Genomic DNA, 113,614 nt, shown 5'->3' with positions numbered 1-113,614 from the left:
TTCCGGTTCGGCGGGCCCCGTTGCCGGTCACCGCGCCGGTCGAACTGCAGCGGATCGCGGGCCGCGGCTGGCCGGCCGTCGAGCAGGAGCCGCTCGGCGAGTGGACGCTGCGCGCCGCCGCCGGGTTCACCCGGCGGGCCAACTCCGTCCAGGCGCTCGGGGACCCGGGGCTGCCGCTGCCTCAGGCGCTGGCGGCCGTCCGCGCCTGGTACGCGGCGCGCGGGCTGCCCGCGTACGTCGAGGTGATCTCCCCCGGCTCGCCGACCGCGCTGGTCGCCGAACTCGACCGGCTCGGCGCCGGGTACGCGCCCACCCTGGTCCGCACCGCCCCGCTGGCCGGGCTCGCCCGGGTCGGCACCGGGCACGAGCGGGTCCGGCTGGCGCGGACCGCGGACGACCGGTGGCTGTCGGTGTACCGGCGGGTGAGCGGCGACCCGGCCGTCGAGGAGGCCGCCCGGCAGGTGCTGCACGGCGGGCCCTCCGTCTGGTTCGCCACCGTGCCGGGCGCCCCCGGGCAACCCCCGCTGGCGATCGGACGCTGCGTCGTCGAAGGGGACTGGGCCTGCTTCGGAGCGATCGAGGTCCAGCCGTACGCCCGGCGGGCCGGGCTGGCGACGGCGGTCATGGCGGTGCTCGCCTCGCGCGCGGCCGAGGAGGGGGCGAGGGGCGGGTACCTCCAGGTCGAGGCGGAGAACGCGGGGGCGATCGCGCTCTATGACGGACTCGGCTTCACGACCAGTCACACTTACCACTACGCCCTTCTTCCCCAGGGGTAGCCGCCGGGCCGTACCGTCCGACCGATCACCCGCCTGTCCGCCCGACCGTCCGTCCGCCGCCTTGTCCGTCCGCCGTACGAAAGCCGTCGCCGTCACCGTGACCGAGCAGAGCAGAGACCGCTTCCGGACCGCCGCCCGCGCCGAGCAGCCCGACCCGGTGCTGCTGTGCCTGCTCGCCGCCGCCGAGCACGGCATGGTGCCCGACCCCGGCGACCCCGGCGAGCCGCCCGGCGTGGACGCACTGCTCGCCGCCTGCGAGGCCGCGCTGGAGCGGCACGCGGCGGCCGTCCGGCAGGCCGTCGCCGAGCGGGCGCCCACCGGGCCGGAGGAGACGGCCGCCCTGCTCGCCGCGGTGCTCGGCGGACGGGAGCGCTTCCACGGACGGCAGTCGGACTACCGGCGCCTGGAGTCCTCGCTGCTGCCCGAGGTGCTGCGGCGGCGGCGCGGACTGCCGATCACGCTCTCGCTGGTGTGGACGGCGGTCGGGCGGCGCGCCGGGCTGACCGTCCACGGCATCGCGCTGCCCGGCCACTTCATCGTCGCGGTGGGCGGCCCGGCGGGCGGCGATGACTACGTCCTGGCCGACCCGTTCCACGGCGGGCGGCTGCTCGACCCGGAGGACGTCGAACGGCTGGTCGCCGCCGCCGGGCAGGAGTTCACCCCCGCCCTGCTCACCCCGGCCCAGCCGCTGGAGATCGTGCTGCGGGTGCTCGGCAACATCCGGGTCTGGGCCGCCGACCGCCCCGAGCACGCCCGCACCCAGCTGTGGGCCACCGAACTCTCCCTGCTGCTGCCCCGGCACCCGGCCCAGCTGCGCCTGGAACGGGCCGAACTCCTCGTCCGCACCGGGGACTTCCTCGGCGGATCGGCGGAGATGGACGCCTACGCGCAGATCCTGGACACCTTCGACCCGGACACCGCCGCCAAGGTCCGCCAGGAGGCCCGGGCGGCCCGGCACCGGCTCAACTGACCCGCCCGCCTACAGCCAGCCCTTCTCGCGGGCGATCCGCACCGCCTCGGTACGGTTGCGGGCCCCGGTCTTCTGGATCGCCATCGACAGGTAGTTGCGCACCGTCCCCTCGGACAGGTGCAGCCGCCGGGCGATGTCCGCGTTCACCGCGCCGTCGGCGGCCGCGCCCAGCACGTCCCGCTCGCGCGGGGTCAGCGGGTCGGCGCCCTCCGCCAGCGCGGCGGCGGCCAGCACCGGATCGATCACCCGCTCGCCGCGCAGCACCCGGCGGATCGCCTCCGCCAGCTCGGCGGCCGGCGCGTCCTTCACCAGGAAGGCGTCCGCGCCCGACTCCATCGCCCGGCGCAGGTAGCCGGGCCGGCCGAAGGTCGTCGCGATGACCACCTTCGTCCCGGGCGCCCGGCCGCGCAGCTCGGCGGCCGCCTCGATGCCCGTCATCCCCGGCATCTCGATGTCCAGCACGGCGACCTGCACGTCGTTCGCGAGCACCGCCGCCACCACCTCGTCCCCGCGGCCGACCTGCGCGACGACGTCGATGTCCCCCTCCAGCCCGAGCAGCGCGGCCAGCGCCTCCCGGACCATCCCCTGGTCCTCGGCGAGGAGGACTCTTACACATTGTACGGGCGTCTCTGACGCATCGTCGTCCATATGACCAGCCTAGACAGCACGAAGCCCCGCCCTGATCGGTCCGGGCGGGGCGAGGTGCGGTCTTACTCGGGGCAGGTCGGCGAGCACGCCCACACGGCGTACCCGGGGCCGCTCGCGACTTCCTGGTGGCTCACCAGAGCCGGGTTCGCGGCTTCCCTCTTGCACCGGGTGCAGAAGATCGGGCCCATGCGCGGCCAGTCTTCACCAAGGGCGTTCGTGTGGTTGTTCGGGTGGAACGGGTCGAGCTTGCAGGGGGAAGCCTGAGCGCGGCGGAGGGCGCCGCAAGTCGGCCTCATGGTGGTTGCCGGGGTCATCACGCCACCGCCCCGGCGAGAGTGTGCGCGCCCGGGTAGGCGTACCCGGTGTCCGGCCGGTTCTTGGCCGCCGCACGCAGCGCTTCGCGTCGTTCGCGCTGACACTGCCTCTCGTTGTAGTCGCGCTGCATTTCGTCCAGCTCGGCGAGCCATGCGCCGTGGTCGATGTGCGGGCGGATCAGCGGCCCCATGTACAGGCGTTCCGGCTCCGGGGTCGGTCCGTACGGGGCAGGGGTCGACGACTCGGGAGCGGGGGCCGACACGGGGACCACCCGGGTCTGCGTGGCGCGGTGTTGCCCGTGAGCCGGCAGGCAGAGAACCAGGGCGCGGCGTATGAACCAAACGATAAGATGACGCATGTCGGACAGCTCCTCGAAAGCTGGTCGGCTTCACCCTCGGCGGCCGGTCCTAAGCGGCTTCCGGGGGTCTTTCGTTGGCGACGATAACCAACCTGTCCATACCTGTCCATGGGCAACCATGGCTATGCCTGGCTGACCGCTGCGGTTACGGTCGGGGAGTGTTCGAGTTCAGCCCCGCCCGCTCAAAGTGGGAACAGATTGCCGAGATCGTGACGGAGAGGATCGCAACCGGCGAACTCGGCCCGGACGACAAGCTGTCCGAGGTCGAGTTGACCGAGGAATTCGGCGTTGACCGCAAAACGGTCCGCAAGGCAGTTGCCGCCCTTCGGGCTGGTCGCCTGGTGGTCACCCGTACCGGCATGGGCAGCTTCGTGACGCACCCGAGCGAGCGCGGCGAGCGGTAGGCCCCGTTCACGGGCTGCTCACCATGAACGGGGCCGGGCAGGCGTCAGATAGCCGCTCTAAGGATGCCTGTAGTCCCTGGTTCAGCGTTCCGTATCGGCCTTGCGATGCCGCCCACTCCCCTTACGGAGCAACGCAACGGGAGTGTCGTCCTGTGGCGGCGCGAACCCCTCGCCGCGCCGGACGATCATCGGGTAGGCGTCGGCGTAGGTGGCGGCGACCCCGACGGGTTGCCACGTGATGCCGTCCCACTCCACCACGGCGCGAGGGGTGTCCTCGAACAGCCCACCGTGCCGGATGGTCGGGTCAAGTGCCAGCGCATCCCTTGTTCCCGGCGGCCGGGTGCCATCAGCACGTGCTGCGTACCAGTCGGACACGGTTTCGTCGTCGGGTTCGAGCACGGCTGATCCTCTCGCGCGGCGGCACTTCGAGGTTATCGGCCAACGTCGTCCGGCGGGATGGTGCCGGGCCAACCGAACAGGCCGAGAATCGGACGGTTCCGCAGCGCATCGGCGTACGCGGTCGAGTCGTCGAACTCCCGGAAGCGGGTGATCGGGTCGTCCGCCGCGTGCAGCATGGCAAGGGCGCAGCAGAGGCAGAAGTCCTTGCCGGTGTCCAGGTCCCGCAGGTTCGCGTAGTGCTGGCAGCCTGACCACTGGCACCGCCTGCGGTGCTTTCCACCGTTCGTCCCCGCCATGCTCCGATGGTCCGCCGATCTACTTGGGTTCCTGGCCGAGCACCGAGAGCCGCTGTGCCGAGCGGAGCCGGAGAGCGACTGCGTCGGTCGGCAGCTCGGCCAACCCTCCACCGAACAGTGCCACGAGTTCGCCGGCCAGCTTGGTGAAGTCCTGCCCGCCGAGGTTCGGCGGGAGGGCATCCCGGAGTCCCTCGCTGTCCTCGCACAGCTCCCAGAGCTTGCGCAACGCCCAGTGCTTCGTAAGGAGTTGCACGCCGAACGTGATGTGCAGGCTGTGTTCCTCGGTGCTCCGCCCCGCATGCACCCACCCGCGGGGAATGAACAGCACTTGCCCGGCCGTCAGCTCGAACTCGTAGTCAGGGTCCGAGTTCTCGAACCGGTCCTTGTCCTCGGGGCCGAACCCGATCTTCGACCAGTTGTGGTGCTCCAGCGGGTTGACGAAGGTCGGCCGGAAGAGGCGCCACAACTTCGCGCCCTCAGCCTGCGCGATGAAGACGTGGTGACAGTCCCAGTGCCACCCGAAGCCCTGGGCCTTCCCGCCGGGGGTGAGGTAGAAGTTCCCCGTCACGGGGTGGCCGAGCAGGGACGACAGTTCCTTGCAGAACTGCATGATGGGCGGGTACGACCGGTGGAGTCCGTTGAGGACCAGGGTGTCCGTCGGGTGGTCGGCGGACGGACGTTCGGCGGTCAACACCCCGTTGCGGACCATGCCGAACCCGCCCGGACGGATATCCGGGTCGGTCAGGATCTCGCGGGCCGCCTGCCTGGTGGCGAGCTGTTGCAGGTCGGCTTCATCGCGGTCGAACACCGCGGGCACCGCGGGCCACGCGGTGCGGAAGGTGTCCGGGTCGGTGACCAGCCTTGAGAGTGCGGTCTGCACGATGGCGCTCCCTTCTCGTAGGGTGGGGAGGGGCGACCGCCCCAATTCAGGTGGGGCGGTCGCCTGTTGATCACTTTCTGGTGCGTCAGGCGCCGATCAGGTGGTCGTACTGACCGGCGGCGAAGGCGTCGCGCAGCTTGCGCAGCTCACCGGGGGTACCGGTGATCACGGCGCCGTCGTTGTTGATGTTGGCGAGCGCGACCAGGCCGTTACCGGCGGCGGCGATCGCGAAGCACTCCACCTTGTCGTCCAGGTGGGAGTACGACGCCACCGACCACTCCAGGCCGGGGTACGACGCCGGGTTGAACTCCACGGACTTGTTCATGTGCATTCCTCCTCTTGTCGGCGGGCACGGCGGCACCGTGCCCATAGGTGGTGCTGCCGCTGCGCCACGGGGGCGTAGCGGGGCAGTGCCCCGCTCCAGGTACGGGGGTTGGCTGTACCCGGAGCAGGAGTTGGGCCCCGTCCTGGCGGGTTTGATTCCCGACTCCGCCAGGACGGGAGTTCATGGGGCTACAGCTAGGTGCGCTCGGCGTAGCGGGTCTTGCGAACCGGCGTCGGCTTGCTGGGGCAGCAGCACGGGCTCGCCAGGACGGCCGGCCCGGCGCCAACCACGACGGCCAGGGCGCCGGTCACGATGCTTACGCGCTGCACCCCAATTCCCCCGATCAGTGGCGGCCGTTGCGTGGATCACCAGTACAGAGCCGCCGTTCACGCTTGGACAGAGCAGAGATGACGCATCCGTGTGGCATCCATGTCTCAGAATCTCTGCATCGGGTGCTTTGACCTGCTAGAACGGATAGTCAGAGACCGGGAGGCGGCATGGCAGAGCGACGCAGGGCCTTTATTGAAAGGCGAAAGGCTCTCGGGTTCACTCAGGAATCCCTGGCCCAGAATTTGGGTGTCGACCGTTCCACAGTGGCAAGATGGGAAAGTGGAAACGTGGACCCCCAGGATTGGCAGCGCCCCAACCTGGCTAAGATTCTACGGGTCACCCTGATCGAGCTTGGCTCCCTCCTGCATGGCGCAGGAAATCTGGAGACTTCACAAGCCACCAACGTGCCCGTCGTCGCACTGGACTATGACGATGAGATCGAATCATTGGAGCTTGCGCGCAGAGTTTCGGCCAGTGACGTCGGAAAAGAGACGCTTGAACGTCTTGAGCTGACATTTCATGACCTTGCGATCAAATATCCGACTGTCGCCCCTCAGGAGCTGCTGGGGCAAGTGCGTAAATATGCGGCATACGTGACCAGTCTCATGGACGCCAAAAAGACCCTTGCCGAACACCGGAAGCTGCTAGTGATAGGCAGCTGGTTTTCCCTGCTTGGCGCCACTCTGCATATTGATCTCAATCAGCAGGACGCTGCAACAGCGAGACTGCGAACAGCGATGACTCTAGCGCAACACGCCGATCACCCAGAAATTCAAGCATGGTGCTTTGAAACAGACGCTTGGCGGGTCCTGACCGACGGTCATTATTCCCGGGCTGCGGAACTCAGTGCAACGGCACAACAATTGGCTCCTGCTGGAAGTTCGATTGAGATTCAAGCCCTTGCGCAGCAAGGTCGAGCGTTCGCGCGACTGGGACACTCATCCGAAACCTACTTCGCAATAGACCGGGTGCAATCCCTTTCCTCGGCAATCGGCACACCGAGTCAGCCGGAACACCACTTCCAGTACGATCCGGCAAAAGCCATTGCATACGCAGCCACAACCCTTGCATGGCTTGGAGATCCGGCAGCGGAGACCTACGCAAGAGAAGTGATTTCGCGGCTTGCTCCATCGGACGACTTGACCAAGTGGCCACGTCGCGTCGCGTCGGCAAACATTGATCTCGCCCTCTCTCTAGTAGCTACTGACCGGCTCGACGAGGCATGCCATTCGGCACAGCGCGCCATGCTCTCCGGCCGAGTTGCGCCATCGAACCACTGGCGGGCACTGGAAGTGGTTAAGGCCGTGGAAGTTCGAAAGATTTCCGACGCACGAGACCTGCGGGAAGTATATGAAGAAATGCGCCTCCAGATAGATCCTTCAGTCAGCTAACTGACGACAAAATAAAAGGGCCCCGTCCTGACTTCCACCAAGAGAAGACAGGACGGGGCCGATGCGTTCCGCCAATACGGTCTAATGCGCCATGCGAATTTTATCCCTCCCTGCCGGTCGAGGTCGGGAGCGAAGGGAGGCGCCCGCCTGGGGGTACCCCACGCAAACACCGGAAGCTGCGATGGAGGCGAGCGCGCTCCCTGTGGGACGACACGGCCGTACCCGCGCTCTGTTGCAGTGCCTCGTTGCTGCTCTGCCTCGCGCTGGCGCCGCGGACAGCGGCCACCACGGGCGGTCAGCTCGGGACACCGCAGGACGGAGCACGGGGCGGGGTCTTCGCGGCATGGGGACTTCCGTTCGAACCAACGATGTAGCCGCCGTGAGCTAAAGTCCCTGTGGACATGCGACGCGGGGAGGAGTGCGGATGGTCGGCATCAAAGAAGTCGCAGCAATGAGCGACAGGGAGTACTTCGAATATCTGACAGCAACTCCTGCCATCGAAAGGCCAGCGCATGTGCTGGGAATCGGTCGACTCGTCAGAGCGGATCACCACTCGAAAGAGAGATTTAGATTCACCAGGGCAAGACTCTGGCTCACTGGCGCAAGTCTGCAAACCGCCATTAATGAGCAGTGGAATTATAAATTCTTTGTGGAGCAATTCCTTGCCGCACTCGCAGAGCTTGCCCTAGGTCTACTGACTCTTGCGGCGGAAGGAATAATGCCCCTGCTGTCCAAGTTGCTTAGCGGCTTCGATGAGGATGAACCACTCCTCTGGAAGCCCGTTCCCATCGATAAGTCTCCACAAAATGTACCCCGAGGACCCAACTCCGCCTTCCCCGTGCGCACTTACCGGGGCGGGCGTCGTGGCAGCGCGTTGGGGAACGTCGTAGTGACTGCCTAGGTGACCCGCCGACCGCTTCCGGTCGGAAGGCTTGTCGTGTCTCAAGAGCTAGAGGGCGAGCAGCGCCCGCAGGTCACGTCTCAGAACCCCGAGGGCGAGCAGCATCCACAGTTCGAACTCCGATTCGGTGGACTGCACTTGACCATCCAACGCATCCCTGGGTGGCTGATCACCCTGCTTGTAGCAGGCGGCACCACCCTTGAGGAGTGGCTCCGACGGCGGTGACTTCCCCGGCTGTCCTCGCCCTGTGATGGTTGTCTGCGCCGCGAGCACCGCGCCCTCCTGCGAAGGCAATCGGCGCCGCTCCACTATCTGGCCATCCAGACAGTAGAGCGGCGCCGATCTCATGCTGTGTAGTAGCAGAACGCGCAGACACCCCGAAGGTGAGCGGGCGCGTCCGGGAACTGCGTCCCGTTCGCGATCAACTGTTCCCGGGTGTGTGGGAAGTGCTGAACCAGTTCGGCCCGTTCCTCACCGCACACCCGGCACAGCGGGTTCATATTCAGGAACGCTCTACGGATAGTTGGCCAGTCCCGGCTCCCGGTGGTCTTGTGCGCCGTTCTCGGGATCTCTGGACGGGCTACCGCTCGGCGTCTCATCTGGCGGCGCCTGGAGGGATGACCGGCGGGTCGATCAGTTCCCCGTTTGGGTCGCGGGGCGTCAGGTCGATAGCCAGCAGCCGGCCCGGGTGGTGGGGGTCGCGCATGTGCTGGACTCCGCGCAGCATCGGAGCCCCACCGCTGACCGGTGGTAGTCCTGTCTGTGAGTCCGACCAGACGGGCCGCCCCTGCGCATCCCGAGGGAAGTAGGGGTAGGTACCGTCCGGGCCGGGGTCGAGTGCGTCAACGGCCATTCAGTCCGCCGCTTCGATGTAGGCATCCCGCTTGGCGTCCAACTCTTCGCTGTAGGCCTCGCCGACGGTCTCGGCGGCCTGGTCGACCGCATTGGCTATGTCCTCGATGATGCGCACGTCGTACCGGCGAGGCTCGGGGACAGTCCGCACGATGCCGAGGTGCGACTGGGCATTCTGCGCGGCAATCAGGATCTTCTCGCGCTTGTACCGTTCGGCGCGGTGCGCCACGTACGCCTGAAACCACGGCTCGGCGGACAGGAGCTCAAGGAACTCGGCGTGCAGCGTCTTGCCCTGCTCGGACCGTTCGTCGGCCTGCTCCATCCACGTCTTGACGAACGCGCGGTCGTACTCGGCAGCGCGCTCGGCGCGACGGGCCTGCTCGGCGCCCTGCGCGGCCGCCAGGGCGGCCTCGGCCTCCGCGAGCGGGGCGGCGAACTTGTCGGCCTGGGCGCGGAGCTTGGCCACCTTGTCGGCGGCTCGGGTCACATCGTTGCTCATTCTCAGACCTCGCGATCGGTAGGGGCGGAAACGTTGCGGCCGAGCTGTACCGCGGCGGCCTTCGCGGTTTCGTAGTGGCCGAGCGAAATTCGGGTGACGGGAGGCATCTGGTCGTACCGCTCGGGGCGGTTGCGCTTCATCTCGGCCAGTTGCTCCATGGCAGCGCTGTACTGGAATGCGTCGGCGTGAGAACGGAGCCTCCTGGTCTCGTGATCCTCGTACGTGTAGCGGGAACTGCTCGGGTTGGTCATGGCTCTACCTCCGGTGGGCCGCCTGTCGGCGGGCATGAAAAAGCCCCTGCCTGGATTCCGGGAGGGGTTGGGCTCCTGCGGTCGTCGCGCTACGCGGCATCGGCCTTGCGAACCCAGTAGGCGGCCTGCTGGCACGCGTCGCAGCAGTAGAGGCGGCGGCGTCCATTCGTACGGTTGACGACCCGGTTGGGGCACCCCTCGCGCCGGCACGGCCCGCCGTCCCGAGTCGGTGCCAGCAGGCGCGCGGCTTCCGCGGCCTGGCGGTGCGCTTCGCCGGCTGCCGCCGCCTCACCGGACAGGGCCCGCAGGGTGGTCTCCTCGGCGCTGCGGATCAGTTCCAGCGCGCGAGCGTGGTCGGTGTTCATCTCAAAGCCTCCATGGCTGTCGGTCGGCCGGGCACGGAGCCCTGCTTCTCGGAGTAGGTGGAGGGCGAGGGTTTCCCGCCCCCGGGATAGGAAGAGGGGGACGAGTTCCCCTACTGCGTTGGGAGTGCAAGGATTTCCCCTCCCACTGTCATGAGAGTGGGGCGATCTCCCGATGCCTCTATTGCGTTGGGATCGCAAGGAATTCCTAGGGATTGCTTCCCTCGCCCTCACTCTGCTGGGGAGGCCAGAGGTGCCCCGGCGCGTCGCTGCCCGCTCTGAGGGTCCGCCTGCCGGTCGACCGCCTCACAGCAGGGTGACGAGGTGACGTTTGAGGGGTCTGTTCTGGTTTCTCTTAGACACCTGCACACAGAGAAGAACCTGAAACAGACCCCTCAAACGTCACCTCGTCACCCACGACGGCTCGCCTGCTGCTCGGAAGGGCGAGGCCAGGGCCGACCGGCGTGCCCGCGAGCAGCCCTCTGCGGGCACGAAAGAGCCCCGGCGGTCTCTGGGGACCAGCCGGGGCTTCTCGGGGGCTGTACGGGCTACTCAGCGTCGTTATCGTCCGGCTCCGGCTGTGCCCACTCGATCGTGAACCGCTTCATCCCGTCGAACTTCGCTCCCTGGTGGGGGGCCTTCGCGACAGTGATTCGGTCGATGACCAACCGGAGAAGATCGCGCTTCATGGGCAGGTCTGCCGCTTCCCACGATGAGGTGAGGATTTCCTCCTCCACCACCAGGAAGGGCAGTTCGAGTCTGCCCGGCGCGCTGTAGCGTGCCACCTCGAACCGGGCGTTCTCGACTGCTTCCGTGGCGTCCTTCAGCAGCGGGGCGAAGTACCGGGCGGCGGGTCCGTCGTAGACGCCGTTCTGCCGGTCGTTCAGCAACCTCTTGAGGTTGGCTTCGGCTGCCCGGAGCGCAGTCCGCGCCGCCTTCTCCTCCTCCGTCTCCTCCGGTCGCATGCGCGCTGCCCACCGTTCCGAAGCCGCGTGCAGGATCGGATCTTCGTCATCGGCGGCCACGAGTCGGCTCAACCAAGCCTCGAAGACAAACGCCTCGGCTCGATCAGCCCTCACGGACGCTCGGCCGGGGCAGCCCCGTCCGCCGTTCGCGGCCCCGCAGACATAGGACGTGCCACCGAACGGCATCGACCGGCCACACCCTCCGCAACGCAGGAGCCCGGTCAGCAGGTGCTTCGGGCGGGTGTCCCGCTTGTTGTCCACCGGTACCCGGTTCTGCTGGGTCAGCGCCGTCTGCGCGGCCTGCGCGGTCTTCTCGTCCACCAGCCCGACAGGTGAGCCGTCGGCACTCTTGAGCGCTACGCGCCGCCCCTTCGCGTCCCGGTAGGCCTCGGGGTGCCCTGCCCGGATCTGGATCACCTGCCACCCGACGTACGCGGGGTGCCGGAGCATCCGGTGAACGTAGTTGTACCGCCAGAACGACCCGCCCGGCGAGGGCACACCTGCGTCGTCCAACCACCGGCAGATGTCACGGGTGGAGGCACTGTCCTCGGCCACTCGCCGGAAGATCTCGCGCACCACGTCGGCACGCGACGGCATCCCTTCGGCCGCCGGTGTCCGGTCCGGGCTGAGGAAACGGTCCCGCGAGACCTGGTACCCCCACGGGGCTCGACCGGCGACCCACAGACCGCCGTCCCGCTGCTCCTCCTTGGTGTCCTTCACCCGGCGTGACAGGTTCTCGCTGTACTCCCGCGCCTCTTCCGCCCGGTTGATGATCCAGCGCCGGTCCCGCGGCTCATTGGAGTCGAGCCCGTCCATGTCGAAGATCACCCGGGCCTTGCCGATGACCTTCAACAGGTCCTCGGCTCCCTTTCGGCTGAACCGGTCGACCGCGTACGCCCAGAGCGCCGGTACGACCCCGGCCGCGAGTGCCTTCAAGGCCCGGTCGAAGTCCGCCCGTTCCACGTCCTTGAAGCCGCTCGCGATGTCCTTCCAGACCTTCCGCACGGCGTAGCCCTCGCGGTGCGCGCGGCGGTGCCCCTGCTCCTCCTGAGCGTCCGTGCTCAGCTCCTGCCGGTGTCCCCGGACCAGCTTCGACTTACGGCAGTACAGGTCGATGCTCTGCGCCTCCGGCTTACCGCACAGAACGCATATGTAGGTATCGCTGTCTTGCATGGTGGTGCTCCAACTGACCGTTTCCGCTGGTCACAGCATGCTATGCATGTGTCCACGCCTCCTCGGCGAGCAGCACGCGGATCGAGGCCCCGTTGTCAGTGTCGTTCATGGCCACGACCTTAGGGCGTGCCCGGCGACGGCGACGGGCTTGTGTCTCCGGTAAGGGGAGGGTCCAGAGTGAGGTCCATGGACGGCAGCGACACGCTCTACTCGATCGGCGAGCTCGCCCGGCGCACCGGACTCACCGTCAAGGCCATCCGGTTCTACGCCGACACCGGCCTGGTGCCGCCCACCGACCGCACCGCGGCCGGCTACCGGCGGTACGACGTCCACGCGCTCGCCCGGCTGGACCTCGTCCGCACCCTGCGCGAACTCGGTCTCGACCTGCCCGCGATCCGCCGGGTGCTGGAGCGGGAGGCCCCGCTGCGGGAGGTCGCCGCCGCGCACGCCGAGGCGCTGGAGGTGCAGATCCGCACCCTCCGGCTGCGCCGGGCGGTGCTGCTCGCCGTCGCCCAACGCGGTTCCACACCCGAGGAGATGAGACTCATGCACAAGCTCGCCGCACTCTCCGACGCCGAACGCCGGCGCCTGATCCACGACTTCGTCGACGAGGTCTTCGGCGGCCTGGACGCCAACCCGGAGTTCGTCGCCATGATGCGCTCGGCCATGCCCGAACTGCCCGACGAGCCAAGGGCGGAGCAGGTCGAGGCCTGGGTGGAACTGGGCGAACTCGTCCAGGACCCGGACTTCCGCGCGGCGGTGCGCCGGATGGCCGAGCACCAGGCCGCCGAGCGCGCCGACGGGGACCGCACCGGCCTGCACGTCGAGCTCACCGGGACGGTGACCTCCCTGGTCCGGGCCGCACTGGCGGCCGGCGTCGCCCCCGCCTCCCCCGAGGCCGACCCCGTCGTCGCCGCCCTCGCCGCCGCCTACGCCGAGGCCTTCGACCGCCCGGACGACACCGCGCTGCGGCGGTGGCTGCTCGACCGCCTCGGAACGGCCGACGACCCCAGGGCCGAGCGCTACTGGCAGCTGATGGCGACCGTCAACGGCTGGCCGGTGCCGGAGAACCTGCGGGACGTATTCGAGTGGTTCACCGGGGCCCTGCGGGCCAGACTGTCGGAATGATCACTCTGGAACCGCTGCGCCCCGACCACGCCGAGGACCTGCTCGACTTCGAACGCGCCAACCGCGCCCACTTCGCCCGCAGCATCCCGGACCGCGGTGACGACTACTTCACCGGGTTCGCGGACCGCCACGCCGCCCTCCTCGCCGAACAGGCCGCGGGCACCTGCCGGTTCCACGTCGTCCGCGACGCGGCCGGCGAGCTGGTCGGCCGCGTCAACCTCGTCGACCTCGCCGACGGCGGCGCCGAGATCGGCTACCGGGTCGCCGAGTCCGCCGCCGGCCGCGGCGTCGCCACCGCCGCCGTCGCCGAGGCGTGCCGGCTCGCCGCCACCGCGTACGGACTGCGCTTCCTCACCGCCGTCACCACCCGCGACAACCCCGCCTCGCAGGCCGTCCTCGCCCGGAACGGCTTCGCGTTCCGGCACGAGTTCCTCCTCGGCGACCGCCCCGCCCTCGCCTACCGCCGCGACCTGACCGACCTCGGCTGAGGCACGCCGACGGGCGGACCCGACAGTCCGGCGGGCAGGGCGACCGGCCGAAGGGCCCGTGCCGCGCCGGGGAGTACGGGAGCCGGGTGGAGCGGGAGGCCGGCCGGGCCGGCCTCCCGCTACGGCAGCCAGCGCCGGGCGGCCTCGACGCTGTCGGCGGGGCTGGTGTTGAAGGCGATGGCGGCCTGCGGGGCGTGGCGGCAGACGAGGTTGACGACGAGTTCGAAGAAGGGCAGGGCCGGCTCGGGCTTGCGGATGCCGCCGCCGATGACGACGACGTCCCACCCGCGCCCGGCGAGGGCCGCGACCACGGCGGGTTCGGCGGTGTCGTCGGGCGCGACCAGCGCGACGGCGGCGTCGATGCCCTGCTCGGCGAAGCGGGCGAGTTCGGCGTCGAGGAGGGCCCGCACGGCGTCGCCGTCCGCGCCGGGGACGGTGTGCGGGTCGAAGCCGAGAACGAGAACGGTGGGCATGTCCGAAAGGACGCTCACCCCGGCTGCCCGGGTTCCCCGCGCAGGAAGCGGGCCGCGTCGGCGAGGGTGAGCTTGGGGTCGCTCCAGGAGCAGACCTCCAGCCAGGAGAGCCGGCCGTCCTCGGCGAAGAGCAGGATCTCGCCGTCGGAGCCGATCGCCGCCTCGGCCACCACGTCCGAGCGGGCGCCGTCCGCGACGCCGGCGAAGAGGGCCGTGCTGCAGCCGCACCGGCAGCGGGACTCCACGCGCAGGTGCGGGACCTGGGCGCGCAGGGGGTGGCCCTCCGGGAGGAGGACGTCGAGGACGCGGGCGACATCGGTGGGAAGGAGAGTCATGGGCGTCTGCGCAATCGTGTGGTGAGGGCCGACAGTTCGTCGACCCGCAGGAGGTGGGCGAGCAGGAGGTAGCCGACAACGAGGGTGGCGGCGGCCGGCGCCAGGCCGTACCGCGCGGTCCACCAGGCCGCGGTGGCGGCCGGGAGGGCGGCGAGCAGCAGCCTGGCGTGGTCGCCCAGGACCCGCACCGGGCCGAGGCGCCGCCGCAGCAGCAGGGAGGCGCCCAGGACGGTCAGCAGGAACGAGCCCCCGTAGCAGCCGGCCATCCCGGTGACGGCCCAGCGCAGCGGCAGCAGCCGGTGGCAGAGCACCGCCCCCAGGGCCGTGGCGGCGACCGGCAGCAGGTTGAGCAGGAAGGGCGTGCGGCTGTCGCCCAGCGCGTAGAAGGCGCGGGTCAGCGCGTAGGAGGCCGAGTAGAGGACCAGGCCGGGCGCGAAGGCGGTCAGCATCCCGGCGATGGCCCGGACGTCGGCGGGGTCGGTGCTCCCGTGCCCGAAGGCGAGCGCGCACAGCTGCGGCGCGAGGACCGCGAACCCGCAGGCCGCCGGGACGGTGACCACCGCGACGGTGCGCACGGTCCGGGCGAGCAGCGCCCGCACGGCCCGCGGGGAGTCGGCGGACGCGCTGAGCGCGGGCACCGCCGCCGTCACCAACGACACCGTGACGACCCCGTGCGGCACGATCCACAGCAGGTACGCGCTGCTGTAGGCGGTGTACCCGACGCCCGGCAGCCCGGCCGCGGCGGCCTGCGCGCCGACCGAGGTCGACAGCCTGGTGACCACCCAGTAGCCCGCCTGGTCGGCGAGCACCAGCAGCAGCGTCCACCCGGCGGCGCGCAGCGGCTCGCCGAGCCCCGCCCGCCGCCAGTCCCAGCGCGGCCGCAGCCGTACCCCGGCCGCCCGCAGGCAGGGCAGCAGCACCAGGCCCTGAGCCACCACGCCGGCCGTCGTCCCGGCCCCGAGCACCGTCAGGTCCCGCTCGTCGAAGGAGCGGTGGCCGACGAAGGCGCCGAACACCCCGATCACCACCAGGTTGTTGAGCACCGGCGCCCACGCCATCGGCGCGAACCGCCGCCGGGCGTTGAGGAGTTGACCGAGCACCGTGAACAGCCCGTAGAAGAACACCTGCGGCAGGCACAGGTACGCCAGCAGCACCGTCCGGTCCAACTGGGCACCGTCGTACGAGGTGTAGGCCCGCACCACGTACGGCGCACCGGGCACCACGACCGCCGTCAGCACCAGCAGGGCGACCACCAGCACCGTCACCAGCCGGTCGGTGTGCGCCGCCCCGCCGTCCGCCGACTCCTTGGCGGCGCGCACCAGATGGGGCACCAGCGCGGTGTTCAGCGCACCGCCGATCAGCAGCACGAACAGGATGTTGGGCACCGTGTTGGCCACGTTGTACCCGTCCGCGAGCAGCCCCGAGCCGAGGACCGCCACCAGCAGCGCCGAGCGGACGAAGCCGGTGGCCCGGGAGACCACCGTCCCGGCCGCCATCACCAGGCCGGGCGGGAGCGCACGGCGCGGCCTGCGGTGCCGGACGGGCACCGCGGGGCCTTCCGGAACACTCATCCGCCGGTCCCTCCCGCTCCGAGCAGCGCCGACCCGGACGGATCGGCGAAACCGGCGAGAGCATGCTCCGGCTCCCCTGAAGCGAGGCTGAGAAAGCTGAAGGCGGCTTAAGGAACGGATCCGGCGCCGATGGCATCCTGATCCGCATGGAGATTCTGGTGGTGGAGGACGACGCCCAGGTCGCGGCGGCCGTACGGCGCGGTCTGGAGGCGGAGGGCTACACCGTCGACCTCGCCCCGGACGGTCTCACCGGCCTGCGGCTGGCCCAGCGGCACGCCTACCGGGCGATCGTGCTCGACATCATGCTGCCCGGCCTGAACGGCTACAAGGTGTGCGAGGCGCTGCGCTTCGACGGCGTCACCACCCCGATCCTGATGCTGACCGCCAAGGACGGCGAGTACGACGAGGCCGAGGGCCTGGACACCGGCGCCGACGACTACCTCACCAAGCCGTTCTCCTACCTGGTCTTCCTGGCCCGGCTGCGCGCCCTGCTCCGCCGCAGCCAGACCCCGGGCCCGCTGCTGCGGGTCGGCGACCTCTGGCTGGACCCGGCGGGCCGCCGCTGCGGCCGGGGCGGCGCCGAGATCACCCTCACCGAGCGGGAGTTCGCCGTCCTGCGCTGCCTGGCCGAGCACCCCGGCGAGGTGCTCTCCAAGCGCCGGATCGTCGACGAGGTGTGGGACATCGCCTTCGACGGCGAGGAGTCCATCGTCGAGGTGTACGTCAGCATGCTGCGCCGCAAGGTGGACACCCCGTTCGGCGTCCGCTCGATCACCACGGTGCGCGGCGCCGGCTACCGACTGGAGACCGCACCGTGCTGAGCCGCCTCTCCACCCGCCTGCGCACCTCGCTGGCGGCCGGACTGACCGCGCTGCTGCTGCTCGGCGGCGGCGCCTGGTGGCTGCGCGGCCACCTGTACGACGCCCAGTTGGAGGCCGCCCAGGCGGAGGCCAAGTCGCAGTCCCACGACCTCAGCAACGGCTACAAGCTCGGCCAGCAGCTGGTGGACAACTGGAGGCTGCCGTACGTGGTGCTGGGCGGCGACGGCCAGGTGCTGTTCATGGGCGGCACGCTGACCACCCAGCACCTGGCCGGGCCCCCGCCCGCCTCCGTGCCGCACCTGGCCCGGGACGACTGGCAGTCCGTCCAGCGGATCACCATCGGCCCCGCGGGCACGGCCGCGGCCAACCGCTACTCGGGACGCACCTTCACCGCGATGGGCAGCTGGAGCCCCCTGCTGCGCAAGGACGGCGACCAGACGAAGCCGATGGCCGGCCCGTTCACGGTGTACGTGCTGGTCACCCCGTTCGCCGCCGAGGCCTCGCTGCACACCATCGACCCGGTGCTGCAGCTGGGCGTGCCGGCCGCCGCGCTGCTGGTCGCACTGGTGGCCTGGGCGGCGACCAGCCGGGCGCTGCGCCCGGTGGAGGCGATCCGCGCCGGGCTGGCCGAGATCGGCGAGCACCGGCTGGACCGCCGCGTCCCGGTGCCGCGCGCCGGCGACGAGCTCACCCGGATGGCCCGGACCACCAACGCCACCCTGGACCGGCTGGAGCGCTCCGCCGTGCAGCAGCAGCGCTTCGTCGCGGACGCCTCGCACGAGCTGCGCAGCCCGATCGCCGCGCTGCGCACCAATCTGGAGGTGTCGCTGGCGCACCCCGAGCGCACCGACTGGCCGGCCACCACCCGGGAGGCGCTCACCTCGGTCGAGCGGCTCCAGCAGCTCACCGAGGACCTGCTGTTCCTGGCCCGGGACTCGCACCCGGCGTCGGCCGGCCGGCTCACCGACGTCGACCTGTCCGCCGTGCTGCGCGAACTCGCCGACCAGTACCGCCCGGTCGTCGGCGCCCGGCTCGCCCTGCTGGTGGACGCGCCCGAAGCGGTGCTGGTGCGCGGCAGCCGCATCCGGCTGCACCGGCTGGTGCGCAACCTGCTGGACAACGCCCAGCGGCACGCGGCCGCCGAGGTGGTGCTGTCCGTGCGGCACACCGTGCACGGCTGTGTCCTGGAGGTCCGGGACGACGGCCCGGGCGTGCCGCCGGAGGACCGCGAGCGGATCTTCGAGCCGTTCACCCGGCTCGACGAGGCCCGCAGCCGGGACGCCGGCGGCAGCGGTCTGGGCCTGGCCATCTCGGCGGACATCGCGACCCGGCACGGCGGCACCCTGCGGGTCGCCCACGCCCCGCACGGCGCCCGCTTCGTGCTGGAACTGCCGTCGGCCGGACGGGACTCCTAGTCCGGGGCGTGGCCGGGGCGCCTCTAGGGGGTGGCCGCGGACACCGTCCGCAGCGGCACCGAGGCCCTCAGCCGAAAGCCCCTCCCCCGCTCCCCCGGCCCGGTCTCCAGCCGCCCGCCGACCAGGGCCAGCCGCTCCTCCAGCCCGGACAGGCCGTTGCCCGGTTGGGACTTGCCCGGCCCGCGCCCGTTGTCGGTGATCTCCAGGACGGCGCAGCGCTCGCCGCTCGCCTCCCAGCTCTCGTCCGCCGTCACCGTGCAGACGGTGGCGCCCTCGCCGTGCCGGACCACGTTGGTGACGGCCTCGCGCAGCGCCCAGGCCAGCGCCCCGGTCTCCTCGTCGGCCAGCGACGGCCAGGCGTCCACCAGCTCCGGCGCGGCCTCCAGCCGGACCTGCGCGGCGGCCAGCGCGGTACGGGCGGCGGCCAGTTCGACCGGCAGGGTCGGGCGACGGAAGCCGGTCACCGCCTCCCGGACGTCGATCAGCGACTGCCGGGCGACCTGCTCGATGTCGGCGACCTGCGCCCGCGCCGCCTCGTCCTTGCCGGCGTCCATGAACCGCCCGGCCAGCTCGCTCTTCAGGGTGATCAGCGACAGCGAGTGCCCGAGCAGGTCGTGCAGGTCGCGGGCCAGCCGCAGCCGCTCCTCGGAGGCCGCCAGGTGGGCGACCGCGGCCCGGGCCTCGCGCAGCTCCTTCATGGTGGCGACGAGCCGCTGCAGACCGGTCATCGCGATGCCGGAGAGGAAGGCGCTGAGCGCGAAGGTGGAGACGTTGTCGACGCCGGCCCCGATGCCCGTCCCGACGGCGGCGGTGAGCACGGCCATGGCGACCAGGGCGCGCAGCGCGTAGTGGGTCGGCACGATGATCGCGACGCACACCGAGGCGTAGATGAACAGCGTCAGGAACGCGGCTCCGAGGCCGACCGGGGCGGCGACGGCGAGCCCGACCATCGTCGTGACGACCACCAGGCAGGCCCGCGGCCGCATCCCGGCCTGCGAGCGGAAGACCACCAGCAGCACGTAGGCGGCCACGAACCCGGCCAGGCAGCACCAGCCGAGCACCGTCCCGGCCGTGGTGTGGCCGCCGTTCAGCAGGTCGCCCGCCGGGTAGGCCAGGTAGAGCATCCACAGCATCATCCAGGCGACCTTGACCAGCAGCTGGCGCCTGCTCTCCACCGGGGAACCGGGCACGTTCATGAAGGACGCGCGCGCCACGCCCGCCTCCGGCGGTTCGTCGGGGCGGTGGGCCTGGCGCGCGTCACTCATGTCGATCATCATGCCTGGCGGCTGTCGCGGCGGTACAGGGCCGCCGCGGCGGCGCCGAACACCACGAGGAAGGCGGCCAGCCCGGCGACCGCGCCGGTGTCCAGGGAGTGCCCGGGCCGGGTGAAGTCGGCCAGCCGGTTGTACAGGTACACCGGGTTGAAGCGGGCGAACCTCTCCAGCGAGCCGCTCACCGGGAACCAGGTGCCGCCGAGCAGGGCCATCGCCATGTAGGTGATCATCACGATCGGCTGCACCGCGTCCGGCGCCGCCGCGTACCCGAGCGCCACCCCGAGCGCGGCGAAGACGAAGCTGCCCAGCCAGAGCGCGGCCGCCAGCCCGAGCCACTGCGGCACGCTCAGCGAGACGCCCTGGCTCGCGCCGACCGCGAAGACCACCAGGATCGCCGGCAGCGTGGTGACGGCGGTCGCCGCGATCTTGCCGACGGTGTACGCCCGGCCGGGCAGCGCGGTCAGCCGCAGCTGGCGCACCCAGCCGCTCTTGCGCTCCAGCGAGATCCGCTGCGCGCTGCCGGTCAGCACCGCGCCGACCGCGCCGAAGGTGGCCATCGAGACCATGAAGTAGGTCTTCACCGGCAGGCCCCCGGCGAGCTGGGTGGAGCCGTAGGCGTTGATGAAGAAGAAGTACATCAGCGCCGGGTAGGCGACGGTGAAGAGCAGGTAGCGCCGGTTGCGGAGGGTCCGCAGGATCTCCAGCCGGATCAGGGTGGTCATCGCACGGTCTCCTTCTCGGTGCTCTCGCGGCCGGCGTCCCCGGCGCCGTCCTCGCGGTCCAGTTCGCCGGTGATGGTCAGGAAGGCCTGCTCCAGGCCCACGCCGGCGACCTCCAGCCCGCGCGGGTACAGCCCCGCCCGGTAGATCCCGGCCACGGTGGCGTCGGCGTCCGCGGTCCGGATCCGTACCGTCCGCACCCCCGGGACCCTCGCGGTGACGTCCAGCGACCGCACGCCCGGCAGGGTGCGCAGCACGGGCTCCTCGAACCCACCGTCCGCGTCGTGGAGTTCGAAGGCGACCCGGCGGGCGCCGGCCCGCGCCTTGATCTCCGCCGAGCTGCCGTCGGCGATCAGCCGGCCCCGGTGCAGCACCAGGACGCGGTCGGCGATCGAGTCGGCCTCCTCCAGGTAGTGGGTGGCGAACAGCACCGTGCGCCCGGCGTCGGCCTGCGCGCGCATGCTCGCCCAGAACGACTGCCGCACGCCGACGTCCATGCCGGTGGTCGGTTCGTCCAGCACGATCAGGTCGTTGTCGCCGGCGATGGCCAGGGCGAAGCGGACCCGCTGCTCCTGGCCGCCGGACAGCTTGTCGACCCGCCGCTCCGCCAGCTCGGTGATCCCGGCGTCGGTCAGCACCTCGGTGACCGGCCGGCCGCGCGGGTGCACGTCGCAGGCGAGCCGCACCAGCTCGCGCACCTTGACGTCGGTCATCAGCCCGCCGCTCTGCAGCATCGCGCCGACCCGGCCGGCCTCGATCGCCGCCCGCGGGGTGCCGCCGAACAGGGTCACGCTGCCCCGGTCGGGCTCGCGCAGGCCGAGCAGCAGGTCCAGGCTGGTGGACTTCCCGGCGCCGTTCGGCCCGAGCAGGGCGACGGTCTCGCCCGGCCTCAGCACGAGGTCCAGTCCGTCCACGGCGCGCACCCGCCCGTAGCTCTTGCCCACGCCGCGGAAGGCGGCCACCTCGGTACCCATCGCCCGGCTCCTCTCCCTGATGGTGTCACGCTCGTGGCGTCACGGTCGGTGCTGTTCGCACCACCTCAGAGTCCCGCGCGGGCGGGTGGCGGCGGCAGTGTCCGCCGTCGTGCCTTCGGCATGACGGATGTCATGCCGGCGGCCGGTACCCCCGTCAGGGGGCACCGGCCGCCGAAAGCGCTGGTCGGACGGGTGTCACACCCCCAGCGAGCGCTTCACGAAGTCGACCTGGAGCAGCAGCAGGTTCTCCGCGACCTCCTCCTGCGGGGTCATGTGGGTGACGCCGGACAGCGGCAGCACGGTGTGCGGGCGCCCGGCGGCGAGCAGCGCCGAGGACAGCCGCAGGGTGTGCGCGGCCACCACGTTGTCGTCCGCCAGCCCGTGGATGATCATCAGCGGGCGCTCCAGGCCGGCCGCGTACCCGCTCAGCGAGTTGGCGGCGTACACCTCGGGCCGCTCGGCCGGGTCGCCCAGGTAGCGCTCGGTGTAGTGGGTGTCGTACAGCTCCCAGTCGGTCACCGGCGCCCCGGCCACCGCCGCGTGGAAGACGTCCGGGCGGCGCAGCACGGCGAGCGCGGAGAGGTAGCCGCCGTACGACCAGCCGCGGACGGCGACCCGGTCGAGGTCCAGCGGGAACTCCCCGGCGAGCGCCCGCAGCGCCTCCACCTGGTCGTCCAGGGTGGCCCCGGCGAAGTCGAAGGCGATCGACTTCTCCCAGGCCGGCCCGCGCCCGGGCGTGCCGCGCCCGTCGGCGACGACCACCGCGAAGCCCTGGTCGGCGAACCACTGCGAGTTGAGGTGCGGGTTGTGCGCCTGGACGACGCGCTGGCCGTGCGGGCCGCCGTACGGGTCCATCAGGACGGGCAGCAGGCCGTCCCGCTCCCGGTCGTAGCCGGTGGGCAGGAAGACGGCGGCGGGGATGCGGCGCTCGCCGGCGAAGCGGAAGACCGGGCGGGCGGTGATGACCGGGGTCTCGGCGTACGAGGCGATGGTGGCGACGTCGTCGACCGCCAGGCCCTCGGGCAGGTCCCGGGCGACCTGGACCAGGGTGCCGGGCAGGTCCGGCTCGGCGGTGGCCCGGACGGTGATCCCGCCGCCGTGCACCGCGCTGGTGACGGAGGTGAACGGCCGCCCGTTGGCGGACTCCCAGCCCAGTCGCGTGCCGTCGTGGCTGATCCGGCCGACGCCGATCCAGCCCGGCTCGGGGTCGGTCTCCTCTGCGCCGCCGGCGGCGCCGAAGAACACCTCCCGCTCGGTGACCGCGACGACCGAGCGGACGTGCAGGTCGGCCCCGGTCACGGTGCGGTCGCCGATCACCAGCGCCCGCACGCCTCCCTCGTCGGAGATCCGGACCAGCTTGCCGTCCGGGGTCCAGGCCGGCGCGCCCGGGAACAGCTCCAGCCAGGCGCCGTCCTTCTCCTCGTGCAGCACCTCGGTGGCGCCGGTGGCGGCGTCCAGGCCGAGGATCCGCTGGCCGCGCTGGTCGCGGGTCTGGACCAGGAGCAGCGGCACGCCGCCCTTCGACCAGTGCACCCGGCCCAGGTACGGGTAGGCCTCGCGGTCCCAGACCACCTCGGTGCGCCCGCCGTGCAGGTCGAGCAGCCAGAGCCCGACCTCGGCGTTGGCGCCGCCGGCCGCCGGGTAGGCGACCTCGGCGGGCTCACGGTCCGGGTTCGCCGGGTCGGCGATCCACCAGCGGCGCACCGGGCTGTCGTCGGCGCGCTCGACCAGCAGCCGGTCGCCCGCCGGGGACCACCAGAAGCCGCGGTCGCGGTCCATCTCCTCCTGCGCGATGAACTCGGCCTGGCCCCAGGTGACGTTCGGGCCGTCCGGCTCGGCGAGCACCCGGTCGCCGCCGCCGTCGGTGCGGGTCAGCCGCAGCTCGCCGGCGGTGTTGGCGTACGCGACGTAGGCGCCGTCCGGGGAGAGGCGCGGGTCCAGCAGCGGCCCCTCGGCGGGCAGTTCGGCGGTGGCGCCGGTGGCCAGGTCGGCGGTGAACAGGCGGCCGGAGAGGGCGAAGGCGGCCAGCTGCCCGGCCGCGTCCAGGGCGTAGCCGACGATGCCGGCCGAGCCCTCGCGGCTGCGCTCGCGGCGGGCCCTCTCGGCCGGCGAGAGGTCCTCCTCGCCGCCGCCGAGCAGCGCGGCCGGGTCGGCGGCGACCCGCTCCTCGCCGGTGGCGGTGTCGAGGGTCCAGAGCAGGTTGGCCCGGTCGCGGCCGGATCGCGAGCGGAGGAAGACGACCCGCGAGCCGTCCGGCGCGACGGAGAAGGAGCGGGGCGCGCCGACGGTGTAGCGCAGGGTCCGCGCGTACTGCCTCGGGAAGGTGTCGGCAGAGGTGTGGGAGGTCATGGCACCAGACCTTATGACGACGGACCACCACCCCCGGGTGTGCGTTGATCACTCGTTCGGAGCATCGTCGACAAGTACGCCCCAAAGAGGTCCAAACCGCCTCCGACCGGCCCACGCGCCCCTCGGATGCCACGATGCCCCGGCGCGCGCGGACTCACCGAGGGTAATGACACCCTCACCCATCGGGTATGACTTGTCGCGCGAGTGAACGTCCGGCCCCGTCCCGGACCGCGGTCACCCGCAGCCCCCAGTCCCGCACCGTCCCTCGCCGCTCTCCCCCGGGCGGCGTGCCCGAGAAGGGGTGTGAGCCGACATGGCCATGAACATCTCCGCCGCCGTGCTGATGCTGGTCATCGTGGTGATCCTGATCCGCCGGTCCGGCCTGAAGCTGGCGCACGCGATCGTCTGCGCGCTGCTGGGCTTCTACCTGGCCTCCAGCTCGATCGCCCCGTCGATCAGCCAGGTCACCAGCAACCTCGCCGGAATGATCAACGGCCTGAGGCTCTGACCCCGCCGCCGCGGCCGCGAGGGCCTGCTCGTCGCACGCGCGCCCGCCCCCGCCTCCCTCCGGGCGGACGACGGGAGCGTGACGACAGGCCCTAGGCTTCCTCCCATGACCGCGACTACCGGCCGCCGCCTCCTCCTGGTGCACGCGCACCCCGACGACGAGTCGATCGGCAACGGCGCCACCATGGCCCGGTACGCCGCCGAGGGCGCCCGGGTCACGCTGGTGACCTGCACCCTCGGCGAGGGCGGCGAGGTGATCCCCGCGCGACTGGCCCACCTGACGGCCGATCGGGACGACACCCTCGGCGCGCACCGGATCGGCGAGCTCACCGGGGCGATGCGCGCCCTCGGCGTGACCGACTTCCGCTTCCTCGGCGGCCCGGGGCGCTACCGCGACTCCGGGATGATGGGCGTGCCCGAGAACGACGTGCCCGGCTGCTTCTGGCGGGCGGACGTCGAGGAGGCGGCCGGCCACCTGGTCGCGGTGATCCGCGAGACGCGCCCGCAGGTGCTGGTCACGTACGACCCGGACGGCGGCTACGGGCACCCGGACCACATCCAGGCGCACCGGGTCGCGATGCGCGCCCACGAGCTGGCCGCCGACCCGGCGCACCGGCCGGAGCTGGGCCCGGCCTGGCGGATCGCCAAGGTGTACTGGAACCGGATGCCCCGCTCGGTGATCGAGGCCGGGCTCGCCGAGGCCGCCGCCAAGGCGCCCTTCCCGGGCGTGGCGCAGCCCTCCGACGTCCCCGGCGTGGTCGACGACGAGGTGGTCACCACCGTCCTGGACGGCGCGGCGTACGCGGGGCGCAAGGCCGCCGCGCTGACCGCCCACGCCACCCAGATCACCGTGGACGGCGCCTTCTTCGCGCTCTCCAACGACCTCGCCCAGCCGCTGTTCACCACCGAGTACTACCAGTTGGTGCACGGCCAGGCCGGGCCGGGCGGGCCGGAGGACGACCTGTTCGCCGGCCTTCCGCTCGACGCCGCCCACGCCGAGGAGGGCACCCGATGAGCAAGTCCGACGCCACACCGCCGCGCCGCACGCTCGCCGCCGCCGTCCTCGGCACCCGCGAGGAGCGGCTGGCGGAGCCCCAGCCCCCGCGCGCCGCCCGGATCGGGGCCTACGTCCTGTTCTTCCTGCTGGGTGCCGCGGTGTCGGTCTGCGGATCCTTTGTGCAGGCCCTGTGGCCGCCGGTGGGAGTCCTGTTGGCGCTCGCCGCGACCGGCGCCACCTTCTACGGCGGCCTGCGGGTCACCGGCACCCGGCTCGGCGCGGGCGCGCCCGCGGCCGGCTGGTTCCTGGCGATGCTGCTGCTGATCGTGCCCCGGCCCGAGGGCGACAACGTGCTGTGGTCCAACGCCACCTCGCTGGCCTGGCTGTTCGCCGGGTCGGTGCTGGGCGTGATCTGCGCCACCCTGCCCACCCGCACCAGCTGGTTCCCCGGGGTGCCCGGCCCCCCGCGCTGACCCGGGTCGTGCACGGCGTACCGTACCGCGTACGACGAGCAGTCAGGAGCGTACGGCCTTACTCTCATACCGGAGGAACCGGACGTATCAGGATCTGTCCGAAGCCGTTCGCCGCTCAGTTCTTCCCAGTATGGTGGTCCCGCAGAACGCCGTACCCGACCGCCGCCCGCCCCAGCCAAGGCCCGGCGACCACGAACCGCGGTCGCGCCGCACGGCCCGCCCGCGAACCCGGAGCAGAGCAGCATTGAGCAGCCGCGAATCTGACAACGCCCACCCGACGCCCCGGCGCACGGGCCCGGACGCCTACCCGTCGGGCACACCGCCCTACGGCACGCCGGGGCTCCCCGGCGGCGACCGGGCCGACGCCGGACCGGGCGCCGCGTCGGGCGGCGAGGACGACGGTCCGAAGACCGAGACCACCCTGACCACCCGGGTCCGGATCAACATCCCCGGCTCGCGTCCGATCCCGCCGGTCGTCGTCCGCAGCACCGTCAAGAACGAGGACGGCCCGGGCGATGACGCCCCGGCCGCCGCCGCCGAACCGGGCGGCCCGCGGCACCGCTCCGCGCCGACCTCGCCCGTCCTCGGTGTGATGGACGACGGCGGCCGCCAGGCCGCCCCGCCGAACCTGCCGCCGGAGTGGCAGATCCCGCCGATCCCGCCGGCGACCTCGGAGTCGGAGTCCACCGGCGCCTGGTTCCGCCCGCGCCAGAAGAAGGCCGCGACCGCCGAGTCCGCGCCGGCCACGGCTCCGGCGACCGTTCCGGCCGGTGCCGTGGGCACGACGGAGGCCCCGGTCGCCCCCGGCGGCGCCGAGCCGCGCCCGCAGGGTGCCCGTCCGGCCGCGGGCCGGCCCGCCCGTGCCGACGGCGCGCGGAACGGCGCCCCGAACGGCCGGCCGGTGCCCGCCCAGGGCAAGCAGCCGAACCCGGCAGCCGCGCCCGTCGCGCCGTTCCACGCCGAGGCCCCGGTGGAGGAGCCCGGCGTGTACGAGGCCGCCGACCCGTTCGCGCCGGTCACCGACCCGTTCGGCACCTCCGTTCCCGACGCCGGCGCGCAGGGCCTGCCCCGGCGCGACGGCGGCCAGCAGAGCCGCGGACAGCAGAACGGGCAGCAGAACGGGCAGCCGCAGAACCGTCAGCAGCGCAAGAACCGGCCGGGCGGGCCGCAGCAGCCCGGCCCGCAGAACGGCTTCCAGCCGAACGACCACCAGGCGCCCGCGCCGCACCCGCAGGCCGAGCCGAACCCGGAGGACACCTCCGTCGACGGCTTCGCGCCGATCCGCGACAACACCCCGCCGCCCGCCGCGATACCCGGCCTGCCCCAGAACGGCGCCCCGCACGGCGCCGACGGCCGTCCGCAGCCGGGCCTGTTCGCCTCGGCCCCGACCGGCACCGACCCGTTCGCCGCCCAGCGCCCGGCCGCCCCCGGCCACGGCCAGGAGGTCCCCGCCGCTCCGGCGGGCCCCGGCGCCCTCTTCGCGGGCGCGCCCGGCACCGCCGCGCAGCCCGGCGACCCGGAGGCCACCGCGGTCACCCCGCTGCCGGCCCCGGCGCCCGGCCCCCGGCCCGAGGGCTCCGAGGAGACCCGGAACGCCAAGGGTGGCAAGGGCGGCAAGGGCTCCAAGGCCGCCCCGGCCCCCGCTCCGGCCCCCGCCAAGGCGAAGGCCGAGCCCGCCGCCCCGGCCAAGGCCAAGCGCGGCGGGGCCGGCAAGAAGCTGGTCAAGCTGGGCGTCTACGGCATCGTCGCGGTGCTGTTCCTCGGCGCCGCCGCGTACGGCACCGGCCTGATGCTCAACCAGTCCGACGTCCCCAAGGGCACCGTGGTGCTCGGCGCCGAGATCGGCGGCAGCAGCCGCGACCAGGCGATCCACCAGCTGGACGAGTCGGTCGGCAAGGCCGGCCAGCAGCCGCTCAAGCTGAAGATCGGCGACCAGGCCGTGGACCTCGACCCGGCGGTCGCCGGCCTGAGCTTCGACACCACCGCCACCGTGGACGGCCTGGCCCAGCACAGCTACAACCCGCTGGACGTCTTCAAGTCGCTCAAGGGCGGCACCAAGACCGTCGCCCCCGAGGTCAAGGTCGACAAGGCCAAGCTCAAGGCCGCCCTCGACACCCTCGCGGCCGGTTCCGGCCAGGGCCTCCAGGAGGGCTACGTCAAGTTCGGCGACGTCAACGGCGAGCCGATCGTCGTGCCCGGCCGGGCCGGCCAGGCGGTGGACTCGGCGAGCGCCCTGGACGTGATCGCGCAGGCCTACCGCGACCGCGCCGACGGCAAGCCCGAGCAGCCGATCGCCCTGGCCGTCACGGCCGCCCAGCCGAAGATCTCCACCCAGGCCCTCCAGGGTGCCGCCGACACCCTCGGCAAGCAGATCGCCGCGGGCAAGGTGCACGTCGTGGCCGGCGCCAAGTCCTGGGACTTCGGCCCGAAGACCGCCGCCAAGGCGCTCACCCTCGTTCCGGACGCCTCCGGCAAGATCGTGCCCAAGTGGGACCTCGACGCGCTCGCCGCCCAGCTGGGCACCGCGTTCGACAAGGTGAAGGTCAAGAAGAACGGCCAGGTCGCCGCGATCACCCCGCAGGACGTCGCGGACGGCATCACCTCGGTGCTCGACAAGACCGGCGACAAGGACCGCACCTTCAAGTTCGTGGTCTGACGCGGTCGGGGGCCGGCGCGTCCGCGTCCGCCGTACCCGCACCGCACGAGGGGCGGGCCCGCATCCGGGCCCGCCCCTCGACAACACCCGTCCCGGTCAGCAAGATGTGACGCCACACCATCCGCCACATCCACCCCGGGGAGCACGCCGATGCGCCGCCGCCTCCAGCACCACGGGACGGCCCTGCTCGCCGGTCTCACCGCCCTCACCCTCTCGCTGGCCCTCTGCTCCTGCACCTCCGGTCAGGACGCCGCCGAGGCCCCGACGGCCGCCCTCGCTTCGCCCAAGCTCACCTCGGTCGACATCAACCCGCACGACCGGGCCCAGCTGCGCCAGGGCGGCACCCTGAACCTGGCGATCGCCCAGTTCTCCCGCCAGTGGTCGCCGATCCACACCGACGGCAGCGAGTCCTCGACCGTCATGGTCAGCAAGCCGCTGCTGCCGACCTTCTTCCGCTCGGACGCGGCCGGCACCCAGACCCCCAACCCGGCCTACCTGCAGGAGGCGCACGCCGAGCTCAGGGACGGCCGGCAGGTGGTCACCTGGACGCTCAACCCGAAGGCGCACTGGTCCGACGGCACCCCGATCACCTGGCGCGACATCGAGGCCAACTGGCGTGCGCTGAACGGGAAGGACCCGGCCTACAAGTCCTCCAGCAGCACCGGCTTCGAGCTGGTCTCCGCGGTGGAGCGCGGCAAGGACGACTTCCAGGCGGTGATGACCTTCGACCACCCGTTCTCCGAGTGGCAGTCGATGTTCAACAGCGCCGGCAACGCCCCGCTGCTGCCCGCCGGCCGGATCTCCACGCCGGAGCTGTTCAACTCCTCCTACCTGGACGCTTTCCCGGTCACCGCCGGCCCGTTCAAGGTCGAGCAGCTGGACCGCGCCGCCCAGACCGTCACCCTGGTCGCCGACCCCTCCTGGTGGGGCGACAAGCCGGTGCTGGACCGGATCGTCTTCCACGCGATGCTGCCCGACGCGATGCCCGCCGCCTTCGCCAAGGGACAGCTCGACCTCGTCAACATCGGCCCGGACGTGGCCGGCTACCAGGTCGTCAGGAACACCAAGGGCGCCGCGGTGCGCCGGGCCGGCGGACCGGACTTCCGCCAGCTCACCCTGAACGCCCGCACCCCCGCGCTCGGCGACGCGACCGTGCGCCAGGCCGTCTTCCAGGCGATCAACCGGGACGTGGTGATCCGCTCCGACCTCAGCGGCCTGGACTGGCCCGCCGTCCCGCTCAACAACCACCTGCTGGTCACCAACCAGAACGGCTACCGCGACAACTCCCTGGGCCTGGCCCGCTACGACCCCGCCGAGGCGGCCCGCAAGCTGGACGCGGCCGGGTGGAAGCTGGACGGCGACGTGCGGAGGAAGGACGGCCGCGAGCTGAACCTGCGGATGGTCGTCCCGGCCGGCGTCAACCCGGCCCAGGCCGAGGCCGCCAACGCCACCAGAATGCTCAAGGACGTCGGCATCAAGGTCACCACCGTGACCGCCCCCGCCAACGAGTTCTTCGACAAGTACGTCAACCGCAACGACTTCGACATCGCCGCCTACTCGCTGATCGGCACCCCCTTCCCGGCCAGCGGCAACCGCGCCAACTTCGTCCAGAGCGGCGGCACCAACCACGTCGGGGCGGGCAGCCCGGCGGTGGACGCCGCGCTCGACCGGGCGGCGGCCGCGGGCGACGCCGCCACCGCCACCGAGGCGATCAACCAGGCCGACGGGGAGCTCTGGAAGGTGGCCGGCGTCCTGCCGCTCTACCAGCGCCCGCAGCTGTACGGGGCCCGCGCCGACCTCGCCAACATCGGCGCGCAGGGCCTGTCCGACATCGTCTGGGAGAACGTCGGCTTCGCGAAGTAGCCGCCGGCCGGGCCGGGCGCGGCCTCAGCCGTGCAGCGTCTCGCGCCAGTAGTGGCAGGCGCTGCGGCGGCCCGCCAGCTCCGTCCCGTGCTCGCCGGTCACCGGTGTCAGCGCGGGGAGTTCGGTCCGGCAGCGGTCCTGGGCGCGCGGGCAGCGGGGGTTGAAGGCGCAGCCCTCCGGGGGGCTCAGCAGGCTCGGCGGCAGGCCCTTGATGGCGTGCAGGTTCCGGCCCTTCTGGTCGAGCCGGGGGATGGAGTCCAGCAGTCCCCGGGTGTACGGGTGCGCGGGCCGGGCGTACAGCTCGTGCACCGGGGCGGTCTCGACGATCCGGCCCGCGTACATCACCGCGATCTTGTCCGCGACGTCCGCGACCACGCCCAGGTCGTGGGTGATCAGGATCAGGCCCATGTTGTACTCGGCCTGCAAATCGGCCAGCAGGTCCATCACCTGCGCCTGCACCGTCACGTCCAGCGCGGTGGTCGGCTCGTCCGCGATGATCAGGTCCGGCTCCAGGGCCAGCGCCATCGCGATCATGATGCGCTGGCGCATGCCGCCGGAGAACTGGTGCGGATAGTCGTTCACCCGCTGCCTGGCGGCCGGGATGCGCACCCGCTCCATCAGCTCCACGGCCCGGTCCCGGGCCTCCTTGCGGGAGACCCCCCGGTGCGCCCGGAACATCTCCCCCAGCTGGTAGCCGACACTGAGCACCGGGTTCAGCGCCGAGAGCGCGTCCTGGAAGATCATCGCGATGTGCCCGCCCCGGACGGACCGCCGGGCGTTGGCACCCATGGTCAGCAGGTCCTCGCCGCGGAACAGGATCCGCCCCGCGGTGATCCGCCCCGGCGGCATGTCCAGGATGCCCATGATCGCCTGCGCCGTCACCGACTTGCCCGAGCCGGACTCCCCCAGCACCGCCAGCGTCTCCCCCGCCGCGACGGAGTAGCTCACCCCGTTCACGGCCTTGGCGACGCCGTCCCGGGTACGGAACTCCACGTGCAGGTCGTCGACCTCCAGCAGCGGCGTCCCGGGTTCCGCGCTCCCCCGACCGCCGCCGATCAGCTCCACCGCGTCCATCAGAGCAGCCTCCCCGGCGCCGCGGCACCCACCGCTGGGCGCAGAGCAACTATCAAGGAAGGGACCGCACTTGGCGAGCCCGCGGCAGATCTCTTTTCCGTCACGGGAAAGGGCGCGTCCCCGCCGGCGGGGGCGCGCCCTGGTCGTCGACCGGTCTCAGCCGGCGCCCTTCCCGGCCTCCCTCTCCGCCGCGAAGTGACACGCCGAGTCGTGCCGCGCCGCGCCGTCCAGCCAGGACGGCGCGGCCAGCAGCGGCTCCTCGACCTCGCACCGCTGCTGCGCCTTCCAGCAGCGGGTGCGGAAGCGGCAGCCGGACGGCGGGTTGGCCGGCGAGGGCACGTCGCCGGTCAGCACGATCCGGTCCCGGACCTCCCGTGCCCTCGGGTCCGGCACCGGCACCGCGGAGAGCAGCGCCTGGGTGTAGGGGTGGGTGGCGTGGTCGTAGATCTCCGCGTCGCTGCCGATCTCGACCATCTTCCCCAGGTACATCACGCCGACGCGGTCGGAGATGTGCCGGACGATGGAGAGGTCGTGCGCGATGAACATGTACGACAGGTTGAACTCGCCCTGCAACTGCTCCAGCAGGTTGATCACCTGCGCCTGGACGGACACGTCCAGCGCCGAGACCGGCTCGTCGCAGATGATGACCTCCGGCTTGAGCGCCAGCCCCCGGGCGATGCCGATGCGCTGGCGCTGACCACCGGAGAACTGGTGCGGATAGCGGTTGATGTACTCGGGGTTGAGCCCGACCACGTCCAGCAGGTCCTGGACGGCCTTGCGGCGGTCGCCCTTGGGCGCCACCTCGGGGTGGATCTCGAACGGCTCGCCGATGATGTCGCCGACCGTCATGCGCGGGTTGAGCGAGGTGTACGGGTCCTGGAACACCATCTGGATGTTCCGGCGGACGGCCTTCAGCCCGGCCCCGGAGAGCCGGGAGATCTCCTCCCCCTTGTAGCGGACCGATCCCGAGGTGGCCGGTTCCAGGTTCATCAGCACCTTGGCCAGCGTGGACTTGCCACAGCCGGACTCGCCGACGATCCCGAGCGTCTCGCCCTGCATCAGGTCGAAGGTGACCCCGTCGACCGCCTTCACCGCGCCGACCTGCTTCTTGAACAGGACGCCCTTGGTGAGCGGGAAGTGCTTGACCAGGTCCCGGACTTCGAGGATCGGCCGGCCGCGCGGCACCTCCTGCTCGAAGGCGACCTCCTCCGGCATCGCCGCGCCCAGCGCGCTGGACCCGTTAACGGTCATGGAGGGTCTCCTTCCAGAAGAAGCAGGCACTGCCGCGCCCCTCCAGCGGCGTCCCGTCCTCCTCGGTGACCGGGAACAGCTCCGGCACCTCGGTCCGGCAGCGGTCCTGGGCGCGCGGGCAGCGGGGGTTGAAGGCGCAGCCCTCGGGGATGCGCAGGAGGTTGGGCGGCAGGCCCTTGATCGCGTAGAGCTCCTGGCCCTTCTGGTCGAGCCGGGGGATGGAGTCCAGCAGTCCCCGGGTGTACGGGTGCGCGGGCCGGGCGTACAGCTCGTGCACCGGGGCGGTCTCGACGATCCGGCCCGCGTACATCACCGCGATCTTGTCCGCGACGTCCGCGACCACGCCCAGGTCGTGGGTGATCAGGATCAGGCCCATGTTGTACTCGGCCTGCAGCTCGGCCAGCAGGTCCATCACCTGGGCCTGCACCGTCACGTCCAGCGCGGTGGTCGGCTCGTCCGCGATGATCAGGTCCGGCTCCAGGGCCAGCGCCATCGCGATCATGATGCGCTGGCGCATGCCGCCGGAGAACTGGTGCGGATAGTCGTTCACCCGCTGCTTGGCGGCCGGGATGCGCACCCGGTCCATCAGCTCCACGGCCCGGTCCCGGGCCTCCTTGCGGGAGACCTTCCGGTGCGCCCGGAACATCTCCCCCAGCTGGTAGCCGACACTGAGCACCGGATTCAGCGCCGAGAGCGCGTCCTGGAAGATCATCGCGATCTTCTGGCCGCGGATCCGCCGCCGCTCCTCCTTGCTCATCCTGAGCATGTCCTGGCCCCGGTAGAGGATCTCGCCGCGCGGGATCCTGGCCGGCGGCATGTCCAGGATGCCCATGACCGCCTGCGCCGTCACCGACTTGCCCGAGCCGGACTCCCCCAGCACCGCCAGCGTCTCCCCCGCCGCGACGGAGTAGTTGACGCCGTTGACGGCCCTGGCGACGCCGTCCCGGGTGACGAACTCGACGTGCAGGTCCCGCACGTCGAGCAGCGGCCCCTGGTACGGCGCCTCCTGCACGCGCCCGGTGGTGTCCACCGCTGTACTCACGATGCGCTCCCTCGCTCAGCGAAGCTTCGGGTCGAGGGCGTCGCGGACCGCGTCGCCCATCATGATGAAGGCCAGCACGGTGATGGAGAGCGCCGCGGCCGGGAAGAACATCACGTACGGCGCGGTCCGGATCACCTTCTGGGCGGAGGAGATGTCGATGCCCCAGGAGATGGTCGGCTCCTGAAGACCGATGCCGAGGAAGCTCAGCGTCGCCTCGGTCGCGATGTAGCCGCCGAGCGCGATGGTCGCCACCACGATCACCGGCGCGACCGCGTTCGGCAGGATGTGCCGGAGCATCAGCCGTCCGGTCCCGGCCCCGAGGGCCCGGCCCGCCGTCACGAAGTCGGACTGTTTGACGGTCAGCACCGCGCCGCGCATGACGCGGGCGATCTGGGTCCAGCCGAGGACGGCCAGGGCGACCACCACGGTCCACACCGTGCGGACGGTGAACGCGTTCAGCAGCACCAGGGCGCCGAGCAGCAGCGGGATGCCGAAGAAGATGTCGACGATCCGGGACACCACCGCGTCGACGACCCCGCCGTAGTACCCCGCGACCATGCCGGTCAGCCCGCCGAGCAGGGTGACCGCGGCGGTCACGAAGATGCCGACGGTGATCGAGGCCCGGGCGCCGTAGACCACCCGGGCGTAGATGGACCGGCCCTGGGCGTCGTAGCCGAACCAGCCGGCGCCGAAGAAGTCCGTCCAGTCCGGCCGCCGGAGGTAGTCGTGCACCAGGTCGGCCCGGCGCGGGTTGGCGTCGGTGAAGGCCCAGGGGAAGATCGCGACGAGCACCAGCAGCACGATCAGCACGACCGAGAGCAGGAAGATCGGCCGCCGGCGCAGGTCCCGCCAGGCGTCGCCCCAGAGGCTGCGGGCCTCCTCCCGCTTCTCCACGTCGGATTCGACCAGGGTCTCCTGCTCCACCGCCATGCCCTGCTCCCCCGCGTAGTCGAGACGGGAGACACCAGGTTTGGGATGTGGTTCGTAGGAGTCCTCGTCGTGGATGTCAGACATAGCGGATCCTCGGGTCCAGGACCGCGTAGAGCAGGTCGACGAGCAGGCTGGCGACCAGGTAGATGATCACCAGGACGGTCACGATGCCGACCACGGTCGGGCCTTCCTTCTGGTTGATCGCCCGGTACAGGACGTTGCCGATGCCCTGCACGTTGAAGATGCCCTCGGTGACGATCGCCCCGCCCATCAGCGCGCCGAGGTCGGTGCCGAGGAAGGTGACCACCGGGATGAGCGAGTTGCGCAGCAGGTGGCGGGAGATGATGGTCCGCCGGGGCAGGCCCTTGGCGGTCGCGGTCCGGATGTAGTCGGCCCGCAGGTTCTCGCCGATGGAGGTCCGGGTGAGCCGGGCGACGTACGCGAGCGAGAGCGAGCCGAGGACGACCGCCGGCAGGATCAGCTGGGAGAGGTCGTAGCTGTCCTGCACCGTCGGCGTGACCCAGCCCAGGTTGGTGGCGAACACGGTCTGCGCGATGTAGGCCAGCACGAAGACCGGGATCGAGATCACCACCAGGGTCAGGACGAGCACCAGGGTGTCCGCGATGCTGCCGCGCTTCAGCCCGGAGAGCACGCCGAAGGCGAGGCCCACGATCATCTCGAAGAGAAAGGCCATCAGCGCCAGCCGGATGGTGACCGGGAAGGCGTCCGCCATGATGTCGGAGACCGGGCGGCCGGTGAAGCTGGTTCCGAAGTCCCCCTGGAAGAGGTTCCCCATGTAGTGCAGGTACTGCTTCCAGAGCGGCTGGTCCAGGTAGTACGTGTGCTTGATGCTCGCGACCACCGACGGGTCCGCGGCCTTCTCGCCGAACAGCGCGACCACCGGGTCGCCCGGCAGCGTGTAGACCATCACGAAGATCAGCAGCGTGGTGCCGAAGAACACCGGGATCATCTGCAGCACCCGCCGCAGCACGTAACTGCCCATCCGAGCCTCCTTCCTGTGTGGCCGACCGGGCCGGGCCGGTCGGCCGGGAGACCGCGCCCCGCCATCCGTGCGGGGAGGGCGGGGCCGGTGCGCGGGGATCAGGGTCCGGGGATCAGCCCTTGACCTCGACCTGCGTCCAGGCCGGGTTGCCGAAGGAGTCGAACTTCACGTTCTGCACCTTGGTCGAGTAGCCCGAGTTGGTGCGGTAGTACCAGAGCGGGACGGCCGGCATGCCGCTCTGCAGCACCGCCTCGGCCTGCTGGTAGCCGGTCACCGTGTCGGCGACGCTGGCGGCCTCGTCGGCCTGGGTCGCCGCCTGGTCGAACTGCGGGCTGCTGTACCCGGTGTCGTTGGACGCGGCACCGGTGCGGTACACGTCGGCCAGGAAGTTGGCGTTCAGCGGGTAGTCCTGCACCCAGCCGGTGCGGAAGGCGCCGTTGAGCTGGTGCGCGGTGATGGCCTGGCGGGCGGTCTTGAAGTCGGGCTTCGGGTCGCCGAGGCAGTCGACGCCGGTGTTCTGCCGGATCGAGTTGCAGACCGCGTCGACCCACTCCTTGTGGCCGCCGTCCGCGTTGTAGGTGATCAGCACCTTGTTGCCGGGGACGCCGCCGCCCTGCTGGATCAGCTGCTTGGCCTTGGCGGGGTCGAAGTTGCAGAAGTCCCCGCAGGTGCCGGCCTTGTAGCCCTCGACGCCCTCCGCCACCCAGGCGCTGGCCGGCGCGCGGGAGCCCTGCAGCACCGTCTTGGTGATGGTCGCGCGGTCGATCGCCATCGACAGGCCCTGGCGCACCTGGGCCTTCTCCGGGGCGGCCCAGTCGGCCTGGTAGAGGGTGAAGCCGATGTTCTGGATGGCGCCCTGCGGCGCGTCCACCGCGCGGTCGCCGAGGTCGCTCTTGTACGTGGCCAGCGCGGACGGCGGCACCTGGTCCATCACGTCCAGGTTGTTGGACTGGAGGTCGGCGTAGGCGGCCTCGGAGGTGGTGTACATCTTGAAGACGACGCCGCCGTTCTTCGGCTTGTCCACGCCCTGGTAGTCCGGGAAGCTCTTGGTGACCACCTGGCTGTTGTGCGCCCAGCTGACGAACTGGTACGGGCCGTTGCCCACCGGCTTCTGCCCGTACCCGGCCGGGTCCTTGAAGAAGCCCTCGGGCAGCGGCGAGAAGGCGATGTAGCCGAGCTTGTACTCGAAGTACGAGACCTTGTGGTTCAGCTTGACGGTGAAGTGCAGGTCGTCGGTGACGGTCAGTCCGGACATCTTGTCCGAGGTCGGCTGGCCGGAGGCCGGGTGGACGTCCTGGTAGCCCTCGATGTCGGAGAACCAGGAGCTGTTGATCTGGTTGTTGGCGGGGTTGGCGCCCCAGTTCCAGGCGTCGACGAAGTTCTGGGCGTGCACCGGGGTGCCGTCGTGGAACTTCCAGCCGTCCTTCAGGGTGACGGTGAAGGTCAGCGAGTCACTGGTGTCGATCGTGTCGGCGACCTGCATCCGGATCTTGGCGGTGGCGGGGTCGTAGTCGACCAGCCCCTTGAAGAGGTTCTGGATGATGCGACCACCGCCGACCTCGTTCGCGTTGGCGGGCTGCAACGGGTTCTGCGGCTCGTTGCTCTGGTAGCTGAAGGTCTTGCTCGCGTCCGACGAGCCGCTGCCTCCTCCGCCGTTGCTGCTGCTGCACCCGGTGGCCACCAGGACCACGGACGTCGCGACGGCGAGGACCCAACGAGCACGGGCGGCTTCGGGCATGGAGGTCCCTCCTCAGGGTGTGTGTCGCATCACACCCCATGAGAAGCGCGCCCCGGCGACGGCGCGAGTCAGGTGCACCCGGACGGGTGCCGTGACCCAGGGCCGAGTTGACGCGGCGCCGGATCGCCGCAGCACCGGATCCACGCGGCGCCGGATCCACAGAATGCCGGAAGGGCCCGCGGCGCGAACGCCACGGGCCCTTCCTGGGACCAACGGGGGAATCAGGCCGCGGCCTGCTCCCGGACCTCGGGGAAGTGGCAGGCCGACTCGTGCGCGGCCGGGCCCTTCAGCAGCGAGGGGACCGCGAGCAGCGGGACCTCCTCGGAGCACCGCTCCTCCGCCTTCCAGCAGCGGGTGCGGAAGCGGCAGCCGGACGGCGGGTTGGCCGGCGAGGGGATGTCCCCGCTGAGCACGATCCGGTCGCGGGTCTCGCGCGCCGCCGGGTCCGGCACCGGCACCGCGGAGAGCAGCGCCTGGGTGTACGGGTGGGTGGCGTTCTCGTAGATCTCCTCGTCCGAGCCGATCTCGACCATCTTGCCCAGGTACATCACGCCGACGCGGTCGGAGATGTGCCGGACGATGGAGAGGTCGTGCGCGATGAACATGTAGGAGAGGCCGAACTCGCCCTGCAGCTGCTCCAGCAGGTTGATCACCTGCGCCTGGACGGACACGTCCAGCGCGGAGACCGGCTCGTCGCAGATGATGATCTCGGGCTTGAGCGCGAGGCCGCGGGCGATGCCGATGCGCTGGCGCTGGCCGCCGGAGAACTGGTGCGGGTACCGGTTGATGTACTCCGGGTTCAGACCCACGACGTCCAGCAGGTCCTGGACGGCCTTGCGGCGGTCGCCCTTGGGCGCCACCTCGGGGTGGATCTCGAACGGCTCGCCGATGATGTCGCCGACCGTCATGCGCGGGTTGAGCGAGGTGTACGGGTCCTGGAACACCATCTGGATGTTCCGGCGGACGGCCTTGAGGGCCGCCCCCTGGAGCGTGGAGATGTCCTCGCCCTTGAAGAGCACCTGGCCGGAGGTGGCCCGCTCCAGGTTCATCAGCACCTTGGCCAGCGTGGACTTGCCACAGCCGGACTCGCCGACGATCCCGAGCGTCTCGCCCTTCTTCAGCTCGAAGGAGATGCCGTCGACCGCCTTGACCGCGCCGACCTGCTTCTTCAAGAGGATGCCCTGGGTCAGCGGGTAGTGCTTGACCAGGTCCTTGACCTCCAGGATGTTCTCAGCCATGGAGGGTCTCCTTCCAGAGGTGGCACGCGCTGCGGCGGCCGGTGAGCTCCTTGCCGTCCTTGTCCGTCACGTGGTGCAGCGCCGGGGTCTCGGTGCGGCACAGGTCGGTGGCGACGTCGCAGCGGGGGTTGAACGCGCAGCCGGCCGGAACCTTGAGCAGGTTCGGGGGCAGGCCCTTGATCGCGTACAGCTCCTGGCCCTTCTGGTCCAGGCGCGGGATGGAGCGGAGCAGGCCCTTGGTGTACGGGTGCGCGGGGTTCGCGTACAGGTCGTGCACCGGGGCGGTCTCCACGATCCGGCCCGCGTACATCACGGCGATCTTGTCCGCGACGTCGGCGACCACGCCGAGGTCGTGGGTGATCAGGATCAGGCCCATGTTGTACTCGGCCTGGAGCTCGGCCAGCAGGTCCATCACCTGGGCCTGGACGGTGACGTCCAGGGCGGTGGTGGGCTCGTCCGCGATGATCAGGTCGGGCTGGAGGGCCAGCGCCATCGCGATCATGATGCGCTGGCGCATGCCGCCGGAGAACTGGTGCGGGTAGTCGTTCACCCGCTGGCGGGCGGCCGGGATGCGCACCCGGTCCATCAGCTCGATGGCCTTCTCCTTCGCCTCCTTCTTGGAGGCGCCCTGGTGCACGCGGAACATCTCGCCGAGCTGGTAGCCGACGCTGAGCACCGGGTTCAGCGCGGAGAGCGCGTCCTGGAAGATCATCGCGATCTTCCGGCCGCGGATCCGGCGCCGCTCCTCGCCGCTCATCGTGAGCATGTCCTGGCCGCGGTACAGGATCTGGCCCTGGGTCACCTTGCCCGGGGGCATGTCCAGGATGCCCATGATGGTCTGCGCCGTCACGGACTTGCCGGAGCCGGACTCGCCGAGCACGGCGAGGGTCTCGCCGGCCGCGACGGAGTAGTTGACGCCGTTCACTGCCTTGGCCACGCCGTCCCGGGTGTGGAACTCCACGTGGAGGTCCTTCACCTCCAGGAGAGGAGTGCCGACTTCGAGCCGGTCATTCTTCTGGTTGTTCTCGATCACGGTGGTCATCGGGTCGTCACCTCTTCTCTCAGCGGAGCTTCGGGTCGAGGGCGTCGCGCACCGCGTCGCCGAGCATGATGAACGCCAGCACGGTAAGGCTCAGCATTCCGGCGGGGAAGAACAGGGCGAACGGAGCCGTACGGATCACCTTCTGGGCCGAGCTGATGTCGATGCCCCAGGAGATGGTCGGGTCCTGGAGACCGATGCCGAGGAAGCTCAGCGTCGCCTCGGTGGCGATGTAGCCGCCGAGCGCGATGGTGGCGACGACGATCACCGGGGCGATCGCGTTCGGCAGGATGTGCTTGAACATGATCCGGCCGGTGCCGGCGCCGAGCGCCTTGGCCGCCGTCACGAAGTCGGCCTGCTTGACCGTGATCACCGAGCCGCGCATGACACGGGTCATCTGGGTCCAGCCCAGGGCGACCAGCGCGAAGACCACGCTCCAGACGGTGCGCGAGGTGAAGGCGTTCAGGACCACCAGCGAGCCGAGCAGCAGCGGGATGCCGAAGAAGATGTCGGTGATGCGGGAGATGATCGTGTCGACCCAGCCGCCGAAGTAGCCGGCCACCATGCCGGCGAGGCCGCCGAGGATGGTCACGCCCAGGGTGACGCAGATGCCGACCACGACCGAGGCGCGGGCGCCATAGATGATGCGGGCGTAGATGCTGCGGCCCTGGAGGTCGTAGCCGAACCAGTCCGCCTGGAAGAAGTGGCTGTAGTTCGGCTTCGACAGGTAGTGGTTGCGCAGGTCGCCGGCCCGCGGGTCCACCGAGGTGAACAGCCCGGGGGCGATGGCGATGACGATCAGCAGCAGGATCAGCAGCGCGGAGATCACGAAGATCGGCTTGCGACGCAGGTCGTGCCAGGCGTCCGAGCCGAGGCTGCGGGCCTTCTCCTGCTTCGGCGCCGGGGCGTCCGCCGCGCGCTGGGCCGGGATGTCCCCGGCGGTCTTCTTCTCGGTCAGGTCAGGCATAACGGATCCTCGGGTCCAGGACCGCGTAAAGCAGGTCGACGATCAGGCCGGCGGCCAGGTAGACGATCACGAGGAAGGCCACGAAGCCGGAGACGGTCGCGCCCTCCTTCATGTTGATCGCTTGGTAGAGCGCGTGGCCCACGCCCTGGACGTTGAAGATGCCTTCGGTCACGATCGCGCCGCCCATCAGGGCGCCGAGGTCGGTGCCGAGGAAGGTGACCACCGGGATCATCGAGTTGCGGAGCAGGTGGGTGCCGATCACCTTGCGCCGCGGCAGGCCCTTGGCCACCGCGGTGCGCACGTAGTCGGCCTTGATGTTCTCGGCTATGGAAGTACGGGTGAGGCGCGCGACGAAGGCCAGCGAGAGCGAGCCGAGCACCACGGCCGGCAGCACCAGCTGGGTGATGTCGTTGCTGTCCTGGACGGTCGGGGTGACCCACTTCAGGTTCTGCCCGAAGACCGTCTGGAAGATGAAGCCCAGCACCGGGACCGGGATCGAGATCAGCAGCAGGGTGAGGACCAGGGCTCCCCGGTCGAACAGCTTGCCGCGGCGCAGACCGGAGTACAGGCCGATGCCGATGCCCAGCACGATCTCGATCACGAACGCGAACAGCGCCAGCCGGACCGTGACCGGCAGTGCCTCGCTGATCTTGTCGATGACCGGGCGCTGGTCCAGACCGGTGCCGAAGTCACCGGTGAGCAGCTTGCCCATGTAGTCGAAGTACTGCTGGATCAGCGGCTTGTCGAAGCCCTGCTGGTGCTTGAGAGCGGCGAGCTGCACCGGGTCCGGTGCCTTGTCGCCCCACAGTGCTGCCACCGGGTCACCAGGCAGCAAGTGCACCATGAAAAAGATGAGTGCGGTCGTTCCGAGGAACACCGGGATCATCTGGAGCAGTCGCCTTGCGACAAAGCGCCCCATCGTGCCTCCATGTATGGCCCTGCCGAGCCCGTCAACTCGGCAAGAGAAAAGTCGGCGTGCCAACGGCCGGTGCCAGTCCTCGCCCTTGTGGGGATGGACGGGCACCGGCCGTTGTCACCGGGTCAGGCGGTGCCGACCGATTACTTCTTCTTCTTGACCTCGACGTCGGTGTAGACCGGGTCGCCGAAGGAGTTGAACTTCACGTTCTGGACGTTCTTGGAGTAGCCGGAGCTGGTCTTGTAGTACCAGAGCGGGATGGCCGGCATGTCCTTGGCCAGAACGGCCTCGGCCTGCTGGTAGAGCTCGGCGGTCTTCTCGACCGTGGTGGCGGCGTCCGCCTCCTTCGACAGCTTGTCGAACTCGGGGCTCGAGTAGCCACCGTCGTTGGCCGCGGCACCGGTGCCGTAGACGTCGCGCAGGAAGTTCGCGTTCAGCGGGTAGTCCTGCACCCAGCCGGTCCGCATCATGCTCTGGACCTGCTTGTTGGTGATGATGTCGCGCGAGGTCTTGAAGTCCGGCTTCGGGTCACCGAGGCACTCGACGCCGGTCGCCTGGCGGATGGAGTTGCAGACCGCGTCCACCCACTCCTTGTGGCCACCGTCGGAGTTGTACTGGATGAGGACCTTGCCGCCGGGGACGCCGCCGCCCTCGGTGATCAGCTGCTTGGCCTTCTCCGGGTTGTACTTGCAGGCGTCGCCGCAGGTGCCGGCCTTGTAGCCCATGACGCCGGGCGCCACGAACGAGTCGGCGGGCAGGCGGTTGCCGTTCAGCACGGTCTTGGTGATCGTCTCGCGGTCGATCGCCATCGAGAGGCCCTGACGGACCTTCTCCTTGCCCGCCTCGCTCCAGCCGCCCTGGTACAGCGCGAAGCCGATGTTCTGGATGGCGCCCTGCGGCTGGTCGACCGCGCGCTTGCCCAGGTCGTCCTTGTACTTCGGCAGGTCGGTCGGGTCGACCTGGTCCAGCACGTCCAGCGTGTCGGACATCAGGTCCTTGTACGCGGCCTCGCCGGCGGTGTAGTTGCGGAAGACGACACCGCCGTTCTTCGGCTTGTCGATGCCCGTGTACTTGTCGAACGCGGCCAGGGTGATGGCCTTGTTGTGCTCCCACGAGACGAACTTGTAGGGGCCGTTGCCGACCGGCTTCTGGCCGTAGCCGGCCGGGTCGGCGAAGAAGCCCTCGGGCAGCGGGAAGAAGGCCGAGTAGCCGAGCTTGTACGTGAAGTACGAGACCGGGCTGGTCAGTTCGATCGTGAAGTGGGTGTCGTCGACGATCTTCAGACCGGACATCTCGGTGGCGGTCGGGTCACCCTTCTCCGGGTGCACGGCGTCGTAGCCGACGATGTCCGAGAACCAGTCCGAGTTGATCTGGTTGTTCTTCGGGTTGGCCGACCAGTTCCAGGAGCTGACGAAGGACTTGGCGGTGACCGGGGTGCCGTCGTGGAAGGTCCAGCCGGACTTCAGCGTGACGGTGTAGTTCTTGGCGTCCGTGGTCTCGATCTTGTCGGCCACCTGGTTGCGCAGGGCACCGGTCGCGGGGTCGTAGTCGACGAGGCCCTTGAAGAGCTGCTTGACGATACGGCCGCCCTGGTTCTCCATGGCGTTCGCCGGCTGGAGCGGGCGCTGCGGCTCCGCGCTCTGGTAGCTGAAGCTGGCCCCGGGGTCGACCGCAGCGCTGTCGGAGCTACCCCCGGAGGAGTCGCTGCTGCTGCACGCAGTCGCAGCGAGGGCGACAGCAACAGCTGCGACAACCCACTTGGCCTGGCTCGCACCGCGCATCGGTGTGCCTCCTGAATTCGACGTTGCAACGAGGAGGGCACTGCGGAACGGTGATCACCGGGCCCGCTGTGCCGTCCGCGCTCGTGGTTTCGGCGCGCACCCCTGCGCGTTCACCCTTGACCCGAGCCTGACTGCACCCACTATCCGTCACGCACGGACACGAAAGTGACCAGTGACGATCTCAATTAGGTCACATGAACAGTCGGTAAGTTTCGAAAACCGGACATTTGAGACATAGCCAGACAGGCACCAAACGGACAGTCGTCACGGATGACGAACTGTCACGTCCGCTCAGCGGACACTCGGCGGTGATGAGCGCTATTCCGTGAATAGCGGCCCCGACAACTTGGAGTAGTTGAAAAAGTTCGCCCCCCTCTCCATGGGAAAGGGGGGCGAATCATTCCGGCCAATGGCCGTTCAGTGCGTCCGGATCACGCCTTCTTGGCGCGCGAGGCAGTGCGTCCGCGGTCCTTCTGGTCAAGGACGACCTTACGGATGCGAACCGTCTCCGGGGTCACCTCGATGCACTCGTCCTCGCGGCAGAACTCCAGCGACTGCTCCAGCGAGAGCTTGCGCGGCGGGACGATCGACTCCGCCACGTCGGCGTTCGCCGAGCGCATGTTGGTGAGCTTCTTCTCCTTGGTGATGTTCACGTCCATGTCGTCGGCACGCGAGTTCTCACCGACGATCATGCCCTCGTACACCTCGGTGCCCGGCTCGCAGAAGAGCACGCCGCGCTCCTGCAGGTTGGTCATCGCGAAGGCGGTGACCACGCCGGCCCGGTCGGCGACCAGCGAGCCGTTGTTGCGGGTGGTCAGGTTGCCGAACCACGGCTCGTGACCCTCGTGGATCGAGTGGGCGATGCCGGTGCCGCGGGTGTTGGTGAGGAACTCGGTGCGGAAGCCGATCAGGCCGCGGGACGGCACGACGAACTCCATCCGGACCCAGCCCGAACCGTGGTTGGACATGTTGTCCATCCGGCCCTTGCGGATGCCCATGAGCTGCGTGACCGCGCCCATGTGCTCCTCGGGCACGTCCACCGTGAGGCGCTCGACCGGCTCGTGGGTCTTGCCGTTGACCTCCTTGGTGACCACCTGCGGCTTGCCGACGGTCAGCTCGAAGCCCTCGCGACGCATGGTCTCGATCAGGATGGCCAGCGCCAGCTCACCGCGGCCCTGCACCTCCCAGGCGTCCGGACGCTCGGTGTCCAGGACGCGCAGCGAGACGTTACCGATCAGCTCGCGGTCCAGGCGGTCCTTCACCTGGCGGGCGGTGACCTTGCGGTCCACCTTGCCGGCGGCCTTGGCGTCCGCGCCCTTGCCGCTGCCACCACGGCCGACCAGCGGGGAGGTGTTGGTGCCGATGGTCATCGAGATGGCCGGCTCGTCCACCGTGATCAGCGGCAGCGCGATCGGGTTCTCCGGGTCGGCCAGGGTCTCGCCGATCATGATCTCGCCGATGCCGGCGACGGCGCAGATGTCACCGGGGCCCGCCACCTCGGCCGGCTTGCGGGTGAGCGCCTCGGTCATCAGCAGCTCGGAGATGCGGACGTTCTGGATCGAGCCGTCACGCTTGATCCAGGCCACGGTCTGGCCCTTGCGCAGCTCGCCCTGCTCGACGCGGAGCAGCGCGATGCGGCCGAGGAAGTTGTCGGCGTCCAGGTTGGTGACGTGGGCCTGGAGCGGCGCGGCCTCGTCGTAGCTGGGGGCCGGGACGTGCTCCAGCAGGGTGGAGAAGAACGGCTCCAGGCTGGTGCTGTCGGCCGGGACGGTGCCGTTCTCCGGCTTGGTCAGCGACGCGACGCCGTCACGGGCACAGGCGTAGACGATCGGGAACTCGATCTGGTCCTCGTCCGCGTCCAGGTCCAGGAACAGGTCGTAGGTCTCGTTGATGACCTCGTCGATCCGGGAGTCCGGACGGTCGGTCTTGTTGATGCAGAGGATGACGGGCAGGCGGGCCGTGAGCGCCTTGCGGAGCACGAAGCGGGTCTGCGGCAGCGGGCCTTCGGAGGCGTCGACCAGCAGGACGACCGCGTCCACCATCGACAGGCCGCGCTCGACCTCGCCACCGAAGTCGGCGTGGCCCGGGGTGTCGATGATGTTGATGGTGATCGGCGCGCCACCATCCTTGGGGTGGTACTTGACCGCGGTGTTCTTCGCGAGAATGGTGATGCCCTTCTCGCGCTCCAGGTCGTTGGAGTCCATCATCCGGTCATCGAGGTGCTGGTGGGCGGCGAAGGCGCCGGCCTGCTTGAGCATGGCGTCGACCAGCGTGGTCTTGCCGTGGTCGACGTGGGCGACGATGGCGACGTTACGGATGTCGTTGCGCGTGGGCATGCCTAGCGGATTCTCCCGGAATCGTGGGTTACGGCGCCCGGCCGCGAGACGCGCACTTGCGACCGCTTCGGTCGCCGCCACCCGTTCCGCCTGCTACTACCGGTCCACCCGCCGGGCATATCGACATGCCTCGGCTTCCTCCTATCGTACGGGGAAGCGCCCAGGTGAGCAGAAACGGGCAGGTCGCACGGGATCAAGATCACAGGTGGGTCACACACCCTTCACCCCGCGGCCCGCCTCCGACACTCTTCCGTTCGTGATCCAACACCTCCGGGCCTCGCTGCCCTGGCTGTTCCGTGCCGTCGGCGCCGTGCTCCTGTACCTGGCGGTCCTCCGCGACCTGCCGGGCCCGACCGCTCTCGGCTGCGTGATCGGCTTCCTGGTGGGCCAGGAGCCGCTGTCCGACCTCTGGTTCCTGCTCACCCACCGGCTCTGCGGCGGGTGGCTGTACAGCGCCTCGTACGGCAGGGGCCGGACCCTGTGGAGCGGCTCGGTCGCCGGAGTGCCCGTCGAACTGGGGCTGCGGCCGACGAGCGGATTCCTGTTCCCCTGGGGCCTGCTGCCGGTCCGCGCGCCCCGGCTGCGGCTGTGGCTCGTCTCGGTCGCACGGTTCGGAGTCCACGCGGGGCTCGGGGCCTGGCTGGCGGCCTCCGCCACGGAACTGCCCCGGGGCATCGGCCTCGGGCTGCTGTTCTCCCTCGCCATGACCGCGGTGACCTCCGCGACGAGCCCGGTCAACTCCCTCTGGGCCGTGTTCGTCATGCCCTTCCGGCCGGGATCCGTGACGATCGACGCCGAGTCGCCGAGCGCCGTCGAGGCCGAGCGGTTCCTGATCCGGGGCCGGATCTCCGAGGCGCGCCGCGAGCTGGGCAAGGGCACGCCCATGGTCCTCACCGCTGCCGGGATCGCGCTGGCCGAGGGCCGGCACGAGGAGGCCGAGCGGCTCGCCGACGAGGCCTTCGAGCGGGGCCACACGCCCGCCGACTCGACCGTGGCCTTCATCGCCGCCATGACCTTCGTGGGCCGCGTCGACGCCGGGGAGCACTCCCCCGCGCGGGCCGGAGCACTGCTGGAGCCGTATCTCGTCCGACTGGGCGTCCACGACCGGACGCTCGCCCGCGACTTCCTCCCGGCGGCCGAGCTCGCCCGGTTCCAGAACGATCCGCAGGCCGCCGTCCGCATGGCCCGCCGTCTGTCGAACAGGGTCGGCTCCCGCTTCCACCGGTCCCTGGCCTGCTGCTCCCTCGCCGCCGCCCTCATCGCGGCCGGGCGTCCGCAGGAGGCCCGCGAGGCACTCGCCCGGGCCCGCCGGGAGTGCCCCGAACTGGCCCGGATCGCCGATGTCGAACGCATGCTGGAGCCGGTGGAGGCGGCCCGGTGAGTGTCCCGATCGTCCTGGTGCGCGGCACCCGGGAGCTCTAGTCGAGCAGGCCCACGTCCTGGAAGCGCGGCCACCCGTAGCCGTACGCGCCCGCGCCGGCCACCCCGGTCCGGACCCCGACCAGCTCCGGCCGCTGGTAGAGCGGCACCGAGTGGCCGAGCTGCCAGATCCGTACGTCCGCCTCCTGGAGCAGGCCCAGCCGGGCCGCCGGGTCCGGTTCGGCGGCCGCCCGGTCGAACAGCCGGTCGATCTCCTCGGTACCGCTGCGGCCGAAGTTGCCACCCGGCTCGGGCACGCCGTCCAGGTCCGGCCGGGGCTTGGCGTAGACGGAACGCTGTTCGACCGCCGGGCTGGGGCCGGCCGGCCAGGAGAGGAGCGCGAGGTCGTAGTCCCCGGCCGCCAGGTGCTCCCCGACGAAGGACTCGGCGGGCGCGGGCACCCGCTGCACCGCGATCCCGGACTCCCCGAGCTCTGCGATGAGCGCGTCGGCGGTGCGCTCGGCGGTCGCCGAACCGGCCGGGACGAGCAGCGAGAGGGCGAGCGGCTTGCCGCCCTTGGCCCGGGTGCCCCCGCCGGCGGGCCGCATCCAGCCCGCCTCGTCGAGCAGCAGGCCCGGGTCCGCCGGACCGGCCGCGTCGCTGTTGTCCCGGTAGCCCTGCTGGTCGCCCGCGAACAGGTGGCTGCCCAGCGGGGCGGCGGGCAGGCCGAGCGGGGTGAGCGCGGCGTCGGCGATCCGCCGCCGGTCGACGGCCCGGGTGAGGGCGCGGCGCACCAGCGGGTCGGTCAGCGGGCCGCGCGCCGCGTTCAGGGTGAGCTGGGTGAGCGAGGCCGCGGCGGCCCGGTGCACGGTGACGCCGGGCAGCGATTCGGCCCGCCGCAGCGCCAGTGCCGCGGCCTCGGGCGCGGCCGCGGGCGGCGGCGCGGCGGAGGCGGAGGCGGACGCAGAGGCGGAAGGCTCGGGAGGGGCGGCCGGCGCCGCCCGGTCCACCGCCGCGGTGAGCGGGGCGATGTCCAGCCGCTCCTGGTCCAGCGCGTCCAGCCGCTGCTCGGGCCGCACGGCGAGGAAGTCGATCCGGTCGGCCTTCGGCGGATCGCCCCACCAGAGCGGGCTGCGCACCACGGTGACCGTCCCGCCCTCGGCGTCGTACCGGGAGAGGGTGTACGGGCCGGCGCTCGGCCGGCCGCCGTCGGCCGGCGGCCGGGTGGAGGCGTCCGGGCCGGCCGTCTCGGCGGCCGGGTAGAGCGGGCCGAACAGTGCGCGCCACTCCGCGTACGGCCGCCGGAAGGTCACCCGCACCTCGTACGGGTCGGCGCCCTGGGCGACCGAGTCGATGGCGTCGTACCCGGCCGCCTTCCCGGTCCGGCGGGCCGGGTCCGGGCCGGACAGCGCGATCCGCTGGGCGTCGAGGTCGGCGGCCGAGATCGGGGTGCCGTCGCTCCAGACGGCGCGCGGGTTGAGCCGGTAGGTCACCACCTGCGGCTGCTCCCCGGGCGGGGTGGAGTCGAAGCCCGCCAGGTAGTCGGGGTCGGGGACGAGCCGGCCGTGCTCGTCCGGCCGGAACAGCGAGGGGTACAGCGCGTGGGCGAGCAGCGCCGAGTCGGCGGTCGCCGCGCCCTGGTAGACGTTCAGCGTGGCCGGGACGCCGTCCACCGCCCAGCGCAGCGTGCCGCCGTCCCGGACGGCGGTGCGGTCGGCGGGCCCGACGTCCCCGGTGGTGGCGGTGGGATCGGCCGGGGCGGGCACGGGGGCGGGGGCCCGGGGGCCGGGGTCGTCGGAGCAGCCGCCGAGAGCGGCGGAGAGCAGCAGCGCGGCGGCTGCGGCGGTGAGCTGGCGGACGCGCATGGCGGCCATCGAACGCCGCCGCGGCCGCCCTGCCCATGCCGACACGGCGGGCCGCCGGGCGACTGCACCCGTCCGGCCCACCGGTGCGGGCTGCTACAGGGCCAGCTCGAACCAGACGATCTTGCCCTTGGGCGTGCGCCGGCTGCCCCAGCGCTCGGCCAGCAGGCTGACCAGCTGCAGGCCGCGCCCGCCCTCGTCGGTCTCCTGCGCGCGCCGCTGCCGGGGCTGCGCGTAGCCGTCGTCCCAGACCTCGCAGACCAGGCTGCGCTCGCGCAGCAGCCGCAGCCGGATCTCGCCCCGCCCGTGCTTGAGCGCGTTGGTGACCAGCTCGCTGACCAGCAGCTCGGTGGTGTCGACCAGCTCCTCCAGCCCCCGGGCGAGCAGCCAGCTGCAGGCCAGCTCCCGGGCCTTGGCCACCGAGGTGGGCTCGGGCGGCAGGAACCAGTTGCCGACGGCGTCGTCGGGGAAGGCGTGCACCTTGGCCATCAGCAGGGCGATGTCGTCCTCGCCGTGGTGCGGGTTGAGCTCCCCGAGCACGTGGTCGCAGAGGTCCTCCAGCCCCTTGCCCTCGTCGGAGAGCGCGGAGCGGAAGGCCCGCAGGCCCTCGTCCAGCTGGTGCTTGCGGCTCTCCACCAGGCCGTCGGTGTAGAGGCCGAAGACGGCGCCGTCCGGGAGGTCGATCTCGACCTCCTCGAAGGGCTCGCCGCCGACGCCGAGCGGCAGGCCGGGCGGTACGTCGAGCATCCGGGCGCCCTCGCCGGGGCTGAGCAGGACGGGCGGCAGGTGGCCGGCGTTGGCGATCCAGCAGCGCCGGCTGACGGCGTCGAAGACCGCGTAGACGCAGGTCGCCAGGTAGACCTCGCGGGCCTCCTCGTCGGCGGTCGAGGTGAGCCGGCCGTACGGGGTGGGCGGGCCGACCGGCACCGAGTCGTCGCCGAGGCCGCGGGCGATCTCGTCCAGGGCGGTGAGCACCTCGCCCGGCTCCAGGTCGAGCATGGCCAGGGTGCGGACGGCGGTGCGCAGTTGGCCCATGGCGACGGCGGCGCGCAGGCCGCGGCCCATCACGTCGCCGATGACCAGCGCGGTGCGGTTGCCGGGCAGCGGGATGACGTCGAACCAGTCGCCGCCGACCTCGGTGTTGTTGTTGCTGGGCAGGTAGCGGCAGGCGATCTCCAGGCCGCTGGCGGCCGGGTTGCCCGGGGGCAGCAGGCTGCGCTGGAGGATCAGCGCCCGCTCGTGCTCGCGCCGGTAGAGCCGGGCGTTGTCGATGCAGACGGCGGCGCGGGCGACGAGTTCCTCGGCGATCGCGACGTCGCGGGCGTCGAAGGGCTCGCTGCCGATCGCCCGGGAGAGCTGGACGAGGCCGAGCACCTGGTCGCGGGCGACCAGCGGGACGATCAGGGTGGAGCGCAGCAGCGGGTCGCGCCCGGGCTCGGGGACGACGCTGCGGCCGGTGCGCAGCGCCCGGGCGTGCGGGGAGCGGCGGGGGTAGCAGAGGGTGCCGCCGGCCTCGGCGATCGGCAGGCCGGTCACCGAGCCGAGCACCGAGGAGGCGCCGCCGACCACGCTGGACACGGCGACCCGGCGCAGTTCGCCGCTGCCGTCGGTGAGCACGGTGTCGCCGAGCCGGCCGGCGCTGGGCACGGTCTCGCCGGAGAGCAGCGCGGTGTAGAGGTCGACGGTGGCGAGGTCGCAGAACGGCGGGACGACGACGTCCAGCAGTTCCTTGGCGGTGGTCTCCAGGTCGAGCGTGGAGCCGATGTGCGCGCTGGCCTCGTTGAGCAGGGCCAGGTTGCGGCGCACGCCGTCGGCCTCGCGCTCGGCGACGTGCCGGCTGGTGACGTCGGAGACCTGCCCGGCGACGCCCATGGTCTGCCCGGCGGAACCGTTCAGGCGGTACAGCGAGACGGCCCAGAGCCGGTTGCCCTCGCGGGTCGGCACGGCACCGTGGAAGCGCAGGTCGAAGACGGGCTCGCCGGTGGCCAGGACCTTGCGCAGGGCGGCGGAGAGCCGGTCGGCCTCGGACGACGGGAAGAGGTCGTGCGGGGTGAGGCCCTCCAGGTCGGTGGGGACCAGGCCCATGCCGGAGGCGAAGGCGTCGTTGACCCGCTGCAGCCGCAGCCGGTCGTCGAACAGCACGAAGCCCGTGGGGGTCTGCCCGAAGACGGCCTCGGAGGCGGCCAGGTCGGTCTCGATCCGGCGCAGCCGTCCGAGGTCGACGGCCAGGCAGGTGGCGCCCGCGGTGGGCAGGGAGCTGTCGGGCATCAGGTAGAGCTCGGCGAGGCCCTCGCCGCCGTCGGCGTCCCGGTACGGGGTGGTGCCGACCCATTCCTCGCCCGCCAGGGTGCGCTCCAGCCGGGCCCGGCCGCGCTGCCAGAGCTCGCGGGGGACGAAGGTGGAGATCGGGTCGGCGCCGACGGCCTCGGCGGCCGGGACCCCGAAGAACTCGGCGGCGCGCTCGCTCCACTGGCTGATCCGCCCGTCGGGGCCGATCGCGAAGGTGGCGACCCGGATGTAGTCGTAGATCGAGCCGGGGTCGCCCGCGCCCCAGGGCCGGCCCTCGGCGACGGGGTGGTGGCCGCGGCCGGCGGGCGCGCCGTCCGGTACGGGCAGGTGCGAGGAGCCGGCCTGCCCGGGTACAGCGGCATGACCGCTGCTCCTCGGCGACACGCTCCGCGCCGGAGTGCTGTTCAACGGACCGACCCCTCCAACCCGCGACCGTCCGGATGTCGAGAAGACCGAGTATTCATCATCGAGGGGTACGTTCACACGCCCTCAACATCACAACATCAGATCGGGCGAAGGTTTTTGTCCTACCGCCCGCGCAACCACAATGCCACGCCCGCGCCCCCTTCCGGAGCGCGCGCTCCCCCTGAGCGCCCGCTGGCACTGGCGACACCCCCTCCTCGCTGTTCGCTCCGCTCACGATCCGTCCGGCTCATTACCCGGCAGCGCCTGCTCGAACCAGACCACCTTGCCGATCCCCTCGGCCCGGGCGCCCCAGTGCAGGGCCAGCCGGTGGACCAGCTCCAGACCGCGCCCGCCCTCGTCGGCCTCGGCGGCGTGCCGCTCCTGGGGCGGGTCGGGCAGCGGATCGGAGATCTCCACCAGCAGCGTCTCGCCGAGCGTCAGCCGCACCCCGATGGGGGCGCTGGCGTACCGGACGGCGTTCGTCACCAGCTCGCTGACCAGCAGCTCGGCGATGTCGGTGAGCTCCTCGACGCCCCACTCGGCGAGCGTGGCACGGACCAGCCGGCGCGCCCGGGAGACGGCGGTGGGCTCGGCGGGCAGGGTCCAGCCCGCCGTCGGGGTGCCGGCCTGGCCGTGGCCGAGCCGGGCCAGCAGCAGCGCGACGTCGTCCGGCTCCCGGCCCTGCTCCATGGTGTCCAGCACCGCCTCGCAGGCGGCCTGGATGGAGGCGTGCGGCTCCTGGAGCACCGTGATCAGCCGGCCGAGGCCGACGTCCAGGTCCTTGTCCCGGGACTCGACCAGGCCGTCGGTGCACAGCGCCAGCAGGCTGCCCTCGGGGATCTTCAGTTCGACCGATTCGAACGGAACTCCGCCCACCCCGAGCGGGGCGCCGGAGGGCAGGTCGAGGATGCGGCCGGCGCCGCCGCGCAGCGGGCCGCCGTTGCGGGTCGGCTCCGGGGCGGCCTCGCCGGGCACCACCAGCACCGGCGGGATGTGTCCGGCCTTGGCGACGGTGAGCCGGGCCGTCGTCGGGTCGAAGACCGCGTAGACGCAGGTGGCCAGCAGCGCCTCGTCCGGGCCCTGGGCGAGGTCGTCGGCCAGCTCGTGGACGTGCCGCAGCAGGACGTCCGGCGGCAGGTCGAGGGCGGCCAGCACCCGGACGGCGGTGCGCAGCCGTCCCATGGTGGCGGCGGCCCGCAGGCCGTGGCCCATCACGTCGCCGACCACCAGCGCGGTGCGGTCGCCGGGCAGCGGGATGACGTCGAACCAGTCGCCGCCGACCTCGGTGCCGCTGCTGCCGGGCACGTACCGGTAGGCGACCTCGACACCGGTGGGCTGCGGGACCTGCTGCGGGAGCAGGGTCCGCTGGAGGGTGAGCGCGGCGGTGCGTTCGCGGGCGTAGAGGCGGGCGTTGTCCAGCGAGCTGCCGGCCCGGTCGGCCAGCTCGACGGTGAAGGCCAGGTCGTCCCGGTCGAAGCCCTCGCGGTAGCCGGACCGGCTGACCAGCAGCAGGCCGATCACGATGCCCCGGGCGCGCAGCGGCACGACCAGCATCGAGTGCACGCCGAGGTCCCGGGCGGCCTGCATCTTCGGGTCGCCGGGGTAGGTCACCTCGTCCAGCTGGTCGGCGCCGGACAGCGGCTCGGGCACGCCGGTGCGCAGCACCCGGCCGCAGACGGAGTCCTCGGCGAAGGTGATCCGGGCGCCGCGGCGCAGCATCACGTCCACCTCGGGGCCGTCCTGGACGGAGGCGGTGCCGAGCTGGAGCAGCGAGGTGCGCCGGTCGTGGCCGTGCCAGGGCAGGTCGTCGCCGTGCGCGACGGCCTGGAGCAGGATCACCGCCGAGAGGTCGGCCAGCCGGGGGACGACCGAGCCGGCCAGCTCCTGGGCGATCCGGGAGGCGTCCAGCAGGTCGCCGACCCGGGAGCCGAACTCGTTGAGCAGCGAGAGCCGGCGCCGGGCGTGCTCGACCTTGGCGACCGCCCGGTAGCGCTCGGTCACGTCCATCACGGTGCCGGAGATGCCGAGCACCCGGCCGGAACGGTCGGTCATCCGGCTGTAGGAGATCGAGCGGTAGCCGGCCCGGGTGGTGACCGGGGAGGCCAGGGTGACGTCGATGACCGGCTCGCCGGTGGCCAGCACCTGGCGCTGGATGGCGGTGATCTCGTCGGCGGCCCGCTCCGGCAGGGTCTCGCCGGTGGTGCGGCCGACGTGGTCGTCCAGGGCGACGCCGTTCATCTCGGCGAGGGTCTGGTTGACGGCGGTGTAGCGCAGGTCGGTGTCCATGATGGCGATGCCCAGCGGGGACTGCTCGAACAGCGCGTCGCGCACCGCGAGGTCCCGCTCGACCGCCTGGACGGCGGCCGCCTCGGCCATGTTGACCTGGAGGAACGGGGTGCCGTCGCCGTCCACCAGGAGGGAGATCCGGGCGTCCACGGCGACCGGGGAGCCGTCCCGGTCGCGCAGCTCGGCGGGGCCGGCCCAGCGGCCGTGCCGCAGGGTGTCCTGGATCGCGCGCCGGATCCGGGCGACCTGCTCCCGGTCGGGGATCAGCTCGTCGATCCGGCGGCCGACCAGCAGCTCGTTCGGCCAGCCGAGCAGTTCCTCGGCGGCGGGGCTCCAGAGCACCACCCGGCCCGCGGTGTCCAGGATCGCGATGGCGACCCTGAGCATGTCCAGCAGGCTGCCCTCGGCGGGCGTGCCCGGGCCGCCGGGACCGCCCGTGCCGACCGGACCTCCCTGGGCGTCGGCGGGCCCGCCGGGGAACGGCCGGCCGGGACGGCCGCGCAGATCGGACCGGGCGCCGGGGCCGGCCACCGGGGTCGGCGCCGGCTGGTCGGGGCCCGCCGCGCCGGGAGCCCCGCCGGTGCCGCCGCGGCGACGGCCGGCCGGTGGCCGGGGAACGGCCGGACGGGCGGCGCGGCGCAGTCGGGCGCGGGCGGCGGCGCTCCCCGCGGAGCCTGCCCGCCGCTCTCCCCCGGCGCCGTTCCCGGTAGTCGACACCGACGGGGCCTCCGGCTCTGGTCGGGATCGGCGTCGCCGGCTGGGGACGGCTCACCGATGGTGACGAATAGTGCCGAAAAGTGACATACCCAGCAGCCTCCAGGCTATCCCGGCCCCTGGGTCGTCTTGTCCGATTGACCTACCCGGCGGACGGCGCGTCGCCCCCGGTCGGGACGCCGCCCGCCCCCGCCGTCCCGCCCTCCGTGAGCAGCCGGGCGACGTGCGGCAGCACGTCACGGTCGTGGTCGATCCAGTCCACGGCGTCCAGTTCGTCCGGGCCCAGCCAGCGCAGCGCGTCGTGGTCCTCCAGCGCGCGCGGCTCGCCCGCCAGCAATTCGGCGGCCCAGAAGCGCAGCTCCAGGCCGGGGCGCACGGCCCACGCGCCCGGCAGCCGGGTCAGCGCGCGCGCCCGGACGCCGAGCTCCTCCAGCAGCTCGCGCTCCAGCGCCTGCGCCTCCGTCTCCCCGGGCTCGGCCTTCCCGCCGGGGAACTCCCACCGGCCGGCCACCGCCTCGGGCGCGCTGCGCCGGGCGGCGAGCACCCGGCCGCCGCGGACCAGCGCGCCGCCGACCACGATCCGGGGAGCGGCCGGAGCGGCCGGGGTCGCGCGGGGGTCGGGGGTCTCGGGGGTGTCCGTCGTGGCGTCCATGGGGCCGACCCTACGGGTTCAGGCGTTGCGGACCGTCCCGTCCGCCGCTTCCGGCCTGGCCTCCCCGTCCGCCTCGACCCAGTACATCTGCTTGTGGCCGCGGGCCTCGAACCCGGCGGCCAGCCGCCGGGCCTCGGCCCGGTCGAGGTCCTTGGCGACCAGGAAGCGGTTGCCGTTGTCGTCCTGCCGCATGACCCGGTAGGTGCCCATGGCGGGAGGGTACCCGGGGCCTCCCGCCGGGCGTCCCGCTCCGGGCCGGACCCGTTTCCACTCGCGTGGGACGGGCCGGTCCCCGGCTCGCGTGGGGGTCGGGCCGGGGACGCGCCCACGACGGTACGGCCGGCGGGTTACCGGCAGGTACGGGCCCGGTCAACGGCCGGTAACCAGGGGCGCGGGCGGCTCAGACCCGCAGGTCGGGCGCCTGCTCACCGGTGGACAGGCCCAGCCCGCGGCGGATGTCCAGGATCGTCGGCGCCGTCCTGGCCTCCGTCGCCCTGGCCCGGCGGAGGTCGCCCGCCAGGTCGCTGCCGGAGGCCGCGGCGTCCCAGGCGGCGGCCGCCTGCGACTTGGCCTCGACCAGCTTGGCGATCTTCGGCTGGACGTCGGCCGGCCAGGGCACCGACGGCCCGCCCAGCACCGCCGCCTGGGTCCGCGAGGCCACGGCCATCCGGCGGGCCCACGCCCGGTGGTCGGACTCGGCCTCGGCCACCTCCGCGTCCGGCGGGTCCAGGTAGACGTCGTTGAAGCTCCGGGCGGCCTCCAGGTAGGCCAGCTGGGGCGCGGTCAGGCGGCTCCGGTCGGTGCGGACCGTTCCCCGGTGCCGGTCCTCGCGGTCCTCGTAGGCGCAGGTGACGTACCGTGAGCCGGACGCCCAGTTCCTCGCGGTCGGGTAGAGGTAGACGTCGTCCATGCCGTCCGGGACGGTCCACTGGTCGAGCGCGTAGCCGTTCAGCACCGCGCGGCACAGCCGGCCGGCCGACTCGCGGGCCGCGCCCTCGCCCGGGTAGAGGCCGTTGCCGCTCGGGAGTTCGGCGGTGCCCGCCACCTCGCCGTGGTGCGGCTCGGTGCAGGCCACCCGGTGCACCCAGTACACCGTCTCGTCGCCGCCCCCCTGCGTCGTCGAACCGCCCTGGGGGGAGTCGTAGCAGTCGCCGGCCTTGAGCTCGGACCAGTGCACCGAGCCGGCCGGCGCCTTCGGGGCCTGGCCGAAGCGGCCGGCCCGCGCCGAGCTGAAGTCGGCCGCGCCGAGCGCGAGGGCCAGCAGGACCGTGCCGATCGTGCCGAGCACCAGGCCGGTCACCGCCATGCCGGAGCCGCGCTCCTTGCGGCGGTTGATCTGCACCAGCGCGAGGATGCCGAACACCAGGGCCACCGGGGACACCAGGAGCAGGCCGGTGACCAGGGAGCCGACCGCGAAGCCGTTGGTGGGGGCGGGCCCGGGACCGGGGCCGGGGAGGAACCCGGGCCCGGGGACGGCCTGCCCCGGACCGGGGGCCTGGGCGTACGGGTGGCCGGGCGGGAAGCCCGACCCGGCGGGGGGAGTGACGGAGGCCCAGCCACCGGCGGGCAGCGGGTACGGCGGCTGGGGCGGGGCGGCCGACGGCGGGACGGCCTGCGGGGCCGGGGCGACGGACGGACCCGCGGGCGGGCCGGCGGAGAGGTCGGGCGCGGCCCAGGGGTCGACGGCGGCGGGCGGGGCCCAGGGGTCGGCGGCGGGCGGGGCGGGCTCCGACCCGGCCTGGTCCTGCTCGGCCGCGGCGGCCCCGGCCTGCTCGGGCTCGGGCTCTACCGGGCTCGCGGGCCCCGCGGACCCCGCGGTGACCTTGCGGAAGTCCACCCGGGGATCCTGACCGGCCGTCGGCGCCTGCGTCGGGTCCGGGTCCGGGTCCGTGCCTGTCCCCGTACCGGTGTCCGTCCCCGTACCGGTGTCCGTGCCCGCCCCCGGGCGGGTGTCCGTGCCCGCGTCGGCCCCCGTGGCCGCGGGCGACTCCGGCCCCGGAACGGGCGGCTCGGACTCAGGCTTGGACACGTGGACTCCCCCAACCCACCGGAACGGGCATCGGCTCGGCACTCGGCACCATGGCTCGGACCCGAACGGGCCCGATCTGAACGGTCGCGCGACTTTACCCGATCTTTCCGAACGCCTGCCCGCCCTGCCCGGACCGCCCGGCCCGCCCCGCGGCGGTTCGGCCGCATCGGCTCAGCCGCGGGCCAGGATCTCGCCGTGCAGCATCGAGAACCAGCCGTCCCCGGCGGCGCTCCACTCCCGCCAGCCGTCCGCGATCCGGCCCAGCTCGTCCTGGTCCGCGAAGCCCCGCTCGACCGCCGTCCGGCCCAGCGCGGTGCCCGTCACCCGGTCCGCCCACAGCCCGCCCCACCAGGCGCGCTGCCCGGGCGTCGCGTACGTCCAGGTGCCGGCGCTCGCGGTGACCTCGGTGAAGCCGGCCGCGCGGGCCCAGGACAGCAGCCGCCGGCCGGCGTCCGGCTCGCCGCCGTTGGCGCGGGCGGTCCGCCGGTACAGCTCCAGCCACCGGTCCAGCGCGGGTACCTCCGGGAACCAGGTCATCGAGGCGTAGTCGACGTCGCGGACCGCGACCACGCCGCCCGGCGCCGTCACCCGTCGCAGCTCGCGCAGCGCGGCCACCGGGTCGGCCACGTGCTGCAGCACCTGGTGGGCGTGCACCACGTCGAACTCGCCGTCCGGGTAGGGCAGTCGGTGCACGTCGGCGCAGGCGAGGGCGACGTTGGACAGGCCCCGGCCGGCGATGTGCCCGGCGGCCTGCTCCAGCACCTCGGCGGAGGCGTCCACCGCGACCACCCGCCCCCGCGGGCCGACCAGTTCGGCCAGGTCCGCGGTGATCGTGCCGGGCCCGCAGCCGACGTCCAGCAGGGCCTGCCCGGGCCGCAGTTCGGGCAGCAGGTAGCCGGCCGAGTCGGCGGCGGTGCGGGAGCGGTGCGAGCGCAGCACGGCCTCCTGGTGGCCGTGGGTGTAGACGGCGGCGGGCTGCGGTCCGGTCATGAGATCCCCCTCGATGCGGTCGGCCGCGGGGCTCCGCGGCGCCCCCGACGCTACCCGCCGTTCCGCATTCCGAGAAGATCCGTCTCGAATGCCGGTCACGGCGGGCCCGGGCCGCACCCCGCCGCCGTACCGTGGAGGCGCCCCCGACAGAACGGTCCCCGCCCATGCCCGGCCCGCGCCCCCACGTCCTGCTGAGCGCCGCCGTCTCGCTCGACGGCCACCTCGACGACACCTCCCCCGACCGGCTGCTGCTCTCCAACGCCGCCGACTTCGACCGGGTCGACGAGGAGCGCGCCGCCGCCGACGCGATCCTGGTCGGCGGCAACACCCTGCGCGCCGACAACCCCCGACTGCTGGTCAACGACCCCGCCCGCCGGGCCGCCCGACTGGCGGCCGGCCGGCCCGAGTACCCGCTGAAGGTGACGCTCAGCGCGAGCGGCGCGCTCGACGCCGGGCTGCGGTTCTGGCACACCGGCGGCGCCCGCCTCGCCTACACCACGGACGCCGGGGCGGCGGTGCTGCGCCCCCGGCTGGACGGACTGGCCGAGGTGGTCGCACTGGGCGACGCGGTGGACCTCGGCGCCGTGCTGGACGACCTGGGCGCCCGCGGGATCCGCCGGCTGATGGTCGAGGGCGGCGGGGGCGTGCACACCCAGTTCCTGGCCCAGGGGCTGGCGGACGAACTCCAGCTGGCCGTCGCCCCGCTGCTGGTCGGCCAGGCCGAGGCGCCCCGGTTCGTCCGCCCCTCCGCGTTCCCGGGCGGGCCGGCCCGGCGGATGCGGCTGCTGGAGGCACGTACCGTGGGCGACGTCGTCCTGCTCAGGTACGCCCCGAAGGAGCCCGCGCCGTGACCCCGTCCGCGTCCACCGACCTCGACCACCTGCGCCGGGCCGTCGAGCTCTCCCGCCGCTGCCCGCCGTCCGGGACGGCCTTCTCGGTCGGCGCGGTGATCGTCGGCGCCGACGGCACGGTGCTGGCGGAGGGCTACAGCCGGGAGACCGACCCGCACGACCACGCGGAGGAGGCGGCGCTGGCCAAGCTTCCGGCGGGCGACCCGCGGCTGCGCGGGGCGACCGTCTACAGCTCGTTGGAGCCCTGCGGGCAGCGCGCCTCGCGGCCGATGCCGTGCGCCCGACTGCTCGTCGCGGCGGGCGTGCCGCGAGTGGTGGTCGCCTGGCGCGAGCCGGACCTGTTCGTCACCGACTGCCAGGGCACCGCGCTGCTGACGGCGGCCGGCATCGAGGTGGTGGAGCTGCCGGAGCTGGCCGCGGAGGCCCGCGCGGTCAACGCCCACCTGCTCGGGTGATCTTTTGTATCATTGAGAAACAAAGAGCTCGCATTCTCCGGCTCTGCTGTCGTCGCACCCCCCGAGGAGCCGCCCCATGCCCGCTACCCCCGTCCGGCTGACCGCCCGCGCCGTCCTCCTGGACATGGACGGCACCCTGGTCAACTCCGACGCCGTGGTCGAGCGCTGCTGGAGCCGCTGGGCCGAGCGGCACGGCCTGGACCCCGCCGAGGTGCTCGCCGTCGCGCACGGCCGCCAGGGCCACGCGACCATGGCCGCCCTGCTGCCCGAACGCCCGGTCGAAGTCAACCTGGCCGACAACGAGCGGATGCTCGACGAGGAACGCGCCGACACCGAGGGCGTCGTCCCGGTGCCCGGCGCCGCCGCCTTCCTCGCCTCGCTGACCGGCCTCCCGCACGCCCTGGTCACCTCCGCCGACCAGCCGCTCGCCCGGGTCCGGATGGCCGCCGCCGACCTGCCGCTGCCGCCCGTCCTGGTCACCGCCGAGTCCGTCGGCGCCAGCAAGCCCGACCCCGAGGGCTTCCTCAAGGGTGCCGCCGCCGTCGGCTTCGCCCCCGCCGACTGCCTCGCCTTCGAGGACTCCGGCGCCGGCATCGCCGCCGCCAAGGCCGCCGGCACCCGCGTCATCGGCATCGGCCCGCGCGCCCTCCCCCACCACCCGGACGCCCACGCCGACACGCTCGCCACCGTCACCGTCACCGCCGCCCCCGACGGCCTGCTCACCGTCACCATCGGCTGACCCGGACCGCCGGACCCCGGGGCCCGCACAGCACCGGACCGGCACCGGAAAACGGACGGGGCCCGCCTCGGAGGAGGCGGGCCCCGTCGGACCCGCACAGGCGGCGGATCCGGTCGGCCCAGGGAGCGGGTCGATCAGACGTTGAAGCGGAACTCCACCACGTCGCCGTCCTGCATGACGTACTCCTTGCCCTCGATGCGGGCCTTGCCCTTGGAGCGGGCCTCGGCGATGGAGCCGGTCTCGACCAGGTCGGCGAAGGAGATCACCTCGGCCTTGATGAAGCCCTTCTGGAAGTCGGTGTGGATGACTCCGGCGGCCTCGGGGGCGGTGGCGCCCTTCTTGATGGTCCAGGCGCGGGTTTCCTTGGGGCCGGCCGTCAGGTAGGTCTGCAGGCCGAGGGTGTCGAAGCCGACCCGGGCGAGGGTGGCGAGGCCGGGCTCCTCCTGGCCCATGGACTGGAGGAGCTCCAGGGCCTCGGCGTCGTCCAGCTCGATCAGCTCGGACTCGATCTTGGCGTTCAGGAAGATCGCCTCGGCCGGGGCGACCAGCTCGCGCTGGGCGTCCTTGAAGTCCTCGTCGGCCAGCTCGTCCTCGTCCACGTTGAAGACGTAGAGGAAGGGCTTGGCGGTCAGCAGGTGGAGCTCACGGATCGGGGCGGTGTCGAAGCCGGCCTCGAAGAGGGTCTTGCCGGTCTCCAGGATCGCCTGCGCGGCCTCGGCGGCGGCCAGCACGGGGGCGGTGTCCTTCTTGAGGCGCGCCTCCTTCTGGAGCCGCGGCAGGACCTTCTCGATGGTCTGGAGGTCGGCCAGGATCAGCTCGGTGTGGATGGTCTCGATGTCGTCCTTGGGCGACACCTTGCCGTCCACGTGCACCACGTCCGGGTCGGTGAAGGCGCGCACGACCTGGCAGATCGCGTCGGACTCGCGGATGTTGGCGAGGAACTTGTTGCCCAGGCCCTCGCCCTCGCTGGCGCCGCGCACGATGCCGGCGATGTCGACGAAGTCGACGGTGGCCGGGAGGATGCGCTGGGAGCCGAAGATCTCGGCGAGCTTGGCCAGCCGCTCGTCCGGGACGCCCACCACGCCGACGTTCGGCTCGATGGTGGCGAACGGGTAGTTGGCCGCCAGCACGTCGTTCTTGGTCAGGGCGTTGAACAGGGTCGACTTGCCGACGTTCGGCAGGCCGACGATTCCGATCGTGAGCGACATGAAGCGCAGTCCCGTGGGCTTGGAGGAGTTGGGTCGGCACCGTACGGGCCGACCCCCAAGTCTACGGGCAGCCCCCGCCCCGCCTCACAGCTCGTCGTCCCACCGGACGCGGACGGGCCGTTCGAAGGTGAGATCCGTCATGCCGTCGCCGGCGGGGAGACCCGTGCGCGGATCCGGTGACCGTGGTGCGCCGAGCCGACGGGGCAGGTCAGCCGACCTGAGTGACGATCACATCACTGCTCCGTCCGGAGACACGGGCCGGGCCCTGAACGGTCCATTACACAGTGTGGCGATGATCGGACCGTACGTTGGACGGGTGGAGCAGAGCATCCGTACCCAGCCGCCAGGGCCCAGACGCCGTCCCCCGACCCGCGCGACCGCCCCCGCCGTCCCCGGCCCAGGCCGGGCTCCCGAGACCGCCGCAGCCCCCTCCGGGCCCGCCCCCGCCTCCCGGCCGCGCCCGGCGCCCGGACCGTCCGCCGCCGCCCGCCCGGCCGGCCCCCGGCTGCGCCTGCGCCTGCCGCTGCGCGGGCGCGGGCGCGGCGACGAGCAGCTGTACGGGCGGCGGCGCACCGGCCGGCCGGCCCGGCTGACGGCCATCGGCACCGGGGTGGTCGCCGTCCTGACGGTGCTCGCGGTGGCGGGCCTGGACCGGCTGCTCTTCGACGACCTGGGCTGGCTGTTCGGCCTCGGCTACCTGGTGGTCTGCTTCCAGCTGGCCGTCCGGGTGCGCTACGCCGATCTGCTGGCCGCGCCGATCAGCGGGCCGATCGCCTTCGCGCTCGCGCTGCTGCTGCTCGAACCGGTGAGCTCCCCCGGCGTCACCGCCCAGGTGGTCTCGCTGGCGACCGGGCTGGCGCTGCGGGCCGGCTGGCTGTTCTCCGGCACCGGGCTGGCCACGCTGATCGTGCTCGCCCGGTTCGTCGCCCAGCGCCGGATCCACCGCGCCCGCTGAGCCCCGCCCCGCCGGTCGCGGCCGGCGGCCCGCCCGTCAGCCCTCCGCCCGGGCCGCCGCCATGGCGGCTCCGACGATGCCCGCGTCGTTGCGCAGCTCCGCCGGCACCACCCGTGCCTCGCGGTCCTTCAGCAGCGGCAGGAACTTCTCGTGCTTGCGGCTCACCCCGCCGCCGATCACGATCAGCCGCGGCGAGAACAGTCCCTCCACCAGGTCCAGGTACTCGTCGACCCGCCCGGCCCACTGCTCCCAGTTCAGCCCGTGCCGCTCCTTGGCCGCCGAGGAGGCCCGGCGCTCGGCGTCCTTGCCGCGCAGCTCCAGGTGGCCCAGCTCGGTGTTGGGCACCAGCGTGCCGTCCACGAACAGGGCGCTGCCGATGCCGGTGCCGAAGGTGAGCACCAGGACGACGCCCGGCTCGGCCCGTCCGGCGCCGTGGGTCAGCTCGGCCAGCCCGGCCGCGTCCGCGTCGTTCAGGACGGTCGCGGGCATGCCCAGCGCCTCGCGGAAGAGGCCCGCCGCGTCCAGGCCGATCCAGCCCTTGTCGACATTGGCCGCCGTCCTGGTGCGGCCGTCGACGACCACGCCGGGGAAGGTCAGCCCGACCGGGCCCTGGTGGCCGAAGTGGCGGACCACCTCGCAGACGGCGTCGACCACGGCCCCGGGGGCGGACGGCTGCGGGGTGAGCACCTTGTGGCGCTCCTCGGCGAGCACGCCCCGGGCGAGGTCGACGGGCGCGCCCTTGATCCCCGAGCCGCCGATGTCCACGCCGAATACCGCCGTCATCACGTCACCCTCCGCCGTCGGCCGCGGACCGGGCCGGTTCGCGGCCGGTGAATTGTCCACAGCCTGTGCACAAAACTACGAGAGTGCGCCGGGGCCCGCACAGCAGGAAGCCGCACCGCAGCAAGCCGGGCGGCACGGGGCCGCACGGCGGAAGGGCCGGCACCCCGTGCGGGGTACCGGCCCTTCCGGGTGGGGTCAGAGCTTGCCCGCCGCCTCGGCGCGCAGGTCGCGGCGCAGCTCCTTGGGCAGCGAGAAGACCAGGTGCTCCTCGGCGGTCTTGACCGTCTCGACCGTGTCGTAACCGCGCGCGGCCAGGAACTCCAGCACGCCGTCGACCAGGATCTCCGGCACCGAGGCGCCGCTGGTCAGGCCGACCGTGGTGACGCCCTCCAGCCACTCCTCGCGGATCTCCTCGGCGAAGTCCACCAGGTGGGCGGCCTTGGCGCCGTACTCCAGGCCGACCTCGACCAGGCGCACGGAGTTGGAGGAGTTCTTGGAGCCGACCACGATCAGCAGGTCGGTCTCCGGGGCCAGCTGCTTGACCGCGACCTGGCGGTTCTGGGTGGCGTAGCAGATGTCGTCGCTGGGCGGGCTGACCAGCTGCGGGAAGCGGTTCTTCAGCTCGCCGACGGTGGCCATGGTCTCGTCCACGGACAGGGTGGTCTGGGACAGCCAGACGACCTTGGACTCGTCCCGGACCTGCACGTTGGCGACGTCCTCGGCACCGTCCACCAGGTGGATCCGGTCCGGGGCCTCGCCCATGGTGCCGATGACCTCCTCGTGGCCCTCGTGGCCCACCAGCAGGATGTCGAAGCCCTCGTCGGCGAAGCGGACGGCCTCCTTGTGCACCTTGGTGACCAGCGGGCAGGTCGCGTCGACGGTGGCGAGCTTCCCGGCCCGCGCCTCGTCGTGGACGGACGGGGCGACGCCGTGCGCGGAGAAGACGACGATCGAGCCCTCCGGCACCTCCTCCGTCTCGTCGACGAAGATCGCGCCCTTCTTCTCCAGGGTCTGCACCACGTACTTGTTGTGGACGATCTGCTTGCGGACGTAGATGGGCGCCCCGTACTGCTCCAGGGCCTTCTCCACGGCGATCACGGCGCGGTCGACTCCCGCGCAGTAGCCCCGGGGGGCGGCGAGCAGGACACGGCGCTGCGCGGTCTTGGACATGGCTCCATCGTACGGGCGGCCGCGACCCGCGCTCGTCCTCCCGGCCTCCCGCCGGGCCGCCCCACCAATGGCGGACACTTTCCGCGCAGACCCGGTCAATTGCGCTCAAAATATGGTGTCTATGAGCTCTGTGAGCGAGCAGGCGACGCCGAGCGGCCTGCGCCGCAGCCTGGGCGTGCGCGATCTGATGGTCTACGGACTGCTGTTCATCGCCCCGATGGCCCCGGTCGGCGTGTTCGGCGTGCTGGACGCCAAGAGCCACGGAGCCGTCGCCACCGTGTACCTCGCCGCGACGGTCGCGATGGCCTTCACCGCCTCCTCGTACGCCCAGATGGTGCGCGCCGTGCCGCAGACCGGCTCGGTGTTCGCCTACGCGCGGGCCGGGCTGGGCGAGGGCCCGGGCTTCATCGCCGGGTGGATGGCGATGCTCGACTACCTGCTGATCCCCGCGGTGGCCTACCTGTTCTCCGGGATCGCGCTGAACTCCCTGGTGCCGGACGTCTCGCGCTGGGTCTGGACGGCGCTCGCGGTGGTGGTGACCACCGCGCTCAACCTGGCCGGGGTGCGGACGGCGGCGACGATCGGCTTCGCGGTGCTCGCGATGGAGATCGCGGTGCTGGTGGTGTTCATGGCCGCCGCCGCGGTGGCGCTGGCCCAGGACGGCGCCCGGCGCGGCTGGGACACCCCGTTCACCGCCGTCGGGGACTTCTCGCTGACCGCGGTGATCTCGGCGGTGTCCGTCGCGGTGCTCTCCTACCTGGGCTTCGACGCGATCGCCACCTTCGTGGAGGAGGCGGTCGGCGCCTCGGCGGCGGTGGCCCGGGCGGTGCTCTGGTGCCTGGCGCTGGCCGGGGTGCTGTTCGTCGCCCAGACCTACCTGGCGGCCCTGCTGGAGCCGACCGGACCGCAGCAGCTGGCCGCCGACCCGGCGGCGCAGGGCTCGGCCTTCTACGACACCGTGGAGAGCGGCGTCGGGCACTGGCTGCACGTACTGGTGGCGGCCAGCAAGGCGATCGGCGCGGCCTTCGCGGCCCTGGCCGGGCAGGCCGCGGCCGGGCGGCTGCTCTTCGCGATGGCCCGGGACGGCCGGCTGCCGCGGGCGCTCGGCTCGGTCGACCCGGCCAGCGCGGTGCCGCGCCGGGCGCTGCTGGCGGCCGCGGTGATCACGATGGCGGCGGCGGTCTGGGCGGCCAACCGGGACGACGGCCTGGACCGGCTCACCTCGGTGGTGAACGTGGGCGCGCTGACCGCCTTCGCGCTGCTGCACGCCTCGGTGATCGGCTGGTACGCGGTGCGGCACGGCTCGCGGCGGTGGCTCCCGCACGTGGTCGTGCCGGTGCTGGGGATCGCGGTGATCGCGGCGGTCGTGTACGAGGCCTCGGGCACCGCGCAGCTCGTCGGACTGGTCTGGCTGGTGGTCGGCCTGGTGGTGCTCGCCGTCCAGGGCTCCACCGGCCGGGGCTCCACCGGCGGCGGTCCCGGACGTGTCGGCGGACGCCGCTAGCCTCGTACGCATGGCCAACACCAGCTCCCCCGAAGCGCCGCTCCCGGTCGGCAAGGTCTCCGCGCTGATCGGCGGCTGGATCGACCGGCTCGGCGCGGTCTGGGTGGAGGGGCAGATCACCCAGCTCAGCCGCCGCCCCGGCGCGGGCGTGGTGTTCCTGACCCTGCGCGACCCGCAGGCCGACGTGTCGCTCACGGTGACCTGCTTCCGCTCGGTGTTCGACCAGGTCGCGGACGTGGTGCAGGAGGGCGCGCGGGTCGTCGTGCACGCCAGGCCGGAGTGGTACGCGGCGCGCGGGCAGCTGTCCCTGCGCGCCTCGGAGATCCGCCCGGTGGGCCTCGGCGAGCTGCTGGCCCGGCTGGAGCAGCTGAAGCGGCGGCTCGCCGGGGAGGGCCTGTTCGCGGCGGAGCGCAAGAAGCCGCTGCCGTTCCTGCCGCAGTGCGTCGGGCTGGTCACCGGGCGCGGCTCGGCGGCCGAGCGGGACGTCCTGGAGAACGCCCGGCGGCGCTGGCCGGCCGTGCGCTTCGAGGTGCGCAACGTCCCGGTGCAGGGGGTCAGCGCGGTGGAGCGGGTGAGCGCGGCCGTGCGGGAGCTGGACGAGCACCCCGAGGTGGACGTGATCGTCGTGGCCCGCGGCGGCGGCAGCGTGGAGGACCTGCTGCCGTTCTCGGACGAGGGCCTGGTGCGGCTGGTCGCGGCCGCCCGTACGCCGGTGGTGAGCGCGATCGGGCACGAGCCGGACCAGCCGCTGCTGGACTTCGTGGCCGACCTGCGCGCCTCCACCCCGACCGACGCGGCCAAACGGGTGGTTCCGGACGTCGGTGAGGAGCTGGCCAAGGTCCGCCAGCTGCGCGACCGCGCCCGCCGGCAGGTGCTGTCCCGGGTCGAGCGCGAGCAGCACGGGCTGGACGGGGTGCGCAGCCGCCCGTCGCTGGCCGCCCCGCACCGGATGCTGGACGGGCGGGGGCAGGAGGTGGACGGCCTGCTGGAGCGGGCCCGGCGCACCCTGCGGCACCGGCTGGACCACGCGCAGAGCGACCTCGGGCACACCCTGGCCCGGGTGGTGGCGCTCTCCCCGGCGGCCACCCTGGAGCGCGGCTACGCGGTGCTCCAGCGCGCGGACGGCACGGTGGTGACGGACCCGGCGCAGGTCGCGCCCGGCGAGGGGCTGCACGCGCGGGTGGCGGGCGGCGGCTTCGACGTCACCGCGACTCCCGGGTAGTCGCCCGCCGCCGCGGGCCGGGGCTGGGGAGTGTCGGCCCGAGCCCCTACGCTGGCACCCATGGCAGAGCAGCAGGAGCAGCAGGACGCGGCGCCGAACCCGGACGACGCGCTGGGCTACGAGCACGCCCGGGACGCGCTGCTGGACGTCGTCCGGCAGCTGGAGACCGGCGGGACCTCGCTGGAGGAGTCGCTGGCCCTGTGGGAGCGCGGCGAGCAGCTGGCGAAGGTGTGCCAGCGCTGGCTGGACGGCGCCCGGGCCCGGCTGGACGCCGCGCTGGCCGCCGAGGAGGGCGCGGCTCCCGGCGGGGAGTGAGGCGGATCACATCCGCTTGGGGAATCGTTGAATCTTCACCTATGTTGGAGGAAGTGAACGGCTGCGGCCGATCGCCCCGACGAACCCCTTTTCCGCATGAGGTGCAGAAGCATGACCACCGACGCCCTGGTACTCGACGCCGCCGCTCAGGACCTCCTGTTCCGCGAGGCCCGCACCGCCAACACCTTCACCGACGAGCAGGTCTCCGACGAGCAGGTCCAGGCCATCTACGAGCTGGTCAAGTACGGCCCGACCGCCTTCAACCAGCAGCCGCTGCGCGTCGTCCTGGTCCGCTCGGCCGAGGGCCGCGAGCGCCTCGTCCGGCAGATGGCGGACGGCAACAAGGCCAAGACCGCCGCCGCCCCGCTGGTCGCCATCCTGGCCGTGGACAACGAGTTCCACGAGGAGCTGCCGACCCAGCTCCCGCACTTCCCCCAGGCCAAGGACCTGTTCTTCTCGGAGCGCAGCGTCCGTGAGCAGTCCGCCACGATGAACGGCGCCCTGCAGGCCGCCTACTTCATCATCGGCGTGCGCGCCGCCGGCCTGGCCGCCGGCCCGATGACCGGCTACGACGCCGAGGGCATCAACAAGGAGTTCTTCGGCGACGGCGAGCACTCGGTGCTGGCCGTGGTCAACATCGGCCGCCCGGGCGAGGACGCCTGGTTCCCGCGTTCGCCGCGCCTGGCCTACGACGAGGTCGTCACCACGGCCTGATCCGCCCCGCGCACGCCGAAGGGCCCCGCACCGGTTCGTCCGGCGCGGGGCCCTTCGGCATGCCCGGGAAGGCGGGCGGAAGCGGGGCTACTTGAGCGCCTGCGCCAGCTCGGCCAGCTCCTCGTAGGAGGCGGTGCCGGTGAGCAGGGTGGTCCCGGGGCCGGTCTGGACGGCCAGCGCGCGGTCCTTCTCGCCCTGCACCCGGTCCCAGGTGCGGCCGGCCACCTCGGAAGTGCCGTCCGACGCGGCGCCCTTGACGTGGTCGGCCAGCAGGGAGTCGCGCGGCACGTCGCTCTGCTCGATCGCCGCGTACCGGCCCGAGGGAGTCACGAAGCCCAGGTGCCAGGCGTTGCCCTTGCCGTTGTTCTGGTCGGCCGGCCGGTAACCGACCGAGGTGGCCCGCCACTTGTCCGACAGTCCCTCCGGGGAGAGCAGCGGGTACGGCGCGGCGCGCTTGGCGGAGGCCGCCTCCACCCGGTACCCGACCACGCGCACCGGGTCGCCGCCGGATCCGTGCGGGAGGAACAGGTACCCGATCCCGACGACGAAACCGACGGCCAGCATCGACAGGACCATGTCCCGTACGGTCTGCCGGCCCCTCATGCCCTTGCTGTCTGCTGCCACCCCCACATGGTGACTCATCCACATCCCCGGGCGGTCACCAGGGGTGTCCACGGACGGGTGATACCGGGCGAATCGGTGGTTTCCGCCACAGAGCAGCGACCTGCGCCACAGACAGTCATCTCGTGGGCAGATACGATCGCAATACCCTCACCACGGCGTTCGACCTGGCAGTAGTCGGGCGCTCACTGGCCGTCGCGTACAGAGAGGTAACGACGATGACCACGCAGTACCCGCACCACCTTCCCAGTGCCCTGGAGGTCGCGCCCGAGGCTCCGGACCGGAACCTCGCGCTCGAACTCGTCCGGGTCACCGAGGCGGCCGCGATGGCCGCCGGCCGGTGGGTCGGACGTGGCGACAAGAACGGCGCGGACGGTGCCGCCGTGAAGGCGATGCGCACCCTCGTCTCGACCGTGTCGATGAACGGCGTCGTCGTCATCGGCGAGGGCGAGAAGGACGAAGCCCCGATGCTCTACAACGGCGAGCGGGTCGGCGACGGCACCGGCGCCGAGTGCGACGTCGCGGTCGACCCGGTCGACGGCACCACGCTGACCGCCAAGGGCATGAACAACGCGGTGGCCGTACTGGCCGTCGCCGACCGCGGCACCATGTTCGACCCCAGCGCCGTGTTCTACATGGACAAGCTGGTGGCCGGCCCGGAGGCCGCCGAGTTCGTCGACATCACCGCCCCGGCGGCGGTCAACATCCGCCGGGTCGCCAAGGCCAAGGGCAGCGCCGTCGAGGACGTCACCGTCGTCGTGCTCGACCGCCCGCGCCACGACGGCCTGGTCCGGGAGATCCGCGAAGCGGGCGCCCGGATCAAGTTCATCTCGGACGGCGACGTGGCCGGCGCGATCATGGCCGCCCGCGAGGGCACCGGCGTCGACCTGCTGATGGGCATCGGCGGCACCCCGGAGGGCATCATCGCGGCCTGCGCGATGAAGTGCATGGGCGGCGTGATCCAGGGCCGGCTGTGGCCCAAGGACGACGCCGAGCGGCAGAAGGCCCTGGACGCCGGCCACGACCTGGACCGGGTCCTCACCACGGACGACCTGGTCAGCGGCGAGAACGTGTTCTTCGTCGCCACCGGGATCACCGACGGCGAGCTGCTGCGCGGCGTGCACTACCGCTCGGAGACCGCCACCACCAGCTCGCTGGTGATGCGCTCCAAGAGCGGCACCATCCGCGAGATCAACTCCACCCACAAGCTCTCGAAGCTGCGGGCGTACAGCGCGATCGACTTCGACCGCGCCAACTGAGCCCCACCCGAGCGCGCTTCGCGGCCCCGGCGGAATCCCCCTCCGCCGGGGCCGCGGTGCGTCGCCGTCCCGCTCTCGGGCCCGCTCCCGGGCCCGTCGTCACCCGGCTATCCGGCGCCGCGCGGCCGCCGTCACCAGGGCCGCCTCGCGCAGCTCCGTGTCCCGGCGCCGCCGCCGGGCCAGCACCACCCGCCGCTCGGCGGCCGTCAGCCCGCCCCAGACCCCGTACGGCTCCGGCTGGGCCAGCGCGTGCTCGCGGCACTCCAGCAGCACCGGGCAGCGGGCGCACACCTGCTTGGCCTGCTCCTCGCGCGACAGCCGGGCCGCCGTCGGCTCCTTGGAGGGCGCGAAGAACAGCCCCACCTCGTCCCGCCGACACGCGGCGCCGGTGTGCCAGGGGTTGTCCTCGCCCGCGGGGGAACCCGCCGGGCCGCCCTGCGGCTGCGGACGGACGCCGGAACGGCGCTCCAGGACCTGCGCAGCGGCGACTGGCGAGGTGGTGCGGGACTCGATCGGATGCAGCACGGCCGTACTCCTGACGAGGCTCTCGGACACGGGGACCCCTCGCTCCCCCGCCGGCCGCGAGCCCCCGCTGTCCTGCCCGGGCACGGCCGCTCGGCCGCCTCCGGTGCGCAGCCGTCCAAGAAGCGATGTGCGGAAGGAACTACCCCGCCCGGCCGCGATTCATGCACACTGCACGCAATCGACTACGCAGAGCACCGGCCACAACGTCGAGCGCCCGACCGGGAGTTGATCCCCGATCGGGCACTGTGCAGGTCAACGACGGTCAGTCGGTGCCGAGTTGGCGCCGCACCCATTCCTTCAGCTTCTTGCCCCGGCGCGGCTTCGCCTCGCAACCACCGAACAGCGCAAGGCCCTTGATCCGGACAACCGGAGCGTACGGGTCCGCCGCGGTCGTCTCCCGGACGTCGAAGCCGCCGAAGATGCCGATGCCGGATCCCTGCAGGCTCACGTTCTCCGGGACCCTGACCTGGACCCCGCCGAAGATCGCCGTCACCGTGATCTCCACCTCGGGGGACTCGAACACGGCGTCGGTCAGGTCGATCTCCACCCCGCCGAACGCGGCGAAGGCGCTCAGGTGCGAGCCCACCCGCCAACGGCCCTTGCGGGCCGCGCCGCCGAAGACCGCCACCACCGTCGGCGACTCCTGGCGCGCGGGCGGCTGCGGCGGCGGGCCCTGCGGGGCGCTCAGCGGCTGCTTCTCGAAGGACAGCGGGCGGGCCGGCAGGTCCCGGGTCAGCGGCACGAGGTCGCCGAAGGTCTTCGCGGCGTACGCGGCCTCGATCCGCTCCGCGTGCTCGTCCGCGTCCAGGCGGCCCTCGGCGTAGGCGTCCCGCAGCAGCTCCGCGACCTTCTCGCGGTCGGCGTCGGAGACCCGCAGGTCCGCCTCCGCGACCGGCGCGTGCGGCCGCGGCGCGGCCTCCGCCCTGGTCTCGGGCTTGAGTTCCGGCTCGGGTTCGGGCTTGGTCATCGGTACGGGCGCCGGCACCGGCGGCTGCCCCGAATCGTCGTGCGACGGCGAGTTGTCCACGGGGTCAGCCTAGTCGCTCGCACTCCTGCACGAGTGAGCCCGGTCACGCAAGGCTGCCCTGTCCGCATGCCGACTTCCACCGGGTCCTACCCTGGATGATGCTTCGCCGACGCAGCCGGACCAACTGGACAGCTAAGGACCGCCCCCATGGCTCCCACGCCAGACTTCGAGTACAGCGACCTGCTCCCCCTGGGCGCTGACCCGACCCCCTACCGCAAGATCACCTCCGAGGGTGTCTCCACCTTCGAGGCCGGCGGCCGCACCTTCCTCCAGGTCGAGCCCGAGGCGCTGCGGCTGCTGACGGCCGAGGCGATGCACGACATCTCGCACTACCTGCGCCCCGCCCACCTCGCCCAGCTGCGCCGCATCCTGGACGACCCGGAGGCCAGCCCCAACGACCGCTTCGTGGCGCTCGACCTGCTGAAGAACGTCAACATCTCGGCCGGCGGCATCCTCCCGATGTGCCAGGACACCGGCACCGCCATCGTCATGGGCAAGCGCGGCCAGAACGTGCTCACCGAGGGCGGCGACGAGTCCGCCATCGCGCGCGGCGTCCACGACGCGTACACCAAGCTCAACCTGCGCTACTCCCAGATGGCCCCGGTGACCATGTGGGACGAGAAGAACACCGGCAACAACCTGCCGGCCCAGATCGAGCTGTACGCCACCGACGGCGACGCGTACAAGTTCCTGTTCATGGCCAAGGGCGGCGGCTCCGCCAACAAGTCGTACCTGTACCAGGAGACCAAGGCCATCCTGAACGAGGCGAGCATGCTCTCGTTCCTGGAGCAGAAGATCCGCTCGCTGGGCACCGCGGCCTGCCCGCCGTACCACCTGGCCATCGTGATCGGCGGCACCAGCGCCGAGTTCGCGCTGAAGACCGCCAAGTACGCCTCGGCGCACTACCTGGACAACCTGCCGACCTCGGGCGACGCCAGGACCGGCCACGGCTTCCGCGACCTGGAGCTGGAGGCCAAGGTCACCGAGCTGACCCAGAAGATCGGCATCGGCGCCCAGTTCGGCGGCAAGTACTTCTGCCACGACGTGCGCGTGGTGCGCCTGCCGCGGCACGGCGCCTCGCTCCCGGTCGCGATGGCCGTCTCCTGCTCCGCCGACCGCCAGGCGCTCGGCAAGATCACCGCCGAGGGCGTGTTCCTGGAGCAGCTGGAGACCGACCCGGCGAAGTACCTGCCGGACACCACGGACGAGCACCTGGACGACGACGTGGTGCGCGTCGACCTCGACCAGCCGATGTCCGCGATCCGCGCCGAGCTGTCCAAGTACCCGGTGAAGACCCGGCTCTCGCTCACCGGCACCCTGGTCGTCGCCCGCGACATCGCCCACGCCAAGATCAAGGAGCGCCTGGACGCCGGCGAGGGCATGCCCAAGTACCTCCAGGACCACCCGGTCTACTACGCGGGCCCGGCCAAGACCCCCGAGGGCTACGCCTCCGGCTCCTTCGGCCCGACCACGGCCGGCCGGATGGACTCCTACGTCGACCAGTTCCAGGCCGCCGGCGGCTCGATGGTCATGCTGGCCAAGGGCAACCGCAGCAAGCAGGTCACCGACGCCTGCGCCGCGCACGGCGGCTTCTACCTCGGCTCGATCGGCGGCCCGGCCGCCCGCCTCGCCCAGGACTGCATCAAGAAGGTCGAGGTGCTGGAGTACGCCGAGCTCGGCATGGAGGCGGTCTGGCGCATCGAGGTCGAGGACTTCCCGGCCTTCATCGTCGTCGACGACAAGGGCAACGACTTCTTCCGCGAGACCACCGAGGGCCCGCTGATCACCAACCTGCGCGTCCGCTCCAAGGAGTAGTCCCGCACGCCCCCGCCCCGCCCCGGTCGCCCCTGCGGCCGGGGCGGCGGTGTTCCCAGGCGGTGGACGGCAGCCGGCCGCGGCCGGCGGGCGCCGTCCGGCACTCAGGCGTCGTCCGGCGCTCAGGCGTCGAAGTCGTACTCCAGGACGTAGGAGGCGGCGTCCAGGATCATCTCGTTGAGCTCGACGACCTGGCCCTCGTCGGCGAAGGCGGTGCGGCAGATCAGGATGACGGGGGTGCCGGCGGACAGCTCCAGGCGGGCGGCCTCCTCGGCGCCGGGCATCCGGGAGCGGACCTCCTCGCGGAAGTGCACGGGCTTGGCGCCGATCTCGGCGAGCCGGGCGTAGGTGCCGCCGGGGCCGGTGTCCTCGCGGGTGATCGCGGTGCCCGCGACCAGGACGGCGGGCAGGTAGGAGGTCGACAGCAGCACCGGCTTGCCGTCGAGGACGAAGCGGCGGTGCCGCACGCACATCGGGGCGCCCGGGGCGGCCCCGAGCATCCGGGCCACGTGCTCGGGCGCGCCCTGCTCGGTGACGGACACCTGGTCGACCACCAGGCTGCGGTTGTCGATGTCCGCCGACCATATCGACCGGCCGGACCCCCACTGCCCCTGCGCCAGCCGCTGGATGCCGCGCCGGCGCAGCGGCCGGAAGTCCCGGACGAAGACCCCGGCGCCGCGGCGCGCCTCGGCGATGCCCTCGCTCTGCAGCACGCCCAGGGCCTGGCGGGCGGTCATCCGGGCCACGCCGTACTCGTCCATGAGGTCGTTCTCGCCGGGCAGGCGGTCGCCCGCGCGGTACCGGCCGCTGTCGATGGCCGTTTTCAGCGCTTCGGCGATCCGCTGGTACTTGGGCTGCTTGTCGCCATTGCTGCCGGTCATCGCCGCTCCCTCTGCCTCGGACAAATCGTAGGCGTGCCCGCGGTCGCCGGTAAGGAGATACGACCGTTGACATCTCTAGAGATATTAGCTTCTCTAGAGATGCTGGCCAGTCGCCGACCAGAGCGAGGAGCAGCACGGTGAGCACCCGACAGCGAAACACCCCGGCCTACCGGCCCCACGTGGGTGAACTCGTCCTCGACCGGAGGACCGGACGCACCGGCATCTACATGGACACCATCGGCGGCGAGCACTACCTGCGCCCCGAGCCCGGCGGCCGGGAATGGACGGCCGACCCCCACCAGGTCGCCCCCGCCCCCGGGGCGGGCGATTCAGCCGAATACGATCTTCCTCGGCAATTTCGGCAAAACGCGGGCAAACGGCGGCATTCCGACCACCGCAATACCCCCGGGTGAATCCGGAATTCCGGAACGTCCCGCACCCGCCGTCGGGCACGTTACGGATATCGCCGGTCACCATGAGTGCACCGCGGGCATGTTTCGGCCACCCGGTTGACACCTATGGGGAATTGGCGTGCCCATAACCACCGGTGCCCCCGCGCCCGGACGGGGGCGACGGGGGCACGCGACCGGCACGGCTCACGCGTGGCCGAAGACGATGCTCTCCGGCTCGTACTTCTCGCCCGGCTTGCCGGTGTCCGGCTTGGCCGGCTCCAGCAGGTGGTCGGCCTCGTCGCCGAAGATCCCGTTCTCGATCGCGTTCTTCCGGTCGGCACTCGGCTCGGTGTACTCGGTCGGGTCCGAGGTCGCGGCGACCGCGCCCTCGACAGCCTGGCCGGCCTCCACAGCGGAGTCCGGGGCCGGGGTCTGCGCCTGGTTCTCGGGCGTCGACGGCACCGGGGTCTCGCTCTGGTCGTTGGCCATTGGCGGCCGCCTTTCGGTCATCAAATGTCGTCAGCCCGACCGGCTTGGCGCGGGCGCGGGCACAGTATCGTAGGGTTGATTAAATGTCCGATAAACATCGTGCGGCTTGCGGGACCGTCCGGCAGAGTCGGGCGTCCGCCTAAGCTGAAGCACCGCGGCGGACCGCCGAGCGCCCTTTCACGAAATCGACACCACAGGCCATCGGGGGACTTCATGGAGTTTCAGGAGACGCCGCCCTCGCCCGCGCTGCGCTTCCAGGTCCTCGGCCCGGTCCAGGCCTGGCTCGACGGGAAGCCCGTCTCCCTCGGCTCCCCCCAGCAACAGGCGGTCCTGAGCGCCCTCCTGCTGCACGCCGGCCGCCCGGTCACCACCCAGGACCTGGTCGACGCCCTGTGGGGCGATCGCCCGCCGGCCCAGGCGGTCGCCGCCCTGCGGACCTACGTCTCCCGGCTGCGCTCGGTCATCGAGCCGCGCCGCGAGGTCCGCGCACCCGCCGAGCTGCTGGTCTCGGTCGCCGACGGCTACGCCTTGCGCATCCCGGGCGAGGCCCTCGACCTGACGGTCTTCGAGCGGCTCTGCGCCGAGGCCGCGGCCGCCCGGACGAACGGCGACAAGCAGGACGCGCACCGACTGCTGACCGAGGCACTGGGCCTGTTCAGCGGCCGCCCGCTCACCGGCATCCCCGGCCCCTACGCCGACACCCAGCGGCTCCGACTGGCCGAGCGCCAGGTGGCCGCCGCCGAGGACCTGTGCGCCGCCGCCCTCGCCATCGGCCAGCACGCGGAAATCGTCGGAGAGCTCAACAACCTGACGACGGAACATCCGCTGCGCGAACGGCTGCGCGAACTCCTGATGCTGGCGCTGTACCGCTGCGGCCGCCAGGCCGAGGCCCTCGGCGTCTACACCGACACCCGCAAACTGCTCATCGAGGAACTCGGGGTGGAACCGGGCGTCGGCCTGTCCACGATGCACACCCGCATCCTCGCGGCCGACCCCGCGCTCGCCCTCCCGGCCGTGCCCGAAGCGGCGGCGAAGGACCGGCCCACCGCCCCGGCACCGGCCCAACTCCCGGCCGACGTGCTGGACTTCAGCGGCCGCACCGAGCTGGTGAGCGACCTCTCGACGGTCCTGATGAACGCCACCGGCCAGGCCGTGGTGGTCACTTCGCTGGCCGGCATCGGCGGCGTCGGGAAGACCACCCTCGCGGTCCACGTCGCCCACCGGGTCCGGGCCGAGTTCCCGGACGGACAGCTGTACGTCGACCTGCGCGGCGCCGGCGCCTCGCCGGCCGACCCGGTCGTCGTCCTCGGCGACTTCCTCCACGCCCTCGGTGTCACCGAGAACCCGGAGTCGATGGAGCAGCGCGCGGCGCTCTACCGCTCGCTGCTCGCCAACCGGCGGATGCTCATCCTGCTGGACAACGCGCGGGACGCCGACCAGATCCGGCCGCTGATCCCGGGCGTCTCCGGCTGCGCGGTGCTCGCCACCAGCCGTTCCCGGCTCGCCGGCATCCCCGGCGCGCAACTGTTCGACGTCGAGGAGCTGACTCCGCGGGAGGCCCTGGCACTGTTCTCGGCCATCGTCGGGGAGCAGCGGGTCGCCGCGGAGCCGGAGGCGGCCATGGCGGTGGTCACCGCGTGCGGCTTCCTGCCGCTGGCGGTCCGCATCGCCGCCGCCCGGCTGGCCAGCCGGCCGCGGTGGAGCGTCTCCGACCTGGCCCGTCGGTTAGCCGACCAGCGTCACCGCCTGGACGAGCTCCAACTCGGCAACCTCGCCGTGGAGACCACCATCGGGCTCGGCTACGGACAGCTGTCCACGGCCGAGGCCCGCGCCTTTCGACTGCTCGCGCTGATCGACTCCCCCGACATCCCGCTCGCGGCCGCCGCGGCACTCCTCGGCGTGGACGAGGACACCGCCGAGGAGCTCGTCGAGGCCCTGGTGGAGGCGAACATGCTGGAGTGCTTCACCCCCGGCCGCTACCGCTACCACGATCTGCTCCGCCTCTACGCCCAGCGGCAGAACGACCGGTCGGGCGACGGCGGGGAGCAGGAACGGGCCGTCCTGCGGCTGCTCGACCTGCTGATCCCGACCGTCCGCAACGCGGCCCGGACCCTCGAACCGGACGACCCCGAGCCCGAGCTGCTCACCACGCCGTCCTCGCCCGGGATCGGCCTGCCGACCAGCGGTTCCGCCCAGTCCTGGCTCCGGAGCGAGAGCGCCCTCCTGCTCAACTCCACGGCGGCGGCGGCGAACGGGCCCCGCTCCTCGCAGCACGCGGCGATCGACCTGTTGATCCTGCTGTACGGCCTCGATCCGGACCCGACCCACGGCCCCCAGGTACGACCGGTGCTGGAAGCCCTCGGACGCGAGGCGGAGCTCCGCGACGACTCCGCCGCACTCGCCCGGGTGCACTTCGTCCTGGGTGCCCTGAACTACGTCACCAGTGACTTCCAGGGCGCCGAGCACTCGCTGCGCCGCAGTCTGGACCACCAGTCACCGGACGTCCCGACCGTCCAGCTGCTGGCCACCGCCAACATCCTGGGCGTGATCCTGAGCCTGGGCAACCGCCCGGCCGAGGCCCTGCCGTTCATGGAACAGGCCCGGGCCACCAGTCAGGCGGTCGGCGCGCCGACCGCCGAGGCCCGCATCGTCAGCAACATGGCCCGGGCCCAGCACCGGCTCGGGATGACCGAGACGGCGGTCCGGTCCGCCGGTGACGGTGTCGCCGCCGCCCGGGAGTCCAAGAACGGCCCGCTGCTCGCCCAGACCCTCTACCAGCTGGGCGTGGTGCTCTCCGGCGGCGACGCCGTTCCGCACCTGCGGGAGGCGCACCGGCTCTACCAGTCGCAGCAGAACCCCCTGTGGGAGGGCTACACCCTGGCCAGGCTCGCCTCGGCCCTGCTGGTCGCCGAGCAGCCCGCCGAGGCGGCCTCGGCGGCCGGCGAGTCGCTGGCGATCGGCCAGGAGCTGGGCTCCGCCTACTGCCAGGGTCTGGCGAACGCCGCACTGGGCGAGGCCCTGTTGGCGCTCGCCCAGCCGGCTCGCGGACTCGCCTGCCTCCAGGAGGCCCATGCGATCTTCACGCGGCTCGGTGTGCCTGAGGCCTCCCCCGTGGCGGACCTCATCTCCCAGCAGCACACCGAGCCCCTCTCTCCCCCCGCGCCGTAAGGCTTCCGCTCCCCCGCGGAGAACCTCCCCCGTTCCGCGCGTCGGCGCCCCCGCAGCCCCCCGGCTGCGGGAGCGCCCTCAACGCTTCCCCGGCGCTGGACTCCACTGTGCACCGGACCGATTGACGTTCGATAAACGTCCGATAGTCAGCCTGCGGATCGGCAAAACCGCAGGTCATCGACGTTCCCCTGGCGCGCTGTCCGGCGTGCGCGGCCACGCGCACAACCCCGCCCGCACCCCCGTGCTTCCGCAACCCCGGCCACAACCACCCAAGCGCGGCGAGTTGGCCGGAAAGGGACCCCACGGCACAGTGATCACGCATATTCTCAGATGCCAGTACGCACACGAGTGTCTGCTCGGAAACGCATCGGGGTGCCGTCCGTCCGCGTGGTGCGCAGAGCGTGACGTACCGCCACCGGCAGCGGCCCGCGGGGCCGCGGAGGAGCCACCGGAGGCCACGGGTGGAAGGGTGCCTCGCAACGTGACGACCGGACAGATATCGGACCCGTTCCCCGTCGACGAGGACGCCGGCGACGACGAACCCGAGGTACGGCGGCGGCGGGCGGCCCGGGCACTGCAGGCGGTCGCCTTCGACACCATCGGCACGGAGTACGGCGAGGCGTTCCCCGCCAAGGACGGACAGCTGGCCTGCGGCCGGCGGCTGCTCGCCGAGCTCGAACCCGGCGCCCGGGTGCTGGACGTCGGCTGCGGCACCGGCGAACCGACCGTCCGCCAGCTGGTCGCCGACGGTCTGCGGGTGACCGGCGCGGACCTCTCCGACGGCATGCTCACGCTGGCCCGGCGGACCGCCTTCCCAGGCGTTTTCGCGCCGGTGTTCCATCGGATCGACCTGTACGATCTGGCCACCGAGCGTGCGGACCGGGTCTGGAACGCCCCCGAACTGGGGCCGGACGGCCGGGGCCGCTTCGCCGCCGTCACCGCGTTCTTCTCGCTGATCCTGCTGCCGCAGGACGAGATCCCGACCGTGCTGCGGCAGCTGCGCGAACTCCTGCGGCCGGGCGGACTGCTGGCGCTCGGTATGGTCGAGGCGGACCTGGATCACGTTCCGCTTCCGTTCCTTGGCAGAGAGCTGCGGATCAGTGGGTATCTGAGGGAGGATCTGGAGCGGGTTCTGGTCTCGGCCGGCTTCGCCGTCGAGGAGTGCTCGGGGCATCCGTACGCACCGGCCAGTACCTCGCTGCCGCCGGAGGAACAGCTGTTCCTGCGCTGTCGACGCGTCGGCTGATCGAACCGGGACAGGGCCGGCCGCACCCGCGGCCGGTGCAACAGAACAGCTCACCGACCACACCGAATCCAGGACAGGCAGCCGTGCGCGACCAGCTCAAGACCGAGGCGGAGCAGCCGCCCGCCGTCCCGGGCCAGCGCCGCCAGGTCCCGGCCGCGGCACCGGCCCCGGCGACGGCCCTGCCGGCCGCCCCGGTACGACGGGCGGGCGCACGGCCGGAACGCACCGAGATGGCGGACCGCCTGGCGTACCTCGACTCGGCGACCCGGCGGATCAACAGCGCCCTCGACCTCGCCGCGACGCTGCGCAACATCGGCCGGGTGCTGGTCCCGACGCTCGCCGACGCCGCCGTCGTCCACCTGCGCGACCCGCTGCCCAACGTCGAACGCGAACCCGGCTTCCCGGAGGAGCTGCGGATACACCACAGCACCGGCACCCGGATCGGCCGCCGCGGCCGCCCGAGCGGTCTGGACGACCGGCGCCGCTCCCGCTACGGCGCCCGCTCGACCGCCGACGGCGGCCCGGCCACCCCGGTGACCCGCGGCGGGGCGCTCGCCCACGCCCTGCTGAGCCGCCGCCCCGCCGAGGCCGCCGTCCTCGGCACCCCCGCCGCCGAACGCGCCGAGACGCTGCTGCGCGAGCTGTACGGCACCCGCGGGGTGGCCCGGCTGGCCGCCGGCACCTCCGTCCTCGCCCTGCCGCTGCGCGGGCGCAAGGCCGTGCTCGGGCTGCTGATACTGATCCGCCGCCCTCCCGAACGCACCGGCCGCCCGGTCTTCGACGCCGCGGACACCGCGACCGCGGCGCACCTCGCCACCCAGGCCGGGCTGGCCGTGGACACCGCACTGCGCTACGCCCGCGAGTGGGAGATCGCCAACGAACTCCAGCGCAGCATGCTGCCGCTGCGCCTGCCGCAGTCGCACGGCGTCCGGATCGCCCAGCGCTACCTGCCCGGCGAGCGCGGCGCACAGGTCGGCGGGGACTGGTACGACGCCGTCCCGCTGCCCGGCAACCGGGTCGCCCTGATCGTCGGCGACGTGATGGGCCACTCGCTCACCTCGGCCGCCATCATGGGCCAGCTGCGCACCAGCGCCCAGACCCTGGCCGCCCTCGACCTGCCGCCGCACGAGGTGCTCTACCACCTGGACGAACAGGCCCAGCGGCTCGGCCGGGAACAGCACCTGGCCACCTGCGTCTACGCGGTGTACGACCCGATCGCCAACCGGGTGGTGATGGCCAACGCCGGACACGTCCCACCGGTGCTGGTCCGCCCGGACGGCATCGCCGAACTGGTCGAACTGGACTCCGGGGCACCGATCGGCGTCGGCGGGGTGGACTTCAACTCCGTCGAACTGCCCGCACCGCCCGGCTCGGCCCTGCTGCTGTTCACCGACGGCCTGGTGGAGACCCGCACCCGCCCGATCAGCGACGGCCTGGAGATGCTGCGCGCCCGGATCGCCGCCGCCCGCTGGCAGTCCCCCGAGCAGCTGTGCCAGGAGGCGCTGCGGATCCTGCCGCCCGGCGACCGCGGCGACGACATCGCCCTGCTCGGCGCCTGCTTCGACGGCATCCCGGCCGGGGACGTCGCGCACTGGTACCTCCAGCCGCGCAACGAGACTCCGGGCCGGGCCCGCCGACTGGCCGCGCACACGCTGCGCCGCTGGGGGCTGGACGAGCTGAGCGAGGCGACCGAGCTGATGGTCAGCGAGCTGGTCACCAACGCCGTCCAGCACGCGACCCGGCCGGTCACCCTGAGCCTGGTGCGCACCGCCCGGCTGCGCTGCGAGGTCGGCGACGACAGCCCGCTGCTGCCGCGCCCGCGCCGCACCGGGCCGGAGGACGAACGCGGGCGCGGGCTGCAGATAGTGGCCCGGTGCGCGGACCGCTGGGGTGCGACCAGGCTGGGCACCGGCAAGGTGGTCTGGTTCGAACAGCGGCTGCCCGCGGGGATGTGACCGCGCCCCCTCCAACGCGGGGGCGCGAACGCGGGAGCGCCCGGCGGGAACGGATCCCACCGGGCGCCCCGTACGGGTCGTCCGACCACTGCCCCCGGGCCGGGGCTTCTCGGGCCGGGCCTTCTGGGGCCTAGTCTTCTGGGGCCGGGGCTTCTGGCGCCGGGGCCTTCAGATCCGGGTCGGCTCCACGGCCGGCTGCTCGGCCGGCTCCCGCGTCCCGTCCTCGGCCGGCCGTCGCGCGAGCCGGGCCATCAGCTGCTCGCCCTCCATGTCCACCCGCGGCACGACCTTCTCCAGCCGCTTCGGGAACCACCAGGCGGCCTTGCCGAACAGCGCCATCGCGGCCGGCACCAGCGCCATCCGCACCACGAAGGCGTCCACCAGCACGCCCACCGCGAGGGCGAATCCGATCGGCTGGACGACCGGATCGTGGCCGAAGACGAACGAGCCGAACACCGCCACCATGATCAGCGCGGCCGCCGTGACCACCCGGGCCCCGTTCCGCACCCCGGCCACCACGGCCTCGCGCGGCGCCGCGCCGTGGACGTGCTGCTCCTTCATCCCGGAGACCAGGAACAGCTCGTAGTCCATCGCCAGCCCGAACAGCACGCCGATCAGCAGGATCGGCACGAAGCTCACCACCGGCCCGACCTTGGGCACGTCGATCAGCCCGTCCAGCCAGCCCCACTGGTAGACCGCGACCACCGCGCCGAGCGAGGCGGTGACGCTGAGCAGGAAACCGGCCACCGCCTTGAGCGGGACGAGCACCGAGCGGAACGCCAGCGCCAGCAGCACCACCGCGATCCCGACGATCACCGCGAGGAAGGGCGGCAGCGCCTGGCCGAGCTTGGTGGAGACGTCGATGTTGGCGGCCGTGGTGCCGGTGACGGCGATGTCCGCGCCGGTCTCCGCCTTCAGCTCCGCCTTCCGGTCGCGGATCTCGTTGACCAGCGCCTCGGTGTCCGCGTGGTCCGGACCGGTCTGCGGGATGACGGTCACCAGCGCGGTGCGGCTCTCCTGGTCGACGGTCGGCGGCAGCAGCGTCCCGACGCCCTTGAGGGTCTGGAGCTTCGCGGCCACCTCCCGCACCGCCTGCTCGGGCTGCGGCGCGCCGTGGGCGTCCACCACGACCACCAGCGGAGCGTTGAAGCCCGGCCCGAAGCTCTCGCCGACCAGGTCGTACGCCTTGCGCGCGTCCGTCCCGGCGGCCTGCGAACCGCCGCTCGGCAGACCGAGGTTCAGGCTCGCGGCGGGCACCGCCAGGGCGCCCAGCCCGGCCAGGGCGACCAGCAGGACGGGCAGCGGGCGGCGGACCACGAAGCGGCCCCAACGCTCGCCCATGGTGGTGCGGTTGTTGGCGGTCAGGGCCCGCTTCCAGATCGGCAGCCGGTCGATGGACCGGCCGGTGAAGCCCAGCACGGCGGGCAGCAGCGTGATCGCGACCAGGACGGCCACCACGACGGCCCCGGAGGCGGCCAGACCCATCACGGTGAGGAAGGGCACGCCCGCGACGGCGAGTCCCGCGAGCGCGACGACCACGGTCAGACCGGCGAAGACGACGGCGCTGCCGGCGGTCGCGGTGGCCCGGGCGGCGGCCTCCTCCGGCTCCAGGCCCTCGTCCAGGTGGCGGCGGTACCGGAAGAGGATGAACAGCGCGTAGTCGATGCCGACCGCGAGGCCGACCATCAGGGCCAGCACCGGCGCGGTGGTGATGATCTCGAAGGAGCCGGTGAGCGTCAGCAGGCCGGCCATCGTCACGCCGACGCCGACCAGCGCGGTCAGCAGCGGCAGCCCGGCGGCGACCAGCGTGCCGAGGGTGACCACCAGCACCAGCCCGGCCACCACCAGGCCGATCGCCTCGCTGCCGCCCTCGATCCGGGCCATCGTGTTGTACGCGTCGCCGCCGAAGGCCACGTCCAGCCCGGCCGCGCGGGCCGGTTCGGCGGCGGCCTTCACGGCGTCGCGCTGCCGGTCGGTGACATCGGCGAGCTTGTGGTCGAAGGAGACCAGCGCGAGCGCGACCTTCCCGTCCGGCGAGAGCGCGCCGGTGGCGTACGGGTCCGGCACCGCGGCCACGCCCGGCACCTGGGCGATCCGGGCGACGGCCTCGCCGACCGCCCTGCTCGCCTCGGGCGTCCCGATGCCGCCGGGCGCGCCGGCGGCGAAGACGACCTGCGCGGAGCCGTGGCCCTGCGCCGGGAAGGTGTCCTTGATCCGGTCCAGGGTGGCCTGCGCCTCGGTGCCCGGGACCTTGAACTCGTCGGTGGTCTTGCCGGCGAAGGCGCCCGCGGCCCCGCCGATGGCGAGGAGCAGGGCGATCCAGACGGCGGCGACGGCCCGTCGCCGCCGGAAGCAGTATCGGCCCAGTCGGTACAGGTACGTGGCCATCGGCGGTCCCTCGGGTCGGTCAGGGCAGGTCGCGTCCCACCGTAGACCGAACTTTGTCGGGTGACAAAGTTGACCGACAAGATCGCACGACACAGTTGCCCGCCCGTGGCGCTACCCTGACTGGATGGCCCACGTCCCCGCCTCCGAACGCCGACCGCAACTGGTCCAGGCCGCGATCGACCTGATGACCAGGGAGGGAATCGCCGCCGGCAGCACCCGCGCGATCGCGGCCGAGCTGGGCGTGGCGCAGGCGACGGTGCACTACACCTTCGGCACCAAGAAGGACCTCTACCGGGCGGTCGTCCAGCAGCTGAAGTCCGACTTCGTCGGCGAGGTGCGCGCCGCCTCCCCCGGCGACGGCGCGTTCGGCGAGCAGGTCCGCACCCTGGTGCTCGCGCTCTGGGAGGCCGCCACCGGCGAGCACGGACGCTGCGTGCTGCTGAGCGAGTTCGGGGCGCTGGCCATGCGCGACCCGGACATGCAGGAGATCATGCTCGGGCTCCAGCACGACATCGAGGGCACCGCCACCGAGATGCTCGACGCCCTCGCGGCCGCCCACGGCCTGAGCCTGGCGCTGCCCGCCCGCCGGATCGCCGTCCACTTCCTCGGCGGCTTCGACGGCCTGACGGCCCGCCACCTCACCCTGCGCCGGCCCGGCGACCGGCCCGACCAGGACACCCTGGAGGCACTGGAGCTCCTCGTCGCGACGACGGTCGGACTCTGCCTGGGCACCCCGGCGGCGGAACTCCGCCGGCCGGACGCCCTGCGCGCTGCGCGCTAGCTAGGAAACGATCCGGACCGGCAGCTCGACCAGCACCTCGCGCAGCGCGGCCGCGAAGCGCTCGTACTCGGCGTTGCGGGCCGAGCCCGGCCGGACGGCCAGCCCGATCCTGCGGCCGGGCTGCGGTGCGGCGAAGCGGACGGCGGCCAGCCGGTCGGTGCGCCCGGCCTCGACGTCCAGCGCGGTGGCGGGCAGCAGGGTCACCCCGAGGCCGCCGGCGACCAGCTGGACCAGGGTGGACAGGCCGGCCGCGCGGGTGGTCGAGCCCGCCGGGTCGGCGCCGACCTCGCGGCAGATGTCCAGCGCCTGGTCGCGCAGGCAGTGGCCCTCCTCCAGCAGCAGCACCTCCAGGTCGAGCAGCACGTCGCGCGGGACGTCGATCCGCCCGGCGAGCGGGTGGCCGGGCGGGGTGAGCAGGACGAAGTCCTCGTCGAACAGCGGGATGTCCTTGGTCGGCGAGGCCCCGCCGGCCGGCAGCGCGAGCAGCAGGACGTCCAGCCGCCCGGCGGCCAGGCCCTCCAGCAGCGAGGGGGTGCGCTCCTCGTGGACGTGCAGCTCCAGGTCCGGGAAGCCGTCGCGGACCAGCCGCAGCACGGTGGGCAGCAGGTAGGGCGCGACGGTCGGGATGACGCCCAGGTGCAGCGGCCCGGTGAACGGACGGCGGGCGGCCTCGACCTCCTCGGTGAGGGCCTGCAGCGAGGCGAGCACCCGGCGCGCGTGCTGGTGCACACGCTCCCCCAGTGGGGTGACGATCACCTTGCGCGTCGTACGCTCGACCAGCTGTGCGCCCAGCGACTCCTCCAGCGCCGCGACCGCCCCGGACAGCGCGGGCTGGCTGGTCCCGGTGGCGGCGGCGGCCTCCCGGAAGTGCCGGTGCTCGGCCACCGCGACGAAGGCGCGCAACTGGGCGACGGTCGGGGTGCGCGGGCTGCGGGCTGTGGCGCTCGACACAGTCGGGTCGCCCTTGGGGCCGCCGTTCCGGCGGGGAACCGGCCGCGACGTGGGGGATTCAGTACTGATAACAATCTCCGATCAGACACATCCAGTGTAGCTATTTCCCTGATCAGTCCACGATGTGGAACTGTGAGTGGTGTCCGGATTCCGGACAAGCTCCCCTCATCTCACTTCAGGAGAAGCGAACGTGCTCACGATCGGTGACAAGTTCCCCGAGTTCGACCTCAAGGCCTGTGTCGACCTGGACGCCGCGAGCGCCTTCGCCGATATCAACCACAAGTCCTACGAGGGCAAGTGGAAGATCGTCTTCTTCTGGCCGATGGACTTCACCTTCGTCTGCCCGACCGAGATCGCCGCGTTCGGCAAGCTGAACGACGAGTTCGCCGACCGCGACGCCCAGGTCCTCGGCGTCTCCGGCGACTCCGAGTTCGTGCACCACGCCTGGCGCAAGGACCACAAGGACCTGCGCGACCTGCCCTTCCCGATGCTGGCCGACATCAAGCACGACCTGATGCGCGCCTGCGGCGTCGAGGGCGAGGACGGCACCGCCCAGCGCGCCGTCTTCATCGTCGACCCGAACAACGAGATCCAGTTCGTCATGGTCACCGCCGGCTCCGTCGGCCGTAACCCCAAGGAGGTCCTGCGGGTGCTGGACGCCCTGCAGACCGACGAGCTGTGCCCGTGCAACTGGAACAAGGGCGAGGACACCCTCGACGCCCAGGCCCTGCTGGCGGGCTGACCCATGGCTCTCGACGACCTGAAGGCCGCCCTCCCGGACTACGCCAAGGACCTCAAGCTCAACCTGGGCTCGGTCATCGGCAACTCCGACCTCCCCGCCCAGCAGCTCTGGGGCACCGTGCTGTCCTGCGCGATGGCCACCCGCAGCCCCGGCCTGCTGCGCGAGCTGGAGCCCGAGGCCAAGGCCAACCTGTCCCCGGAGGCGTACAACGCCGCCAAGGGCGCGGCCGCGATCATGGGGATGAACAACGTCTACTACCGGACGCTGCACCTGCTCTCCGACAAGGAGTACAGCACGATGCGGGCCGGTCTGCGGATGAACATCATCGGCACCCCGGGCGTCGAGAAGGTCGACTTCGAGCTCTGGTGCTTCGCGGTCTCCGCCATCAACGGCTGCGGCCAGTGCCTCGACTCGCACGAGGCCGTGCTGCGCAAGGCCGGCGTCGAGCGCGAGGTCGTCCAGGCCTCGATGAAGATCGCCGCCGTCCTCCAGGCCGTGGCCGGCGTCCTCGACTCCGAGGCCGCCCTCGCCGCCGTCACCGCCTGACGCACCCGGCACCCCGACGGGCCCTCCCGGACACCATGTCCGGGAGGGCCCGTCGTCGTTCTCCCCACCACCGGCAGTCCGGCACGGCGGAGGTTCAGTCGGTGGCGGGTGCGGCCGGCGGGGCGGAACCGGTGGCCGCTGCACGCTCGCCGGTGCGCTCGGCGCTGCGCCCGGCGGCCTGTCCGGCCGTCCGTTCGGCGGCCTCGCGGGCGGCTTCGAGCGCGGTGAAGACGGCCTGGCCGGCCTCGTTGCGCCGGCGCAGATGGGTGACCACGGTGTTGGTGACGGCGATCAGCGGGACGGCGACCACCGCGCCGCCGATGCCCCCGATGATGCCGCCGGCCGCGACGCCGAGCACCACGCCGAGCGGGTGGACCCTTACGGCCCGGCCGAGGATCAGCGGCTGGAGGATGTGACTCTCCACCTGCATCACCACCACCAGCACCACCAGCACCATCAGCGCCGTCCACGGCCCCTGGGTGACCAGCGCGATCAGCACCGCGACGGTGCCGGTGACCAGTGCGCCGACCAGCGGGACGAAGGCGCCCAGGAAGATGATCACGGCCAGCGGCAGGGCCAGCGGCACGCCCAGCAGATCGACGCCGATGCCGATGCAGAGCGCGTCGATGAAGGCCACGCAGACCGTGCCGCGCACATAGGCGGTGAGCGTCGCCCACGCCTTCGGGCCGGCCCCGGCCATCGCGAAGCGGGAGTGCCGCGGCAGCCCGCGCAGCGCCCAGTTCCAGATCTTCGCCCCGTCGTAGAGGAAGAAGAAGGTGGTGAAGAAGGTCATCAGCAGTGCGGTCAGCACCTCGACGGCGATCTGCGCGCCGGTGATCGAGGCCGAGGTGAGCTGATCGGTGTTGGTGGTGATGGCCTTGGTGATCTGGTTGGCGAAGTCGGTGATCTGCTGCTGGGTCAGGTGCAGCGGCCCGGTGACCAGCCAGTCCCGCATCTGGTTGACGCCGGTCTTCACCTGGGTGGTGACGTCCGAGAGGTTGGTCGACACCTGCCAGACCACGAACCAGCCGACCAGTCCGATCCCGGCGAGACCGCTGAGGAACACCCCGCCCGCCGCCAGCGAGCGCGGCACCCCGCGCCGGCGCAGCCAGGAGACCGAGGGCTCCAGCAGCGCGGTGATCAGCAGCGAGGCCAGCACCGAGAAGGCGACCAGCCGCAGCATGTCGACCACGTAGAAGACGACGTAGAGCGCGGCTCCGAGCAGCAGCAGCCGCCAGGTCGACTCCGCGGCCACCCGCAGCCCCCACGGCACCGCCTCGGCGGGGGTGGCCGGGCGGCCGGGGTGGTACTCCCGCCCGAACCCGGCGTGCGCGACCGGCGCGGGCGCGGCGACCGGGGCCGCCGCGGCGGACGGCGGGACCGCCTCGGCCGCCGGGGCCGGGTCGGCCCGCGGGACCGGGACCGGTCCGGGCGCCTCGACGAGTGCCGGGACGAGTGCCGGGACGTGCCCGTCCACGAGCGCCGGAACGTTCCCGGCGGCCGGCCCCGGGAGGGCCGGCTCGTGCGGGTCGGCCGCCATCGCGGCCCGCCGGCGCCGTTCGATCACGGCGGCCGCGCTCGCCACCACGGCCATGCCCTTGGCCACGGCCTTGAAGGCCTTTCCGCCCCGCGCCATCCTCGCTACCACCGCTCCGCTGCCGAACCCGCCGAACCCGCCGTGCCCGGCGGTACGCCGCGGGTCCCGCCGCGGCCGTCAGGGATGACGCTACCCGGCGAGGGCGCGGCCAGTCCGGCCGCGGGCCCGTTCGACTCGAACCTCCCATGCCGACGAACCGGACAAAACGCAAGGTTCCATCCGGTTTCGGATGCGGTCGGCTGGGGAGGAGTCGGGACGAGACCCCGGAGCCCGGCCACCGAGGTCGCCCCGCGGCCAACTGCCGGCGGACCGGCCGGTGCGGGAAGCAACCAGGACCCCTTCCCGCGCCCCGCGTCCGCAACCGGGACCGCACCGCCCGAGGGCGCACTGGTCAGCGCAGCCCGGGCGGCGCGGTCCGCCCCCCGGCTCACGCCCCTCGGGCCAGCGCCCGCGCGACAGCCGTGCCCGAGAACGCCGCGGCCCCCGGCCGCTCGCCCGGGGAGGGCGAACGGCCGGGGGCCGCGGGAACCGCGCCGCCGGGGCGGCAGCCGGTCCTAGTACCAGTTGTGGGCCTGCCAGAACGACCACGCGCCACAGGGGCTGCCGTAGCGGGAGTTCATGTAGCCGACGCCCCACTTGATCTGGGTGGCCGGGTTGGTGCGCCAGTCGGCACCGGCCGAGGCCATCTTGGTGCCGGGCAGCGCCTGGACCAGACCGTACGCGCCGGAGCTCTTGTTGGTCGCGGTGTAGTCCCAGCCGCTCTCGCGCTTCACGATCTGGCTGAAGCACTGGAACTGCGCGTCGTTGCCGACGATCTGCCGGGCCAGGTCCTGGACCGAGCCGGGGCTGACCGAGACGGGCGGAGCGCTGTCCTCGACCGCGGTCATCGCGGAACGGGACTTGGACCGGTTCGCGGCGGCCTCGTCGGCCTTGCGCTTGTCGTCCGCGGCCTTGGCGGCCTTCTCCGCGTCGGCCTTGGCCTGGGCATCGGCCTTCGCCTGGGCGTCCGCGGCGGCCTGCTGGCGCGCGGCCTCCTCGGCGGCCTTCTGCTCCGCGGCGGCCTTGGCGGCGGCGTCGGCGGAGGCCTGCTGGGCGGATGCCTGCTGGCCGATGTTGTCACTGATGGTCTGCGCCTGGGCGCCAGAGGGGACTTCGGCAAGCAGGGTCGCGCCGGCGACGTCGACCGTCTGCGTGGTCTTGCCCTCGCTGCCCGAGGCCATACCCACGACGGCACCGACAGCGGTGACGGCGGTGGCGGAGGCCACAGCAACTCCCCGGACCGAGATCCGAGTCACATGGTTTCCTTCCAGCATCGCCCACGCGTGACCGTACGGGCGCAACATGCCCCTTGGCACGGACCTCCGCACAGTGCTCTGGTCACGGGAGGTGCTGGCCCGGCGTCCGGCCGAGGTGACCGGGCGTTGAAATCGGGCGGCGTACGGCTCAACGGTGTTCAATTGTGTGTCCACCGACCGGAGTTGGCGAACCTTCCCGGGCCTGACTCCCGGAGTCCGGAAGCCCTGCCGCGCCGTACGCGGGGCCTGACAGAACCCTCACCATGCCGCACCGGGCACGGTCGACGCAATTCCCCTTCGCGTGGCGCATGTCACATTCACCGTACGGCGGTTTCCCGGACGGAAAGCACTCGATGTGATGAAACGGGCGGAGCCCGCTCCGTCAGGAGCGGGCTCCAGGTCATGAGTTGACCACATTGTCCCACTATGCCCCGATCAGGGGCGGATCACGGGTGGATGTCCTCCAGCATCTCCGTGACCAGCGCCGCGATCGGCGAACGCTCCGAGCGGGTGAGCGTGATGTGGGCGAAGAGCGGATGACCCTTCAGCTTCTCCACCACCGCCACCACGCCGTCGTAGCGGCCCACCCGGAGGTTGTCCCGCTGCGCCACGTCGTGGGTGAGCACCACCCGCGAGCCCTGGCCGATCCGGGACAGCACCGTCAGCAGGACGTTCCGCTCCAGCGACTGCGCCTCGTCCACGATCACGAAGGCGTCGTGCAGCGAGCGCCCCCGGATGTGGGTCAGCGGCAGCACCTCCAGCATCCCGCGGGAGATGACCTCCTCGATCACGTCCGGGGTGGTGACGGCGGAGAGGGTGTCGAAGACCGCCTGCGCCCAGGGGCCCATCTTCTCCGCCTCGGAACCGGGCAGGTAGCCCAGCTCCTGGCCGCCGACCGCGTACAGCGGCCGGAAGACCATCACCTTGCGGTGCTGCCTCCGCTCCAGCACCGCTTCCAGCCCCGCGCACAGCGCCAGCGCCGACTTCCCGGTGCCGGCCCGGCCGCCCATCGACACGATCCCGATCTCCGGGTCGAGCAGCAGGTCCAGCGCCACCCGCTGCTCGGCGCTGCGCCCGCGCAGCCCGAACGCCTCGCGCTCCCCGCGCACCAGCCGCACCCGGCCGTCGCCGGTGACCCGGCCGAGCGCCCGGCCGCGCTCCGAGGTCAGCACCAGTCCGGTGTGGACGGGCAGCTCGGTGGCGCCGTCGACGTCCACCCCCGCGTCGTGGCCGGCCGAGAACAGCGCGTCCACCTGGTCGGCCGGGACGTGCAGCTCGGACATGCCCGTCCAGCCCGAGGTGATCGCCAGCTCGGCCCGGTACTCCTCGGCGAGCAGGCCCACCGAGCTGGCCTTGATCCGCAGCGGCAGGTCCTTGGACACGACGGTCACGTCGTAGCCCTCGGCCTGGAGGTTGCGGGCGACCGCGAGGATCCGGGTGTCCGCCTCACCGCCGGCCCGGTAGCCGGCCGGCAGTATCGACACGTCGGAGTGGTTGAGCTCGACCCGGATGGTGCCGCCGAGCTCGCCGACCGGGATCGGCTCGTCGAGCCGGCCGTGGCGGATCCGGTAGTCGTCGAGCAGCCGCAGCGCCTGGCGGGCGAAGTAGCCCAGCTCCGGGTGGTGTCGCTTGGCCTCCAGCTCGGTGACGACCACCACCGGGAGGACGACCTCGTGCTCCTCGAAGCGGGTCATGGCGAGCGGGTCCGCCAGGAGCACGCTCGTGTCGAGAACGTACGTGCGCCGGTCTGGTGTCCGGCGGCTCTTCGAACTGACCACTAGGCCTCCAGAGCGGATGACCCTGCGTCATCCGCGGCATGCCGGCCCCCGCTGCCCCGGTGGCCTCGGGACCGGACTGACTGGAGTATTCCCAGGCGGGGAGCGGTGCATTCGCGCCCCCGGAGAACTGACGGATCATTGCCGGTGAACGTTTGGCCTCGCGCCGGCACCGGGTAGGCCAGGCCTACGGCGGTCATTTCCTCCGGACGGGCCGGTGGCCGGGGCCGCCGTGCCGGGGTTACAGCCCCAGCCGCCGGTGGCGCTGCTCGTACGCGCGCAGCGCGCGCAGGAAGTCGACCTTGCGGAAGGCCGGCCAGTACGCCTCGCAGAAGTAGAACTCGCTGTGCGCGCTCTGCCAGAGCAGGAAGCCGGACAGCCGCTGCTCGCCCGAGGTGCGGATGATCAGGTCCGGGTCGGGCTGGTTGCGGGTGTACAGGTGCTCGGCGATGTGCTCGACGGTCAGGACCTCCGCCAGCTCCTCGATCGAGGTGCCGCGCCCGGCCTGCTCCTGGAGCAGCGAGCGGACGGCGTCGGCGATCTCGTGCCGACCGCCGTAGCCGACCGCGACGTTGACCGTTATGCCGTCGATGTCGGCGGTCTGGTCGGCGGCCCGCTTGAGCACGTCGGCGGTGTGCTGCGGCAGCAGGTCCAGCGCGCCGACCGGGTTGACCCGCCAGCGGCGGGCGGCGGCCAGGCCGGTGACGGCGTCCTCGATGATGCCGAGCAGCGGAACGAGCTCGTCGGCCGGGCGGTCCAGGTTGTCGGTGGAGAGCATCCAGAGGGTGACGACCTTGACGTGGGTCTCGTCGCACCAGCCGAGGAACTCGCTGATCTTGTCGGCGCCGCGCTGGTGGCCGTAAGCGGTGGAGCCGCCGGCCGCCTTGGCCCAGCGGCGGTTGCCGTCCAGGATCACGCCGATGTGGCGCGGGGTGCTCGCGAGGTGGACCTCGACCCGTCGACCGTAGAGCCCGTACATCCCGCCGAGCAGGGTGCGCAGCCCCGGCGTCCGTTCGGCGACATCGCGCAGACCCATCTTTCCCGGCCCCTCCGTGCTCGTTGCAACTGGTGCGTCTCCGCCCCGGGCGCAGCCTACTCCGGCGCGCAGGTGCACAGTAAAGCCGCAGGTAGCGGTCTGGTCACGGTCCTGTACGAAGTCTGTCCCGACGGGCGTGTCGGGGGTCGTCCGGGCGGGCCGCGGGGCCGCTGCGGGGCTCCCGGGGCGCGGACACGGAACGGTCTCCGAATCCTTAACGGAACCGTAAGCCGTTCTTCCGATGCTTGACGACCAGCAATGGTCTAGTCCAGCTTTTGATCCGGGACGGAACGATCCTCCGGCTCCGCCCCGCAGGCTCACTTCGGACCTCCCCTCCCCCACACGCGGCCGCCGCGCCCCCCACCGCGGCGGCCGCTCCTCCCCCAGGAGCGTCGCCCCATGGCCCGTACGCTGAACCAGCCCTCGCACAAGCGCCGGCGCAGCCCCCTCCCGGCCGTCGCGGCCGGCGCCACCGCCCTCGCCCTGGCCGGCGGCGGCCTCGCCCTCTTCGCCGGCGGCGCCAGCGCGGCGGTCGGCAACCTGGTCGACAACGGCGGCTTCGACGGCGGGCTCGGGGGCTGGACCTGCACCGGCGCCGCGACCACGGTCTCCTCCCCGGTCCACTCCGGCACCGGCGCGCTCCAGGCGACCCCGGGCGCCGGCGACACCGCCGAGTGCACCCAGACCATCAGCGTGCTGCCCAACACCAGCTACACCCTGAGCGCGTGGGTCCAGGGCCCGTACGTCTACCTCGGTGCGCGCGGCACCGGCGGCACCGACCCGTCCGCCTGGTCGAACCAGAACAGCTGGAACCAGCTGTCCAGCACCTTCACCACCGGGGCGAACGCCACCAGCGTCACCGTCTACCTGCACGGCTGGTACGGCCAGAGCGCCTACCTGGCCGACGACGTCGCGCTGATCGGCCCCGGCGGCACCGGCACCCCGTCGCCGACCGCGACCCCCACCCCCACCGCGACGCCCACGGCCACCGCCTCCCCCACGGCCACCGCGACGCCCACCCGGACCGCGACCCCGACGCCCACCCAGACCCCGACGCCCACTCAGACCGCGACGGCGACCCCCACCGCCACCCCGACCAGCACCACCCCGCCGGTCACCGGCCTGCCCGCCCACGTGGTCACCGGCTACTGGCAGAACTTCGACAACAACTCGACCGTGCAGCGGCTGAGCGACGTCCAGAGCGCGTACGACATCATCGCGGTGTCCTTCGCCGACGCCGTGCCGACCAGGACCGGCGCGATCAGCTTCACCCTGGACCCGGGCCTGTCCAAGGCGCTCGGCGGCTACACCGACGCCCAGTTCCGCGCCGACATCAAGGCCAAGCAGGCGGCCGGCAAGAAGGTCGTCCTCTCCATCGGCGGCCAGAACGGCGCGATCACCGTCGGGGACGCCACCGCCGGCGCCAACTTCGTCAACAGCGCCTACGCGATCATCAAGGACTACGGCTTCGACGGCATCGACGTCGACCTGGAGAACGGCGTCCAGGCCGGCCCGCTCGGCGACGCGCTGCACTCCCTGCAGGCCAAGGTCGGCCCCGGCTTCGTCCTGACCATGGCCCCCGAGACCATCGGGATGTACAACACCTCCGGCGCCTACTTCCAGCTGGCGCTGAAGACCAAGGACATCCTCACCGTCGTCAACACCCAGTTCTACAACTCGGGCGGCATGAACGGCTGCGACGGCAAGGTCTACAACCAGGGCACCATCGACTTCATCACCTCGCAGGTCTGCACCCAGATCCAGGGCGGCCTGCGGCCGGACCAGGTGGGCATCGGCGTCCCGGCCTCCACCCGGGCCGCGGGCGGCGGCTACGTCGCGCCGACCGTGGTCAACAACGCGCTGGACTGCCTGGCCACCGGTAACAACTGCGGCAGCTTCGTGCCGCCGGCCAAGTGGCCGACCATCCGCGGCGCGATGACCTGGTCGACCAACTGGGACGTCAACAACGGCAACGCGTTCTCCAACGCGGTCGGCCCGTTCGTCCACAAGATGCCGTAACGGCACCCGGCCGCGGCTGCCACGGGCCGCGGCCACCCGAGCTCCACTCCCCCGACGCGCCGCTCCTTGAGGGTGGGGCCTGCGCGTCGGCGGCGGGGCCCGTCGCACCGACCGGTGCGGCGGGCCCTTCCGTTCCCCTCCCTTCAACGCGTTCGATGTCCCGGCGGCGCGCGCTCACCGCGCCAGGACCGCGGTGAGCGCGCCGAGCAGCAGGAACGGGCCGACCGGGAGGTCCAGTCCGCGCACCGGGCGGCGACGGACCAGCGCGGCGGCGGCCCGCAGGGTGCCCCACAGCCCGGCGAGCACCATCGCGGCGAACAGCCCGCCGAGCGCCACCGACCAGCCGTACCAGCCGAGCAGCCCGCCCAGGGCGAGCCCGAGCGGGGAGTCCCCCGGGCCCAACGCGCCCAGCCAGACGGCCAGTTCGAGCACACCCCCGACCGCGAGCGCGACCAGCAGGCAGCGCAGCGCCACCCCGGGCCCCGCGCTCGGCACCGCCGCCAGCAGCAGCGCCGTCACCCCGCCGAGCAGTGGCAGGGTCAGCCGGTACGGCAGCCGGCGCACCCGCGCGTCGACGAAACCGAGCGCCACGCCGAGCGCCGCCGCCCAGCCCATCGCCAGGGTCACCAGCACCAGCCGGTCCGCCGCGTTCGCCACCGCGACGGCTACCGCCACCGCGACCGCCTCCACCGTCCAGGCGCCGGCGCCCAGCCGCTCCCGGCAGCCCCGGCAGCGCCCGGTCGGCGGCAGCAGGCGCACCCGGCGCCCGCAGGCCGGGCAGTCCTCGCACCGGGGCTCGCCCTCCGGCACCGCGAACCGGGCGATCAGCCCGCGCAGCGGTGGAGCCGCCAGGAGACCGACCAGCACCGCCGCCACCACGACCGGGACCACCGGCGCACCCCCACTTCGACCGACGCGACCGACACGACCGACGCCATCGGCGCGACCGGCCCCATCCTCCCGCGCCGGGCGGTGTGCCGTCCGTCTCGTTCCGCACGAAAGCGCGACAGCGCTCCTCGCATACACGAGCATTCCGGACATTCGACTACTGGTTCGGAAGGCCGTCCGCCACCCCCGCCTGCCGATCCAAGGGGGCTGTTCGGGCCCCCGAAAGCACCCCCGCGGAGACCGGCCGCACGGCCCCTCCGTACCCCTAAAGTAGGCGGACATGCAGGTCATCCAGTCCAGCAAGCTCGCCAATGTCTGCTACGACATCCGCGGCCCGGTGCTCGACGAGGCGATGCGGCTGGAGGAACAGGGCCACCGCATCCTCAAACTCAACACCGGCAACCCGGCCACCTTCGGTTTCGAGGCGCCCCCGGAGATCCTCCAGGACGTCCTGCGCAACCTCGCCGACGCGCACGGCTACGGCGACTCCAAGGGCCTGCTCTCCGCCCGCCGCGCGGTGGTCATGCACTACGAGGACCGCGGGCTGCACGGCCTCTCCGTCGACGACGTCTTCCTCGGCAACGGCGTCTCCGAGCTGATCCAGCTGGCCATGACGGCGCTGCTGGACGACGGCGACGAGGTGCTCGTCCCGGCCCCGGACTACCCGCTGTGGACCGCCTCGGTCTCACTGGCCGGCGGCACCGCGGTGCACTACCGCTGCGACGAGCAGTCCGAGTGGTACCCGGACCTCGCCGACATCGAGGCCAGGGTCACCGACCGGACCAGGGCCATCGTGGTGATCAACCCGAACAACCCGACCGGCGCGGTCTACCCGCGCGAGGTGCTGGAGGGCATCGCGGAGATCGCCCGCCGGCACGACCTGGTGGTCTACGCGGACGAGATCTACGACAAGATCCTCTACGACGACGCCGAACACGTCCCGCTGGCCACCCTGGCCCCGGACCTCTTCTGCGTCACCTTCAACGGACTGTCCAAGGCGTACCGGGTCGCCGGCTTCCGCTCCGGCTGGATGGTGCTGTCCGGCGACCGGCGCCGGGCCCGCAGCTACATCGAGGGCCTCACCGTGCTCGCCTCGATGCGGCTGTGCGCCAACATGCCCGCCCAGCACGCGGTGGCCGCCGCGCTCGGCGGACGGCAGTCGATCCGCGACCTGGTGCTGCCCGGCGGCCGGCTGCACGCCTCGCGGGACGCCGCGTACGAGCTGCTGAACCAGATCCCGGGGGTCAGCTGCGTCAAGCCCAAGGGCGCGCTGTACGCCTTCCCCCGGCTGGACCCCAAGGTCCACAAGATCAAGGACGACGCCCGGATGGTGCTGGACCTGCTGCGCTCCCAGCGCATCCTGCTGGTCCAGGGCACCGGCTTCAACTGGCCGGAGCCGGACCACTTCCGGCTGGTCACCCTGCCCCGGGCGGAGGAGATCACCGACGCGGTGACCCGGATCGGCGACTTCCTCGGGGGTTACGTCCAGCCGTAGCCCGGGCGGGAAGCCCCGGGGAAAAACACTACGGCCGGAGTCCCGGCCCGGGCGATCTCCTTGGTCGGGGGAAAATCGCCCGGCGGAACTCCGGCCGTCCTGCCGCTCGGCGGGGCGCGCGGTTCGTGCCGCGCGCCCGCCTCTCTCCCGGCTGAGGCTCAGGCTCAGCCGAGGCGCGCGACGAGGTTCCGGTACTCGTCCCACAGCTCCTTCGGGGTGTGGTCGCCGAAGGTCTCCAGGTGGGCCGGCACGAGCGCGGCCTCCTGGCGCCAGAGGTCGGCGTCCACGGTGAAGAGCAGGTCGAGGTCCTCCTTGGACAGGTCCAGGTCGCCGAGGTCGAAGCCCTCGACGGTCGGCAGCACGCCGATCGGGGTCTCGACGCCCTCGCCGGTCCCCTCCAGGCGCTCGACGATCCACTTGAGCACGCGGCTGTTCTCGCCGTAGCCGGGCCAGACGAACTTGCCCCCGGCGTCCTTGCGGAACCAGTTGACGTAGTAGATCTTCGGCAGCTTGGCGGCGTCCGCCCGGGCGCCGACCTTCAGCCAGTGGGCGAAGTAGTCACCCATGTTGTAGCCGCAGAACGGCAGCATCGCGAACGGGTCGCGGCGCAGCTCGCCGACGGTGCCCTCGGCGGCGGCGGTCTTCTCGGAGGCGATGTTGGCGCCGAGGAAGACGCCGTGCTGCCAGTCGAAGGACTCGGTCACCAGCGGGACGGCGGTGGCGCGGCGGCCGCCGAACAGGATCGCCGAGATCGGCACGCCCGCCTGGTCCTCCCACTCCGGGGCGATGGTCGGGCACTGCGCGGCCGGGACGGCGAAGCGGGCGTTCGGGTGGGCGGCCGGGGTGCCGGACTCGGGGGTCCAGTCGTTGCCGCGCCAGTCGGTCAGGTGCGCCGGGGGCTCCTCGGTGAGGCCCTCCCACCACACGTCGCCGTCGTCGGTGAGGGCGACGTTGGTGAAGACGGTGTTGCCCCAGAGGGTGTCGATGGCGTTGGCGTTGGTGTCCACGCCGGTGCCGGGGGCGACGCCGAAGAAGCCGGCCTCGGGGTTGATGGCGTACAGCCGGCCGTCGGCGCCGAAGCGCATCCAGGCGATGTCGTCGCCGATCGTCTCGACCTTCCAGCCCGGGACCGTCGGCTGGAGCATGGCCAGGTTGGTCTTGCCGCACGCCGAGGGGAACGCGGCGGCGACGTACTTGGCCTCGCCGTTCGGCGGGGTGAGCTTCAGGATGAGCATGTGCTCGGCCAGCCAGCCCTCGTCGCGGGCCATGGTCGAGGCGATGCGCAGCGCGTAGCACTTCTTGCCGAGCAGGGCGTTGCCGCCGTAGCCCGAACCGAAGGACCAGATCTCCTTGGTCTCCGGGAAGTGCGAGATGTACTTGGTGCTGTTGCACGGCCACGGCACGTCCGCCTGGCCCTCGGCGAGCGGGGCGCCGACGGTGTGCACGGCCTTGACGAAGTCGCCGTCCTCGCCGAGCTGGTCCAGCACGGCCTGGCCCATGCGGGTCATCACGCGCATGGAGACGGCGACGTAGGCGGAGTCGGTGATCTCGACGCCGTACGCGGCCAGCGGGGAGCCGACCGGGCCCATCGAGAAGGGCACGACGTACATCGTGCGGCCCTTCATCGCGCCGCGGAAGAGTCCCTGCTCGCCCTGGAAGAGCTCCCGCATCTCGGCGGGGGCCTTCCAATTGTTGGTCGGTCCGGCGTCCTTCTCCTGCTCGGAGCAGATGAAGGTGCGGTCCTCCACGCGCGCCACGTCCGTGGGGTCCGAGGCGGCGTAGTAGGAGTTGGGGCGCTTCTCCTCGTTGAGCTTCTTGAAGGTGCCCTGCGCCACCAGCAGGTCCGCGAGGCGGTGGTACTCCTCGTCGGAACCGTCGCACCACTCGATGCGGTCCGGCTGGGTGAGCTCGGCGATCTCGCTCACCCAAGCGAGCAGCTGCTTGTGGCGGGTGGGCGCGGATGCGCTGAGAGCAGAGATCTCGTACGACACGATCGCTCCGTTTCACGCCATCTCGGCGAGGAGACGGCGTCGCGGGGGTCTGAGGGTGCTTGCAGCGTAGCTCCGGACTCAAGGCCGGAACGCGGCGAAGCGTCGAAATTGACGCACCTTTTACTCCAGCCAGTATGATTACTGACCAGTAACAGAGCGGCCCCACCCGGGACGGAGTGTGCGGCGCCACACTCCTATTACTCCAAAACGTCCAACAGTGACGATCGCCACTTCCTACGCGCCAGTAACCTACGGATCCGTAGGTAACGGGTAGCATGCTGCGCATGACTGCTGCTGCGCTCGCGGAGAGTGCACTCATGGAGAGCAAGCCGAAGTGGCGCGGCTGGCTGCACGCCGGGATGTTCCCCGCCACGGTGGCCGCCGGGATCGTGCTGATCTGCCTGGCCGACTCCACGCCCGCCAGGATCGCCTGCGCGATCTACTCGGTCAGCGCCTGGCTGCTGTTCGGGGTCAGCGCGGTGTACCACCGCTTCGACTGGGGCCCGCGCGGGGACGCCGTGCTGCGCCGGCTGGACCACGCCAACATCTTCCTGATCATCGCGGGCACCTACACGCCGTTCACGATGCTGCTGCTCAAGGGCGCCGACCAGCAACTGCTGCTCTGGGCGGTCTGGGGCGGCGCACTGGCCGGGATCGCGTTCCGGGTGTTCTGGGTCGGCGCGCCGCGCTGGCTGTACACACCGGTGTACCTCGCGCTGGGCTGGGCCGCCGCCTTCTACCTGCCGGACTTCCTGCACACCGGCGGGGTCGCCGTCCTGGTGCTGATGATCGTCGGCGGAGTGCTCTACAGCATCGGCGGCGTGGTGTACGGGCTCAAGCGGCCCAACCCCTCACCGCGCTGGTTCGGGTTCCACGAGGTGTTCCACGCCTTCACCCTGGGGGCGTTCATCGTCCAGTACATCGGCGTCTCACTGGTGGCGTACAGCACGGCCGGCTGATCCCGGCGCACCCCGACGGGCGGTCGAACGGTCCACGGACCGGCCGGCCGCCCGTTCCGCCGTCCAGGGCCGCTCGTACGGGGCCCGGAGCTGCGGGCGGCGCGGGACGGCCGAGTGGTCGACGGCGCCGGACTCCGACTGCGGGCCCGGATCCTGCAGCAGCCCGTGCGCGTGGTGGTGCTCGCCGTGGGCGTAGTACTGCTCCCCGCGGGCGTGGTGCTGCTCCCCGTGCGACTCCCGGCGGGGCTCGCGCGACTCCCGGTACGGCTCGCGCGGCGACCCGGCCGCCGTCGGGAGCGCCGCGGACCCGGACCGCCCCGGCGCACCGGCCGAGCGGGCCCGCACCTGCCGGGCGTCGAGCGCCTCGCGGGCCCGGCGGCAGCGCTCGCAGTGCGCGGCGTCCGGGATGCCGCGGCGCGGGCGGTGCCGGACCGGGGCCCGATCGCCGTGCATCGCGCGCCAGCGGCGGGCGACGTACACCATGAGCAGCAGGGTCTCGACCCCGGCGACCGCCAGGACCAGCAGGGCGCCGTTGATCAGATAGGCCGCGACCACGGCCAGCGCAGAGCCCACCACCACCGCCGAACCCCACACCTGGGTGCTCATCTGCTTGTCGTCCGCGTCGGCCACTTCGGTCCCCTTTCCCGGTGCCGGGCTCGTGGTCGGCTCCCGCCGCCCCACCTCTTCTCCGCTCTCGGCACGCGTCGGCCAGCACTGACCGATTGCCACATGGTATCTACCGACAGTCATGGCCAACTGCCCCGGGGCGGCGAACGACAGATCAACGTTGCGTCAATTCCTCGTGCGGAAGCAGCACTTCCAGGACACATCACGGAGCGTAGCCGCGGTTCGCCTCCGTCGGACGCGCCGGACGCGCTGGACGTGCTGGACGCACCTGCGGCAGCACGCAGGGCGCCGAACCGGCCGCCGACCGGACGGTCGGCGGCCGGTTCGGCGCCTGTGCGGTTGTCCTCTTCTGTTCGGTGCACGGGTTCATCACGTGTGCGGGTTCATGACGCGTGCGGGTTCATCACGTGTGCGGGTTCATCACGTGTGCGGGTTCATCACGTGTGCGGGTTCATCACATGTGCGGGTTCATCACGTGTGCGGGCAGCGGGGCCCGGCCCGACCGACCGGACCCCGCCCGCCGTCAGCCGCGGCGGACGCCCGTCCTCCGCCGCAGCACGGCACCCGCGCCCACCAGCGCGGTGGCTCCCAGGGCGGCCGCCGCCGTCACGGCCGGCAGCTCCGAACCGCCGCCCGGGGCCTGCGGGGCCTGCGCCACGGCGGCGAGTTCCGGCGCGGCGTCCACCTGGTAGCCGCCGCCCTCGCCCGACCGGTCGTACGCCGAACCGGGCAGCTTGTCCCCGTACCGCTGGTGCACCAGCTGCTGGTACGCGGTCAGGGTGACCCCGCCCGCGCCCACCGAGCGCCGGGCCTCGTCGTCCAGCGGCAGCACCCGGCCGTCGCGCAGCACGTACCAGGCGTTGACCTGAGGCTCGCGGAAGGCGGTGCCGCCGCCGCTGCCCGCCGCCTTCGCCGCGTAGTCGCTCTCGTCACCGCCCGAGGCGATGTTGACGACCTTCCAGGCGCCGCCCTGCCGCACGGTCCAGACCGAGGCGCTCTGCCCGTCCGCCGCGACCACCTTGCTGGCGGTGAACTCGGCCTTCGCCACCGGTGCGCCCGGGGTACCGGCCACGAAGCCCGGGTCCAGCAGGTACACCGGCACCGTGTCGCCGGCCAGCCGCGGCGCGGCCTCGCTCGCCGCCCGGGCCTCCTCGGCGGCGCCGATGGTCAGCTGCCGGGTCGGCGGGACGCCCTTGCGGGCGAAGAAGTGGCCGACCTTGTCGAGGACGGCCGCGTCCTGGACGGCGCTGCGGGCCTGCGCCAGCTCGGCGGCGGGCACCGGGGCCGGGGCGGACGGGGAGTCCGCGTGCGCGGCCGGGGCGAGCGCCAGTGCGAGACCGGCGGCGAGCAGGACGGTGACGGCGGCCGTGGAGGCGGCGGAGGTGGCGGCCCGACGGCGGTTCTTGATCTCGGTCATGGTCGCCCTCACGCGCCGATCCGGTACAGGGAGTGGGTCCACGAGAACGTGTCGTTGTTCACGTAGTACTGGTAATCCGCCCAGTTGTAGCGGTAGTTGGAGGGCCACGGGTCGCCCCAGTAGACCCAGTTGCTCCCGGTGTCGTAGCCGTACAGGACGTGCATGTGGCCGCCGCCCGAGCTCCACTGGATGCGCGTCTCGATGGGGCGGTTGGCGTTCACCTCGGACTGCACGGTGCCGTAGTTCAGGTACCCGTTGACGTACGAACCCGGGTTGATGCCGACCCAGCTCAGCCCGTTCTGCACATCGCCCAGCGTGGCCTGGCTGTTGGGGCAGCTGGAGTTGACGGAGCGGCCGAACGCGGCGTTGCAGAACTGGTTCTGGCTGTAGTTGTAGCCGAACCAGGTGGCGATGGTGTTCCCGCTCGCCGCCCAGCACCAGTTGGTCTGCTGTTGCTGCTGCATGGTGATGTTGAGCTTCTTGTACGTGCCGGCCAGGTCGGCCGTGCTGCCGGGCGCGGCAGCCTGGCGGACCTGGTGCGCGGCCCGGTCCTGGGCCTGGGCCTGGGCCCGGTACTGGGCCGGCTGCCCGGCCGGGGCGGCGATCGCGGGTGCGGCCATCGCGGCGGTGAGCGCCGGGCCCAGCACGCCGAGGGTGAGCAGCGAGACCGCGCGGCGCAGCCGTATCCGTGGAACTGGCATGGGGGAATGCCTCCTTGCGCGAGTGGAGCGAGGGGCTGTGTGGGGGCGCGGTCCGGATCGCGCCCCGAGCATCGCGCCTCGTCAGGTACGGGTCAACGGGCCTCGGTGCGGCCCGGACCCGGATGTGAACGGGCCGGCGCGGATGTGAACGACGCCCCGGGAACCCCCGCGCAGCAGGCCCGGACCGGTGACAAACCGCTTCATCGATGTGAATATTCACGGTCAAACGGCGGCCCGTCCCAGCCGTCGGCGCCGGACCGCCCGCACACCCGCACGCCCGCACGCCCGCACGCCCGCACGCCCGCCCCAGGAGGCCGCCATCCACAGGAGCGACCCAGCCGACCTCGCCGCCGCCCTGCGCACGGGACCCTTCCACCTCGCCCTGCGCACCGCGATCTCCGCCCGGGGCCTCGCCCTGCACCGCATCCGCCGCCACCTCGCCCTGCGCGGCGTCAACGTCGGTCTCACCAGCCTCAGTTACTGGCAGCAGGGCCACCGCCGCCCGGAACGCGCCGAGTCACTGCGCGCCGTCGCCGCCCTGGAGGAGGTCCTCGACCTGCCCGAGCACTCCCTGACCCGGCTGCTCGGCCCCCGTCGCGCCGCCGGCCCCGCCCCGGCCGGCCCGCCGGTGCGCCCCTACCGCGACCTCATCTCACCGGCCGTGGCCGTCGACGGACTGCTCGCCACCCTCGCCGGCCCGCGCGACACCGGGCTGCACACCATCACCCACATCGAGCGCATCCGGGTCGGCCCCGACCGCCGGATCGCCCGCCGCGACTCCCAGCACGCCCTGCGCGCCCACCGCGACGGCATCGACCGCTACCTCGCCCTCTACCAGGGCGACCCGGGCAGCGACATCACGCGCGTCGGCGTCCGCGCCGAGGAGAACTGCCGCCCCGGCCGCATCCGCCGCGACCAGGCCCACCACCTGCTCGCCGCCGAACTCCTCCTCGACCGCCGCCTGCGCACCGGAGACACCCACCTGCTCGGCTACGGCTTCGACGACTCCCCCTCGCCCGACCCCAGCTGCGAGTACGTCCGCGGCTTCAACTCCGGCGCCGGCCAGTACGTCCTCCAGATCACCTTCCACCCCGCCGCCCTCCCGGTCCGCTGCCACCGCTTCGCCCTCCACTCCCCCGGCGCCGCCCCGTACGAGACCGAGGAGCTCACCCTCGACGGGCACCAATGCGTCCACCTGGTGGCGACGGCGGTGCGGCCGTGCCTGCTGGGGATCCGCTGGGACTGGGAGTGAGGGGCGGCCGGCCCGGTGCCCGGCCGGGGGGCGCGCGACCGGACGCCGGGCGGGGACGCGCGACCGGACGCCGGGCCGGGGGCGCACGACCGGGCACCGGGCGGGGACGCGCGACCGGGCACCGGCACCGGCTACGCCCGGCGGAAGTCCATGATCAGGGAGTCCTCCACCGGCAGGTAGCCGATCTGCTGGTAGATGGAGTTGCTGGTCGGGTTGGCGAGGTCGGTGTAGAGCAGGACCTCGGTGGCGCCGCGGGAGAGGAGGTGGGCCGAGACGGCGGCGGTGACGGCGGTGCCGTAGCCGCGGCCGCGGCTCTCGACGGGGGTGTAGACCGGGCCGATGCGGGACATCCCGGCGAGGATCGGGCTGCTGCCGGCCAGGGCGACCGGGCGGCCGTCGTCCTCCCACAGGTGCAGGCAGCCGCTCGCGGTCCGCTCGTCCACCGCCCGCGGGACATCGGGGACGTCGACCCCCGCCTCGGCCAGGAACTCCTCGTACCAGCGGATCGCCCGCTCGCGGTCGGCCGGTCCGGCCAGCCGGTGGCGGCCCGCGGGCGGGCGCGGCGGGTCGGTCAACTCGCCGAGCCGGTAGAGCCGTTCGTCGAAGCGGACGGACTGCTCGGTGCCGGTCGCCGCCGTCCACGCGGCGGCGAAGGCGCGGACCGCCTCGGCACCCCCGCCGACCCCGGTCACCGTGGTGAACCCGGACCCGGCGGCAGCCAGGTCGACCGCCAGCTCGGCGGCCGCGGCCGGCGGCATGAAGGAGAGCCTGGGATCGAACGGCGGTGTCCGGAGGAAGGCCCCGGCGACCGGACCGTCCTCCTCGGCCCGCCACCAGCCGAAGACCGGCGGCTCGCCGAACACCGTCAGGCCGGACACGGCCAGCCGGTGCGCGATGGTGAGCAGGACGGTGTTCTCGGCGGGGCGGGTGGCCAGGAAGGCGCCCGCCTGGTCGCGGAACTCGTCGAGGGAGGTGCTGAAAGTCCAGGTCATGGCCCATGGTGGACCGCCCGGGGCCGGTTCGCCAACGAATTCTCGGCCGCCGCCGGGGCTCCCGCTACTCGACCGCCACGCCCAGCTTCCCGGCCAGCGCCGCCGGATCGGTGGTCGGGGCGTCGCAGGCGAAGTGCCGGCAGACGTACGCCGCGGGCGCCCCGCCGACCAGCGGCCGGTCGGCCAGCAGCGGCACCTCGGGCTCCCCGGGCGCGCCGACCGCGACCACGGCCCCCGGCGCCGTCCCGAGCAGCGCGGCCCGTCGCAGCGCCGCGGTGGCCGGATCGCCGTCCGGGCCGACCACGGCGACCTCGCGCGGCCCGTCGAGCAGCGCCTCGGCGACGGCGAGGCCCCAGCCGATGAACCGCGGCGCCCGGCCGGCGAGCGCACCGACCACGCCGAGGGCCCGCTCGGCGGCCGTGCGGTGCCGGTCGGAGCCGGTGTACGCGGCGTACGTGAGCAGGGCGCCGGCGGCGGCCGTCCAGCCGGACGGGGTGGCGTTGTCGGTCGGGTCCTGCGGGCGGCGGATCAGTTCCTCGGCGTCGTCGGCGGTGTCGTAGAGCGCGCCGGAGGCCTCGTCGGTGAAGTGCTTGAGCACGGTGTCGAGCAGGCCGCCCGCCAGCTGGAGCCAGGAGGACTCGCCGGTGACGGCGTACAGCGCGAGGAAGCCCTCGGCGGTGTCCGCGTAGTCCTCCAGCACGCCGGCGTTGGCACCCGCCCGGCCGTCCCGGGAGGTGCGCAGCAGCCGGCCGTCCGGGGTGAGGTGGACGGCGAGCAGCAGGTCGGCGGCGCGTTCGGCGGCCTCGACCAGGTCGGGGCGGTCCAGCAGCGCGCCGGTCTCGGCGAGCGCGGCGACGGCCAGGCCGTTCCAGGCGGCGACCACCTTGTCGTCCCGGGCCGGGGCGGGGCGGGCCCCCCGGGCCTCGGCCATCCGCGACCGGATCGCCTCGTACTCGGCGAAGTCCTCCGGGTCGGCGAGGAGTTGGAGCACCGAGGTGCCGTGCTCGAAGGTGCCCTCGGCGGTGACGGTGAACAGCCGGGCGGCGGTGGCCGCGTCGGCGGGGCCGAGCAGGTCGACCAACTGGCCGGGCTCCCACACGTAGTAGGCGCCCTCGGCGGACTGCCCGGTCTCCTCGTCGAGGCTGTCGGCGTCCAACGCGGAGGCGAACGCACCCTCGGGCGTGCGGAGTTCGCGCAGCAGGAAGTCCGCGGTGGACAGCGCGACCCGGCGGGCGAGGGGCGATCCGGTGGCCCGCCACAGGTGCAGGTAGGCGCGCAGCAGCAGGGCGTTGTCGTACAGCATCTTCTCGAAGTGCGGCACCACCCAGCCGGCGTCCACCGCGTACCGGGCGAAGCCGCCGCCGAGCTGGTCGTGGATGCCGCCGCGGGCCATCGCCCCGCCGGTGCGGACGGCCATCTCCAGCGCCGCCTCCGAACCGGTCCTGGCGTGGTGGCGCAGCAGGAACTCCAGCACCATGGCCGGCGGGAACTTGGGCGCGCCGCCGAAGCCGCCCCGGCTCTGGTCGAAGTCCCGGCTGAGACTCACCAGCGCCTGGTGCAGGTCCGCCTCGCCGGGCGGGTTGTGGGCGCCGGCCGAGTAGACGGCGGCCCGCTCGGCCAGGTCGGCCCGGATCCGCCCGGCGACCTGCCCGACCTCCTCCCGGCGGTCCCGCCAGGCGGCCTCCACGCCCTCCAGCACCTGCCGGAAGGACGGCATCCCGTGCCGGGGCTGCGGCGGGAAGTAGGTGCCGAAGTAGAACGGCTCCTTGTCGGGGGTGAGGAACACCGTCATCGGCCAGCCGCCCTGCCCGGTCGCGGCCTGCACCGCCTCCATGTACACGGCGTCGACGTCCGGCCGCTCCTCCCGGTCCACCTTGACCGGCACGAACCGCTCGTTGAGGTACTCGGCGAGCCCGGCGTCCTCGAAGCTCTCGTGCGCCATGACGTGGCACCAGTGGCAGGCCGCGTAACCGACGGACAGCAGCACCGGCACGCCGCGCCGCTCCGCCTCCGCGAAGGCCTCGGGGCCCCAGGGCCACCAGTCGACGGGGTTGTCGGCGTGCTGGAGCAGGTACGGCGAGGTCGCGTCCGCGAGACGGTTCGGCATGCGTCCATCCTCGCGCATCCGGCGCTCGGCGCGCGGCAGGTCAGGCCGGTCCGGACCAGTAACTGATCCCGAGGTTGGCGTCGAAGGTGCGCATCCGTCCGAGCACCTGGTCGGGGGTCGGGCCGAGGAGCTCGTCGACGATGCGGCCGTCGGCGAGGAAGACGACGCGGTCGGCGTACGAGGCCGCGACCGGGTCGTGGGTGACCATCACGACGGTCTGGCCGAGCTCCCGGACGCACCGGCGCAGCAGCGCGAGGATCTCGGCGGCGGAGCGGGAGTCCAGGTTGCCGGTCGGTTCGTCGGCGAAGACGATCCGGGGCCGGCCGGCCAGCGCCCGGACGCAGGCGACGCGCTGCTGCTGGCCGCCGGAGAGCTGGGCCGGGCGGTGACCGAGCCGGGCGCCGAGGCCGGCCGCCTCGACCAGGGTGCGCAGCCACTGCTGGTCGGGGGTGCGGCCGGCCAGGGTCAGCGGCAGGGTGATGTTCTCCGACACCGTCAGGGTGGGGATCAGGTGGAAGGCCTGGAAGACGAAGCCCACGTGGTCACGGCGGAGCCTGGTCAGTTGGCCGTCGCTCAGCCGGGTGAGGTCCACGTCGCCGATCCGGGCCGCGCCCGAGGTGCAGGACTCCAGCCCGGCGAGGCACTGGAGCAGGGTGGACTTGCCGGAACCGGACGGGCCCATGATCGCCGCGAACTCCCCCTCCCGGAAGGCCACCGAGACCCGCTCCAGCGCCACCACCCGGGCGTCTCCCGACCCGTGCACCTTGGTCAGGTCGACGGCCGCCGCGGCGGCCGGGGCGTGGTTCGCGGCGGCGCGGGGCGGGCCTCCGGGACGGGACGGGCCTCCCGCGAGGGAGTGGGGCTCGGTCATCGGTGGTGCTCTCCTCGGCTGGACACGGGCGAAGGTCAGGACTGGGGTCTGGGCGGCCGGGGGCCGGACGGACCGGCGGGCGGGCCGGTGCACGGGCCGACGGGCGGCACCAGGCCGGTGCCGGCGCCCAGCAGGGCGAGGGAGCGGACCGCGAGCTCCCGCCCGGCCGCGGCCGGGCGGCCCTGGTGGCCGCCGCTGTCGTGGTGGTCGAGCAGGACCGGCGCGGCCCCGGTGCCGGCCCGTCCGAGCGCCGCGCAGAGCTTCCAGGCGTGCCAGGGCGGCACCCGCGCGTCGTTCGCCCCGGTGGCGAACAGCACCGCCGGGTACGCCGTCCCGGGCACCACCCGGTGGTACGGGGAGTAGTCGAGCAGCGCCCGCAGCGCCTGCGGGTCGGCCGGATCGCCGTACTCCTCCGCCCAGAGCCGGCCGAGGCCGCCGACCTGGTAGCGGGCCAGGTCGGTGAGCGGGGCCGCGCACACCGCGGCGGACAGCAGACCGGGCTCCCGGGTGAGCGCGGCGGCGACCACCAGGGCCCCGTTGCTGGCGGCCAGCGCGCCCAGCCCGCCGGCCGGGGCCTCGCCGCGTTCGACCAGCATCGCGGCGGCGGCCCGGAAGTCGTCCACGGTGGCGCTCTTGCCGGCGCCCCGGCCGGCGGCCGCCCAGGCGGGGCCGAGTTCGCCGCCGCCGCGCGCGTGCACCCAGGCGATCCGGCCGCCGGCCCGCAGCCAGGCCTCCAGGGCCGGGTCCCAGGCGGGTTCCAGGGGGAGGCCGAAGCCCCCGTAGACGGTGAGCAGGGTGGGTGCGGGGCGGCCGCGGTCCTGCGGCCCGGGGTCGCAGACCGTCACCGGGACGGGCGCGCCGTCCCGGCCGGCGGCGGTGAGCGTGCGCAGCGCGGCGCGGGGCTCGGGGGGTTCGACCGGGCCCGAGCCGTCCAGGCTCCTGGTCCAGGTGCCGTACCGGGGGTCGTCGGCGAGCAGCCAGACCGACCCGCCGACCCGCCCGTGCCGGTCGTACGGGGTGGCGCCGAGGCGCAGCCGGGCGGGCCAGTGCAGTGCGGTGGCACCGCCACCCGGCGCCCCGCCCGCCGCCTCTCCCAGTGCCCCCTCCGCCGACCCGTCCGCCGACCCGCCCGGCCGGTGCACGTCGAGCCGGTGGGCGGTCCCCAGCCGGCGGAGCAGCGCCAGGCCGGGCCTCCGGCCGGGGCCGAGCACCCGCAGGGCGGTGACCGGGCCCGCGGGCGCCTCACCGACGACGGGCGATTCGCCGGCAGCGGGCGGCCCGCCGACGGCGAGCGGCGCGGGCCGGCCGGTGGCGCCCCGGGCCAGCTCGTCCAGGTCCAGCGCGAGCAGCTCGTCGCCGGCGAGGAAGCAGACGGTCTCGTTCAGGTCCAGGGCGGTGACCCGCCGGCCGTCGAGGTCCAGCGGCTGCCAGTCGGGCACCGCCCGGCCGGTCCACCGGGTGGCCCACCAGCGCACCGGGCCGGACGGCTGCGGGCGGGTGCGCAGCAGCAGGTTCCCGCCCGGTCCGCCGTGGAGGGTGAGCCGGACCGGGCCGGGCACCGGCAGGGCGAGCCGACGGGCGGGGCCGTCGGCCGGGTGGCGGGCCACCAGGGTGTGCTCGGTGCGGGTGCCGGCGGTGTACACCAGCGCCTCTCCGGTGAAGGCGAGGGTCGCGTACGGGGCCGCGTCGGGCAGGTGGCGGGTCCGGTCGCCCGGGTGGGTGGGGAGCAGGTGCAGGCCGCCGGTCTCCGTTCCGTCCCGGTGCAGCTGGACGGCGATGAACCGGCCGTGCGGCTCGGGCTGCCAGCCGGCGATCCGGTCGCCGGGGCCGATGACGCCCTCGGTCGGTGTCCGGCGGGTGCCGTCGGGGTGCCGGACGGTCAGGACGTCGCCGTCCGGGCCGCGTTCGTGGCGGAAGAGCAGGCCGCCGGCCTCGGCGGGCGGGGTGGGCGTCCGGTCGGGCGCCTCCCGTTCCACCCGGTCGAGCAGGGCGGCCCAGGCGGGCTCGTCGGAGCGCTGCGGGCGGGCGGCCAGCAGGCGCCGCTGATCGGCGAGCCAGGCCCGGGTGCGCGGGGCGTCCGCGTCCTCCAGCCAGCGGTACGGGTCCGCCGGCTCTGGGTGCGCCGCCCGGTGGTCGAGGTCAGCCATGAACGGCCTCCGCGGGGTTGTCGCTCCGTCGTTCCGGGTCGCCTCCCGGCCCGGCCGGGCCGGGAGGCCGGTAGCCGGACCGGCCCGCGGTGGCGGCCGTCCCGGCCACGGCGAGGAGCACCACGATCACGGCCGCGCCGGCCACCGTGCCGGTCAGTCCGAACGCGTGGGCGCACAGGCCCGCGAGGGTCGGCCCAGCGGGCGCGACCAGCTGGGCGAGGAAGCCGATGCCGCTGTGCACCCGGCCCTGCAGACCCGGCGGGGTCACCTCCATCTGGGTGACCGCGATCAGCACGGTGACCACCGGCCCGGCGGCCGCGGCGAGGGCCAGCGGCAGGACCGCCGCCCAGTGCCCCTGGGCCAGGGTGAAACCGGGCAGTGCGATCGCGACGACGGCGGTGCCGAGGGCGATGCCCCGGGCGGGCGGCAGCCGCCGGGCCAGGGCCGGCGCGAGCAGCGATCCGGCCAGCCCGCCGGTGCCCAGGGCCGCGGTCAGCACCCCGATGTGCAGGGCGCCCCCGCCCGAGGCGACCACCACGATCAGCAGCCCGTTGAACACCAGGTTGAGCACGGCCGCGTTGACCACCGCGTAGCGCAGGAAGGGCACCCGCCAGATGAACCGGACGCCTTCGGCCAGCGCGGCCCGGACTCCGGGCGCGGCCGGCTCGTCCTCGGGGCGCTCCCGCCTTCCCCCGGGCAGCAGGGCCACGCAGCAGACGGCCGCGAGGTAGCTGCCGGCGTCGACGGCGAACACCCAGGACGGGTGGACGGCCAGCAGCGCGCCGCCGGCCAGCGGGCCGGCGGTCGTCGCGACGGCCGCCCTGCTCTGCAGCAGGCCGACCGCGCGGGGGAGGTGCTCGGGCCGCACGAAGCACCGCACCACGACGTTCTCGACGGGCGCCAGGGTGCTGCCCACCGCGCCGAGCAGCAGGGCGGCGACCAGCAGCGCCCACAGCGGTGGCGTGCCGCCGGCGGCCGACAGGGCCAGCACGGCCAGCACGACCGCGCCGGCCGCGTTGCCGAGCAGCAGCACGGTCCGCCGCTCGCAGCGGTCGGCGAGGACGCCGGCCGGCAGCCGGGCCAGCAGCACCCCGACGGAGAGCGCCGTGCCGGCCAGTCCGGCCTGCCGGACGTCGCCGCCGGCCCGCAGCGCGACCACCGGGAGGGCGATCACCGAGGCGGCCGTCCCCAGGGCCGAGGCGGACTCGCCGCCGTAGAGCAGCCAGAACGACCGCCCCAGCCCCCCGACGGCCGCCGCGCTCACGCCGACCCCGTCGCGAACTGGCTCCGGATGCCGCGCAACGGACGGGCCGCCAGCGCCGCCGGGACGGCGGTGGCGGCCAGCACCCCGAGCAGCACGCCGACCGTCCACGGCACGTCCAGGGCGGGCAGCACCCCCTGCCCGACGGCCCCGGCCAGCGGCACCAGGCAGATCCCGGCCGTCGCCACCGCGAGGACCGTCCCGACCAGCGCCGAGGCCAGCACCTCGTACACCACGCAGCGCAGCAGCTGCCCGCGGCCGAGGCCGAGGGCCCGCAGGTGGGCGCGCTGGGAGCGGCGGTCCCGCTGGGCGATGGCGCAGGTGTTGGCGACGGCGAGCAGCGCGTACCCGCCCACCACGGAGACGATCAGCCGGGAGGCCATGTCGTCCTGCACGTTGCGCGGCCGCAGGTGGGCCAGGTAGTCGGCCCGCGTGGCGAGCCGCTGGCCGGGCCGGAGCTCCCAGGCGCTCGGGTCACCGCGGAGCAGCACCCGGTCGGCGTACGGGGCCGGGGTGTGCGCGAGGGCGAGGTCGGCGGGGAGGACGTAGGAGGGAAAGGCCAGATCCCGCTGGTAGACGGCGACGAGCCGCAGCTGCGCCGCCTGCCCGTCGGCGAGCGTGAAGGTGACGACCTGGCCGAGGTTCCAGTGGTGCGAGGTGGCCTCGGTGCTGCCGGCGGCGAACGTACCGGGCGCCAACTCGTCCAGCCGGCCCTGCTGTTCACCGAGGTCCAGGACACTCCGCAGGGCCGCCCCGTCGACGCCCCAGGCGCGGGTGGGCTTGGGCTTGTTGTCGTAGAAGCTGGGCGGCGCGGTCACCCGGGTGGCGATCGGCGCGACGGTGCTCCCGCCGGGCAGGCCGGCGGGCCGGGCGGGCAACTGGTTGCCCGGCTCGGCCGTCACCACCGCGTCGGCCCGCAGCGCCTGCTCGGTCTGCTGCTGCACGGCGGCCCCGATGGTCGCCCCCGAGCCGAGCAGGCAGACCACGGTGCCGACGGCCAGCAGGACGGGCACCGCGATCGCGGTGGTCCGGGCGGGCGCGGCCCGCAGCCCGGCGGCGGCGATCCGGCCGGCCTTCCGGTCCAGCCGCAGCACCGCGCAGCAGGGGCCGACGAGCAGCGGCACGAACCAGGGCGCGAGCACCGCGAGCGTGGGGATGACGACCGTGGCCAGGCCCATCACCAGCGCGCCCTGGAGCACCGGCGGCAGGTCCATCGCGACCATCAGGGCCACGAGCGGACCGCAGAGCATGAGGACCATGGCGATGCCCGCCACCAGCCGGCCGACGTTGCGGCGGGGCGGGGCCAGGGCCAGTGACTGGTCCTTGAGGAGGTCGATCGGCTGGACCCGGCCGGCCGCCAGCACGCTGGCCAGCGCGGCCAGCACCGCGACCGCGCAGGTGCCGAGGCAGGCGCCGGCCGCGATCGCCCAGGTCTGCCCGGCGGAGGGCAGGTCTACCGCGGCGGGGAACAGCTCGCGCTCGATCAGCAGGCGACGGCCGAACCCGGCCGCCGGGACCGTCCCGGCCACCGCGGCGACGGCGGAGGGGGCCAGCGCGACCAGCGCGACGTCCGCGACGACCAGGGCCCGCAGCCGGCCGGCCGTCACCCCGAGGGCGCGCAGCACCGCGAACTGCCCGAGCCGCTGGTTGGTCCAGAGCGCGACCGTCGACCCCGTCACCAGCACCGCCGACATCAGCAGCAGCGTCAGCAGCAGGCCCAGCAGGCTCTGCGCGTCCTTGGCCGCCGCCCCGGCCGCCGAATCCTCCGGGTAGGACGGGCCGCTGACCGCCGCGAGGAGCAGCAGGCAGGCGCCCACGCCGGTGGCGGTGAGCGCGCAGGCGACCGCGACACCTATGACCCGCCCCGGGTACGCCCGTACCTCGGCGACGCACAGTCGCAGCGCGCCGAGCGGTCCGCTCGGTCGGGTAGTCGGTTCCGATGCCACGGCCACGGTTATCTCACCCCAAAACGGTAAATAGGATGCAGAGTTGGGGAAGGCCGCATGTGCCGCGGCCTTCCCCACCTGCCATCCGGTACTGCCGGACCCCGAGGGTCAGCAGCTGAACAGGCTGTACGAGCTGAACGGGGCGTCGACGACGATCTCCTCGTCGAGCTCCTGAAGCGCCAGAATGTCGGCCATCACAATCACCTCCTCCTCACCGTCTCGCCGGAACACGACACCGAGGTGCCGGGATCAGCAGCTCCAGTAGCTGAGCGAGCTGAACGGGGCGTCGACGACGATCTCCTCGTCGAGCTCCTGAAGCGCCAGAATGTCGGCCATCAAAGTCACCTCCCCTCGCCATCTCGCCGGAACACGACACCGAGGTGCCGGGATCAGCAGCTGAAGTAGCTGAGCGAGCTGAACGGGGCGTCGACGACGATCTCCTCGTCGAGCTCCTGAAGCGCCAGAATGTCGGCCATCAAAGTCACCTCCCCTCGCCA

97 protein-coding genes and 1 pseudogene (1 of these 98 only partly in view) are annotated in these 113,614 nt (G+C 72.7%); 35 read left to right on the top strand and 63 right to left on the bottom strand.

Translation table 11 applies throughout. The features are described 5' to 3' along the window. Both ACGFSC_RS28195 and ACGFSC_RS28190 read left to right on the top strand, forming a co-directional pair. Nucleotides 1–776, top strand: partial view of a GNAT family N-acetyltransferase gene (locus ACGFSC_RS28195; RefSeq protein ID WP_359903566.1) — the 3' portion only. Its footprint begins 169 nt before the window's first position; 776 of the gene's 945 nt are visible here — the last part of the coding sequence; the start codon falls outside the window, past its left edge; it ends in the stop codon at nt 774–776. 61 nt (nt 777–837) lie between these two features. Next, nucleotides 838–1,746, top strand: coding sequence for a transglutaminase family protein (locus ACGFSC_RS28190; protein WP_392864092.1), 909 nt, complete (start codon nt 838–840; stop codon nt 1,744–1,746). A 9-nt stretch (nt 1,747–1,755) separates the two neighbouring features. On the opposite strand, the gene ACGFSC_RS28185 is transcribed toward ACGFSC_RS28190, so the two are convergent. Both ACGFSC_RS28185 and ACGFSC_RS28180 read right to left on the bottom strand, forming a co-directional pair. Further along, a complete protein-coding gene (locus ACGFSC_RS28185) occupies nt 1,756–2,394 on the bottom strand; it encodes a response regulator transcription factor (protein ID WP_359903571.1) in 639 nt (212 codons plus the stop codon). A 313-nt stretch (nt 2,395–2,707) separates the two neighbouring features. After that, a complete protein-coding gene (locus ACGFSC_RS28180) occupies nt 2,708–2,971 on the bottom strand; it encodes a hypothetical protein (RefSeq protein ID WP_359903573.1) in 264 nt (87 codons plus the stop codon). A 254-nt stretch (nt 2,972–3,225) separates the two neighbouring features. Between ACGFSC_RS28180 and ACGFSC_RS28175 the strand changes: the two genes are divergently transcribed. Beyond that, complete coding sequence (locus ACGFSC_RS28175) at nt 3,226–3,471, top strand: winged helix-turn-helix domain-containing protein (protein ID WP_359903576.1); 246 nt, start codon at nt 3,226–3,228, stop codon at nt 3,469–3,471. An 81-nt stretch (nt 3,472–3,552) separates the two neighbouring features. Here ACGFSC_RS28175 and ACGFSC_RS28170 read toward each other — a convergent pair whose 3' ends face one another. The 5 genes from ACGFSC_RS28170 to ACGFSC_RS28150 form a co-directional block, all read right to left on the bottom strand. Continuing rightward, on the bottom strand, nt 3,553–3,870 hold the full coding sequence (locus tag ACGFSC_RS28170; RefSeq protein ID WP_359903579.1) for a DUF6087 family protein: 318 nt from the start codon (nt 3,868–3,870) through the stop codon (nt 3,553–3,555). 32 nt (nt 3,871–3,902) lie between these two features. Beyond that, on the bottom strand, nt 3,903–4,166 hold the full coding sequence (locus ACGFSC_RS28165; RefSeq protein WP_359903582.1) for a hypothetical protein: 264 nt from the start codon (nt 4,164–4,166) through the stop codon (nt 3,903–3,905). 19 nt (nt 4,167–4,185) lie between these two features. Beyond that, on the bottom strand, nt 4,186–5,046 hold the full coding sequence (locus ACGFSC_RS28160; RefSeq protein WP_359903585.1) for a JmjC domain-containing protein: 861 nt from the start codon (nt 5,044–5,046) through the stop codon (nt 4,186–4,188). A gap of 85 nt (nt 5,047–5,131) precedes the next feature. Then, nucleotides 5,132–5,371, bottom strand: a complete 240-nt coding sequence (locus ACGFSC_RS28155) for a hypothetical protein (protein WP_359903587.1) — start codon at nt 5,369–5,371, stop codon at nt 5,132–5,134. A 194-nt stretch (nt 5,372–5,565) separates the two neighbouring features. Further along, entirely contained in the window at nt 5,566–5,700 is a 135-nt protein-coding gene (locus tag ACGFSC_RS28150; RefSeq protein WP_359903590.1) for a hypothetical protein, read from the bottom strand. 168 nt (nt 5,701–5,868) lie between these two features. On the opposite strand from ACGFSC_RS28150, the gene ACGFSC_RS28145 reads away from it, so the two are divergent. Together ACGFSC_RS28145 and ACGFSC_RS28140 are read left to right on the top strand one after the other, a co-directional pair. Continuing rightward, nucleotides 5,869–7,092, top strand: coding sequence for a helix-turn-helix transcriptional regulator (locus ACGFSC_RS28145; protein WP_359903593.1), 1,224 nt, complete (start codon nt 5,869–5,871; stop codon nt 7,090–7,092). A 424-nt stretch (nt 7,093–7,516) separates the two neighbouring features. Beyond that, the gene (locus ACGFSC_RS28140) at nt 7,517–7,993 is read left to right on the top strand and encodes a hypothetical protein (RefSeq protein WP_359903596.1); all 477 of its coding nucleotides are present in this window, start codon (nt 7,517–7,519) and stop codon (nt 7,991–7,993) included. 853 nt (nt 7,994–8,846) lie between these two features. On the opposite strand, the gene ACGFSC_RS28135 is transcribed toward ACGFSC_RS28140, so the two are convergent. From ACGFSC_RS28135 to ACGFSC_RS28120, 4 genes are all read right to left on the bottom strand, one after another. Then, entirely contained in the window at nt 8,847–9,344 is a 498-nt protein-coding gene (locus tag ACGFSC_RS28135) for a hypothetical protein (RefSeq protein WP_359903599.1), read from the bottom strand. A 2-nt stretch (nt 9,345–9,346) separates the two neighbouring features. Further along, entirely contained in the window at nt 9,347–9,595 is a 249-nt protein-coding gene (locus tag ACGFSC_RS28130; RefSeq protein WP_359903602.1) for a hypothetical protein, read from the bottom strand. A gap of 89 nt (nt 9,596–9,684) precedes the next feature. Next, nucleotides 9,685–9,960 (bottom strand): hypothetical protein, encoded by a 276-nt coding sequence (locus ACGFSC_RS28125; protein WP_359903605.1) that lies wholly within the window; start codon nt 9,958–9,960, stop codon nt 9,685–9,687. A gap of 545 nt (nt 9,961–10,505) precedes the next feature. Continuing rightward, complete coding sequence (locus tag ACGFSC_RS28120) at nt 10,506–12,095, bottom strand: recombinase family protein (protein WP_359903608.1); 1,590 nt, start codon at nt 12,093–12,095, stop codon at nt 10,506–10,508. A 186-nt stretch (nt 12,096–12,281) separates the two neighbouring features. Here ACGFSC_RS28120 and ACGFSC_RS28115 point away from each other — a divergent pair, with 186 nt between their 5' ends. Both ACGFSC_RS28115 and ACGFSC_RS28110 read left to right on the top strand, forming a co-directional pair. Beyond that, entirely contained in the window at nt 12,282–13,223 is a 942-nt protein-coding gene (locus tag ACGFSC_RS28115; RefSeq protein WP_359903611.1) for a MerR family transcriptional regulator, read from the top strand. Beyond that, complete coding sequence (locus ACGFSC_RS28110) at nt 13,220–13,711, top strand: GNAT family N-acetyltransferase (RefSeq protein ID WP_359903614.1); 492 nt, start codon at nt 13,220–13,222, stop codon at nt 13,709–13,711. Before ACGFSC_RS28115 ends, ACGFSC_RS28110 begins: the two co-directional genes overlap by 4 nt. 119 nt (nt 13,712–13,830) lie before the next feature. Here ACGFSC_RS28110 and ACGFSC_RS28105 read toward each other — a convergent pair whose 3' ends face one another. From ACGFSC_RS28105 to murJ, 3 genes are read right to left on the bottom strand one after another with little or no spacing between them, the layout of a single operon-like run. Next, nucleotides 13,831–14,184: a hypothetical protein gene (locus ACGFSC_RS28105; protein ID WP_359903617.1), complete on the bottom strand. Its 354-nt coding sequence runs from the start codon at nt 14,182–14,184 to the stop codon at nt 13,831–13,833. Between the two features lie 14 nt (nt 14,185–14,198). Continuing rightward, a complete protein-coding gene (locus ACGFSC_RS28100) occupies nt 14,199–14,519 on the bottom strand; it encodes a hypothetical protein (RefSeq protein WP_359903620.1) in 321 nt (106 codons plus the stop codon). After that, complete coding sequence (murJ, locus tag ACGFSC_RS28095; protein ID WP_359903622.1) at nt 14,516–16,090, bottom strand: murein biosynthesis integral membrane protein MurJ; 1,575 nt, start codon at nt 16,088–16,090, stop codon at nt 14,516–14,518. The genes ACGFSC_RS28100 and murJ overlap by 4 nt, the downstream gene beginning before the upstream one ends. A gap of 146 nt (nt 16,091–16,236) precedes the next feature. Between murJ and ACGFSC_RS28090 the strand changes: the two genes are divergently transcribed. Together ACGFSC_RS28090 and ACGFSC_RS28085 are read left to right on the top strand one after the other, a co-directional pair. Further along, nucleotides 16,237–16,911: a response regulator transcription factor gene (locus ACGFSC_RS28090; RefSeq protein ID WP_359903625.1), complete on the top strand. Its 675-nt coding sequence runs from the start codon at nt 16,237–16,239 to the stop codon at nt 16,909–16,911. Then, nucleotides 16,905–18,326, top strand: a complete 1,422-nt coding sequence (locus tag ACGFSC_RS28085) for a HAMP domain-containing sensor histidine kinase (RefSeq protein WP_359903628.1) — start codon at nt 16,905–16,907, stop codon at nt 18,324–18,326. Before ACGFSC_RS28090 ends, ACGFSC_RS28085 begins: the two co-directional genes overlap by 7 nt. A gap of 23 nt (nt 18,327–18,349) precedes the next feature. On the opposite strand, the gene ACGFSC_RS28080 is transcribed toward ACGFSC_RS28085, so the two are convergent. From ACGFSC_RS28080 to ACGFSC_RS28065, 4 genes are all read right to left on the bottom strand, one after another. Then, entirely contained in the window at nt 18,350–19,591 is a 1,242-nt protein-coding gene (locus ACGFSC_RS28080) for a histidine kinase (protein WP_359903631.1), read from the bottom strand. Nucleotides 19,592–19,599: 8 nt separating this feature from the next. Then, entirely contained in the window at nt 19,600–20,322 is a 723-nt protein-coding gene (locus tag ACGFSC_RS28075) for an ABC transporter permease (protein ID WP_359903634.1), read from the bottom strand. Beyond that, nucleotides 20,319–21,293 (bottom strand): ABC transporter ATP-binding protein, encoded by a 975-nt coding sequence (locus tag ACGFSC_RS28070; protein ID WP_359903636.1) that lies wholly within the window; start codon nt 21,291–21,293, stop codon nt 20,319–20,321. Before ACGFSC_RS28070 ends, ACGFSC_RS28075 begins: the two co-directional genes overlap by 4 nt. A 195-nt stretch (nt 21,294–21,488) precedes the next feature. After that, nucleotides 21,489–23,642, bottom strand: coding sequence for a prolyl oligopeptidase family serine peptidase (locus tag ACGFSC_RS28065; protein WP_359899583.1), 2,154 nt, complete (start codon nt 23,640–23,642; stop codon nt 21,489–21,491). 313 nt (nt 23,643–23,955) lie between these two features. On the opposite strand from ACGFSC_RS28065, the gene ACGFSC_RS28060 reads away from it, so the two are divergent. The 5 genes from ACGFSC_RS28060 (at nt 23,956) to ACGFSC_RS28040 (ending at nt 30,138) form a co-directional block, all read left to right on the top strand. After that, entirely contained in the window at nt 23,956–24,150 is a 195-nt protein-coding gene (locus ACGFSC_RS28060; RefSeq protein ID WP_049658010.1) for a DUF2304 family protein, read from the top strand. A gap of 105 nt (nt 24,151–24,255) precedes the next feature. Continuing rightward, nucleotides 24,256–25,164 carry an N-acetyl-1-D-myo-inositol-2-amino-2-deoxy-alpha-D-glucopyranoside deacetylase gene (mshB, locus tag ACGFSC_RS28055; RefSeq protein ID WP_359899581.1) on the top strand — a complete coding sequence of 303 codons (909 nt, stop codon included), beginning with the start codon at nt 24,256–24,258 and terminating at the stop codon, nt 25,162–25,164. Next, nucleotides 25,161–25,619 carry a DUF6113 family protein gene (locus tag ACGFSC_RS28050; protein ID WP_359899579.1) on the top strand — a complete coding sequence of 153 codons (459 nt, stop codon included), beginning with the start codon at nt 25,161–25,163 and terminating at the stop codon, nt 25,617–25,619. Before mshB ends, ACGFSC_RS28050 begins: the two co-directional genes overlap by 4 nt. A 244-nt stretch (nt 25,620–25,863) precedes the next feature. After that, nucleotides 25,864–28,275: a hypothetical protein gene (locus ACGFSC_RS28045; protein WP_359899577.1), complete on the top strand. Its 2,412-nt coding sequence runs from the start codon at nt 25,864–25,866 to the stop codon at nt 28,273–28,275. Between the two features lie 150 nt (nt 28,276–28,425). After that, nucleotides 28,426–30,138 (top strand): ABC transporter family substrate-binding protein, encoded by a 1,713-nt coding sequence (locus ACGFSC_RS28040; RefSeq protein WP_359899575.1) that lies wholly within the window; start codon nt 28,426–28,428, stop codon nt 30,136–30,138. Nucleotides 30,139–30,162: 24 nt separating this feature from the next. Here the strand turns inward: ACGFSC_RS28040 and ACGFSC_RS28035 are convergent, their stop codons facing one another. From ACGFSC_RS28035 to typA, 12 genes are all read right to left on the bottom strand, one after another. Next, nucleotides 30,163–31,212 (bottom strand): ABC transporter ATP-binding protein, encoded by a 1,050-nt coding sequence (locus ACGFSC_RS28035; protein ID WP_359899573.1) that lies wholly within the window; start codon nt 31,210–31,212, stop codon nt 30,163–30,165. A 156-nt stretch (nt 31,213–31,368) separates the two neighbouring features. After that, entirely contained in the window at nt 31,369–32,427 is a 1,059-nt protein-coding gene (locus ACGFSC_RS28030; RefSeq protein ID WP_359899596.1) for a dipeptide ABC transporter ATP-binding protein, read from the bottom strand. Nucleotides 32,428–32,452: 25 nt separating this feature from the next. Continuing rightward, nucleotides 32,453–33,505, bottom strand: a complete 1,053-nt coding sequence (locus ACGFSC_RS28025; RefSeq protein WP_359899571.1) for an ABC transporter ATP-binding protein — start codon at nt 33,503–33,505, stop codon at nt 32,453–32,455. 15 nt (nt 33,506–33,520) lie between these two features. Continuing rightward, a complete protein-coding gene (locus tag ACGFSC_RS28020) occupies nt 33,521–34,435 on the bottom strand; it encodes an ABC transporter permease (protein ID WP_359899595.1) in 915 nt (304 codons plus the stop codon). A 76-nt stretch (nt 34,436–34,511) separates the two neighbouring features. Then, nucleotides 34,512–35,438, bottom strand: a complete 927-nt coding sequence (locus tag ACGFSC_RS28015) for an ABC transporter permease (protein WP_359899569.1) — start codon at nt 35,436–35,438, stop codon at nt 34,512–34,514. Between the two features lie 112 nt (nt 35,439–35,550). Continuing rightward, nucleotides 35,551–37,176, bottom strand: coding sequence for an ABC transporter substrate-binding protein (locus ACGFSC_RS28010; RefSeq protein ID WP_359899567.1), 1,626 nt, complete (start codon nt 37,174–37,176; stop codon nt 35,551–35,553). Nucleotides 37,177–37,397: 221 nt separating this feature from the next. Beyond that, the gene (locus ACGFSC_RS28005) at nt 37,398–38,414 is read right to left on the bottom strand and encodes a dipeptide ABC transporter ATP-binding protein (RefSeq protein WP_359899565.1); all 1,017 of its coding nucleotides are present in this window, start codon (nt 38,412–38,414) and stop codon (nt 37,398–37,400) included. After that, on the bottom strand, nt 38,407–39,456 hold the full coding sequence (locus ACGFSC_RS28000) for an ABC transporter ATP-binding protein (RefSeq protein WP_359899563.1): 1,050 nt from the start codon (nt 39,454–39,456) through the stop codon (nt 38,407–38,409). Before ACGFSC_RS28000 ends, ACGFSC_RS28005 begins: the two co-directional genes overlap by 8 nt. A gap of 19 nt (nt 39,457–39,475) precedes the next feature. Continuing rightward, nucleotides 39,476–40,420, bottom strand: a complete 945-nt coding sequence (locus ACGFSC_RS27995; RefSeq protein WP_359899562.1) for an ABC transporter permease — start codon at nt 40,418–40,420, stop codon at nt 39,476–39,478. Further along, on the bottom strand, nt 40,413–41,339 hold the full coding sequence (locus ACGFSC_RS27990; protein ID WP_359899560.1) for an ABC transporter permease: 927 nt from the start codon (nt 41,337–41,339) through the stop codon (nt 40,413–40,415). Before ACGFSC_RS27990 ends, ACGFSC_RS27995 begins: the two co-directional genes overlap by 8 nt. Before the next feature lie 140 nt (nt 41,340–41,479). Beyond that, complete coding sequence (locus ACGFSC_RS27985; protein WP_359899558.1) at nt 41,480–43,117, bottom strand: ABC transporter substrate-binding protein; 1,638 nt, start codon at nt 43,115–43,117, stop codon at nt 41,480–41,482. A gap of 431 nt (nt 43,118–43,548) precedes the next feature. Then, a complete protein-coding gene (gene typA, locus ACGFSC_RS27980; protein ID WP_359899557.1) occupies nt 43,549–45,453 on the bottom strand; it encodes a translational GTPase TypA in 1,905 nt (634 codons plus the stop codon). 256 nt (nt 45,454–45,709) lie between these two features. On the opposite strand from typA, the gene ACGFSC_RS27975 reads away from it, so the two are divergent. Beyond that, nucleotides 45,710–46,834, top strand: a complete 1,125-nt coding sequence (locus ACGFSC_RS27975; RefSeq protein WP_359899555.1) for a hypothetical protein — start codon at nt 45,710–45,712, stop codon at nt 46,832–46,834. 37 nt (nt 46,835–46,871) lie between these two features. Here the strand turns inward: ACGFSC_RS27975 and ACGFSC_RS27970 are convergent, their stop codons facing one another. From ACGFSC_RS27970 to ACGFSC_RS27940, 7 genes are all read right to left on the bottom strand, one after another. Then, nucleotides 46,872–48,677 carry an ABC transporter family substrate-binding protein gene (locus tag ACGFSC_RS27970; protein ID WP_359899553.1) on the bottom strand — a complete coding sequence of 602 codons (1,806 nt, stop codon included), beginning with the start codon at nt 48,675–48,677 and terminating at the stop codon, nt 46,872–46,874. Between the two features lie 93 nt (nt 48,678–48,770). After that, a complete protein-coding gene (locus tag ACGFSC_RS27965) occupies nt 48,771–51,371 on the bottom strand; it encodes a SpoIIE family protein phosphatase (RefSeq protein WP_380350085.1) in 2,601 nt (866 codons plus the stop codon). Nucleotides 51,372–51,599: 228 nt separating this feature from the next. Beyond that, nucleotides 51,600–54,371 (bottom strand): SpoIIE family protein phosphatase, encoded by a 2,772-nt coding sequence (locus tag ACGFSC_RS27960; protein ID WP_359899551.1) that lies wholly within the window; start codon nt 54,369–54,371, stop codon nt 51,600–51,602. 139 nt (nt 54,372–54,510) lie between these two features. Beyond that, nucleotides 54,511–55,020, bottom strand: a complete 510-nt coding sequence (locus ACGFSC_RS27955) for an NUDIX domain-containing protein (protein WP_359899549.1) — start codon at nt 55,018–55,020, stop codon at nt 54,511–54,513. Nucleotides 55,021–55,038: 18 nt separating this feature from the next. Beyond that, complete coding sequence (locus tag ACGFSC_RS27950; protein ID WP_359899547.1) at nt 55,039–55,230, bottom strand: SPOR domain-containing protein; 192 nt, start codon at nt 55,228–55,230, stop codon at nt 55,039–55,041. A gap of 190 nt (nt 55,231–55,420) precedes the next feature. Further along, a complete protein-coding gene (locus tag ACGFSC_RS27945; RefSeq protein ID WP_359899545.1) occupies nt 55,421–56,857 on the bottom strand; it encodes a DUF4190 domain-containing protein in 1,437 nt (478 codons plus the stop codon). Nucleotides 56,858–57,220: 363 nt separating this feature from the next. Then, entirely contained in the window at nt 57,221–58,039 is an 819-nt protein-coding gene (locus ACGFSC_RS27940) for a methyltransferase domain-containing protein (protein ID WP_359899543.1), read from the bottom strand. Nucleotides 58,040–58,203: 164 nt separating this feature from the next. On the opposite strand from ACGFSC_RS27940, the pseudogene ACGFSC_RS27935 reads away from it, so the two are divergent. Next, nucleotides 58,204–59,345 (top strand): annotated as a pseudogene (locus tag ACGFSC_RS27935) (dihydrofolate reductase family protein). A gap of 76 nt (nt 59,346–59,421) precedes the next feature. Next, entirely contained in the window at nt 59,422–60,084 is a 663-nt protein-coding gene (locus ACGFSC_RS27930) for an HAD-IA family hydrolase (RefSeq protein WP_359899541.1), read from the top strand. Between the two features lie 134 nt (nt 60,085–60,218). On the opposite strand, the gene ychF is transcribed toward ACGFSC_RS27930, so the two are convergent. After that, entirely contained in the window at nt 60,219–61,292 is a 1,074-nt protein-coding gene (gene ychF, locus ACGFSC_RS27925) for a redox-regulated ATPase YchF (RefSeq protein ID WP_359899539.1), read from the bottom strand. A gap of 292 nt (nt 61,293–61,584) precedes the next feature. On the opposite strand from ychF, the gene ACGFSC_RS27920 reads away from it, so the two are divergent. Beyond that, nucleotides 61,585–62,247, top strand: coding sequence for a DUF6542 domain-containing protein (locus ACGFSC_RS27920; RefSeq protein WP_359899537.1), 663 nt, complete (start codon nt 61,585–61,587; stop codon nt 62,245–62,247). A gap of 36 nt (nt 62,248–62,283) precedes the next feature. On the opposite strand, the gene ppgK is transcribed toward ACGFSC_RS27920, so the two are convergent. Continuing rightward, entirely contained in the window at nt 62,284–63,030 is a 747-nt protein-coding gene (gene ppgK / locus ACGFSC_RS27915; RefSeq protein ID WP_359899535.1) for a polyphosphate--glucose phosphotransferase, read from the bottom strand. 195 nt (nt 63,031–63,225) lie between these two features. Then, entirely contained in the window at nt 63,226–64,200 is a 975-nt protein-coding gene (locus tag ACGFSC_RS27910) for a 4-hydroxy-3-methylbut-2-enyl diphosphate reductase (RefSeq protein ID WP_359899533.1), read from the bottom strand. Between the two features lie 121 nt (nt 64,201–64,321). Between ACGFSC_RS27910 and ACGFSC_RS27905 the strand changes: the two genes are divergently transcribed. The 4 genes from ACGFSC_RS27905 (at nt 64,322) to ACGFSC_RS27890 (ending at nt 67,955) form a co-directional block, all read left to right on the top strand. Continuing rightward, nucleotides 64,322–65,704: an APC family permease gene (locus ACGFSC_RS27905; protein ID WP_359899532.1), complete on the top strand. Its 1,383-nt coding sequence runs from the start codon at nt 64,322–64,324 to the stop codon at nt 65,702–65,704. Nucleotides 65,705–65,714: 10 nt separating this feature from the next. Further along, nucleotides 65,715–66,926, top strand: coding sequence for an exodeoxyribonuclease VII large subunit (gene xseA, locus ACGFSC_RS27900; protein WP_359899530.1), 1,212 nt, complete (start codon nt 65,715–65,717; stop codon nt 66,924–66,926). Between the two features lie 60 nt (nt 66,927–66,986). Next, on the top strand, nt 66,987–67,241 hold the full coding sequence (locus tag ACGFSC_RS27895) for an exodeoxyribonuclease VII small subunit (RefSeq protein WP_359899528.1): 255 nt from the start codon (nt 66,987–66,989) through the stop codon (nt 67,239–67,241). 111 nt (nt 67,242–67,352) lie between these two features. Next, entirely contained in the window at nt 67,353–67,955 is a 603-nt protein-coding gene (locus tag ACGFSC_RS27890) for a malonic semialdehyde reductase (protein WP_359899526.1), read from the top strand. A gap of 87 nt (nt 67,956–68,042) precedes the next feature. Here ACGFSC_RS27890 and ACGFSC_RS27885 read toward each other — a convergent pair whose 3' ends face one another. Further along, nucleotides 68,043–68,579 (bottom strand): DUF4245 domain-containing protein, encoded by a 537-nt coding sequence (locus tag ACGFSC_RS27885; protein WP_359899524.1) that lies wholly within the window; start codon nt 68,577–68,579, stop codon nt 68,043–68,045. Nucleotides 68,580–68,794: 215 nt separating this feature from the next. On the opposite strand from ACGFSC_RS27885, the gene glpX reads away from it, so the two are divergent. Further along, on the top strand, nt 68,795–69,835 hold the full coding sequence (glpX, locus tag ACGFSC_RS27880; protein ID WP_030055344.1) for a class II fructose-bisphosphatase: 1,041 nt from the start codon (nt 68,795–68,797) through the stop codon (nt 69,833–69,835). A gap of 99 nt (nt 69,836–69,934) precedes the next feature. Here the strand turns inward: glpX and ACGFSC_RS27875 are convergent, their stop codons facing one another. Together ACGFSC_RS27875 and ACGFSC_RS27870 are read right to left on the bottom strand one after the other, a co-directional pair. Continuing rightward, nucleotides 69,935–70,306: a WhiB family transcriptional regulator gene (locus ACGFSC_RS27875; protein ID WP_359899591.1), complete on the bottom strand. Its 372-nt coding sequence runs from the start codon at nt 70,304–70,306 to the stop codon at nt 69,935–69,937. 316 nt (nt 70,307–70,622) lie between these two features. After that, nucleotides 70,623–71,387 carry a DUF1707 domain-containing protein gene (locus ACGFSC_RS27870; protein ID WP_359899522.1) on the bottom strand — a complete coding sequence of 255 codons (765 nt, stop codon included), beginning with the start codon at nt 71,385–71,387 and terminating at the stop codon, nt 70,623–70,625. Between the two features lie 147 nt (nt 71,388–71,534). Between ACGFSC_RS27870 and ACGFSC_RS27865 the strand changes: the two genes are divergently transcribed. After that, the gene (locus ACGFSC_RS27865) at nt 71,535–73,202 is read left to right on the top strand and encodes a fumarate hydratase (protein ID WP_359899520.1); all 1,668 of its coding nucleotides are present in this window, start codon (nt 71,535–71,537) and stop codon (nt 73,200–73,202) included. A gap of 122 nt (nt 73,203–73,324) precedes the next feature. Here the strand turns inward: ACGFSC_RS27865 and ACGFSC_RS27860 are convergent, their stop codons facing one another. Next, nucleotides 73,325–74,083, bottom strand: a complete 759-nt coding sequence (locus ACGFSC_RS27860; protein ID WP_359899519.1) for a GntR family transcriptional regulator — start codon at nt 74,081–74,083, stop codon at nt 73,325–73,327. Nucleotides 74,084–74,220: 137 nt separating this feature from the next. On the opposite strand from ACGFSC_RS27860, the gene ACGFSC_RS27855 reads away from it, so the two are divergent. Next, nucleotides 74,221–74,496, top strand: a complete 276-nt coding sequence (locus ACGFSC_RS27855; protein ID WP_359899518.1) for a hypothetical protein — start codon at nt 74,221–74,223, stop codon at nt 74,494–74,496. A 183-nt stretch (nt 74,497–74,679) separates the two neighbouring features. Here ACGFSC_RS27855 and ACGFSC_RS27850 read toward each other — a convergent pair whose 3' ends face one another. Next, the gene (locus ACGFSC_RS27850; protein ID WP_359899516.1) at nt 74,680–74,964 is read right to left on the bottom strand and encodes a hypothetical protein; all 285 of its coding nucleotides are present in this window, start codon (nt 74,962–74,964) and stop codon (nt 74,680–74,682) included. A 213-nt stretch (nt 74,965–75,177) separates the two neighbouring features. On the opposite strand from ACGFSC_RS27850, the gene ACGFSC_RS27845 reads away from it, so the two are divergent. The 3 genes from ACGFSC_RS27845 to ACGFSC_RS27835 all read left to right on the top strand — a co-directional run bounded on the left by ACGFSC_RS27845 (nt 75,178) and on the right by ACGFSC_RS27835 (nt 81,333). Next, a complete protein-coding gene (locus tag ACGFSC_RS27845) occupies nt 75,178–78,132 on the top strand; it encodes a BTAD domain-containing putative transcriptional regulator (protein ID WP_359899514.1) in 2,955 nt (984 codons plus the stop codon). A gap of 574 nt (nt 78,133–78,706) precedes the next feature. Then, nucleotides 78,707–79,378 carry a class I SAM-dependent methyltransferase gene (locus ACGFSC_RS27840; protein WP_359899589.1) on the top strand — a complete coding sequence of 224 codons (672 nt, stop codon included), beginning with the start codon at nt 78,707–78,709 and terminating at the stop codon, nt 79,376–79,378. Between the two features lie 83 nt (nt 79,379–79,461). After that, nucleotides 79,462–81,333 (top strand): ATP-binding SpoIIE family protein phosphatase, encoded by a 1,872-nt coding sequence (locus tag ACGFSC_RS27835; RefSeq protein ID WP_359899512.1) that lies wholly within the window; start codon nt 79,462–79,464, stop codon nt 81,331–81,333. A gap of 168 nt (nt 81,334–81,501) precedes the next feature. Here the strand turns inward: ACGFSC_RS27835 and ACGFSC_RS27830 are convergent, their stop codons facing one another. Next, nucleotides 81,502–83,721: an MMPL family transporter gene (locus tag ACGFSC_RS27830; RefSeq protein WP_359899510.1), complete on the bottom strand. Its 2,220-nt coding sequence runs from the start codon at nt 83,719–83,721 to the stop codon at nt 81,502–81,504. A 124-nt stretch (nt 83,722–83,845) separates the two neighbouring features. Between ACGFSC_RS27830 and ACGFSC_RS27825 the strand changes: the two genes are divergently transcribed. After that, entirely contained in the window at nt 83,846–84,502 is a 657-nt protein-coding gene (locus ACGFSC_RS27825) for a TetR/AcrR family transcriptional regulator (protein WP_359899509.1), read from the top strand. Here ACGFSC_RS27825 and ACGFSC_RS27820 read toward each other — a convergent pair whose 3' ends face one another. After that, complete coding sequence (locus ACGFSC_RS27820) at nt 84,503–85,453, bottom strand: LysR substrate-binding domain-containing protein (RefSeq protein ID WP_359899507.1); 951 nt, start codon at nt 85,451–85,453, stop codon at nt 84,503–84,505. It lies immediately after the preceding gene. A 190-nt stretch (nt 85,454–85,643) separates the two neighbouring features. Between ACGFSC_RS27820 and ACGFSC_RS27815 the strand changes: the two genes are divergently transcribed. Both ACGFSC_RS27815 and ACGFSC_RS27810 read left to right on the top strand, forming a co-directional pair. Continuing rightward, entirely contained in the window at nt 85,644–86,195 is a 552-nt protein-coding gene (locus ACGFSC_RS27815; protein WP_359899505.1) for a peroxiredoxin, read from the top strand. A gap of 3 nt (nt 86,196–86,198) precedes the next feature. Then, on the top strand, nt 86,199–86,741 hold the full coding sequence (locus tag ACGFSC_RS27810) for an alkyl hydroperoxide reductase (RefSeq protein WP_359899503.1): 543 nt from the start codon (nt 86,199–86,201) through the stop codon (nt 86,739–86,741). A gap of 94 nt (nt 86,742–86,835) precedes the next feature. Here the strand turns inward: ACGFSC_RS27810 and ACGFSC_RS27805 are convergent, their stop codons facing one another. From ACGFSC_RS27805 to ACGFSC_RS27790, 4 genes are all read right to left on the bottom strand, one after another. After that, the gene (locus ACGFSC_RS27805) at nt 86,836–88,377 is read right to left on the bottom strand and encodes an AI-2E family transporter (RefSeq protein ID WP_359899501.1); all 1,542 of its coding nucleotides are present in this window, start codon (nt 88,375–88,377) and stop codon (nt 86,836–86,838) included. Between the two features lie 515 nt (nt 88,378–88,892). Further along, entirely contained in the window at nt 88,893–89,651 is a 759-nt protein-coding gene (locus ACGFSC_RS27800) for a transglycosylase SLT domain-containing protein (protein WP_380359217.1), read from the bottom strand. A 428-nt stretch (nt 89,652–90,079) separates the two neighbouring features. Further along, nucleotides 90,080–91,411, bottom strand: a complete 1,332-nt coding sequence (locus ACGFSC_RS27795; protein ID WP_359899497.1) for a PhoH family protein — start codon at nt 91,409–91,411, stop codon at nt 90,080–90,082. A gap of 238 nt (nt 91,412–91,649) precedes the next feature. Beyond that, nucleotides 91,650–92,444 (bottom strand): isoprenyl transferase, encoded by a 795-nt coding sequence (locus ACGFSC_RS27790; RefSeq protein ID WP_181970663.1) that lies wholly within the window; start codon nt 92,442–92,444, stop codon nt 91,650–91,652. Nucleotides 92,445–92,843: 399 nt separating this feature from the next. On the opposite strand from ACGFSC_RS27790, the gene ACGFSC_RS27785 reads away from it, so the two are divergent. After that, nucleotides 92,844–94,463, top strand: coding sequence for a carbohydrate binding domain-containing protein (locus ACGFSC_RS27785; RefSeq protein ID WP_359899495.1), 1,620 nt, complete (start codon nt 92,844–92,846; stop codon nt 94,461–94,463). Between the two features lie 174 nt (nt 94,464–94,637). Here ACGFSC_RS27785 and ACGFSC_RS27780 read toward each other — a convergent pair whose 3' ends face one another. Then, entirely contained in the window at nt 94,638–95,354 is a 717-nt protein-coding gene (locus ACGFSC_RS27780) for a prepilin peptidase (RefSeq protein ID WP_359899493.1), read from the bottom strand. A 277-nt stretch (nt 95,355–95,631) separates the two neighbouring features. On the opposite strand from ACGFSC_RS27780, the gene ACGFSC_RS27775 reads away from it, so the two are divergent. After that, nucleotides 95,632–96,846: a pyridoxal phosphate-dependent aminotransferase gene (locus tag ACGFSC_RS27775; protein WP_359899491.1), complete on the top strand. Its 1,215-nt coding sequence runs from the start codon at nt 95,632–95,634 to the stop codon at nt 96,844–96,846. 164 nt (nt 96,847–97,010) lie between these two features. On the opposite strand, the gene ACGFSC_RS27770 is transcribed toward ACGFSC_RS27775, so the two are convergent. Then, nucleotides 97,011–98,837 (bottom strand): phosphoenolpyruvate carboxykinase (GTP), encoded by a 1,827-nt coding sequence (locus tag ACGFSC_RS27770; RefSeq protein ID WP_359899489.1) that lies wholly within the window; start codon nt 98,835–98,837, stop codon nt 97,011–97,013. 284 nt (nt 98,838–99,121) lie between these two features. On the opposite strand from ACGFSC_RS27770, the gene ACGFSC_RS27765 reads away from it, so the two are divergent. Then, nucleotides 99,122–99,796, top strand: a complete 675-nt coding sequence (locus ACGFSC_RS27765) for a hemolysin III family protein (protein ID WP_380359196.1) — start codon at nt 99,122–99,124, stop codon at nt 99,794–99,796. Here ACGFSC_RS27765 and ACGFSC_RS27760 read toward each other — a convergent pair. From ACGFSC_RS27760 to ACGFSC_RS27750, 3 genes are all read right to left on the bottom strand, one after another. Further along, nucleotides 99,767–100,426: a hypothetical protein gene (locus ACGFSC_RS27760; protein WP_359899485.1), complete on the bottom strand. Its 660-nt coding sequence runs from the start codon at nt 100,424–100,426 to the stop codon at nt 99,767–99,769. The two genes, ACGFSC_RS27765 and ACGFSC_RS27760, sit on opposite strands and share 30 nt — an antisense overlap. Nucleotides 100,427–100,946: 520 nt before the next feature. Beyond that, nucleotides 100,947–101,840: a hypothetical protein gene (locus ACGFSC_RS27755; protein WP_359899483.1), complete on the bottom strand. Its 894-nt coding sequence runs from the start codon at nt 101,838–101,840 to the stop codon at nt 100,947–100,949. Between the two features lie 8 nt (nt 101,841–101,848). Beyond that, entirely contained in the window at nt 101,849–102,541 is a 693-nt protein-coding gene (locus ACGFSC_RS27750) for a papain-like cysteine protease family protein (protein WP_359899481.1), read from the bottom strand. Between the two features lie 319 nt (nt 102,542–102,860). Between ACGFSC_RS27750 and ACGFSC_RS27745 the strand changes: the two genes are divergently transcribed. Beyond that, nucleotides 102,861–103,793 (top strand): hypothetical protein, encoded by a 933-nt coding sequence (locus tag ACGFSC_RS27745; RefSeq protein ID WP_359899587.1) that lies wholly within the window; start codon nt 102,861–102,863, stop codon nt 103,791–103,793. A gap of 131 nt (nt 103,794–103,924) precedes the next feature. Here the strand turns inward: ACGFSC_RS27745 and ACGFSC_RS27740 are convergent, their stop codons facing one another. The 7 genes from ACGFSC_RS27740 to ACGFSC_RS27710 form a co-directional block, all read right to left on the bottom strand. After that, entirely contained in the window at nt 103,925–104,785 is an 861-nt protein-coding gene (locus ACGFSC_RS27740) for a GNAT family N-acetyltransferase (RefSeq protein WP_359899479.1), read from the bottom strand. Between the two features lie 64 nt (nt 104,786–104,849). After that, nucleotides 104,850–106,892 carry a thioredoxin domain-containing protein gene (locus ACGFSC_RS27735; protein WP_359899477.1) on the bottom strand — a complete coding sequence of 681 codons (2,043 nt, stop codon included), beginning with the start codon at nt 106,890–106,892 and terminating at the stop codon, nt 104,850–104,852. A 40-nt stretch (nt 106,893–106,932) separates the two neighbouring features. Further along, a complete protein-coding gene (locus ACGFSC_RS27730) occupies nt 106,933–107,763 on the bottom strand; it encodes an ABC transporter ATP-binding protein (RefSeq protein ID WP_359899475.1) in 831 nt (276 codons plus the stop codon). A gap of 35 nt (nt 107,764–107,798) precedes the next feature. Beyond that, the gene (locus ACGFSC_RS27725) at nt 107,799–109,910 is read right to left on the bottom strand and encodes a prolyl oligopeptidase family serine peptidase (protein ID WP_359899473.1); all 2,112 of its coding nucleotides are present in this window, start codon (nt 109,908–109,910) and stop codon (nt 107,799–107,801) included. Beyond that, the gene (locus ACGFSC_RS27720) at nt 109,903–111,174 is read right to left on the bottom strand and encodes an MFS transporter (protein WP_359899471.1); all 1,272 of its coding nucleotides are present in this window, start codon (nt 111,172–111,174) and stop codon (nt 109,903–109,905) included. The genes ACGFSC_RS27725 and ACGFSC_RS27720 overlap by 8 nt, the downstream gene beginning before the upstream one ends. Then, entirely contained in the window at nt 111,171–113,117 is a 1,947-nt protein-coding gene (locus ACGFSC_RS27715; protein WP_359899470.1) for an FtsX-like permease family protein, read from the bottom strand. The genes ACGFSC_RS27720 and ACGFSC_RS27715 overlap by 4 nt, the downstream gene beginning before the upstream one ends. A 249-nt stretch (nt 113,118–113,366) precedes the next feature. Next, entirely contained in the window at nt 113,367–113,456 is a 90-nt protein-coding gene (locus ACGFSC_RS27710; protein ID WP_198959315.1) for a class III lanthipeptide, read from the bottom strand. Nucleotides 113,457–113,614: the final 158 nt, after the last annotated feature.

The sequence above is a fragment of the Kitasatospora sp. NPDC048715 genome, from assembly GCF_043198905.1.
Classification (GTDB): Bacteria; Actinomycetota; Actinomycetes; order Streptomycetales; family Streptomycetaceae; genus Kitasatospora; species Kitasatospora lactacystinica.
This window is presented reverse-complemented; position numbering and strand designations above follow the sequence as displayed.

Excerpts from the sequence above, each read along its gene's own strand:
- ACGFSC_RS28185 (WP_359903571.1), bottom strand. The coding sequence starts at position 2,394 with ATGGACGACGATGCGTCAGAGACGCCCGTACAATGTGTAAGAGTCCTC.
- ACGFSC_RS28165 (WP_359903582.1), bottom strand. The coding sequence starts at position 4,166 with ATGGCGGGGACGAACGGTGGAAAGCACCGCAGGCGGTGCCAGTGGTCA.
- ACGFSC_RS28155 (WP_359903587.1), bottom strand. The coding sequence starts at position 5,371 with ATGAACAAGTCCGTGGAGTTCAACCCGGCGTCGTACCCCGGCCTGGAG.
- ACGFSC_RS28145 (WP_359903593.1), top strand. The coding sequence starts at position 5,869 with ATGGCAGAGCGACGCAGGGCCTTTATTGAAAGGCGAAAGGCTCTCGGG.
- ACGFSC_RS28140 (WP_359903596.1), top strand. The coding sequence starts at position 7,517 with ATGGTCGGCATCAAAGAAGTCGCAGCAATGAGCGACAGGGAGTACTTC.
- ACGFSC_RS28135 (WP_359903599.1), bottom strand. The coding sequence starts at position 9,344 with ATGAGCAACGATGTGACCCGAGCCGCCGACAAGGTGGCCAAGCTCCGC.
- ACGFSC_RS28130 (WP_359903602.1), bottom strand. The coding sequence starts at position 9,595 with ATGACCAACCCGAGCAGTTCCCGCTACACGTACGAGGATCACGAGACC.
- ACGFSC_RS28125 (WP_359903605.1), bottom strand. The coding sequence starts at position 9,960 with ATGAACACCGACCACGCTCGCGCGCTGGAACTGATCCGCAGCGCCGAG.
- ACGFSC_RS28120 (WP_359903608.1), bottom strand. The coding sequence starts at position 12,095 with ATGCAAGACAGCGATACCTACATATGCGTTCTGTGCGGTAAGCCGGAG.
- ACGFSC_RS28115 (WP_359903611.1), top strand. The coding sequence starts at position 12,282 with ATGGACGGCAGCGACACGCTCTACTCGATCGGCGAGCTCGCCCGGCGC.
- ACGFSC_RS28110 (WP_359903614.1), top strand. The coding sequence starts at position 13,220 with ATGATCACTCTGGAACCGCTGCGCCCCGACCACGCCGAGGACCTGCTC.
- ACGFSC_RS28105 (WP_359903617.1), bottom strand. The coding sequence starts at position 14,184 with ATGCCCACCGTTCTCGTTCTCGGCTTCGACCCGCACACCGTCCCCGGC.
- ACGFSC_RS28100 (WP_359903620.1), bottom strand. The coding sequence starts at position 14,519 with ATGACTCTCCTTCCCACCGATGTCGCCCGCGTCCTCGACGTCCTCCTC.
- murJ (WP_359903622.1), bottom strand. The coding sequence starts at position 16,090 with ATGAGTGTTCCGGAAGGCCCCGCGGTGCCCGTCCGGCACCGCAGGCCG.
- ACGFSC_RS28090 (WP_359903625.1), top strand. The coding sequence starts at position 16,237 with ATGGAGATTCTGGTGGTGGAGGACGACGCCCAGGTCGCGGCGGCCGTA.
- ACGFSC_RS28080 (WP_359903631.1), bottom strand. The coding sequence starts at position 19,591 with ATGAGTGACGCGCGCCAGGCCCACCGCCCCGACGAACCGCCGGAGGCG.
- ACGFSC_RS28075 (WP_359903634.1), bottom strand. The coding sequence starts at position 20,322 with ATGACCACCCTGATCCGGCTGGAGATCCTGCGGACCCTCCGCAACCGG.
- ACGFSC_RS28070 (WP_359903636.1), bottom strand. The coding sequence starts at position 21,293 with ATGGGTACCGAGGTGGCCGCCTTCCGCGGCGTGGGCAAGAGCTACGGG.
- ACGFSC_RS28065 (WP_359899583.1), bottom strand. The coding sequence starts at position 23,642 with ATGACCTCCCACACCTCTGCCGACACCTTCCCGAGGCAGTACGCGCGG.
- ACGFSC_RS28060 (WP_049658010.1), top strand. The coding sequence starts at position 23,956 with ATGGCCATGAACATCTCCGCCGCCGTGCTGATGCTGGTCATCGTGGTG.
- mshB (WP_359899581.1), top strand. The coding sequence starts at position 24,256 with ATGACCGCGACTACCGGCCGCCGCCTCCTCCTGGTGCACGCGCACCCC.
- ACGFSC_RS28050 (WP_359899579.1), top strand. The coding sequence starts at position 25,161 with ATGAGCAAGTCCGACGCCACACCGCCGCGCCGCACGCTCGCCGCCGCC.
- ACGFSC_RS28040 (WP_359899575.1), top strand. The coding sequence starts at position 28,426 with ATGCGCCGCCGCCTCCAGCACCACGGGACGGCCCTGCTCGCCGGTCTC.
- ACGFSC_RS28035 (WP_359899573.1), bottom strand. The coding sequence starts at position 31,212 with ATGGACGCGGTGGAGCTGATCGGCGGCGGTCGGGGGAGCGCGGAACCC.
- ACGFSC_RS28030 (WP_359899596.1), bottom strand. The coding sequence starts at position 32,427 with ATGCCGGAGGAGGTCGCCTTCGAGCAGGAGGTGCCGCGCGGCCGGCCG.
- ACGFSC_RS28020 (WP_359899595.1), bottom strand. The coding sequence starts at position 34,435 with ATGGCGGTGGAGCAGGAGACCCTGGTCGAATCCGACGTGGAGAAGCGG.
- ACGFSC_RS28015 (WP_359899569.1), bottom strand. The coding sequence starts at position 35,438 with ATGGGCAGTTACGTGCTGCGGCGGGTGCTGCAGATGATCCCGGTGTTC.
- ACGFSC_RS28010 (WP_359899567.1), bottom strand. The coding sequence starts at position 37,176 with ATGCCCGAAGCCGCCCGTGCTCGTTGGGTCCTCGCCGTCGCGACGTCC.
- ACGFSC_RS28005 (WP_359899565.1), bottom strand. The coding sequence starts at position 38,414 with ATGGCTGAGAACATCCTGGAGGTCAAGGACCTGGTCAAGCACTACCCG.
- ACGFSC_RS28000 (WP_359899563.1), bottom strand. The coding sequence starts at position 39,456 with ATGACCACCGTGATCGAGAACAACCAGAAGAATGACCGGCTCGAAGTC.
- ACGFSC_RS27995 (WP_359899562.1), bottom strand. The coding sequence starts at position 40,420 with ATGCCTGACCTGACCGAGAAGAAGACCGCCGGGGACATCCCGGCCCAG.
- ACGFSC_RS27990 (WP_359899560.1), bottom strand. The coding sequence starts at position 41,339 with ATGGGGCGCTTTGTCGCAAGGCGACTGCTCCAGATGATCCCGGTGTTC.
- ACGFSC_RS27985 (WP_359899558.1), bottom strand. The coding sequence starts at position 43,117 with ATGCGCGGTGCGAGCCAGGCCAAGTGGGTTGTCGCAGCTGTTGCTGTC.
- typA (WP_359899557.1), bottom strand. The coding sequence starts at position 45,453 with ATGCCCACGCGCAACGACATCCGTAACGTCGCCATCGTCGCCCACGTC.
- ACGFSC_RS27970 (WP_359899553.1), bottom strand. The coding sequence starts at position 48,677 with ATGCGCGTCCGCCAGCTCACCGCCGCAGCCGCCGCGCTGCTGCTCTCC.
- ACGFSC_RS27955 (WP_359899549.1), bottom strand. The coding sequence starts at position 55,020 with ATGGACGCCACGACGGACACCCCCGAGACCCCCGACCCCCGCGCGACC.
- ACGFSC_RS27950 (WP_359899547.1), bottom strand. The coding sequence starts at position 55,230 with ATGGGCACCTACCGGGTCATGCGGCAGGACGACAACGGCAACCGCTTC.
- ACGFSC_RS27940 (WP_359899543.1), bottom strand. The coding sequence starts at position 58,039 with ATGACCGGACCGCAGCCCGCCGCCGTCTACACCCACGGCCACCAGGAG.
- ACGFSC_RS27930 (WP_359899541.1), top strand. The coding sequence starts at position 59,422 with ATGCCCGCTACCCCCGTCCGGCTGACCGCCCGCGCCGTCCTCCTGGAC.
- ychF (WP_359899539.1), bottom strand. The coding sequence starts at position 61,292 with ATGTCGCTCACGATCGGAATCGTCGGCCTGCCGAACGTCGGCAAGTCG.
- ACGFSC_RS27920 (WP_359899537.1), top strand. The coding sequence starts at position 61,585 with ATGATCGGACCGTACGTTGGACGGGTGGAGCAGAGCATCCGTACCCAG.
- ppgK (WP_359899535.1), bottom strand. The coding sequence starts at position 63,030 with ATGACGGCGGTATTCGGCGTGGACATCGGCGGCTCGGGGATCAAGGGC.
- ACGFSC_RS27910 (WP_359899533.1), bottom strand. The coding sequence starts at position 64,200 with ATGTCCAAGACCGCGCAGCGCCGTGTCCTGCTCGCCGCCCCCCGGGGC.
- ACGFSC_RS27905 (WP_359899532.1), top strand. The coding sequence starts at position 64,322 with ATGAGCTCTGTGAGCGAGCAGGCGACGCCGAGCGGCCTGCGCCGCAGC.
- xseA (WP_359899530.1), top strand. The coding sequence starts at position 65,715 with ATGGCCAACACCAGCTCCCCCGAAGCGCCGCTCCCGGTCGGCAAGGTC.
- ACGFSC_RS27895 (WP_359899528.1), top strand. The coding sequence starts at position 66,987 with ATGGCAGAGCAGCAGGAGCAGCAGGACGCGGCGCCGAACCCGGACGAC.
- ACGFSC_RS27890 (WP_359899526.1), top strand. The coding sequence starts at position 67,353 with ATGACCACCGACGCCCTGGTACTCGACGCCGCCGCTCAGGACCTCCTG.
- glpX (WP_030055344.1), top strand. The coding sequence starts at position 68,795 with ATGACCACGCAGTACCCGCACCACCTTCCCAGTGCCCTGGAGGTCGCG.
- ACGFSC_RS27865 (WP_359899520.1), top strand. The coding sequence starts at position 71,535 with ATGGCTCCCACGCCAGACTTCGAGTACAGCGACCTGCTCCCCCTGGGC.
- ACGFSC_RS27860 (WP_359899519.1), bottom strand. The coding sequence starts at position 74,083 with ATGACCGGCAGCAATGGCGACAAGCAGCCCAAGTACCAGCGGATCGCC.
- ACGFSC_RS27850 (WP_359899516.1), bottom strand. The coding sequence starts at position 74,964 with ATGGCCAACGACCAGAGCGAGACCCCGGTGCCGTCGACGCCCGAGAAC.
- ACGFSC_RS27845 (WP_359899514.1), top strand. The coding sequence starts at position 75,178 with ATGGAGTTTCAGGAGACGCCGCCCTCGCCCGCGCTGCGCTTCCAGGTC.
- ACGFSC_RS27830 (WP_359899510.1), bottom strand. The coding sequence starts at position 83,721 with ATGGCCACGTACCTGTACCGACTGGGCCGATACTGCTTCCGGCGGCGA.
- ACGFSC_RS27825 (WP_359899509.1), top strand. The coding sequence starts at position 83,846 with ATGGCCCACGTCCCCGCCTCCGAACGCCGACCGCAACTGGTCCAGGCC.
- ACGFSC_RS27810 (WP_359899503.1), top strand. The coding sequence starts at position 86,199 with ATGGCTCTCGACGACCTGAAGGCCGCCCTCCCGGACTACGCCAAGGAC.
- ACGFSC_RS27805 (WP_359899501.1), bottom strand. The coding sequence starts at position 88,377 with ATGGCGCGGGGCGGAAAGGCCTTCAAGGCCGTGGCCAAGGGCATGGCC.
- ACGFSC_RS27800 (WP_380359217.1), bottom strand. The coding sequence starts at position 89,651 with ATGCTGGAAGGAAACCATGTGACTCGGATCTCGGTCCGGGGAGTTGCT.
- ACGFSC_RS27790 (WP_181970663.1), bottom strand. The coding sequence starts at position 92,444 with ATGGGTCTGCGCGATGTCGCCGAACGGACGCCGGGGCTGCGCACCCTG.
- ACGFSC_RS27785 (WP_359899495.1), top strand. The coding sequence starts at position 92,844 with ATGGCCCGTACGCTGAACCAGCCCTCGCACAAGCGCCGGCGCAGCCCC.
- ACGFSC_RS27775 (WP_359899491.1), top strand. The coding sequence starts at position 95,632 with ATGCAGGTCATCCAGTCCAGCAAGCTCGCCAATGTCTGCTACGACATC.
- ACGFSC_RS27765 (WP_380359196.1), top strand. The coding sequence starts at position 99,122 with ATGACTGCTGCTGCGCTCGCGGAGAGTGCACTCATGGAGAGCAAGCCG.
- ACGFSC_RS27755 (WP_359899483.1), bottom strand. The coding sequence starts at position 101,840 with ATGACCGAGATCAAGAACCGCCGTCGGGCCGCCACCTCCGCCGCCTCC.
- ACGFSC_RS27750 (WP_359899481.1), bottom strand. The coding sequence starts at position 102,541 with ATGCCAGTTCCACGGATACGGCTGCGCCGCGCGGTCTCGCTGCTCACC.
- ACGFSC_RS27740 (WP_359899479.1), bottom strand. The coding sequence starts at position 104,785 with ATGACCTGGACTTTCAGCACCTCCCTCGACGAGTTCCGCGACCAGGCG.
- ACGFSC_RS27735 (WP_359899477.1), bottom strand. The coding sequence starts at position 106,892 with ATGCCGAACCGTCTCGCGGACGCGACCTCGCCGTACCTGCTCCAGCAC.
- ACGFSC_RS27730 (WP_359899475.1), bottom strand. The coding sequence starts at position 107,763 with ATGACCGAGCCCCACTCCCTCGCGGGAGGCCCGTCCCGTCCCGGAGGC.
- ACGFSC_RS27725 (WP_359899473.1), bottom strand. The coding sequence starts at position 109,910 with ATGGCTGACCTCGACCACCGGGCGGCGCACCCAGAGCCGGCGGACCCG.